The 83,955-nt window shown below is 39.8% G+C and carries 70 protein-coding genes, 10 tRNA genes, 1 rRNA gene and 1 riboswitch; of the genes, 19 read left to right on the top strand and 62 right to left on the bottom strand.

Going from position 1 to position 83,955, the window contains the following annotated elements; genetic code table 11:
* Window positions 1–359 precede the first annotated feature (359 nt).
* Window positions 360–887 (top strand): NUDIX hydrolase, encoded by a 528-nt coding sequence (locus tag ABES02_RS08285; protein ID WP_430132929.1) that lies wholly within the window; start codon window positions 360–362, stop codon window positions 885–887.
* Window positions 888–1,018: 131 nt separating this feature from the next.
* Here the strand turns inward: ABES02_RS08285 and ftsZ are convergent, their stop codons facing one another.
* The 7 genes from ftsZ to ABES02_RS08320 all read right to left on the bottom strand — a co-directional run bounded on the left by ftsZ (window position 1,019) and on the right by ABES02_RS08320 (window position 12,089).
* Entirely contained in the window at window positions 1,019–2,161 is a 1,143-nt protein-coding gene (ftsZ, locus tag ABES02_RS08290; protein ID WP_430132931.1) for a cell division protein FtsZ, read from the bottom strand.
* Between the two features lie 588 nt (window positions 2,162–2,749).
* Complete coding sequence (locus ABES02_RS08295; RefSeq protein WP_430132933.1) at window positions 2,750–3,361, bottom strand: hypothetical protein; 612 nt, start codon at window positions 3,359–3,361, stop codon at window positions 2,750–2,752.
* Window positions 3,362–3,486: 125 nt separating this feature from the next.
* Window positions 3,487–4,602 carry a mechanosensitive ion channel family protein gene (locus ABES02_RS08300; RefSeq protein ID WP_430132935.1) on the bottom strand — a complete coding sequence of 372 codons (1,116 nt, stop codon included), beginning with the start codon at window positions 4,600–4,602 and terminating at the stop codon, window positions 3,487–3,489.
* A 190-nt stretch (window positions 4,603–4,792) separates the two neighbouring features.
* Complete coding sequence (locus ABES02_RS08305; RefSeq protein WP_430132937.1) at window positions 4,793–6,493, bottom strand: glycerol-3-phosphate dehydrogenase/oxidase; 1,701 nt, start codon at window positions 6,491–6,493, stop codon at window positions 4,793–4,795.
* Window positions 6,494–6,662: 169 nt separating this feature from the next.
* Window positions 6,663–8,153, bottom strand: coding sequence for a glycerol kinase GlpK (gene glpK, locus ABES02_RS08310; RefSeq protein ID WP_430132939.1), 1,491 nt, complete (start codon window positions 8,151–8,153; stop codon window positions 6,663–6,665).
* A gap of 21 nt (window positions 8,154–8,174) precedes the next feature.
* Entirely contained in the window at window positions 8,175–8,729 is a 555-nt protein-coding gene (locus tag ABES02_RS08315) for a glycerol-3-phosphate responsive antiterminator (RefSeq protein WP_430132941.1), read from the bottom strand.
* Between the two features lie 342 nt (window positions 8,730–9,071).
* Entirely contained in the window at window positions 9,072–12,089 is a 3,018-nt protein-coding gene (locus tag ABES02_RS08320) for an efflux RND transporter permease subunit (protein WP_430132943.1), read from the bottom strand.
* 441 nt (window positions 12,090–12,530) lie between these two features.
* On the opposite strand from ABES02_RS08320, the gene ABES02_RS08325 reads away from it, so the two are divergent.
* Together ABES02_RS08325 and ABES02_RS08330 are read left to right on the top strand one after the other, a co-directional pair.
* Complete coding sequence (locus ABES02_RS08325; protein ID WP_430132945.1) at window positions 12,531–12,797, top strand: AbrB/MazE/SpoVT family DNA-binding domain-containing protein; 267 nt, start codon at window positions 12,531–12,533, stop codon at window positions 12,795–12,797.
* Window positions 12,798–12,799: 2 nt separating this feature from the next.
* On the top strand, window positions 12,800–13,210 hold the full coding sequence (locus tag ABES02_RS08330; protein WP_430132947.1) for a type II toxin-antitoxin system death-on-curing family toxin: 411 nt from the start codon (window positions 12,800–12,802) through the stop codon (window positions 13,208–13,210).
* 73 nt (window positions 13,211–13,283) lie between these two features.
* On the opposite strand, the gene ABES02_RS08335 is transcribed toward ABES02_RS08330, so the two are convergent.
* Entirely contained in the window at window positions 13,284–13,964 is a 681-nt protein-coding gene (locus tag ABES02_RS08335; RefSeq protein WP_430132949.1) for a carbonate dehydratase, read from the bottom strand.
* Between the two features lie 187 nt (window positions 13,965–14,151).
* Entirely contained in the window at window positions 14,152–15,024 is an 873-nt protein-coding gene (locus ABES02_RS08340; protein ID WP_430132951.1) for a 5'-methylthioadenosine/S-adenosylhomocysteine nucleosidase, read from the bottom strand.
* Window positions 15,025–15,170: 146 nt separating this feature from the next.
* Window positions 15,171–15,274: riboswitch (purine riboswitch) on the bottom strand.
* Window positions 15,275–16,031: 757 nt separating this feature from the next.
* Here ABES02_RS08340 and ABES02_RS08345 point away from each other — a divergent pair.
* On the top strand, window positions 16,032–16,202 hold the full coding sequence (locus tag ABES02_RS08345; RefSeq protein WP_430132953.1) for a hypothetical protein: 171 nt from the start codon (window positions 16,032–16,034) through the stop codon (window positions 16,200–16,202).
* 168 nt (window positions 16,203–16,370) lie between these two features.
* On the top strand, window positions 16,371–16,586 hold the full coding sequence (locus ABES02_RS08350; protein WP_430133051.1) for a spore germination protein: 216 nt from the start codon (window positions 16,371–16,373) through the stop codon (window positions 16,584–16,586).
* A 58-nt stretch (window positions 16,587–16,644) separates the two neighbouring features.
* Here the strand turns inward: ABES02_RS08350 and ABES02_RS08355 are convergent, their stop codons facing one another.
* Window positions 16,645–16,788 carry a hypothetical protein gene (locus ABES02_RS08355; protein ID WP_430132955.1) on the bottom strand — a complete coding sequence of 48 codons (144 nt, stop codon included), beginning with the start codon at window positions 16,786–16,788 and terminating at the stop codon, window positions 16,645–16,647.
* Window positions 16,789–17,045: 257 nt separating this feature from the next.
* Here ABES02_RS08355 and ABES02_RS08360 point away from each other — a divergent pair, with 257 nt between their 5' ends.
* Window positions 17,046–18,500 carry a flavin monoamine oxidase family protein gene (locus tag ABES02_RS08360; protein ID WP_430133053.1) on the top strand — a complete coding sequence of 485 codons (1,455 nt, stop codon included), beginning with the start codon at window positions 17,046–17,048 and terminating at the stop codon, window positions 18,498–18,500.
* 72 nt (window positions 18,501–18,572) lie between these two features.
* On the opposite strand, the gene ABES02_RS08365 is transcribed toward ABES02_RS08360, so the two are convergent.
* The 8 genes from ABES02_RS08365 to ABES02_RS08400 form a co-directional block, all read right to left on the bottom strand.
* The gene (locus tag ABES02_RS08365; RefSeq protein ID WP_430132956.1) at window positions 18,573–18,938 is read right to left on the bottom strand and encodes a FixH family protein; all 366 of its coding nucleotides are present in this window, start codon (window positions 18,936–18,938) and stop codon (window positions 18,573–18,575) included.
* Complete coding sequence (locus ABES02_RS08370; RefSeq protein WP_430132958.1) at window positions 18,935–19,471, bottom strand: hypothetical protein; 537 nt, start codon at window positions 19,469–19,471, stop codon at window positions 18,935–18,937. Before ABES02_RS08370 ends, ABES02_RS08365 begins: the two co-directional genes overlap by 4 nt.
* Entirely contained in the window at window positions 19,426–19,896 is a 471-nt protein-coding gene (locus ABES02_RS08375; protein ID WP_430132960.1) for a hypothetical protein, read from the bottom strand. Before ABES02_RS08375 ends, ABES02_RS08370 begins: the two co-directional genes overlap by 46 nt.
* Before the next feature lie 228 nt (window positions 19,897–20,124).
* Window positions 20,125–21,039: an N-acetylmuramoyl-L-alanine amidase family protein gene (locus ABES02_RS08380; RefSeq protein ID WP_430132962.1), complete on the bottom strand. Its 915-nt coding sequence runs from the start codon at window positions 21,037–21,039 to the stop codon at window positions 20,125–20,127.
* Window positions 21,040–21,499: 460 nt separating this feature from the next.
* Window positions 21,500–22,141, bottom strand: a complete 642-nt coding sequence (locus ABES02_RS08385) for a copper homeostasis protein CutC (protein ID WP_430132964.1) — start codon at window positions 22,139–22,141, stop codon at window positions 21,500–21,502.
* Between the two features lie 724 nt (window positions 22,142–22,865).
* Window positions 22,866–23,351 carry a class I SAM-dependent methyltransferase gene (locus ABES02_RS08390; protein ID WP_430133055.1) on the bottom strand — a complete coding sequence of 162 codons (486 nt, stop codon included), beginning with the start codon at window positions 23,349–23,351 and terminating at the stop codon, window positions 22,866–22,868.
* The gene (locus ABES02_RS08395; RefSeq protein ID WP_430132966.1) at window positions 23,348–23,662 is read right to left on the bottom strand and encodes a hypothetical protein; all 315 of its coding nucleotides are present in this window, start codon (window positions 23,660–23,662) and stop codon (window positions 23,348–23,350) included. The genes ABES02_RS08390 and ABES02_RS08395 overlap by 4 nt, the downstream gene beginning before the upstream one ends.
* Before the next feature lie 852 nt (window positions 23,663–24,514).
* Window positions 24,515–30,838, bottom strand: coding sequence for an Ig-like domain-containing protein (locus ABES02_RS08400; RefSeq protein ID WP_430132968.1), 6,324 nt, complete (start codon window positions 30,836–30,838; stop codon window positions 24,515–24,517).
* A gap of 280 nt (window positions 30,839–31,118) precedes the next feature.
* Between ABES02_RS08400 and ABES02_RS08405 the strand changes: the two genes are divergently transcribed.
* The 6 genes from ABES02_RS08405 (at window position 31,119) to ABES02_RS08430 (ending at window position 39,198) form a co-directional block, all read left to right on the top strand.
* Window positions 31,119–32,315: a HupE/UreJ family protein gene (locus tag ABES02_RS08405; protein ID WP_430132969.1), complete on the top strand. Its 1,197-nt coding sequence runs from the start codon at window positions 31,119–31,121 to the stop codon at window positions 32,313–32,315.
* 292 nt (window positions 32,316–32,607) lie between these two features.
* The gene (locus ABES02_RS08410; protein ID WP_430133057.1) at window positions 32,608–33,201 is read left to right on the top strand and encodes a DUF5317 domain-containing protein; all 594 of its coding nucleotides are present in this window, start codon (window positions 32,608–32,610) and stop codon (window positions 33,199–33,201) included.
* A gap of 371 nt (window positions 33,202–33,572) precedes the next feature.
* Window positions 33,573–35,228, top strand: a complete 1,656-nt coding sequence (locus tag ABES02_RS08415) for a diguanylate cyclase (protein WP_430132971.1) — start codon at window positions 33,573–33,575, stop codon at window positions 35,226–35,228.
* Between the two features lie 539 nt (window positions 35,229–35,767).
* Window positions 35,768–37,126, top strand: coding sequence for a branched-chain amino acid transport system II carrier protein (gene brnQ, locus ABES02_RS08420; protein ID WP_430132972.1), 1,359 nt, complete (start codon window positions 35,768–35,770; stop codon window positions 37,124–37,126).
* Between the two features lie 185 nt (window positions 37,127–37,311).
* Window positions 37,312–38,280 (top strand): peptidoglycan recognition protein family protein, encoded by a 969-nt coding sequence (locus ABES02_RS08425; protein WP_430132974.1) that lies wholly within the window; start codon window positions 37,312–37,314, stop codon window positions 38,278–38,280.
* A 168-nt stretch (window positions 38,281–38,448) separates the two neighbouring features.
* Window positions 38,449–39,198, top strand: a complete 750-nt coding sequence (locus ABES02_RS08430) for a glucose 1-dehydrogenase (RefSeq protein WP_430132976.1) — start codon at window positions 38,449–38,451, stop codon at window positions 39,196–39,198.
* Between the two features lie 38 nt (window positions 39,199–39,236).
* On the opposite strand, the gene manA is transcribed toward ABES02_RS08430, so the two are convergent.
* The 11 genes from manA to ABES02_RS08485 form a co-directional block, all read right to left on the bottom strand.
* Window positions 39,237–40,181, bottom strand: coding sequence for a mannose-6-phosphate isomerase, class I (gene manA, locus ABES02_RS08435; RefSeq protein ID WP_430132978.1), 945 nt, complete (start codon window positions 40,179–40,181; stop codon window positions 39,237–39,239).
* A 21-nt stretch (window positions 40,182–40,202) separates the two neighbouring features.
* Entirely contained in the window at window positions 40,203–41,075 is an 873-nt protein-coding gene (locus ABES02_RS08440; protein WP_430132980.1) for an ROK family protein, read from the bottom strand.
* A gap of 19 nt (window positions 41,076–41,094) precedes the next feature.
* Window positions 41,095–42,324 carry an MFS transporter gene (locus ABES02_RS08445; RefSeq protein ID WP_430132982.1) on the bottom strand — a complete coding sequence of 410 codons (1,230 nt, stop codon included), beginning with the start codon at window positions 42,322–42,324 and terminating at the stop codon, window positions 41,095–41,097.
* Between the two features lie 53 nt (window positions 42,325–42,377).
* The gene (locus tag ABES02_RS08450) at window positions 42,378–43,370 is read right to left on the bottom strand and encodes a zinc-dependent alcohol dehydrogenase family protein (protein WP_430132984.1); all 993 of its coding nucleotides are present in this window, start codon (window positions 43,368–43,370) and stop codon (window positions 42,378–42,380) included.
* Between the two features lie 2 nt (window positions 43,371–43,372).
* On the bottom strand, window positions 43,373–45,889 hold the full coding sequence (locus ABES02_RS08455) for a beta-mannosidase (RefSeq protein ID WP_430132986.1): 2,517 nt from the start codon (window positions 45,887–45,889) through the stop codon (window positions 43,373–43,375).
* A gap of 125 nt (window positions 45,890–46,014) precedes the next feature.
* Window positions 46,015–47,079 (bottom strand): BtaManbiosPhlase, encoded by a 1,065-nt coding sequence (locus ABES02_RS08460; RefSeq protein WP_430132988.1) that lies wholly within the window; start codon window positions 47,077–47,079, stop codon window positions 46,015–46,017.
* Between the two features lie 26 nt (window positions 47,080–47,105).
* Window positions 47,106–48,050 carry an MTP-1 family protein gene (locus tag ABES02_RS08465; protein WP_430132990.1) on the bottom strand — a complete coding sequence of 315 codons (945 nt, stop codon included), beginning with the start codon at window positions 48,048–48,050 and terminating at the stop codon, window positions 47,106–47,108.
* Entirely contained in the window at window positions 48,028–49,641 is a 1,614-nt protein-coding gene (locus tag ABES02_RS08470; RefSeq protein WP_430132992.1) for a glycoside hydrolase family 13 protein, read from the bottom strand. Before ABES02_RS08470 ends, ABES02_RS08465 begins: the two co-directional genes overlap by 23 nt.
* A gap of 21 nt (window positions 49,642–49,662) precedes the next feature.
* Window positions 49,663–50,493: a carbohydrate ABC transporter permease gene (locus tag ABES02_RS08475; RefSeq protein ID WP_430132994.1), complete on the bottom strand. Its 831-nt coding sequence runs from the start codon at window positions 50,491–50,493 to the stop codon at window positions 49,663–49,665.
* A complete protein-coding gene (locus ABES02_RS08480; RefSeq protein WP_430132996.1) occupies window positions 50,480–51,358 on the bottom strand; it encodes a carbohydrate ABC transporter permease in 879 nt (292 codons plus the stop codon). The genes ABES02_RS08475 and ABES02_RS08480 overlap by 14 nt, the downstream gene beginning before the upstream one ends.
* On the bottom strand, window positions 51,358–52,677 hold the full coding sequence (locus ABES02_RS08485) for an extracellular solute-binding protein (protein ID WP_430133059.1): 1,320 nt from the start codon (window positions 52,675–52,677) through the stop codon (window positions 51,358–51,360). Before ABES02_RS08485 ends, ABES02_RS08480 begins: the two co-directional genes overlap by 1 nt.
* Before the next feature lie 465 nt (window positions 52,678–53,142).
* Here ABES02_RS08485 and ABES02_RS08490 point away from each other — a divergent pair, with 465 nt between their 5' ends.
* The 4 genes from ABES02_RS08490 to ABES02_RS08505 are packed head-to-tail and all read left to right on the top strand — an operon-like array spanning window position 53,143 to window position 57,396.
* On the top strand, window positions 53,143–54,159 hold the full coding sequence (locus tag ABES02_RS08490; RefSeq protein WP_430132997.1) for a LacI family DNA-binding transcriptional regulator: 1,017 nt from the start codon (window positions 53,143–53,145) through the stop codon (window positions 54,157–54,159).
* A 10-nt stretch (window positions 54,160–54,169) separates the two neighbouring features.
* A complete protein-coding gene (locus tag ABES02_RS08495) occupies window positions 54,170–54,688 on the top strand; it encodes an AAA family ATPase (protein WP_430133061.1) in 519 nt (172 codons plus the stop codon).
* A gap of 24 nt (window positions 54,689–54,712) precedes the next feature.
* Entirely contained in the window at window positions 54,713–56,446 is a 1,734-nt protein-coding gene (locus ABES02_RS08500; RefSeq protein WP_430132999.1) for a phospho-sugar mutase, read from the top strand.
* Window positions 56,447–56,490: 44 nt separating this feature from the next.
* Complete coding sequence (locus ABES02_RS08505) at window positions 56,491–57,396, top strand: aminoglycoside phosphotransferase family protein (RefSeq protein ID WP_430133001.1); 906 nt, start codon at window positions 56,491–56,493, stop codon at window positions 57,394–57,396.
* A 105-nt stretch (window positions 57,397–57,501) separates the two neighbouring features.
* Here the strand turns inward: ABES02_RS08505 and ABES02_RS08510 are convergent, their stop codons facing one another.
* Entirely contained in the window at window positions 57,502–58,500 is a 999-nt protein-coding gene (locus ABES02_RS08510; protein WP_430133003.1) for a LacI family DNA-binding transcriptional regulator, read from the bottom strand.
* Between the two features lie 168 nt (window positions 58,501–58,668).
* Between ABES02_RS08510 and ABES02_RS08515 the strand changes: the two genes are divergently transcribed.
* Window positions 58,669–58,971 carry a hypothetical protein gene (locus ABES02_RS08515; protein WP_430133005.1) on the top strand — a complete coding sequence of 101 codons (303 nt, stop codon included), beginning with the start codon at window positions 58,669–58,671 and terminating at the stop codon, window positions 58,969–58,971.
* Here ABES02_RS08515 and corA read toward each other — a convergent pair.
* Window positions 58,932–59,879, bottom strand: coding sequence for a magnesium/cobalt transporter CorA (gene corA, locus ABES02_RS08520; RefSeq protein WP_430133007.1), 948 nt, complete (start codon window positions 59,877–59,879; stop codon window positions 58,932–58,934). The genes ABES02_RS08515 and corA overlap by 40 nt on opposite strands.
* Before the next feature lie 657 nt (window positions 59,880–60,536).
* Here corA and sleB point away from each other — a divergent pair.
* Window positions 60,537–61,217: a spore cortex-lytic enzyme gene (gene sleB / locus ABES02_RS08525; protein ID WP_430133009.1), complete on the top strand. Its 681-nt coding sequence runs from the start codon at window positions 60,537–60,539 to the stop codon at window positions 61,215–61,217.
* 331 nt (window positions 61,218–61,548) lie between these two features.
* On the opposite strand, the gene ABES02_RS08530 is transcribed toward sleB, so the two are convergent.
* The 9 genes from ABES02_RS08530 to ABES02_RS08570 all read right to left on the bottom strand — a co-directional run bounded on the left by ABES02_RS08530 (window position 61,549) and on the right by ABES02_RS08570 (window position 71,509).
* The gene (locus ABES02_RS08530; protein ID WP_430133011.1) at window positions 61,549–61,689 is read right to left on the bottom strand and encodes a hypothetical protein; all 141 of its coding nucleotides are present in this window, start codon (window positions 61,687–61,689) and stop codon (window positions 61,549–61,551) included.
* Between the two features lie 337 nt (window positions 61,690–62,026).
* The gene (locus tag ABES02_RS08535; protein WP_430133013.1) at window positions 62,027–63,025 is read right to left on the bottom strand and encodes a DUF3231 family protein; all 999 of its coding nucleotides are present in this window, start codon (window positions 63,023–63,025) and stop codon (window positions 62,027–62,029) included.
* A gap of 759 nt (window positions 63,026–63,784) precedes the next feature.
* Window positions 63,785–64,408 (bottom strand): hypothetical protein, encoded by a 624-nt coding sequence (locus ABES02_RS08540; RefSeq protein WP_430133015.1) that lies wholly within the window; start codon window positions 64,406–64,408, stop codon window positions 63,785–63,787.
* Between the two features lie 224 nt (window positions 64,409–64,632).
* Complete coding sequence (gene ssuD / locus ABES02_RS08545) at window positions 64,633–65,769, bottom strand: FMNH2-dependent alkanesulfonate monooxygenase (RefSeq protein WP_430133017.1); 1,137 nt, start codon at window positions 65,767–65,769, stop codon at window positions 64,633–64,635.
* Window positions 65,770–65,825: 56 nt separating this feature from the next.
* The gene (gene ssuE, locus ABES02_RS08550; RefSeq protein WP_430133019.1) at window positions 65,826–66,377 is read right to left on the bottom strand and encodes an NADPH-dependent FMN reductase; all 552 of its coding nucleotides are present in this window, start codon (window positions 66,375–66,377) and stop codon (window positions 65,826–65,828) included.
* A gap of 76 nt (window positions 66,378–66,453) precedes the next feature.
* Window positions 66,454–67,323, bottom strand: coding sequence for an ABC transporter permease (locus ABES02_RS08555; protein WP_430133021.1), 870 nt, complete (start codon window positions 67,321–67,323; stop codon window positions 66,454–66,456).
* Between the two features lie 12 nt (window positions 67,324–67,335).
* Complete coding sequence (locus ABES02_RS08560; protein WP_430133023.1) at window positions 67,336–68,361, bottom strand: aliphatic sulfonate ABC transporter substrate-binding protein; 1,026 nt, start codon at window positions 68,359–68,361, stop codon at window positions 67,336–67,338.
* Window positions 68,362–68,376: 15 nt separating this feature from the next.
* A complete protein-coding gene (locus ABES02_RS08565; RefSeq protein WP_430067206.1) occupies window positions 68,377–69,144 on the bottom strand; it encodes an ABC transporter ATP-binding protein in 768 nt (255 codons plus the stop codon).
* Window positions 69,145–70,429: 1,285 nt separating this feature from the next.
* A complete protein-coding gene (locus ABES02_RS08570; RefSeq protein WP_430133025.1) occupies window positions 70,430–71,509 on the bottom strand; it encodes a nitric oxide synthase oxygenase in 1,080 nt (359 codons plus the stop codon).
* Between the two features lie 433 nt (window positions 71,510–71,942).
* Between ABES02_RS08570 and ABES02_RS08575 the strand changes: the two genes are divergently transcribed.
* The gene (locus ABES02_RS08575; protein WP_430133027.1) at window positions 71,943–72,257 is read left to right on the top strand and encodes a hypothetical protein; all 315 of its coding nucleotides are present in this window, start codon (window positions 71,943–71,945) and stop codon (window positions 72,255–72,257) included.
* Window positions 72,258–72,385: 128 nt separating this feature from the next.
* On the opposite strand, the gene ABES02_RS08580 is transcribed toward ABES02_RS08575, so the two are convergent.
* From ABES02_RS08580 to rrf, 22 genes are all read right to left on the bottom strand, one after another.
* Window positions 72,386–72,508 carry a hypothetical protein gene (locus tag ABES02_RS08580; protein ID WP_430133029.1) on the bottom strand — a complete coding sequence of 41 codons (123 nt, stop codon included), beginning with the start codon at window positions 72,506–72,508 and terminating at the stop codon, window positions 72,386–72,388.
* Window positions 72,509–72,772: 264 nt separating this feature from the next.
* Entirely contained in the window at window positions 72,773–74,383 is a 1,611-nt protein-coding gene (locus ABES02_RS08585; protein ID WP_430133031.1) for a gamma-glutamyltransferase family protein, read from the bottom strand.
* 26 nt (window positions 74,384–74,409) lie between these two features.
* Entirely contained in the window at window positions 74,410–75,417 is a 1,008-nt protein-coding gene (locus ABES02_RS08590) for an ABC transporter ATP-binding protein (protein WP_430133033.1), read from the bottom strand.
* Complete coding sequence (locus tag ABES02_RS08595) at window positions 75,414–76,388, bottom strand: ABC transporter ATP-binding protein (protein ID WP_430133035.1); 975 nt, start codon at window positions 76,386–76,388, stop codon at window positions 75,414–75,416. Before ABES02_RS08595 ends, ABES02_RS08590 begins: the two co-directional genes overlap by 4 nt.
* A gap of 18 nt (window positions 76,389–76,406) precedes the next feature.
* Window positions 76,407–77,237 (bottom strand): ABC transporter permease, encoded by an 831-nt coding sequence (locus tag ABES02_RS08600; RefSeq protein ID WP_430133037.1) that lies wholly within the window; start codon window positions 77,235–77,237, stop codon window positions 76,407–76,409.
* Window positions 77,237–78,190, bottom strand: a complete 954-nt coding sequence (locus ABES02_RS08605) for an ABC transporter permease (protein ID WP_430133039.1) — start codon at window positions 78,188–78,190, stop codon at window positions 77,237–77,239. The genes ABES02_RS08600 and ABES02_RS08605 overlap by 1 nt, the downstream gene beginning before the upstream one ends.
* 35 nt (window positions 78,191–78,225) lie before the next feature.
* Window positions 78,226–79,788, bottom strand: a complete 1,563-nt coding sequence (locus tag ABES02_RS08610) for an ABC transporter substrate-binding protein (protein ID WP_430133041.1) — start codon at window positions 79,786–79,788, stop codon at window positions 78,226–78,228.
* Between the two features lie 109 nt (window positions 79,789–79,897).
* On the bottom strand, window positions 79,898–80,617 hold the full coding sequence (locus ABES02_RS08615) for a FadR/GntR family transcriptional regulator (RefSeq protein WP_430133043.1): 720 nt from the start codon (window positions 80,615–80,617) through the stop codon (window positions 79,898–79,900).
* Between the two features lie 416 nt (window positions 80,618–81,033).
* Entirely contained in the window at window positions 81,034–81,459 is a 426-nt protein-coding gene (locus ABES02_RS08620; RefSeq protein ID WP_430133045.1) for a hypothetical protein, read from the bottom strand.
* 151 nt (window positions 81,460–81,610) lie between these two features.
* Window positions 81,611–81,904, bottom strand: coding sequence for a hypothetical protein (locus ABES02_RS08625; RefSeq protein WP_430133047.1), 294 nt, complete (start codon window positions 81,902–81,904; stop codon window positions 81,611–81,613).
* Window positions 81,905–81,981: 77 nt separating this feature from the next.
* Window positions 81,982–82,386, bottom strand: a complete 405-nt coding sequence (locus ABES02_RS08630; RefSeq protein ID WP_430133049.1) for a hypothetical protein — start codon at window positions 82,384–82,386, stop codon at window positions 81,982–81,984.
* A gap of 267 nt (window positions 82,387–82,653) precedes the next feature.
* A tRNA-Asn gene (locus ABES02_RS08635) sits at window positions 82,654–82,728 on the bottom strand.
* A gap of 11 nt (window positions 82,729–82,739) precedes the next feature.
* Window positions 82,740–82,815 (bottom strand) — tRNA-Phe (locus ABES02_RS08640).
* A gap of 47 nt (window positions 82,816–82,862) precedes the next feature.
* Window positions 82,863–82,939, bottom strand: a tRNA-Asp gene (locus ABES02_RS08645).
* Window positions 82,940–82,942: 3 nt separating this feature from the next.
* Window positions 82,943–83,016, bottom strand: a tRNA-Met gene (locus ABES02_RS08650).
* 24 nt (window positions 83,017–83,040) lie between these two features.
* Window positions 83,041–83,133: transfer RNA gene (locus ABES02_RS08655), tRNA-Ser, on the bottom strand.
* Window positions 83,134–83,140: 7 nt separating this feature from the next.
* Window positions 83,141–83,213: transfer RNA gene (locus ABES02_RS08660), tRNA-Ala, on the bottom strand.
* Window positions 83,214–83,236: 23 nt separating this feature from the next.
* Window positions 83,237–83,309, bottom strand: a tRNA-Lys gene (locus ABES02_RS08665).
* Between the two features lie 68 nt (window positions 83,310–83,377).
* Window positions 83,378–83,453: transfer RNA gene (locus ABES02_RS08670), tRNA-Thr, on the bottom strand.
* Between the two features lie 189 nt (window positions 83,454–83,642).
* A tRNA-Val gene (locus ABES02_RS08675) sits at window positions 83,643–83,718 on the bottom strand.
* Window positions 83,719–83,757: 39 nt separating this feature from the next.
* Window positions 83,758–83,832: transfer RNA gene (locus ABES02_RS08680), tRNA-Glu, on the bottom strand.
* A 42-nt stretch (window positions 83,833–83,874) separates the two neighbouring features.
* Window positions 83,875–83,955: ribosomal RNA gene (gene rrf / locus ABES02_RS08685) — 5S ribosomal RNA — on the bottom strand; the annotation flags it as partial.

The raw sequence follows: 83,955 nt of genomic DNA on the forward strand, positions 1-83,955 counted from the left end.
AAGTTGATTAGCTCATTTTGTTACGTTGGCTTCGTTTCATATAGAAACGAATATTATTGTTTGTTGACGTTTTTGTTTGTTTAGTTTTCAAAGAGCAAGTTCATCGCTCAAAAGCGACTTTATTAATATATCATTTCAAGTTGTTACTGTCAACAACTCTTTTGATTTATTTCATCGCCTCGCTGACGACTTTTCATATATTACAGGAGATTAATAGATTGGTCAATACTTTTTCTAAAAAAAATTCATCCTATTCCTGACTCACAATTCGAACAGCCTTTTCCTTTTAACAATAAATTTTAAAAAATCATATATAAGATGTAATATAGATATAACAATGACAGTATGAGGTGACAAGAATGGCTTGGAAAATTAATAGTACCGATAAAGAAAAAATAGACCGTTTTACGGTTATAAAGGATAAAGTTACTCTCCCAAACGGGGATGAAAAGACTTTTTCTTATTTAGATTTCGCTAAAGGCGTTTGCATTCTCCCTATTACAGAGAATAATGAAATCCTCTGTTTAAAACAATATCGCCACGCTTTGAAAAGCTGGGAATGGGAGCTGCCTGCTGGAATGATCGATAAAGACAGCGATTCTCCGCTGGAAACTGCAAAAAGAGAATTAGAAGAAGAAACAGGCTTTCAAGCAGAACATTGGCTGGATCTAGGCAGCTTCTACCCGTCTCCAGGTTCCACCAGCGAAGAGATTCATTTATTCGCTGCGGCAGGTTTAGTTTCGTCTGAACAAAAGCTGGAAAACAGCGAACAAATTGATCTACATAAATTGACCATGGACGAATTAAACACCTTGATTAAAGACGGTGAATTCAAGCATGGTGCGGGTCTGGCGGCAATCTTGCGCTATAAGCTTATTATTGCTTAAGTAAGGAAGCCATATATAGTAATAAAAAAGCCTAATCTTTTCTAAAAATACTTAGAAAGTTAGGCTTTTTATTTATGACTTTACTTGCTCTTGTCCAAACCAGTCATATTATTTACGACTGGATAAAGTTATTAAACTCGTCTTTTTCGATGGCGTAAGAACGTCGGAATATCCAAAGACTCTTCTTGCTTTTCTGAGTGTCGGCCATAATCACGAACGGGTTCTTCATGGTCGTTCAGTTTGCGATGTTTAGGTTGTTCCCTCTGAGATGGATGAAGCATTTCTTCCATTGATGGCTGGGAAGGCGTTTGTAATAAGGGATCTTCATTAAATCCAGTGGCTATCACCGTTACGATAATTTCATCCTTTAAGTTTTCATTAATGACTGATCCAAAAATCATATTTAATTCCTCATGAGAAGCAGCGGCAACAATTTCGGCTGCCTCCTGTACTTCATAAAGACTTAGATTGTGGCCGCCAGTGATGTTCATGATCACCCCATGAGCTCCATTGATTGAAGTTTCGAGTAATGGACTATTTAAAGCTTTTTGTGCAGCCTCAGCCGCACGATTTTTACCAGTAGCAATACCAATTCCCATTAATGCCGTTCCTTTATGGGACATAACTGTTTTCACGTCAGCAAAATCAAGGTTGATTAAACCAGGCACAGCAATTAAATCAGAAATCCCTTGAACCCCCTGACGAAGTACAGCGTCCGCTTCACGGAATGCATCAAGCATAGGCGTGCTTTGATCGACAATCTCCAGCAGGCGATCGTTAGGAATAATAATTAAGGTGTCTACCGCTTCCCTCATCGCGTTAATTCCACTTTCCGCATTTAATGCACGTTTACGGCCTTCAAATTTAAACGGACGAGTAACAACTCCAATAGTCAAAGCACCAAGTTTTCGGGCCATGTTAGCAATGGCCGGCGCTGCCCCTGTGCCTGTCCCACCGCCCATTCCGGCCGTAACGAAAACCATGTCAGCGCCTGCTAACACTTCTTCCATCTGCTTTTTGCTTTCTTCTATTGCTAGCTTTCCTATTTCTGGATTAGCCCCTGCTCCCAATCCCCTTGTTAAGGATGAACCAATTTGCATTTTAATTTCAGCTTTAGATTGATGAATCGCCTGTGCATCTGTATTAACAGCAATAAATTCAACACCTTCAACTCCGTCCTCGATCATTCGGTTCACAGCATTGTTTCCCCCGCCGCCAACACCGATTACTTTAATCGTGGCCAATTGGTCATAATTTGTTTCAAATTCCAACATGATATTCCCCCTCGTTATCCACTGATTTGATTCCATATTGATCAAGGCTGCCTGAAGTACTGCATTATTAGAATTTTCACTTTTTTATAGCTTGGTTTTTAGTCTAGGAAACTTTAATTTTATTGTCCAGTTAAGTTTTACCTATGAATGTAAAAATAGTAGAAAAAGCATACGTTTTATATTTGAGATAGCAGTACATTTTTATCATCCTAGATTGTTGCTCATCATCTTCTTGTATCTTTTATTAAAGTACGTTAACAGTCTTTTTACAAATTGGTAAATCTCTGTTAATTCGACAAATTTTTAAAAACTGCTTGTTATAATAGCTTTGTAGAAAAAAGCAGGAGGGGAATCATGGCGGAGATTTTACTATGTCTGGGTACATATCTAATAGTAGCCCTTGCTCTTGGCTGGCTGGTTACAATTGCTTTTGATCTTTATATCAAATAAATTACGTATGTTCTTCTGCCAAAAAACGCACCCATGCTGACTAAAAAACAAAAAAGACCTCTGCCCCAATACACATTGGATCGCAAAGGTCTTTTTTGCATATCGAAATTTAACTCGGTCTGGTGAGGATAGGCACAATTAATAGTTCGACCGTATTGCAGGGATGAGTTCATAAATAAACTCATAGATAATCCCACCCGCTATGACAATTGCTGGAAGGATAAGCAGGGCGAAAATAACATAAGCGAATATTCTTCTGCGTTGGGCTCTGTTCACCCAATTAGTGATCAGATTAAACCACATTGCTAAAAGAAGACCGCCTAATAGGAAAAGAAGCGAGAATAAAGTTATACCTAGTGGAGCTTGAGGTCCAAATAATTCGCTATTCGGATTTGATAAAAAGAAGGGAATCCCAAAAATACATAAATTCAGCCCTCCATAAATCAAACCTTTTCGTACCCACCCGTCGGGCAAGTATTGGTGAATAAACGTATAGATGATACTGTTTGCCAATGAAAAACCGAAACTGAGAAATACTAAGAAAAGTGTTCCTTCAAATGTAAATCCACTGGCCATGTCAGGAAATGCAATCGCAATAATTTTCATGATGATGCGTAATAATAGACCCGAAATAATTCCAGTAATAACGGCAGAAAAAAAGCCAATCCCCAGAATCTTTGCTATTCGCGCAAATCGAGTTGATGGTGAATCGATAACCGTTGAGTTGGCATTTGTCTCGCGTTCGATCATACACTCCCCCCTTTTGTTAAGTTCTACATCATATTATTGATATAAACCAAAAAGACCAAAGGGACGGTTCTCATGGCCTAAAAAAGCCACAAGCACCGTCCCCATGATCACTGGTCACCACGATTTCAATCAAAAGAACCCATTGTTTGCATTAATTCATTAGTTTGGGGAGATACATAAATCGTTCTGCTTGGAAAAGCGACTTCGACTCCCTCTTCCTCTAAAATCCCCATGATTTCTAAATTAATTTCATGTTTGATTTTAACGTGTTCTGCCCAAACGGTAGAATTCGTGAAAAAATAAATTAGAACATCGAGACTACTCTCGTTATAATGATCGAATGCGACCATAATTGTATCTGGATGGATTTCTTCATGAGTCATCAATAACTGTTCAATCCGGCTAACGACTCTTTTAATTTCTTCCTTCGTAGTTTGATAGTTAAGTCCTAAATGGAAAGTAATCCGTCGTTTCCCCATACGACTCCAATTGGTAATCGCTTCGTTTGCAAGTGTTGCATTGGGAACCGTAACGAGAGCTTGACTGAACGTACGAATTTTAGTGCTTCTGAAATTGATATCTTCTACGATTCCCTCAACACTAGGGGTTAAGATCCACTCACCAATGGAAAATGGTTTTTCTGTTACAATCACGATGCCACCAATGAGATTCCCTACCGCTTCTTTGGCCGCTAAAGCAAAAGCAAGTCCCCCTAAGCCAAGACCCGCTACCAACCCATTGACGTCATAATCAAATTCCTGACCAATAATACTAATACTGATGGCAATCAGGATGACACGGATGGCTCTTGAGAAAAACGGAATCAATATGGAATCGATCTTATTGTTTAATTTTTGATTCACACTTATTAAAATCCCCGAAGTAGGAGAGGACAAATTAAACAAGCCCCAAGTAATTAAAACAATCACCATCGAACGCAATAATTTTAAAAATATTGTATTATGTTGGTCGATAAAAGGGAAATAATCCATCGCCAGGTACAAACCAAAAATAATGAAAAACCATCCTAATGGACGTTCAAAGCTTAAACATATTTGAGTAAAAAAATCAGTTGGTGTTTTTCTAGTCAATTTTAAAATCAACTGAAACACATACTTGGTAAATATGTTTCTAAATAGAATAAATAAAAGTAAAATCCCTATAGAAATCCCCAAATCCTTTAACATATCATAGTCGATCCCCGACGCCCCAAAAGCCAATACAAATGAATCAAAACTCATTTCTAACTTACCTTCCCTCTTTTTTTAGCAATCAAAATGGATAGAAAAAAGACACCTGCTCTTCAAACCATTCCATCGTAATATCATAACTTTTTTAACAGGATATTTGAATGCAACAAAAGTCTTATCATACAAATACAAACAACAGGGACGGTTCTCAAGGCATTTCTGCCATGAACCGTCCCTCTGGTTACGCTGATTCCTCTGTCCAAAACGAACCGTCGCCCTGGTCTTCGTCAACGGCGGTTGTGGCTTGATGGATAAACATCTCTAATTCATTTTGATAATTTTCTAATTGGTCATTGCTCCAATTTAGTTCATTCGCCATTAATTCTGCAACTTTGAACTTCCAAAGATGGACCCACTCCATGTTAAACAGCAATGCACCGGTTCTTCGAATAAAAAAGTCACTAGGTGTTACGGTCATTTCTTCATGGATGGCATACATGACTTGAGCGTAGACATCCAATGGCAAACCGGAGGTTAAGGCAGACTCATTATATTTATCTACTAACGCGAATAAGCTATCAACATTAGACCCGTATAGCTTAACTAGTTTTTGAGATTGTTCATTCGTAAGTCCTAATTTTACTCCTGCTTTTGTTTTATCTACTATAAAATTAGGCAAATTTTTCGAACCGCCAACATCTCCGCCAGAAATGGGCAAATATTTGGTTTGGCAGTTTCCAAAATCGCCAACGCCCTCTTGAATGAACTTTTGGTTTAATAAATCTACGACCATTTCAGCCATTTTTCGATAGCCCGTTAATTTCCCGCCAGCGATCGTGATTAAGCCAGACTCGGATTCCCATATTTCATCCTTACGTGAAATTTCTGATGCGGATTTCCCGGATTCATGGATAAGTGGTCTTACCCCCGACCAGCTGGATTCAATATCCTTTTCCGTTATCCCTACCCCTGGAAACATAAAGTTAATCGCCTTGATTACATACTCTTTATCCGCCTTCGTTAAGCGTGGATTGACCATATCCTCGTTGTACACGGTATCAGTCGTGCCAACATAGGTTTTGCCATCTCTTGGAATAGCAAAGACCATTCGCTTATCAGGAGTATCAAAGTAAATCGCTTGTTTAAGTGGGAAAACACTTTGGTCAAAAACAAGGTGAATTCCTTTTGTTAATTGCAAATGCTTTCCTTTTTTCGATTGATCCATCTCCCGAACCGAATCGACCCAAGGACCCGCAGCATTGACTATCTTTTTCGCGAATATTTTATAGGCTTTGTTGGTCAACCGATCCACCACTTCTGCCCCTACAACTTTACCATTTTCATACAGTAACTTTTCCACCTTTGCGTAGTTTACGGCCAGCGCCCCTTTTGAGACTGCTTGTTTGATGACTTCGATTGTCAATCTTGCGTCATCGGTACGGTATTCCACATAATAGCCGCCGCCTTTTAATCCTTCTTTTCTTAACAGCGGTTCACGCTTCTGCGTTTCAGATGCACTAAGCATACTGCGTCGTTCACCTTTTTTAACATCTGCTAAAAAGTCATATACTTTTAAGCCAATGGAAGTGGAGAACCTACCGAACGTTCCACCCTCTTGGATGGGTAACAGCATCCACTCAGGCGTCGTGACGTGCGGGCCATTTTCATAGACAATCGCACGTTCTTTCCCCACTTCCGCCACCATTTTAACTTCGAATTGTTTTAAATAGCGCAAGCCGCCGTGAACGAGTTTCGTTGAACGACTAGAGGTACCTGCTGCGAAGTCCTGCATTTCGACAAGGCCTACTTTCATCCCTCGTGTTGTGGCATCAAGGGCAATGCCGCTGCCAGTAATTCCTCCGCCTATGATTAAAATATCAAGGTTTTCATCAGACATTGTTGAAAGTTGTTCTAATCTTTTTTTACTAGAAAAAGTCGCCATTTCAATCGCTCCTATTTTAAAATTTTTTCCATATAAACAAAAACAAAAAGAGACCAAAACAAACCTATACAAGTGTATTCTTGTATACGTTGTGTGGTCTCTCCTAATCTCCAACCAATATATTAACTTAATAAAAACATACCATATTCTTACTGATAATGCAAAATGATTATTTGAATACCATGGCCGCTTTTACTGCCTTCTGCCAGCCTTCATAAAGGGCATTTCGTTGGTTTTCATCCATTTCAGCTTCAAAGGTTTGATCAATTTGCCATTGTGTTGCAATCTCCTCTTTGCTGCTCCAGTAGCCGACTGCCAGTCCAGCCAAATACGCTGCACCTAACGCTGTGGTCTCGTTCACAACGGGCCTCTCCACCGGCACATTCAAGAGATCGCTTTGGAATTGGGTTAAGAAATTATTCTTCACCGCTCCTCCATCTACCCTCAGCGCTTTTAGGGAAATGCCGGAATCCTTTTCCATCGCCGCTAACACATCTTTTGTCTGATAGGCCAATGATTCCAATGTGGCCCGAATGAAATGTTCTTTGGACGTCCCTCTCGTTAAGCCAAAGACAGCTCCCCTTACATCGCTATCCCAATAGGGTGTGCCTAATCCAACGAAGGCCGGGACAACATAAACTCCTTCTGTTGATTGGACCTTGCTCGCATAACTTTCTGTATCTGCTGCATCTTTAATCATCCGCATTCCGTCTCGCAGCCATTGAATCGCTGAGCCTGCGACAAAAATACTGCCCTCTAAAGCATAAGTGACTTTACCATCCAACCCCCAGGCGATGGTTGTCAGCAGGCCTTGATTAGACTTAATGCCGCTTTCACCCGTATTCATCAGCATAAAACAGCCGGTCCCGTACGTATTTTTTGCCATTCCTTCTTCAAAACACGCCTGGCCGAATAGGGCTGCCTGCTGATCACCAGCTGCCCCGGCAAGAGGAACTTCTTTTCCAAAAAAGTGATAGTCGACTGTATAGCCATAAATTTCTGAGGACGGCTTTACTTCTGGAAGCATCGATTCCGGAATGCCCAAAGCTTCCAGGATTTCCTTATCCCATTTCAATTCATGAATGTTGTAAAGCAATGTACGTGAAGCATTCGAATAGTCGGTCACATGTGCTTTCCCGCCAGATAATTTCCAAATGAGCCAGGTGTCAATCGTTCCGAATAAAAGTTCTCCTCTTTCTGCTTTTTCCCGAGCACCTTCGACATGATCAAGGATCCATTTTACTTTCGTTCCGGAAAAATAGGCATCGATCAGCAAGCCGGTTTTTTGACGGATTGTTTCTTCAAGTCCGGCTTGTTTCAGTTCCTCACAAATGGAGACTGTTTGTCTTGATTGCCAAACAATGGCATGGTAAACGGGCTTTCCTGTTTGTTTATCCCAAACGACCGTTGTTTCGCGCTGGTTGGCAATCCCGATTCCCTCAATTTGCTCCGCGCGAATGCCTGATTCTGATAAACAAGAAGCAATCACCGATAAGATACTTCCCCAAATTTCATTGGCATCGTGCTCGACCCAGCCTGGTTTAGGAAAATACTGCGTGAATTCCTTTTGGGATGAATACACCACTTCGCCTTTTTTATTAAAAATAATCGCTCGTGAACTCGTTGTTCCTTGATCAAGTGATAAAATATATTTTTCCATGCGAATTCCCCCAAACTATTTTTATGAATAGTGATCCCAAAGTTCCACTTTAGAAGTCGTCACAGCAATGGCCCCTGCTTCAATCGCCTCGTTGACATCATTTACCGTTCGGATCAATCCACCTGCGAACACAGGGATACCTGTAGTCTCTTTGATTTCTCGAATCATACTCGGGATGATCCCTGGCAATACCTCGATAAAGTCTGGCTGTACTTTCTTGATGACTTCACACGTTTTTTCCACTGCATTGGAGTCAAGTAAGAATAATCGTTGAATTGCATAGATACCTTTTTGTTTGGCTTTCGCGATGACAGCGGCTCGTGTAGAAATTAATCCAGCCGGTTTTACTAGTTGGCATAAAAATTCAGCTGCATGTTCGTCATTCTTTAACCCTTGGATTAAGTCAACATGAATAAACAGCTTTTTGTTCACCCGATTTGCCGCTTTGACGAAACTCGGGATTTGGGCAATCTGACTATCCAGCACAACCCCAAATTCGTACGTACTCTCCAAAAACCGGTCAAGCCCTTTGCCATTTTTTATCGATGGCAGTATCGTTTGATGTTGGAAGGTCATAAAATACCTCTTTTCTTACTATCTTAACTCTTTTTTCTCTGAAAAAGCAGATACTTCTATTAATATATGGTCCATTTGTTTCCTCTATTAATATTTTGATGGACGTTTTCCTACTCAAATAAAAGTATTGTCTATTTTTCCTGGGGTATTGTCTATTTTGTCGGGGTTATTGTCTATTTTTTTGGTAGTTTTGTCTATTTTTGATGAGACTTTGTCTATTTTTTTAATCGCTTTGTCCATTTAGACAATAAATGGAAAATCCAAACTCCTAAAAACTGGATCCCAATCACAGAAACAAACAACAAACCAAGAGAATATCCCTTGGTTTGTTGAAAAAGGCATCTAAGCAGCAACCCCCGCACTACCTTTTTTAGAAAATCTCCGCTTAATAGATTTCATAATATGATAAGTAGTTGGAACAATCACCAATGTTAATAGAGTAGAAGTCAATAACCCCGAAATAACAACAATCGCCAACGACCGTGAAATTAATCCACCTTCACTAGATAATGCTAATGGCAATAGCGCACCAATTGTCGCGAGAGCAGTCATCAGAATCGGACGCAGTCTCGTCTTACCTGCTTCAAGCAAGGCTGCTTTAACCTCCATGCCCTTCTTCTCATTCTGCTTTACTCGCTCCATCAACACAATCGCATTCGTAACCACAATTCCGATCAACATCAAGAACCCAACCAAAGCCGGCATTCCAAGCGCTTGATGAGTAACATATAAACCTAGCAATCCACCAGAAAACAAGAATGGTAAGGAAGATAGAATCGCCAGCGGCATTAACATATTCCCAAACGCCACCAACATTACGATAAATACAAGCACAACAGCAACGGCCATCGCAATCGTCATATTCGTAAACCCTTCATTCATCGCTTGCGCCTGACCTTCTGAATGATAGTTGACCCCTTTCGGCAGATCTAACGTTTTAAGTCGTTTATCGACCTCTACCTGCACACCGGAGGAATTATCGGTCGTGATCCTTCCAGTAACCTCCACATATGGCTGTTGATTTAAGCGGTACAAAGCGGAAGGACTAGGTACTTTTTCAAGTGTAGCCACTTCAGAAAGGGCTACTTGCTGTCCCATAGGATTGGTCATTTTTTGACTCATAATACCATCAATTGAGCTCGCACCTGTGCCCGCCAATGACAATTGAACACTCGTGGTTTTACCCCCAACTTGCATGTCGCCTACACGATCACCCGCAATCAGCTCTCTTACGTAGCCTGCAACCATGATCGGGCTTAGCCCTTTATCAGCCGCTTTTTGGTCGTCAATTTCCAATTGAAGCTGTTCCTTCACGCCAGAGAGGTTGGATTCCACGTTTTCCAAACCGGCAATATTCTTAATTTTATCCGTGATCATTTTGCCAGCGGTCTCTAAATCTTTGGCATTTCCACCCTCGACAATTAACGCTAATCCGCTTGTTCCGGCAATCCCCACTGGAGTAAGTGCCACTTGCATGTCATCATCCAGTTTTTCAGCCTTTGCTCTAACCCTCTTTTCAAAATTAACCGTTTGTTCCTTTGTGACATCGTCTTTTAAATCAATCGAAAAACGAATATGTTCGCCATTTACAATCGTTTGCAAATGCTTAATATCTTTTTCGCTTTTTAAAATATCTTCGACCTTAACAGCAATACCGTTCGCTTTATCTAGTGAAGTTCCATCCGGCAGATCTCCTGTTAACCGATAGGAAAGTGCTTTTTCCTGAGGTAAAAAGTTCTTCGGTATCATCGGAACCAATGCCAGAGACCCAGCAAACATCACCACTGCCACCACAATCGTAACGGCCCGCTTATTTAACACCCATGTCAACACATGCTTATAAGCTTTTTCAAAAAATGATTCCTTTACCTCTTTATGTTTAATCTTCAGTAAAAATAATTTCGCCAATAATGGTACGACCGTTAACGAAACAATCAAGGAAAACGCGAGCGCCACGATGACTGTGATGCCAAACGGTGCAAAGAATCGGCCAATAATCCCTGGCACGAAGGAAAGCGGCCCGAAAACGGCAATGGTTGTCAGAGTCGAAGATGTAATCGCTCCGCCCACTTCTTTGGCTGCCGTCAGAACCATCCGTTCATCACGCTTTGTACTGGATAACGTTCGACGGTAAACATTTTCAATAACCACAATCGAATCATCAATAACCCGCCCGACAGCAACCGCAATTCCAGCAAGGGTCATCATGTTTAAGCTGTAGTCAAAATATTTCAACGTAATCATCGACGCCAAGATCGATAATGGAATCGATAGCACGGCGACAATGGTTGCTCTGATGTTTCGCAGGAATAAGAACGTGACAATAACAGCAAACAAGGTGCCAAGCAATACTTCCCGCAGCATCCCATCGACAGATGTTTTTACCTCTTTGGATGTATCATATAATTTTGTTAATTTATACCCAGCTGGTAGATCTAATTCATCCAGCTTTTCCTTTGCCTGATTCACCACTTCGACCGTATTGGAGCCTGGCTGTGCCTTCATTTCGACCAATACAGCCGGCTTTTCATTTAATCTTGTGTAGACCGTTTCCTTTTTATTGCTGTATGAAACGGTAGCAATATCCTTCATGTTCACCTTTTGGATGCCAGTAGGCCCTTGCGCCAAAATTTGAATATCCTGTACATCCTTAACAGAACCCAGCTTGAAAGCAGCCTGAACATTTAAAGTTTTATCGTCGACATTGACTTGCCCGGCAGGAAAGGAAAAATGATGAGCTAAAAATGTTTGTTTAACCGTTTCATAAGAAATCCCGTGGCTCTTCATCTTTTCAGGATCAAGCTTTACCGCGACTTCCTTTTCGGTTTCACCTGAAATATCAATCGCCCCTGCTCCATCAATTCCTGTTAAGGCCGGTTTGATTCGATCATTGATATATTGTGTCAGGTCGGATTGACTGGCTGTTTCTGACGAAAGGGCAAACTGAAATACCGGTGCGGCAGAAGGACCGTCCTTAAGGATTTCAGGTTTTTCTGCCCCATCTGGAAGCTTCATTGATGCTACCGCCGTCGTGACATCTTTTTCCGCTTCATCCATGTCCTTGCTCATCTCAAATTCGAGAATCCCCACGACGACATTGCTGTGCGCTTCAATATATAAATTATCTAGCTTCTTGATCCCCGATAATGTTGTTTCCAATGGCTTCCCTATATCCTCCAACCCTTGTTCTGGAGTTGCACCGATATACGGAACCTGAACGACAATATATGGAATGTCAACATTCGGCATCGATTCCATCTTCATTGTTTTAACAGAATAGATTCCACCCGCAATCACCATTAACATGGCGATAAAAATAACCCCTGCATTCTTTAAAGAAAATTTAATCCACGATTGCATTTCTCTTCTCCCCCTTTGTTAATTGAACCGCACTTTTTCAGTTTAACTACTTTCTCAACCTACTAAACTCGCTATCTGGTTCTTTTTACCTTTTTTATTATAGGTTTTCCAACCTGCCATCAACCTCGGGCGGTTGCTGTAAAATCGTCTGCGACCTGAGACCTAGAACGCATCAGACGATTATTTTTTTAGAACAACAAAAAAGCAGAGATGCTATGTTCTCTGCTTGGGTGGATACTGTAGAGAAACGCCGCTGGGACGTTTCTCATGGTTTAAAATGAGGTTAATTCATGCCACAAGAACAGTTCACATGGGCTTTGTCCCCCTACTTGCGTGATGACTGCACGGTTCAATTATGTTATTATCGTTATAACAAAAATATTTGTACTAACGGTTATAATTTACCACGAAATTGTCTATGAATAGTAAGGAGGAAAGTTAATGACTCTAGCGGTGGTGAAAGACGTGGAACGAAAAGTAACAAAGATAGGAAATAGCTTAGGAGTTACGTTACCGCAGGAAGTGTTAGAACACTTGGGTATCGGACAAGGTGATGAAGTTCGTTTCGATTTATCTGATGGTTATGTCACTATCAAGAAAAAATCAAACATAAAGTTGCCTAGAGGTATTGATGAAGAATTCTTGGAGCAAATGAACGATATGATTAACGAATACGACCAAACTTTCAAAGGTTTGAAGGATAGGTAACCATGGGCGAAGTTAAATATTTGACCGAGCAACAGGTAATATTCCTAAATATGCATCAAATACGATTATACTCACCGAAAGAGCAGCTTGGTGTAAAAGATGAAACGCTGTTAAATAGTGCGGTCAACCGACCGAAGCAAAGTGCATTTGGGGAAGAGGCCTATCCAACCATTTATGAAAAGGCTGCAGCCTTATTTGAAAGTTTATTAAAAAATCATTGTTTCCATAACGCCAATAAACGAACAGCCTTTGCCAGCTTGTATATGTTTCTACGGCAAAATAAATATCGATTAATCGTCCATCCTAAAAGGGCAGAGGACTTCTGTGTTCAAATAGTAGATCCAGGAAAGCCATCCGTATCCTTTTCGGAAATTGTTGTTTGGATAAAAGATCATATAGAAATTGATTTTTAAGGACAAACTAACAGTTTGTCCTTTTACTTATTTTAAGAACGCCACAGGGACGATTCAACCGTCCCCATGGTCTTCAGTTAAAAGCAAATCCACAGGAGCAGCGATTTTTCCCAAATAACAGGTGATAAGATGCTGGGAATTCCTGATTGACTCGTTGAACTTCATGAGCAAATTCCTTATCATCCTTTGGTACTTTAGCAAGTGCGTTCGCTTTGGCTTGAGAGTCAATATGGGCTCCGGGTGGGACGAATCGATTCGGCGGAATTCGGACGCTATTTGTTACCACGGCATTATTAGAAATAAATGCGCCCTTCCCGACAATTGCATTGTAAACAATCGCACTAAATCCCACAAATACATCGTCTCCAATAGAACAAGGACCATGGATAAGCGCACGATGAGCAATCGTCACACCATTTCCAATAAAAATCGAAAACTTATTTTTTCCATCCGAAATCCACTTATTCAATAATCCATGTAAGATGACTCCGTCCTGAAGATTTGTATTAGAACCAATATAAAATGGTGTTCCTTCATCTGCACGTATACTGACATTAGGCGCTACAAAAACATTATTTCGAATCGTAGCACCACCTATGACACTGGAAAATTGACTAATAAATGCAGTTTTATCAATTTGAGGTTCTTGTGGTACGGGATTAAATGAAGTAATAGGGCTGGGACTGATATAAGGTTCAAAACAGCAAGGTGAATGGTTAAATGAAGATGGGTCTGATCCTTTTATTTGTTCCATGTAATCCTCTCCTTACAAGCAAATGTCTAGAATCATGCTATGCAAAAAAGGAACCATAGGGACGGTTCTCATGGTTCAATATGAGGTAAATTTATGCCACAAGAGCCGTCACCTTGGTCTTAGCGGGCATAAAAGGAACAAAAAAAACAAACCCACACTATTTACAGCGAGGGTTTGTTCCATAGGATTATTTACTTTGAATCGTAGAAATATATTTTTTGACTACTTCATAAACGTATTCTTGATTGGCCGCTGCTGTATTCGGGTTGTATGCGCCGCCATTGGTTTTATTATTTGATAATATTCGGATACCTAAGAATGGAACTTTATAAGCATCTGCAATTTGTGCGGCTGCTGCACCTTCCATTTCTTCTACAGATGTTCCATACTTCTCATGGAACCATTTAATCCGGTCCACTTCATTATTCCAAACGTCTGCTGAACCAATCGTACCCTCGACAACTTTGCCCTTCGTATATTTATCTTTTACAGCATTAGCAGCTGCAAGTAAATCCTTGTCGCCTTCATAGTAACGGACTTTTTCAGCATTCGGGTCTGACCCACTTCCTTCAGAAGCCATTAAGTCCATTGGGATCCATTGAGATGGGTCCATTCCCTCTTTTACATTCTTAGTTTCAGTTTTTAAGGATCCAATGTTAGTCGTTCTTTTTCCTAACACAATATCAAAAACGTTCAAGCTTGGATCATGTCCGCCTGAAGTACCTTGGTTGATGATAGCAATAGGATTATATTTTTCAATTGCCACGGCTGTTGCAGCAGCAGTATTCTCCATTCCCTTACCTGTTTTAACGACGATAACAGGATAATTGTTCAGCTTACCTTTATAAAAAACAAACGTTCCTGATTTCTCTACCTTCACTTTTTCTAACTTTTGCGCAAAATTTTCAGCTTCAATCGGCATTGGACCCTGAATCAGGATTGGCCGCCCAGCACCCTCTACCACTGTTTCTTTTTTTCCATTAAATCCGGAAAATACAGCTAGCAACAGCACAGCAATCGCAGCAAATAAAGTGGATTTTTTAAACATGATGTTATTCATTGATTAGCTCCCCTTTTTGTTTGATACACTCGAAAATTGGACCCAATAAAAAAAGTCTAGAAAAAGTAGATGGATTCCTACATTCTAGACCTACGAAAGTCAAAGTATGGATAACAAAGCTCAGGCTAAATAATCATAATGGCCGGGCTGCCAATACTTTAACTCGTAGTCTAGTTCTTTCATTGGGAACCAGGTAGAGACGCTCAGACCATATTACCGAGCATATACGAGTAATGATATTTAAGATTAGTACATTGATAATATAACAAACTCACAATAGATAAATCAACCAAAAATCGAACATTAATTAAAAAGTAATATATAATGTTCGTGTTTTGTAATTTCATTGGTTTAAAAATAGGTTTAAATACCTAATTTTATTCGAAAAACAGGAAGATAGGAAGTTCCTTCAACGAGCCTATTTTGAAGGGAATCGCATCTACTTAGAGTTCATTCTGAAATATTTTTTCTTCCTTCCGAATATAAATGTAAAAATGAGAGGGGGGAAAAAATGGACAACCAGGGTTTCTTTCATTTCGCGTTATACAAGTTAATTTCCATTTCGATAGAGATAGTATTACTATACATTCTTGTTTTACTATGTGAGTGGTTTTCGGAAAAAATGGGGTACAACATATTCGAAAGATCATGGATAATTACCATTGTCTCGCTGCCATTATTAACCTTAATACTATGGACAATCTTAATAAATAGATTTAAATGGTTTTAATGAACAATGTCTTGTTCATGACCTTACCTTTTTAGAATTAGAGCGATGCTTCAACTTTAGCCTCGAAATTCCTATCTTAATGTTCAACAAACACCTCTACAGATTCCCTCTCGGACCGAACGCCTCTATCTTTGTCAGAAAAACTAAAGGCAGCTGTTCCTCAATGCGGTTTTCACAAATCGTTCATAAACCCCGACTTTTTCGTGACTTATGTCACATAGAAGCGATAAAAAATCAATTAAGATTACATTAAGCTATTTCAAAGGGGGAAAATAAAATGTTCGTTGCTTGGGTGATTACAATCAGTTTATTTTTAATTTGCAGTTATGCAACAATTGTTATCATTAATGGACTTAAAGATAAGGAACAAGCTGAATTAGCTGAATTAGATGTCCAACTTCAAAAGATAACCTTAAACAATCCAGAACTAATGAAACAAGTCATATAATTTAATATTGCGCAATGAAAAACAGCTTCCATTTCGAAGCTGTTTTTATTTTACTTTTTAGTTGATAAATAGAATCCCATTGTTAGACTCTATAATGCACTAACGCTAGGCAAGTGGACAATCACAAGCCTTTTTTCAAAATAAAATGGAATAAGGACGGTGATTGAAATGGCATGCTCTATCAATATTGGTCAATTTAAGGTTCAGACTCTCACTAGAAATGCAAACATTAATTTTGGCGCAACCACCCAAAACAGCCATACCGCCAATAGTATCGCAATCGGCGGTAATTATAATTTTGGCGATGGCTGCTTAAACTCATTCACCAGTATAAATAATGGTAAAATGACAGTACCAAATCAGAACACGGCCCAAGATTCCTAAGTATAGAAGTATGTTTTTTGCCCGTAAAAAAAAGTTGCCCATTGATAGATAGGCAGCTTTATTTTTCTGCAATATAGAAAATCACTCTCTCTAAAACATCCAACTGATCTGTAACAATAAAAGCAGGGAGAAGCATCATCGCAAAAAATACAACAAGATTAGAACCAATCCCTACCTTAATAAAACTACTGAAAAACTTCATGAGTATCCCTTCTTAGACTTAGTAATATTACATACTATGCTAATATATTGAAAGGGATTGGATTAGTTGCTCAAAAATAGTCATAGGGACGGTTCTTGTGGCTGGAAGTATCTTCATTTGTACCAAGAGAACCCTCCCCCTTGATCATAATGGTCCCCTCATATAATTCTTCATTTAAAACCTTAAAACATAGGCATCTCCCCACGTGAATACAATGTATTAAAACTTTTTCCAAGGGGGATCAAATGCCAAATCGCATAAATCAACCATTAACACCGCAACAAATGATTGGCATGATAAAAAATGGGCTTGAAAAATCGGTCACTCCTAAGAAGATTACTATTGTCGGTGCAGGGATTGCAGGACTTGTGGCGGGCTCCCTATTGAAAGAGGCAGGACACAGCGTCACCATTCTGGAAGCAAACAACAGGGGTGGAGGCCGGATCTATACCATAAGCAGCCCGTTTAGCAATGGGCTTTATTTAAATGCAGGACCCATGCGTATTCCTGATACCCATTTGTTGACGTTAGAATATGTAAAAAAATTTGGGTTGCCGCTAAACATTTTTATTAATAAAACTGCAACGGATCTTCTTTATGTAAATGGGGTCAAAACCCGTCTCAACCTATTTGAACAAAATCCAAGTATACTAAACTTTCCTATCCTCCCAAATGAAAGGGGAAAAAGCGCAGAAGAACTGTTCAATTTAGCCATTCAGCCTATTACCGATTTTATTAATAAGGACCCAAAACGAAATTGGCCCCTGATCGAAAAAGAATTTAAAAACTTCTCACTGGGGACATTCTTAAATTCTTACCACTACCAATACGGAACGACTTTTTCAGATGGTGCCATCGATATGATCGATGTTCTTCTCGACTATGAAGCCTATATGGGGATGTCCTTTCTTGAAGTATTACGAGAATCCGCGAGTTTCAGCACCAAACGTTTCTATGAAATAACCGGCGGGATGGACTTACTGCCGAAAGCGTTTCTCCCGCAATTACATGAAAATATTAGGTACAATCAAAGATTGACAAAAATAGAGCAACAGCTGAACGGTGTCACCATCCATGCCAATGATCCACGCACCTTACAAAACTCCAGCATTACCAGCGATCTTGCCATCATAACCATCCCCTTTTCCGTATTAAGATTTGTGACCATTGAGCCTTTCTATTCTTTTTCCTATTACAAACGCAGAGCCATTCGTGAAATCAACTATATGGCGGCCACTAAGGTTGGAATTGAATTTAAAAGCAGGTTTTGGGAAAGGTATGGTCAATTCGGCGGTAAATCGATAACCGATCTGCCGATTCGCTTCACCTATTATCCAAGTCAGGGGATTGGAACTAAAGGTCCTGCTGTTTTACTGGCTAGTTATACATGGGCGGATGAAGCCATGACATGGAATGGGTTGTCGGACGAAGATCGCATTCAATATGCGTTAATGGACTTGGCCAAAATTTTTGGTGATCAAGTCTATTCAGAGTTTGTAATAGGAACTTCTTATAGTTGGGTCGATAATCCCTATTCGACTGGAGCGGTTGTGGCCTTTGATCCGGGGCAGGAAAATGAGCTGTTTCCCTATATTACTCTACCCGAAGGAAGAGTGCACTTTGCAGGCGAACATACCACACTCACCCACGGCTGGATGCAAGGAGCGATTGAATCTGGAATAAGAGTGGCAAATGAAGTGAATCTGCTTTAAAAAATGCCACAGGGACGGCTCTCTTGGTCTAAATGATGATCATTTAAACCGCAAGAACCGTCCCCATGGTCTTTATTTGGTAACGATGGAGAACCTTTTTTCCCCCACCCACTTTTCTCCTTTGTAATCGATTTTAATGGTGGCAATATAGTCGCCTTCCATTTCGATATTCGCTTTTCCAGCATACACACCATTTCCAGTTTCTTGCATCTCCATAGAAAGATCTTCATGACTCATTCCTTGCATTTTCAAGTCCGCGCTCACCTTTGCATCTTTTACAGGTCTTCCCTCACGATCAAGGATTTTAAATTGAATGGGAGTAGATTGACCAGGTGTAAATGATTTTGGAGCAGAGAGAGTGATCTGAAAGTTATTGGAACTGCAGCCGGAGACCAATATGATTACTAAACTGAGAACTATAATAATAAATTTGTTCATTTCCCCCAGCCTTTCCGCCCCCCGCGGTACCGATGATATAAAACAACCCAACAGCTTTGCACTAACAAGTATATAGGAAACGAATAATACAGCATATATCCAAATCTGTAATGAAAAACACCAAAATAGGTAGCAAGCCCTTCAAGTCCAAGGCTAATCAACGACCAAATGAGAATATATAATGGAATAGAACCAGGTTTGAGGCGATCATAAAAGTAAAAAAATAAATAGCTTAAAGGACCATACGAAATGTATGAGAGAAAATCAATAAATTGATAGGAAGAATTGTCGTTTACATCATAAAAACTAACTGGCTCCACACTTAGGGAATGATCGAAAAAGAATCCGCTAAAGACACCACAAGTAAAAAATACAATAGTCATTTTTCTAGGAAACCGTTTTGGCAGCAAAGACATTGTAATGATTCCCGTGCATAATCCAACCACAATAAACCATTCATTTGAGTTGAAATGGTTGTCGTAAACAATCATACTTTCTTCACTTCTTTCCGGTCCACATTGGTAATCACCCACGCCATAATCCTTGAAAAAACAGCATAACTGCTAAACATTAAAATGTTATACATACCATTCCAATGATCAAATGAAATAACGTCTAACCCAACTAATAACTTCCCTAGCAAATTAAAGCTCAAAATTATGGCGATGACGATAACCCATTTTAGAAATTTCCAAGAATATAAAAGAATGTTGGAAGTTAAAACAAACACCAGCGGAATCATAATTAATCGCATGACCAAATCTGCTATCGATTTCTCTACAGATTCATTCACAACAATCCATTTAAGATTTACATGTAACACCGTAAAAACGCTGAGGTCGAAAATGGTATTGACAAAATAAAGAAATAACATCTCAAGTTCAGATAATTTTTTAGGAATAAGTGATAGGATAATGATTACCAACCAAGTTATGAGGACGCAAATCGCAATTGACACTAATAAACCTCCTGAAGACCCAATCTATCTTCCACATAGTCATAGGTATTTTCTCCCTTTTCAGGAGCAAAAATTCACTAACACCACTGGGACGGTTTTTAAAGGGGGCAATCGCGAGTTTTGAACTCTAAAAAAGGCACAACTAGTGGTTTTTAGCTAGTTGTACCTTGGTTTCATAAGGGAAAAATTAAGCCCGAAAGATCCGTCCCCTTGTTCTTCAATGGTCTTCTATTCTTTATAGCTTACATAGTCCAAAATTCCATCAGCTACATTGTTAAGCAATTTTTTCAGGTAGACGGTGTCAGAAAGATTCTTATCTTCCACAGGGTTTGTCATGAAACCCATTTCCACAAGCGTACATGGAACCTTGGACCAGTTAAAGCCTGTCATATCTCCCCTGTAAGAAATCCCGTTGACTTTTAAGGCTGGATTTTTATTCGTTTCATCGATTATGAGTTGGGATGCTTTTAAACTATCCTCGAAAATAGTTTTCGTGTAAGGGCTGTTTTTCGCTGGAGTGAGAACGGACAACCCTCGGACGTTTCTATCGGTTGATCCGTCAGCATGAATCCGGATAAATAAATCGGCGTGATTTTGATTGGCAATTTCCGCTCTCTCCCGATTACTTAAATTCACCGTGTGTGTAGTCCTTGTGTAAATAACCTTAATCCCCTTGCTTTCTAGTAGCTCTCCCAAAATGAGGGATGCCTCCAACGTTAATTTGTATTCCGGTTTCCCTGTTGCGACACCTGAAGTTCCGCCCGTTACCTTAATTTTCGTTTCCGACCCACCCGGACCGACAGGCTCCTTCCCCAAGTTAGCCTGCTCTTGGTGACCAGGGTCAATCACAACCAAAAAGCTGTTTGGGACCACCTTTTTTGGTTCTAGACCAGGCGTACCAGTAGTATCAGGCATCTCTTTTGCTTCCACCTGCTCTACTTCTTTTCCTGTAGTAACTGAGATTTTTGCAGGGACTCCACTTTCTGCGCTTTTTTCAACACTCGCTTCCGATTCTTTTGGCTGTTCTGCATGTTCCCCAACAACACTTTTCTTCGCTCCTGATTGATGAAAAAATAGATACAAAGGGATTAGTGCAAGCAGGATAAATAATGCTACTCCTATTTTTGCTTTATTAGATGCCACTTAAAGTACCTCTCCTATAAAAAACAGATTTCGACGTATCACTTTGTTTTTCCCTATTAATCAAACGATTGATTAAACTCGCAAAAGTCCCAGAAAAATCAACCTTTATCCCTTAAAATGCATAAAAAAGATGTTGAAAAGTGTAAGAAATTTCGTATATAAATAGACTCCAAACGGTAAGTTCCACTAATCGACTTCCTTCGACTAATTACCCTATATGCTATACTAATTAATCGTTTGATTAAATCAGCTAATACTGCTGACCTATAAGTATTCTTCATGCCTATCATGGAAAATGATTGTAGAAAGCCGCCAAAGAGATAGTGACCGGCCGCTCTATTTTTTCTCTGTCACGGGCACTCTGAACCTCTCACCAATGCTGTCCGAATAGCCCAATGATTTTTATACAGCAACAAAGTTTACGAAAAGAGCCTAATCAAAAGAAAGGATTGCAAACAACTTAACCAAGCTCACCCACAATTTTTGTCCCATGAACTTCTCTAATATTTAACACAGTTGCGATACTATTTAGGTTCCTGTCAGTAATCCCCCCGCCCGGCAGAATAATGATTCGGCCAGCCGCAAAATCCACGAATTCCTTCAATCTGCTAAGGTTATCCTCAATTGATTTAGAACTTGGTCCTCCATGTGTTAAAATCCGATCAACACGATGTTTTGCCAGCCAATCAATCGCTTCAAACTGATGTTCATGTTGTATCTGATCAAACGCCATGTGAAAGGTTACATCTAGACCTTTGGCAGATTCTAGCAGGGTGAGCATCGCAGCCTCATCAATCCAACCAGATTCATTTAGGCAGCCGATCACCACTCCATCCGTCCCTAGCTGTTTGAATTGAACGATATCATTTTGCATAATCTCAATTTCTTCTTTCGAATAAACAAAGTTTCCACCTCTTGGCCTAACCATGGTCATTACCTTCGCATTTTTGGAGTGACAATAGGAAATGGTTTTTGCAGCCACTCCATGACTAACGGTAGTACCCCCTACAGATAGATTGTCACAAAGCTCAATGCGATGTCCCCCCTTTTCAATAGCCATAGGAACCAATGTAAAATTCTCTACACATACCTCTTTTAGCACATTCACACACCCTTCAATTAATACTAAATAAAGTCTCGAAAAATTAATCCAAAACAGATTTCTCGTTTTCCAGCTGGTTCATAGGACAATTAGTTCATAAAAAAAAATCGAGCTACGTCCTTTTCAGTATTGCCTTTTCTTTGTTTCAGATGCAAGGCATCAATCCTTAAATATAAACAATCTATAAAGTATGTAAACCATTGAACTATTAAATAAAAGAATGAGTGTATATATGCGAATGCCATGCATTTCGAAATAATAAAATTTAGGCAGAAATAGAATGATAATCCCTAATTGAGTTAAATAGTATCTTATACAAATGTTTTTTCATAACCGCTTCCCTTTTCATTTCATTTTCAGCTATGGGAACTCATCTTTTACAAATTTCTACTAATCTCGATATTAATCAATCGATTGATTAATATCCAGATAAAGTTGATAAAATAAAGATTTATCTGTATCTGACCATAAAAAAGCTGTAGAAAGATGAAAGAAATTTCTCCGATGACGCCAAGGGAACGGTTCTCCTGGATTTTCGACGGCACAATAGCAAAACCGTTGGAGGGCTTGAAAATAATAAAACCCTTCCTCGTGGGAAGGGCAAAATTTAAATATGAAAAGAATCATCGTTCCGTTTTCCTACTCAAACACGTGCCTGGTTCAACATCATTAACCTGAGCCCATTTCTGACACTATTTCTAACCCTAGTCACAGTTTTACGGTTTCATTTTAAAGTCGCAAACCACCCACCAAAATGATAAGTAGTGAAAAAATGTGTTACTTGTTGAAAACCGGCCTCATTCAATAATTCTTTAATCCTATCTTCCGGTACAATTGGTATTTTATCGAAACCTTCCTGGAATTCACGGAATTCTTCAGGAGTACCTCCTTTATTTAGAAAGTGCTTTTTCAAAGCCTCTGTTATTAATTGAAATTCAACTGCATCTTTGTCGCCATAAAGGCTTACAAGTACCAAAGGGGAGCCCGGCTTAAGTCGTTGAGAAATGCTCATCAGCAATTCCAATTTGGAACCGTCATCCGGAAGGAAGTGCAAAACTAAGATACAAGTAGCACCATCGTAAATTGGCTCCAAAGGAAGTTGATTAGTTAATCCGTGAAACAAATTGATTCTATCTGATATTCCTGCTTTATTCACTTTTGCAGCTGCAAGTTTTAGCATCGGTTCTGATGGGTCTACTCCTATGATCAGGTTCCTCCTGTAGTAGTATCAAAGCTTCCATGTTGACTAGGAAACGAATGGTCCTCTGAAAAATTGTCTGACTGTTGAGTTTCACTTGTGTCAGTTGTCTGGTCAGGGACCTCGTAGGTAATGGATGAGTCTTGGTTATTCTCGCTTTGAGATGGTTGAGATGAACTTTCTGTTGTAACCTGGGATTGAGCTTGTGTCGGTGTTTCGCTGGCTGTATCTTTATTTGTAAATCCCATGTATGACATCATTCCTGCGACAAGAGCAAGGCTGGCAAAGCTCACTCCCCAAGAGGTGAATTTCTTTTGTTTCATTTGAAGGACTCCTTTCACTTTTTAACTGTTTTCTATAAGTCCATGTCTGCATTATGAATCCCAAACCTTAATTAAGTCTTAAGAGGAGTTAAAAAACATAAAAAATGTGTATATATAAAAAAAGCCAATTCCAGAATCTTAGGAATTGGCTTAGAAACGCCACAGGGACAGTTCTCCTGGTTTTTAATTTACATTAAAAACGCCACCGGAAGCGGAGTCATGAAATCTCTGGATGGGTTCAAGTAGGAAGTAAATGGTAACGTTTATTCAAACGGAAGGATCGCTAATAACACCGTCATTCAAGGCTACAAACTCGACAAACTGGGATCAGACGGGGCTTGTATAAAGTAACTCAGTGACTTTTGTTAGGACCTCATGCTAGAACCTCAAGTGTGGATACTTTTGTATACACAAAAAGATATTATTTAAGTCGATTGGATCAAAAAATTCCAATCGGCTTTTTTATTTGTCTTAACTTCATTCATTTTTATAATTCAGCTTTCTCCTTTCTATGTTTTGACTAAGTGTCATTTTTTATTTTTCTAACACTCAATCGATTTCTATATCGTAAAGCCTTCTTTAGGATTTTGTACTTAATCAATGGGTTTCAATTCTTTCACTCTCCCTAAGAGTTTTTACATTAACATAAAGCCAGATTATTGAGGAATAAATTTTATAAAATCCTTCAATGGTAATGGATTCGAACAATTAAAAAAGGGTGTACCAAAAGTTAAACTTTTGGTACCCTTTAAAAAAATAAATCAGTAATTCTTTACTTTTCACTATTACTAAAAACTTTAATACTCAACCATCATTATTAAGGATTGCTGGAACTGGCGAATCTTTAACTGGCTATTTTATCACCTTACCTGCTACCACATCAAAGGTCAATTCCGTTTGAGCCTCATAATAGTATGAGAATAGACCAACATTATACTTGTCCTTCGCTTGTACAATTATGGTATACGTTTTAGGTTGCTTAGGTGTCCAGGTCACAGTATTGCTTACCCCATAATCTTGCAATAGAGTTAGGTTTCCTCTTTCATCAAGGACAAAGAAACGATATTCAGGTTGTCTACTTCCTTCTGACGTTACCGTGAATGTAATTGGCTTCTTAAATTCTTGTTTACCAGGAATTTCTGTTTTTACAGTGACTTTCGTAACTTTTTCGTCTTGTACCGTTACCTCTGAAGCTAAACTTACATTGCCTGCTGCATCAGTTGCTGTTACCTCAATCTTCGCACCAGCCGTTTGTTTAGCGACTACAATCGTGTATTTACCTTCTGCATCAGCTGTTGCTGTACCAATCACTTGACCGTTTACTTTAGCAGCCATATTTGCTCCAGGTTCGGCTGTACCAGTGATAACAACATCATTATCTGTCAAACCGTTGACCACTGGCGCTTCCGGTGCGGTTACATCAGTAACAGTTACTTCCGCTGCAGTACTTACATTTCCAGCTGAGTCAGTAGCTATTACGACAATCTTAGTTCCAGCTTTTTGCTGTGCAATAGTAATCGAATATTGACCATTTACATCCACAGTAGCCGAGCCGATTCCATTGTCGTTTACTTTTGCCGTTACAGTAACGCCAGGTTCGGCTGTACCGTTGATCACAGTCTCAGCATCCGTTACACCATCCACTACTGGTGCGTCTGGTGCAGTTAAGTCAATCACGGATACCTCCGTCGCCGCACTTTCATTACCTCTAGCATCACTAGCAGTTATGACAATTTTTGTACCGCCTGTTTGCTCTTCAATCCTGATAGTAAATTTACCTTCTACATCAGCTGTGGCAGTACCGATTTCTTTTCCATCAACTTTTGCGGTCACAGTTGCTCCCGCTTCTGTTGTGCCCGAAATAGCTGCATCCTTGTCATTCACCGGATTTACAACTGGTGCGTATGGAGCTGCAGTATCCAAAGTCCCAACTAACTCTTTGGTATCTCTTACACGAATACGCGTACCTTGTGCAAAAGAACCTGATAAACCGACCGCTTCAAGCGTGTCACCTTTTGAAAGAGCTGGTACTGGACCGCTTTGATTCACAATGTAACCGTCTGTAAAGACTAATACATCACCAGATCCATCATTGATAACATAAGAATTATCATCAAACTTAGATACAACCGTTCCTTTTACCTTCACAAGAAGTCCTTGGTTCGCAGCAGTTGTTGCTTCACCAGTAGCCACTTGTTTCGGCTGGATAGGATCTCCTGAGCTTAGTTTAATAACATCTTTTGCAAATGTAGTAAACTCTAATTCTTTGTTATTTTCGAAAGTCTTAATATGACCATAAACGCGTACTTTGTCGCCTAGTTTAAGAGAACTTTCTGGAACCTCTTGGAATGCCATAATACCGCCAGTTGAATCTTGCAGGTAGAATGCATCAAAGAAATTGCCTGCTCCAGTTGTAACAGTTCCTTCTACGACAACATCTGTACCATCAGCTAAAGTACGTACATCCGCAATATTCGCAACCTTCGCTTCGCGATGTGCTAACCAGTTGATTGCGTTAAAGCTGAATTCGTCGTTGCCTTTTGGTTCAAACGATTCATCCATTTGTTTATCATTGAAAATATTCATACCTGTTACGACAATACGACCTTGGTCGCCAATTTCCTCTGAAGCAATCATCGGAATAGCTGAACCGCCAGTTGTATCGGACACGGCATCATAAGTGGTTCCACCCTTGATATTGCCTTGGTAGGTTGTTTCATTACCTTTTGCCAGGATGACAACCTTACCGCTTTCTGTAAGAGGCTGATTGTCTACTCCTGATAAACTTGTACCACTGTAGTAATCGATAAACGATACGCGGTCAGTGATATAGTTTGATACTAATCCTGGATGTAATCTAACAGCATAAGGGCTAACCTTTGGATCGCTCCAGAAGTTACCGGTTTTGCTATCATCAAATACTCCGTCGTTACCCATGCGGATAGATGAGCCAATATCACTTAATAAAGTATTGTTAATCGTAGGGTCTACGCTGTTATTGCTCTTTCCAGCCATTAATAGGGAACCGCCGTTTTTCACGAACTTCGCTACGGCTGCATTTTCATCAGCTGTTAAAGCCGTTCTTGCGTGTGTTAAAACTAATACTTTCACACTGCTTAACACATCGTCAGTAAGGGCCACTTTGTTTTCAGTTACTGTATAGCCTTCTTTTTGAAGCATAAGTGTAAATGCTTTTAAATTGTCTTTATACGTACCGCCGTCAGCACTGGTATTTTCGTTGCCATGGAATGCATCAATTAACACTTTAATGCCAAGCGGTTCTTTGATTTGAACCGGTACTGTAAAGGTTGAATCACCTAAATCTAAGCCATCAAGCGAGGTAACAACGGCAATGAGCTTATGGTCGCCTTTAATTGGGCTTGCCCAAGTTGCTGTTGCTGCAGCTGATCCTTTAGATAGAATAGATGAAATATTGTTTGTTCCAATTAAGTTTTCAGGTTTCACTTCATCATAATAGAAGTCTACCTTAAGGTTTTTCACTACTTCTGTACCGTTGTTGGCAACAGTTGCCTTTAATGTAGCAGGGTTGCCACCGACAACTACGCCGCCGTCGACATCGATGCTGTTTACTTTCACATCAACTGCCTCTTCTTTTGACCAGATAGGAGAAGAGTAAATGCGTTCGCCGTCCATTTGTGTAACCTTTACCACGAACCATTGTTGTCCGCCAGTTACAGTGTAAGATGGATTCCAAGTGAATTCTTTTTCCATTGGTGTAATGGAATCTACCACTTTTCCGCCATTTGTAATTAATTCTACTTTTTGAATTCTATCATCAGACTTATAAGATGTTGGAAGGTAGTTATAGTCGCTGTCATTATGTGCTTCAGCTACTAAGTCGCTTCCTGTGATTTTGAAACTCAATTTTTTGCTGTCTACTGTTGAACCCATGTAGTAGCCATTTGCTAGTACATCTAACGTGAAGTTTGGATCTTCTTCCATGTACACACGCATATTACGCATGGAGTGAAGAAGGGATGCTTGAGAAAGATCGTCCGCTACGATAACAGTACGTGCATTAACTTGGCCCCAAGTTCCTTCATGGTTGTCTTCCCCATAAGTAGGAGCAACGTGCCAGCCTAAATCAAGCGCTGAGTAAAACTTGTTTTCAGCATTTGCATAACCATAGTGACCAGAACCATTACCAACCTCTAACATTGTAAATAGCTTATCTACATCTTTGTTATAAGGTTTAAAGTTATTAAACGCATTTGCAGACATATCTGGGTGGTTAAATTGACCGACGATATCGTCGTATGTCATAACCCATGCATAGTATTGGTTTAAATCTTGGTATTGCTTGCCATTAATGTTTCGGTCGATAAAATTATCGGTTCCGAAGATATTGGAGTGACCCCATGTTGTAGAAGTCATTTCGAATGCAGGGAATACAACATAATCATTGGTTGTGTATTGCTTAGCTAAGTCTTTTGTTAATTGCCATTGTGATCCGCCTGAACGTTCTGGAACAGAAGCACCTGATGCCGTTTTACGATCAACTGTATCTGTACCTAATTTTTCAGGGTCGATATCATGTGAGTGGTCAGAGAAAGCGAACCAATCGTAATGATGGGCCTTACCAGCTTTTAATGCATCTTCTGGTGTACCCGCACCATCGTGTGAAATATTCGTGTGGTTGTGTGTTGTACCACGGTAATGGTGACCGCCTGTAAAACGTGGAACCACTTCAAATGTCCATTCTTTTTCAGCAAGGTTGCCTTTCCCATCTTTTGCTGAAACCTTAACCGTATGAGTTCCTAGTTTAAGATCTGTTTCAGGAACATATTTCACTTGTGTTTTGCTAATCGTTGCGGCTGGGGCAGTAAGTTCCTTGCCGTCAAGCCAGAATTGAACGGTTGTATCGTCAACACCGCTTGGGTCGTTTAGTAAAGCAGAAATTTCTGGTGTTGGGCTTTCTACTTTATCGCCAGACTGTGGTGTTTCACCCGTAATCGCTGGTCCCTCTTCATCTGCAACCAATGCAACTGCGTATGGAGCTGCACTTGTTCCAGCTGATTGGACTTGTGCACCAGCTTTTGCTTCAATGTAATAATCGAATCCGCTTTGTGGCACATTTGCTGCCGCTAATGTAGCTGTATAGCGTCCGTCGCCGCCATTTACCATTGGTAATGCTGTATACTCAGTAGTATCTTTTGCTCGATAGTAAACTGTTACAGACTCTGCTCCATCAGCATTTGCTTCGAATTCAACGTTTGTTTCTTTGTATACTTGTGTTAAAGCTGTGTGTGTGATGCCTAAAATGGAAGAAATATCTTTTAGATCACGTGGATATACTTGGTATCCATTTGTTGCTGAAGCATTGGATGTAAACTGTCCTAAAACACCCGTAACAACATAGCTTTTTCCAACTACTAAGTCCGTATCAGGTTTGATTCCTGTCGCACCCATTACCCTTAAAGTAGTTGCTTTAGCATTTTCGTCAACAAATGTAACGTTATAGTTAGCGCCAGAAGCAGTAACAGCAGAAACCTTACCGGTTACTGTTACCAGACTGCCTTCGACTGGCTCAGCCGTTGCGTACGTATTTAGATCTAAAATGGTTAACGTTTTTGGTGTAGGAATTGCGTTTCCTTCACTTATTTTCTCAATAGAAGTCGGTTCAAATTCCGTTAAACCATTATAAACAAGAACCTTACCAGTAATGCGTAATTTATCACCTTTTAAAACTTTATAACCAACATCAAGTGATGAGCTGAAAATGTTGATACCAGCTGTACCATCTTGAAGATAGAAGTTTTGCTTTTGTGTCCCAAGAATTTGGTTATTAACAGTAGCAACACCTTCAACCGTAAAGAATTTATTTAGGTTTACCGGCTGGCCTTTTGTATCAGAAACACGAACGTCTGCAAGTTTCGAAATAACCGTTGTATCGGCTTTTGTCACCGAAACAGGAACACTTTCTAACTTGATTCCCGTTGCAGAGCTTGTAGTTTGCGTTACATAGACTGTATTAGGAGCATTGTTGATCGTTACGGAGAAATCTCCTGCTGTTCCTGCTTTGACTTCTTGTGTATTTAATCGTTCTGCTTTTGTAGCAGTTTCATTTGGATAAACATTGATGATAGCATTTGCTACAGCAGCGCCGGCGCCACCAATTAATGTACCTACACCATCAGCTACTACATAGCTTAATTTTGCTTGTGCAACAGATGCACTTGCTGCCGCTAAATCAATTTTAATAGCCGCACTTTCAGCCAGACCTGTCTGGGTAGCTGCTACATAGACAGATGTTAGCGTTGTTGAAACGTTAATATCAAAGGAACCATCCGCATTCGCTGTTCCAGTCGCAAGAGCTGTGCCCTTGGTTGCGGTTTCATAAATCTTAATGGTAGAATTTGCTTCGGCAGCTTCAGCTAGACCTGTTACTTTTGCTGAAGTGCCGTTTTGTGTAAATTGAATGTTCGTTCCTTTTGGCTGTAAGCTTAGAACTGGAACCATTGGGTCTTCAGTTGGGCTTGCAGTGTTTCTTGGAACAACCGTTCCTACAGCGAAATCTGCTGCGTTGTCATCTGTATCCCAAGCATTTCCTTTACCAGAAGCTGGGTCAACGTTCGCGTATGGTCTACGCTGAACACTTGTTACATTTGATGGGGCCTTTGTTGGAGCTGATCCTTCAAATGCATTTGCAGTACCATAACCAACAAAATCTATTGCACCGTCTGGTTTTGCTCCTGTAGCTCCTGTCGTTTTATCTTTAAATAGAGCAACCTTTCCAGAAGTACCACCCATTGAAATTGTAGCGGTAGCATCTGGTTTTGGAAGGTCCACTCCTGCAGCTCCCCCGCCTTCTTGAATCAGGTAATATCCATGAGCCTGGATTGTTCCAGTCAATGGAGTGGCTGTCCAACCTGTTCCTCCAGAGGAGGCATATTGAACGGACCATCCTGTTAGATCAACTGGTTGATCAGTAGGATTGTATAGCTCGATAAAATCATTTTTATATGGCGCAAATGGTGATGATGCAGTACCTGTCCCATTTCCCCCGGCACCAAATACTTGTGAAATAACAACATGATCAGCTTGCTCAGCATGAGCCCTGCCAATTAAACTGCTTGGCAAGAATGTACTGATCAATAGAAGAGCTGCCATGAACGTACTTGTCCACCGCTTAAAATCCCTATTTCTTCCCCTCATTCATCTACCATCCTTTTAAAAAAGATTTTTCATAACATAATTAAGAAGATGTCCTTAGGATGCCCCTCTTTCGAATATTCTCAATTACTCTATTATTCTACAAAATTCTTAGGCCAAAAGATATAGGGTTGAGAGATTATTATCTAAAAATTATAAAAGATTTCTTTCCATGTATACAAATTGGCTTGGAATATGATTATATAAAGGTGGGAATGGAATAAAGTACTTATTTTGGCTTTTTTTAAAGATATATTTATATAATAATTTTAGGAGGATTTCCGTGCGTTCGTTTAGCGACAAAATTCTACATTTACCCAAAGTAGTCAGACCTCTAACCTTGTTATTATTATCCTTTTTCCTACTAACGTTTCTAACCTTACCATCCAACGCATCTGCGCATGCTTATAGTGCTAGCTATACAAAAATAACAATGGATCAAAAACACACAGAAATTGTCTTTACTCTTGATACCTTATCAATCATCGAATTACTTCCAGCTATTGATAAAAATAAAAACTATGTACTTGAAAAATCCGAAATCAATAAGAATCGCCACCATTTAGAGGAATTAGTCACAGAAGGTCTTACTCTAGACAAGGACAATAAAGAGCAAACAGCAAAAGTTGAAGAATTTAAGCTCGTCAAAAAAGAAAATAAGGAATACCTTTCTATTTATATGAGTTTCCCGCCCTTTTCTCCAGGTGAGACGATCGTTTTTAATGATGGCTTTTATTTCAATGATACAGGCGCCAACTATATCAATCTCCTCTCTGCATCGTGGATGGGTGAAACAAGTGAGGCTGTTTTACAGGGAAAGGAACGGACTTGGACGATATTACTAACGGAAGTCCAGCAAGAACAAGGACAAACGACGCAGCCCGACACTAGCCAGGTACAGCCGGATACAGCTAAACCAGTTGAAAAGCCGGCAGCATCTTCGTGGTTCTCCTTTTTCAAACTCGGAATGATGCATATTCTAACCGGCTATGATCATTTGCTGTTCCTATTTGCCTTGTTACTAAGAAAGCAAACCTTTAAACAATATGCGGCCATCGTTACTTCCTTTACGATTGCACACAGTATTACCCTTAGCTTAGCTGTTTTAGGTTGGATTACTCTGCCATCCCGATTTGTAGAAGCGACTATTGCCTTTAGTATCTGTTATGTGGCGGTCGAAAATATATTCAGGAAGGAAATCCGCCACCGCTGGAGCATTACATTTCTGTTCGGGTTAATTCACGGTCTTGGTTTCGCAAGCATTCTCCGCGAAATGTCGATCCCAAAAAGCCATTTGGCCGTTGCTTTAATTAATTTCAATCTCGGCATTGAAGCCGTTCAACTTACGATTGTTTTATTGTTTCTCCCATTGTTATCGTTACTATATAAGCTTAAAAGCACACGAAAAATTGTTGTCTATGGTTCATATGCCATTGTGACCTTGGGAGCCATTTGGTTTGTACAAAGAATTTTCCTTTGATATATATTTCCATAAGAAAAACCGGGCAAACAAACCGCCCGGTCCTTTTTTGTTTTGGAAGTGCCGAGGGGACGGTTCTCATGGTTTCTGATTAGTTTAGTTTCGCCACGAACCGTCCCCATGGTCACCCGTCCACATTTTTGACATAAACGCTAATAATTTAGGGATTGCTTTCTCTAGGTATTTTTGATTAGATAGATTTGTTGTTGTTTTAAGAATATTTTTCCTTCATGGAATTTTTCAACTCTTTTTATTAATAGTATTATATTCTATTATAGGTAGGTTACAGTTGATGGTATTTGACGGCATTATTTTATCTTTTATTGTAGGATTCCTTCGAAAAGGGAATATGAAGGCGCTTGCACAATTAAAGTTAACGTGGGGGTGGATTTTTCCTCTACTATTAGTCGTGGAGCTTACCGTGTTTTCGCTTCAAAACGGCCATAAAACTCTTGGAGAGATCAGCGGTTATATCTACATATTGGTGTATATACTGGGGTTACTTTTTTTAATAATGAACCGTAAAAACCCAGGATTTACACTCATTTTCATCGGTGTTTTTCTTAACTTTATCGTCATGGCCCTAAACGGTGGGAGAATGCCAGTTTCCTTAGAGGCCGCTTCTATTTTAGAACCTGGTTATCTCGATGTTCTGAAAGAGGAACTCTATGCTAAACATACGGCTTTAATTGATTCTACTAATCTAGGATTTTTAGGAGATATCATTCCAATCACTAAACCGTACCCACGAACACAGATTATCAGCATCGGCGATATTATCATGAATATCGGCGCCTTCCTCTTTATCCAATACCTGATGGTTAAACACCCTGCAGCAAAGAGGCAGAAAGCATCACTCTCCATGAAAGGGGGTGAAGCAAAATGAAACAACAACAACAATCAGAAGGAATCAAATTGACTAGTGTTTTAGTAAATGCCATTATTATTGCATCAATGATTGTAGCTTTAACATCTGGAATGAAACTTATTTAATGGAAACAAGGAGAAGGAATAGCGCTAACTTCTCCTTTCTAATATTTTTTTAGATATGAGTGATTAAATTTGGAAAGAATAAAGCAGCCTGCTAATCTATATTTATTTATGATTTCATTACTTGGAAGCTTGGGATTTATACTTTTAAAACCCTTCAGCGATCTTAATTCAACAAATTGGGTTACTACTCTTATTTTTGTATGTGCCATTATACTGCTAAATCATTACACGATCCCCATTCCTCCCGACGGAAACTCCATATCTATGGACTCTGCCATTTACTTAGCAAGTATTTTTTTATATGGGCTAAATCAAACATTAGAAGTCTTACTGATTAATTCATTGATTTACACCATCATTAAATGGAAGACCGCCTGGTGGAAACACTTATTCAATTTTTCCATTTATAGTATCATGATCATTCTTGCCAACTATCTATTTATCTTTTCTAATGGAAATGTAGATGATGATATACATGCAAAGAACTTATTGCCTTATTTGGTTTCACTAACCACCTATTTTATCTTAAACACCATTTTAATTAGTTTTTATTTTTTCCTGCAGCAAACAGAAAGCTCCATTCAATTAATGCGTGGAATTGTAAAGGATAAAACGTTTTTAGTCTCTTATCTTAGTACATTATTACTTTCCATAGTTTTAGGAATTCTTCTGAAGGAAGATACTAAATTGGGCCTTGTCTTGTTTGTATGCATTGCCATCCTGTTATCCGTGGCATTTAATGAACATTTTCGCTTGTTTCAGGAAACCCTTGATAAGGCCAACAAAGACACGCTCACTGGCCTTAATAATCACGGTTATTTTAAGGAAATCCTACAAAAAGAAGTGGATGCGGCAAAAGCAAGTGATAAGCCCTTAAGTGTAGCCATCCTTGATATCGATGATTTTAAAAAATACAATGACCTGTACGGACATATCCAAGGAGACCAACTCCTGCAGGAATTCGGGGCCCTTTTGCAAAACGAGGCCGATTCGGCCAATTTTATCGTGGCCCGCTATGGCGGTGAAGAATTTGCCATCGCCATGCCCAATACAACTCGCAATACCGCTTATTCGTTCATGAATGAGTTGCGAAAAAAAGCCAATGACACCTACTATAACGGGGTGGAACGTCTTCCCTACGGCTGTTTGTCCTTTTCATGTGGAATTGCCGAATGCGAAAAAGAAACCTACAGCATTTCTGAACTTCTAAACAAGGCTGATCTAGCCATGTATGCGGTGAAAAACCAAGGGAAAAATCTTGTACAAATTTATAACGGGATTTCGGAGTATTCTGTCCAACACTCTCTATCCCTTGAAAAAGAGTTGGAAGAAGCAGAATCTCAATTGAGAATCTTCCTCTCAAAAGATGTTTATACCTATCGTCATAGTAAACGCGTCTATCAATATGCGGTTGATTTTTCAAGAAGGCTTCACTTAAGTGAACAGGAGCGCAAAACGCTGATTCTTGGAGCAATCGTCCATGACATCGGAAAAATTGAAATCCCGCGGGATATTTTAAATAAAAAGGGGAAGCTTGATCCTCACGAATGGGAAATCATGAAAAAGCATGTTACCTGGGGAAAAGAAATCATTTCAACGAATAAGAAATTGGAAGACTTGATACCATTAGTCGAACTCCATCATGAACGCTATGACGGGAAGGGCTATCCTTACGGGTTAGCAGGAAAATCCATCCCTAAATTAGCTAGAATCCTATGTGTCATTGATTCATTTGACGCGATGACAACCGAGCGGCCTTATCAAAAAACAAAAACCTTTCAAGAAGCCATCATCGAGTTACGCGAATGCGCTGGAAAGCAATTTGACCCTCAGTTCATCGAACCGTTTATTGCCATGATAAAGCAGCTCGATGAATCAGCGGTTGCCTCGGGTCCCACGGGGACGGTTCTCACGGTTTAAAAACTACTATCCCCGCCTAGAAATTTAGGCGGGGATTCGCCGTTTCCGGAATATTAATTGGACAGATATCGACCATTTTTCGTATGTGATATACTAAATAATCGTTTGATTAAACAGATAGAAAGCACTGCTATGAAAGAATTTTAGTCCACTTGGTACAAAATATATGTCGAGAAAATCATTAAACATTTTCTAAAAAAGGGACAATATTCCCCAGAAAATGATTCCACTTTTGCTATATCACAAAATTCTCCATTCTTTCTCTTTTTTCAACATTACACAAACGATTAATTAAAACTGCCTTCAGCTCCTTCCAGTTCTGGTTTTATTCCATTGGGTCCATAAAAAGAACCTCGAAGTGTGTCTAGTTTGAAAAGGTACTCTGGGTTGTGACTAAACTAGATTTGTCCCCATGCTTACCAACACGATATTTTTATGTATAATAGACAGAAGAGAAGTGCTATAGGTGTACTACTGCTTTCCTTGGACTAAGGATGCAAGTTCCTATATCTAAAATTCAGCTAGAAGGGGCAACATGGATGCAACAAAAAATTTCATTTTCAACTTATACCATTATTGGTACGATGCTTTTCGGTATGTTCTTTGGAGCGGGTAATTTAATCTTCCCTATCCAAATGGGCCAGCTAGCTGGCTCAAACTTTTGGCCGGCATTAATTGGCTTCCTAGTCACGGCCATAGGTCTACCCTTTATGGGGATTTTAGCATTTGGTCTATCAGGGAGTAATGGACTGCGTGACTTAGCAGGTCGGGTCCATCCACTATTTGGTGTTGTCTTCGCGATGGCCCTTTACTTAACCATTGGACCGTTCTTCGCGATTCCTCGTACAGCAACGGTACCTTTCGTGGTCGGTTTCGAACCGTATATCAATCCAGAGCACGGCAGTTTATATCTCGGGCTTTTTAGCTTTGTGTTTTTTGCAATCGTCTATTATTTCTCATTGAACCCAGCGAAAATTATCAACTATATCGGAAAATATTTAACACCGGCGTTTTTAGTGTTTTTATTCATCTTAATTGTCATTGCGATCGTCAAACCGATGGGTCACTTCGGCAAGCCAACAGGTGACTATAGCGGGTTAGCTTTTATCACTGGCTTTAAAGAAGGATACAATACGATGGATGCACTTGCCTCCCTTGCCTTTGGTATTGTCGTCATCAATGCGATAAAGGGACAAGGCATCACCGATGCGAAGGCGATAGCGAAAGCAACTTGGAAATCAGGCATTTTCGCAATGGTCCTTATGATGCTGATTTACGGACTCATTACCTATATGGGGGCATCAAGCGTATCTGCAATCGGGACATTTGAAAATGGCGGTTTGATCTTTGCGGCCGTTGCGCAGCATTATTTCGGTTCATTCGGGGTTATTTTATTGGCAATTATTATCGTACTCGCTTGTTTAAAAACGAGCATTGGACTGATTACATCATGCAGTGAATTTTTTCATAGTGTATTTCCGAAAGTAAGCTATAAAAGATTCGTGCTCATACTATGTCTTTTATCATTCATCATCGCCAACTTCGGCTTAAACAATATCATTCAATATGCAGTGCCGGTATTAATGCTATTGTATCCGTTAGCGATTGTTCTGATCTTATTAGCGCTCACCTCATCAGCTTTTGGACATAAGCAAAGTGTTTATGCAGCCTCTATGCTGCTAACCTTCTGTGTAAGTTTCTTCGATGGTTACAGCACATTAGTCAGCAGCTTACCTGGAGCGACAATCCATTTGTTCGAATCCATTAAAGCAATCTATGTAGATTATTTACCACTCAATAATATTGGTCTTGGATGGATTTTACCTGCCATAGTTGGTGCGATTATCGGTTATTTCTGGCCAACGCGTAATAAAAAGGCATTAATAAGTCATAATTGAAAATATTTTTACTGTTTGAATTAAAACGTAAAAATGCTCAGATTTTACTCTGGGCATTTTTATTTTTCAAGTTATTGCCCTTTCCTAATTGGTCCTGTTTTTTTAAAAAAAGAGCCCAAAAGCCAGGATAGCCCTCCCGATTTGGCTTTGATAAGCATAAATGGTAATAAAGGAGAGGATAAATAATGGCTTTTGAAATCTTAACTGTTGATCAATTAATTTCAAGGTTAAGCGGCAGGAAGTATAAATATTCTCAAGTCCACCACACCTGGGAACCAAGTCACAGCGATTTCAACGGAAAAAACCATATCGCCTTACAAAATGCTATGAGGAATTATCATGTCAATAGTCGAGGATGGGACGATATCGGTCAACATGTTACCCTAATGCCAGACGGATTATTTGTCACAGGCAGACCTTTTAATGAGACCCCTGCTGGAATTGTCGGATATAATACAGGGGCATTTATGACAGAAATGCTAGGGAACTTTGACATTGGAAAAGACAAGTTGGAAGGAGCACAGCTTGCCTCGATGTTGAAGTTGCAGTATTTTCTTACTACTAAGTGTGGAGCAGAAATAATGTTTCACCGCGAACATGCAGCAAAGACCTGCCCTGGGACAGGAATTGATAAAAGCGTTTTTCTCAGACAAGTTGCTAATTATGGTACAAACCATCCAATAGCACAGCCTGTTGCATTCCAGCCTGAGCGTCAATCTACATCTACACAACCCAATTTACTTAAATTAGGCGATAAAGGTTCGGATGTTAAAACTCTACAAGAGTACCTTATGAAAGCAGGCGAGAAGCTACCGCGTTACGGAGCCGACGGTGATTTTGGGGAAGAAACACTTCAAGCAGTTAAGTCCTTCCAAGCAAGTCACGGTCTTTCTGTCGATGGCATTGTAGGTCCTGAAACAAAAGCTAAACTGGAGGAAGTTATAAAAACTCCTGCCCCTTCGTATCCTGGGCATTTAATCAAAGAAGGCTCATCCGATAAGAAAAATGTCAAATTAATTCAGGCTAAATTGGGGATCACAGCAGACGGGATATTCGGCCCTAGAACAGAAGCAGCCGTGAAAGCATGGCAAAAAGCTCACGGGTTATCTGCTGATGGAATCGTTGGACCGAAAACATGGGAGAAATTGTTTTAAAAAGAAAAGAGGGACCAGGTTAATATAGTGAACCAGAGTGGATTTTATCCGAAATAAAAATGCTCAGATTTTGCTCTGAGCATTTTTATTTTTCAAAAAAGAACGGCCCCTATGGTCCAACGGATTTTTTGTGTTATCTTAAACTTAAATAAAGGAGGCGTAAATATATTGGGTTTCTCTAATAAAACGGTAGTCATAACAGGCGCAGGGAATGGAATTGGTAAAGGAATTGCCATTCAATATGCAAAAGAAGGCGCCAATGTAATCTTGGCTGATATTGATGGAAAAGCTGGAGCTAATATAGTGAGGATAATCGAGGATCGTGGTGGAGAAGCGCTATTCGTAAACACAGATGTAAGACTGGAATCAGATATTATCCGGTTAATGGAATCGGCCATTCAATCATATGGCCAGATAGATATTTTAATTAATAATGCAGGAAAGGCATTATTCAAATCTCCTTATGAAACATCGATTGAAGAATGGGATGATGTCATCCATACCAATTTGAGGAGCGTTTTCTTGGCATCACGGGAAGCAGCAAAATACATGCGACATAACAAGGATGGCGGCTCGATTGTCAATATTGCCTCTACAAGAGCCATCATGTCAGAACCGAATTCAGAATCTTATGCTGCCACGAAGGGTGGAATCCTTGCCATCACCCATGCGCTCGCCGCCTCATTAAGTGATGATAGGATAACGGTAAATGCTATTTCCCCTGGTTGGATAGAAACAGGAGATTATTCAAAATTAAGCAAACTTGATCATGAACAGCATTTATCAAAGCGTGTAGGTAAGCCAGATGATATTGCTCGTGCCTGTCTTTATTTAACAGCCAAAGAGAATGATTTTGTAACAGGGATAAACCTTGTTGTTGATGGTGGTATGACAAGGAAAATGATATATGAGGAATAACTCCACAGGGACGGTTCAACCGTCCCCGTGGACTCCTCTTACGTATGCGAAACAATGATTTCGCATTCTCCATCTATTTCAAACTCGCCAAATCCAACAGGAATAATAAAGTGGGTTCCTTTCCCTAATTCATACTTCTCACCATTATGAGAGAGTGAGCCTTGGCCCTTAATAACGCTGAAAAGTAAATATTGCTCATTAAATGCGAACGAAGCCTTCCCGTAGACATCCCATTTATAAACAGAGAAAAACTCGGATTCTACAAAAGTGGTAATTGCGGTATTTTCATGCTCCACCATTCGCGGTGTGCTCATCGCATCTTGATGCGGCACGGTGGTTACCTCAATCGCTTTGTCTAAATGAAGATCACGTAAATTTCCTTCAGCATCTCTGCGGTCATAATCATACACACGGTAAGTAGTGTCCGAGCTCTGCTGTGTTTCTAATACCAGCGTTCCTTCACATAGGGCATGGATTGTTCCGCTTGGCACAAAGAAGAAGTCTCCCGGCTTAATCTTCACACGGCGCAGCAATTCGTTCCATTTTCCCTCATTGATCTGCTGGATTAATTCTCCCTTTGTTTTAGCATTATGACCGAAAATCATATCAGCATCTTTTTTACAATCAATAATATACCAGCACTCAGTCTTTCCCAGCTCGCCGTTTTCATTTACCTTAGCATAGGCATCATCAGGATGAACCTGCACCGATAAATCCATATTGGCATCCAAAATCTTGGTCAACAGCGGAAAAACCTCTTCCTTCGGATTCCCAAAAAGTTCAGGGTGCTCACGCCATAGATTATCCAGTGTCACTCCCGCATATTGTCCGTTTTCAATGATGGAAGGACCATTCGGATGAGCGGAAATCGCCCAGCATTCTCCTGTAATGTCTGATGGGATCTCATATCCAAATTCTTTTTTCAAGGCGGTTCCGCCCCAAATTCTCTCCTTAAAAACAGGCTTTAAAAATAGTGGCTGCACAAAAATCCCTCCAGAAATAAATTAATGTATAAATTCCTCTTGAAACGCTTGATAAGCAAGCATTAAAGCTCCCGTAATTCCCGCATTATCACCTAAACCAGGACTCACAATATAATCAGTTAGCTCTGGCAAAGACACATATTCATTTAAAAATTCCTTTAGATACCTATTAAGCGAAGTAAACACTTGTTGCTGCTTCATCACTCCTCCGCCAAGGATGATTTTTTTCGGTGAAAGGATCAAAATAAATTGCATCAATGCTTGGGCAAGATAATAACCCTCTAAATCCCAAACTTCCAACCGGTCAACAAGCTGGTCACCTTTCGTCCCCCAACGGGCTTCAATCGCTGGACCGGCAGCGAGACCCTCTAAGCAGTCGTGATGATAAGGACACTTCCCTTGATACTCGTCATTTGGATGGCGCCTTACAAGGATATGCCCCATTTCTGGGTGAGACAGTCCTTGAAGGAGTTTCCCCTGCACAATCGCTCCGGCGCCAATCCCGGTACCAACCGTGATGTACAAGCAGCTGTCCAAACCTTTCGCCGCACCGAATTTAGCTTCTCCCAAAGCCGCTGCATTCACATCAGTATTGAATCCAATCGGAACAGAAAAAGCCTCTTGTAATTTATTCACAAAAGGAAAATCTCTCCAGCCCGGCTTGGGAGTAGAGGTGATAAATCCGTATGCAGGACTTTCCTTTATGACATCGATGGGGCCGAAAGAACCTACCCCAATGGCTTTAATCGAATATTGCTTAAAAAATTCAATTACCTTCGGAATCGTTTCCTCTGGAACAGTCGTTGGAATCTGAATTCGATCGATAATCGTTCCCTTTTCATCACCGACAGCACAAACAAACTTTGTCCCGCCTGCTTCTATTGCACCCAACATAAAAAAATCCCCCCAATATCTATGTCTTATTAGAACTAAGCATTGAACCTTCTTTCGATTTTCTCCAAATAGCATATAATGATGGAATCATGATGACATATACAAACGGAAAAAGACTAAACGATATCGGTAAAAGCTGTTCTATATCAAAGTATTTTCTCATAGCTAAAAACAAAAATACACCAATGATTCTTCCAACCCCTAATGGAATTTCACGAATAATGATATAGTCCAAGCGCTTCTCCCTATACTTGGGGTCCTTCTCAATTGCCTCATAAATCATGGCATTCATCGAAGTGGTATTCATATTCCAGGCTACAGGTGAAACAATGCCAAAAATAATCAACGAAATAAGAACAGGCAAGACTGATATCAAAACAGAGCTCAAAAATAAACTTACCGAACCAATCGCATAAATTGCGAGACGATATTTTGGATTAGAAAATTTAGCAAGCACATAAAATGTAGCAATGGCCACAAGCTCAACTGCTGTATTATATACTCCTAATCTCAACTCTCCACCAGCTATTTTGTATGTTATCATTGTGACTAAAAAGGTCCCATACACACCCGATACAATTCCATCGGCTAACATGATCTTATACATCTTCTTCCATTCCCGTGATGGATTCTTAATGACATCCCAAAAATAACTCTTTGTTGTAATGGGATTTCCCTTCACTTTTAAAGAGGTTAAAAAGGAAATAAAAAAGAATAGACATGTACCAATAAAAACGACATAATAACCCTTCATACCCTCGAATTGCGAGATGATAATCCCTGACAGAATCGGCGCGATGACCCCTCCGATAGTAAATAAGATTCCTTGTACATATAAAAATTGGTCCCGCTTATCATTTGTTGTTAAATCTAATACGGCCATATGTACGCCAACATAATAAAGGCTCATCGCCAACCCATTTGAAAGTCCTAACAATAGGATATGCTCACGTAATGTGTCATGAAAAATAAGCATAATTAAATACGTAATCAGATAAAAGACAAACCCTAGGCGCATGGTAATCATAGGGCTCGTTTTCCGCGCCACCCATGCACAAAGTCCAAAGCAAAAGATGATGGCGATTGACCAATACAAACTATAATAGGCTAGCAATGAATACGTTTTATCTAGTTTCCATAAAAATACACTTTGAAAAATACTTGATAAGGCTGTTCCGAAGCCAAATAAGGCATTCATCAGTAAATAAAACTTCAATTCTGTAGAAAAAGACTTAAAAATTTGAAACATTTATGGTTCTCCTTTTGCAGCAGAGCCGGCTCAGCCGCCGGCAACCTCTCCAACTAATGGTTAATGACTGCTTTTGAAACTTTAAGATTCGTGAATCCTGCCATTGCTTCAGGCAACTCTTCAATTGTAAAACGATGAGAAATGAGCGCTCCAACATCCACCACTTTTTTTGCAATCAACGAAATAGCTTCATCGTGTGTAAAGGGATTCACGAAGGAGCCCTTGATGGTAAGTTCTTTAGAAAAAATTTCAAAAGGCGAAACAGAAATCATCGTTTCAGGTGCAGCTACTCCAAACAGTAACACTTGGCCGCCTTTTGCTGCAGATTTAACAGCCAGCTCCATACTCTCCGCTCTGCCCACACATTCAATCACCACATCAGCTTCCAGATTAGAAGCGGTCATGGGCTGAATCACTTCGTCAGCACCGAGCTGATAGAGAATCTCCCGTTTATTTTCAGCAGGCTCACTTACGGTAATCGACTGTACAGTTTGCTGTTTCACCAATTGCAAAAACAATTGTCCAATAAAGCCGCCGCCAATAATGAGCACCTTACTTAAAGGGGATAATTGAACCTTTTTAAAACCATGTAATACACAGCCTAATGGCTCTACAAGCGCAGCCTCTTCAAACGTCATTTGGTCAGGAATCTTGTAACAATTGGCTTCTGGCACCAAACAAAATTCACCCATACCGCCATCTCTTGTTACCCCTACCGCCTGGAGATGATTACACAAATGAGCTCGATTACTGCGGCAATACTGACATGTTCCACAATAGATGTTCGGGTCAATTGATACACGATCCCCTTTTTGTAGTGTCGATACTTCAGCCCCAACTTCCACCACTTCTCCAGCCAGTTCATGACCGAGGACAATCGGCGGTATGACTTCAGCCGAACCTGGATGACCATGATAAATATGCTGATCGGTACCACAAATACCACAGCTTTTAACCTTGACGACTACCTCTCTCGCAATAGGTGATCGATACGTCCAATCCAATACCTCAAGTTGCTTTGTCCCTTGCAACACTGCTGCTTTCATAATCAACACTCCTTTATTTTCTCACTATTGATCGCCTTCACTCTCAATGTATCCCAAGGAACCTCTTTCCCATGAGCCTGATTCACCTTAATCGTTCGTTTCTCATTTGGCAGTAAATCAAAGAAATTATCCTCAATCACAAGCTGCTCCATATCCAGTTCAATTGTTACCATCCTGGCTAACACATTCGTTGAAATCTCCAACTCATTTTTCTCTCTGTCAATGGCAACAATTAATTTCGAATCTCCAAATCTTACGTCCTTTTGATCGCGGAAATAATAGAAGTTTTCTTCGGTTTTATTACTCTTTGAGCGGAGGACCATGACCGCCTCTTCTGGCTGAAGGCCGCTAAGTGCATCTTGCTCTAGAACAACATCCACTTGCACTAAAACATTAGCCTGCACTGACACCGTCCATTGCTTTGAAAAAACTTTTTCACCATTCATTTGATAAACAGCGAGTTCTATTTCATCTTCATAAGCTTCTAAAGAGTCATTTACAACCCATAGCTTCAGCTCTTTTCCAGGCTCATGGTCAATCGTTAAAAGAATCGGACTGAAGAACTTTCTGGCATAATGATATGAAGCCTTTGGCAATAAATAATAATCGATGACAGACCAGCTCGTACCCGGCCAGCAGTCATTTAGCTGCCAAAATAACGCCCCGCTTGTATGTGGTTTGTTACGTCGATAATGTTCGATGCCAAATTTCAATCCTTCTGCCTGCGTTAACATCGAAAAAGAAATGTACTCATCTAAATCATTGGGAACTCCTGTATAGCCTTCCATCAGCAAAATTCCTTTTGGATGGTGGATATCTTTATTGCGATAGGCCATTTCTTCGCTTCCCCAGTAAAATTGATCCTTCGGGATATTTCGTTCTAATGTATAGCGATTAGAAGAAGCATGCATGCCAAATTCACTCGCAAAGAGTGTCGTATCATTTTTAAAATTTTTAAATGACAGACCTTCGACACTGTAATTCACCGTTTGCGGTTCACCAAACGTTCTAGGCTCAATATTCCCGTGCCAAACCTGCCAATTATGCGTGTCTCCCTCTTCCCTTGAGTTATGATCATTTCCACCAAATGGCGAGCTTGGCCAATACAAACGAGTTGGGTCGAGTTCTTCGAGTAATTCAGGCATTAATTCATGATAGATTTTTTCTCCGTAAAAAGGATGAGTGATTTCACCTGATGAAAACAACGCTTCATACAGCCAATCATTCTCATTGTTTCCACACCAAAGTGCCAAGCAAGGATGATTACGCAGCCGTTTAACGACATGAATGATTTCCTCTTTGACGTTGGCCATAAAGTTCTTATTGTAATCAGGATAGAGCGCACAGGAAAACATGAAATCCTGCCAGACTAAAATGCCAAGCCGATTACACTCGTCATAAAAAACTTCTTTTTCATAGATTCCGCCGCCCCAAACACGAAGCATATTCATATTCGCATCCTTGGACATCTTGATTAAGTGCCTGTAACGGGAATCTGGAACAGCTCCGATGAAGCTATCGATCGGAATCCAATTTGCACCTTTAGCAAATATCTTTTCTCCATTTAATACAAAGGTAAAACAATGATTTCCGTTTTCATCCTTACGCAGTACTTCAATCGTTCTAATCCCAAAGTCTTCTTGGTGATCATCCACTTTCACACCATCCGCAAGCAATTCAACCTGTAATTGATAAAGATGAGGTGTTCCAATGTCATGTGTCCACCATAGCTTTGGATTTTCCACTTCCAATACAACTGTTGCTTGTTTGCGGTCTACTTTTCCTTTAGTAGAGTAACTTTCTCCCCCATAGGAAAGGTTAACATCGACCACATAATCTTTATCTTTTCTAAATGAAGATATTTCCACTTCGACCTCGACAATCGCTTTGTTTGGAGAAATTGATTTCGTTTTCGCAAAAACATGATCAATTTTCGCGAAAGTTCTCTTCTCTAAATGAACTTCCTTCCAAATCCCTGCAGCAACTAAGCGTGGCCCCCAGTCCCAGCCATAATGGCTTTGGGCTTTCCTCGTCCAGATTCGTTTCTTGCTAAATCCTGACCAATAATATTGAACCTTGTCTTTCACATGAACATGGACTGGATCAAATTTTACCGCCAGAACATTTTTCCCTTGCTTCAGCTCCCGTGCTACTTCAAAGCTGTGACTAATATACATATTCTCCGTTGAACCTAGCTCCACACCATTTAAATAAACCGTTGCAAATGTGTCCAGACCTTCAAAAATCAACTCATAACGGTGGTCTTTACTAACTTCATCATTAAACTCAAAAGTATTGCGATACCACCAAACCTTTTCCTCTACCCACTGACATTTCAAATCATTGTGTCCGTAAAAAGGATCTTCAATCAACTTACGATCAATCAGCGTTGAATGCACATCACCAGGTACTGATGCTGTCATCCAAAAGTAATCAATATATTCAGGTGCAGCGACCTCAAGATCACGTGCATCCCCTACATCAAAATGTTTTATTTTCCAGTTATCATTTATTTTCATAGTTCGTCACCTGCCATTGAAAAATACTTACAATATATCAGTTTTACTAGCGAAGCCTATCTAAACTTAAAACATAGTAAAAAGGCCAAAATCAGTCTCGCGATTTTGGCACTTATTTTTTCAAATTATAGATAAGTCAATGAATCCAAGATTTCTTTTAAGCTTAATTCTGCACATGCCATTGATGTATCGGCTACACCGTAAAACATTTTAACTACATCACCTTCAACAACAGCACCGCATGAAAAGACTACATTTCCAAAGAACCCCTCAACTTCATAGTCTGCTTCAGGCTCTAAAATCGGTTGATTTGAACGGGCAATGACCTTCGTTGGGTTTTCTAAGTCAAGTAATACTGCCCCCATACAATAGCGGTGATCCTCAGTTGCACCATGATAAAGCTCCAGCCAGCCTTTTTCTGTTTTAAATGGAACGGCTCCTCCGCCCATACGTGCGCTATCCCACATCCCCGGACGTAACCCTAGTAAATGCTTGTGGTTACCCCAGTGCAAAAGATTTGTGGATTCAGCAATCCACATTTCTGGCATCCCTACACTTTTTGGTACAGGACGGTGGATCGCATAGTATTTTCCATTAATTTTTTCCGGAAAAATTAAGACGTCTTTATTTTCCGGTGCAAAAATCATTCCATGATGTTCAATCGACACAAAGTCTTTCGTGGAAACCATCGATTCTCCCACACCAACAGGTGAAACAGCACTAAAATAGATATAATAAGTATCTTCAATTTTAGTAATCCTTGGATCCTCTATCCCAAATGTTTCTAACTCATTAGATGGGTAAACTAACGGATTTTCATCAATCGTGAAATGATGACCACCATCTTTGCTTCTTGCAATTCGCAAGTATGCTATAGATGTTAAATAGTCCCATGAATGTATCTCCCCGCTTTTTCGAATCACACGTGGATCAGAGAAGTCATACGTAGGATCATCTAAACGGAATTCTAAAATCTCAAGTTCGTTTTTTTCGGGATTATAAATTGGCGATTTAACGATATTCGGGTCTTCACTAATTGGTCGTTCTGCTACACGAAGAAGCATGATAATTTCATCATCATAGGTTGTAACACCTGCATTAAAAGCACCAATAACTTCAAAATCAGATCGATGCGGCTTCACATCTGCTGGAGTGACTAGAGGGTTCTCTTCATATCTATATACATTCATTTTTATTTACTCCTTTGTTTTAGGATTTACCGTTCGTATTGTAAAAACGGATCGACGATGGTAATTTTTTGAGCTTCTGCATCACTAATTCCTGCATAAATATCAGCTGTGCCATCAGGTTTTCGAACTAATCCACCACTAAAGACGACATCAATTAAGTCTGGTCGCTTCGATGGACCAGGAAGGAACTGGCTTCTTGTTGCAATTAGCTCCATATCAGAAATGGCTTCTGTTTCCGGATCAAGGGCAAACACCATTGGGTAATAGTGGCGGTTTCCTTCACCATCAAAGGAGGCAACATGTCCCAATACTCCAACAAGACCATTTCCTAAAAGATGCGGTTCGTTCGCTCCGCCCCATTCTTCGTCAATGAACTGCCCTTGAAGTAACGGCGCTTCGTTGACCACATCAATGGTCAGTTCAGATAATGAAGAGATGCGAGTCCAGCCAATTTTTCCTCTTCCACCCTTTTCTCCTTGAGGTCTTGTTAATACCCCAATACTGCCATCCTTTAGTTCAACAAGCCTGAGGTCTTTCATCCCGTCCGGACCTTTCGCAAATTCCTGCAAACTGGAAATCGATTGACCTTTATAAAAAACAGTTCTCCAACCGTGCTGTCCTTCATTCGTTGGGTGAGGGAAAATTTGAACGCCCCCCACTACTAACTCTCCCGCGATACGCGTAAAGAATGGATCTTGCAATTCAAGAACAGGGGCACCATCCCTAGGCACCCATTCGCCATTTCGTTCAACGAAAAAGTACACATTTGAGTGTTCGCTGTCACGTGATTCCACTCTTCCTGCAATCACAAGCTCCCCTGCATCCTCAAACGGTGCGCTAATATTATAAACATCATTTTCTCCAATGCCTGAGAAGACAATTTTTTCAGGATGGGTTGGTTGTACTTTTGAAGTATATTCCTCTAAAAGCTGTTCACATGTTTGAGCATTACCTTTCCTTAACAAGGCCATTTCCTATATCCCCCTTTAGGATCACTGCTTCATTTGCTAAAATTGTTACTACACTTTCACGATCCAACCCCGTTCGTTTTGTCGAAAGTAACAACTTCATTGTGGCTGCTACTTCCACTTCAAGCGTTTTGGGTTGATCAGTGAAATTCAAAACTACTAATACTTTTTCAACTGAATCCGTTCTGACGAAATAGATCATTCCATCTTCATTTCGTAAAAATTCATAATCTCCGAACTGTAGAGATGAATGTTCCTTTCGCAGCTTCAGCAATTTTTTATAAAAAGAAAGCATCGATTCCGGGTCATTTATCTGGTCTTCAACAGTAACTTTGTATCCATCCTCAGGAATCGTAATCCATGGCTGCCCCTCTGAAAAACCGACATTGGCATGCGCATTCCATTGCATCGGGGTACGTGACTTATCACGCGATTTTTCATTCGCAATCATCAGCGCTTCAACACGTGACTTCCCCGCTTCTAAGGCGAGCTGATAGCCCATGATTCCTTGCACGTCTTTCATTTTCCCGATATCATCCGTTATCCAATCCCGCATCCCAATTTCATCACCAAAATAAATGAAAGGAACACCCTTGGCCGTCAGCATTAACGCTGCCACAAGTTTGGCCCGATCCTCATCGCCGCCAAATCTTGAAATATGCCGCGACATATCATGGCTGGAAAAGAACAGGGTTGGAATTTGCGTAGGATCATAAACCTGCTCCGTTGCCGCTAATTGCTGAAACAGCTTATCCGCATCAAACTCGCCAATGCTTCCAATATTAAAATTAAACACAACATCTAACATACCAAGCCCGGAATATTGCTTGAGAATATCCAAATCTTCAGATCCAACTTCACCAACAAGGAATTTATCAGGATACTGATGAACAAACTCCGCAATTTCCGAAATAACGGTTAAAACACCTTCTTGATCTTTATCGTATAAATGGACTTGTTCCCCATCATATGGATTGTCCACAAACTGATCATTAACTTTTAAGAAATTTATGACATCAAGCCTGAAACCGTCTACTCCTTTTTCAAGCCAAAATTTCATGACCTCAAACATCGCACTTTTCACTTTAGGATTAGCCCAATTTAAATCAACCTGTTCTTTCGCAAAAGCATGGTAATAATACTGATCCGTCTCTTCGTCATATTCCCATGCCGTGCCTCCAAAGAAGGATTCCCAATTGTTCGGCTCGTCCCTCCAGATATACCAATCACGCTTCGGATGATCCTTTGAGGACTTTGACTCCTGGAACCATTGATGATCAGAAGAAGTGTGATTGAGCACTAAATCTGCAATGACCTTGATACCACGTTGATGTGCTTCTTGAATAAACGTTTCAAAATCCGCCATCGTTCCATAATCTGGATCAATCCCATAATAGTCGGAAATGTCATAGCCGTTATCAACCTTTGGTGATGGATAAAACGGCGTAAGCCACAATCCATCAATCCCTAGTTCTTTTAAATAATCGAGTTTGGAGGTAATCCCCGCAAAGTCACCAATTCCGTCACCATTTCCATCTTTAAAGCTCGGCATATAAATTTCATAAAATGTCGATTGCTTCCACCATTTTACCATTGTTTAAGAACTCCAATTCTATTACTTAAGTGTAAATTGCATACCTTCTTGGAATTTTTTCGCAAAAAGTAAGAAGATAATAATGATTGGAAAAGTTAATAACACAGCTGCCGCGTACATCGGACCTGGATACCCGCCATATGGACCGAACATTTGTGATAAAAGTACGTTCAAAGTCAGCATGTTGTCACTCTTTGCCACTAGCATATCCCATAACAATTCTGTCCATCTTTCCATAAACAAGAATAAGAAGATAACAGTCGTAATCGATTTCGACATGGGCAGGATGATTTTGAACATTATTTGCAAATCGCTCGCGCCGTCCAATTTTGCCGCTTCAATAAAGGTATCTGGTATCGCCTTAAAGAAGTTCGTATACATAAATACAGCCCATAAGCTAAGGGCTTTTGGCAGAATCATTCCCCAATAAGAGTCATACATGCCGAGTCTTTGAATCACAAGGAATGTAGGAATCAATAATATAATCGCTGGGAAAAACATTTGAAATAAAATCACGTTATTAACTGTGTCTCTTCCTTTAAAGGGCATTTTCGCTAATGCATAAGCAACCATTACCCCAGTTACCATCATTAAGAAGGTGGATGCACTTGAAACGATAAAACTGTTAAAAAACGCATTAAGCCATGGTCTTGGAATAACTGCTTCTCCTCCGGCTAACAACCAGTGATAGGATTTCAAACTGTACTCGGTTGGGATAAGCTTCTGATCTACTTGATCCCAAACAGCAAAAGAATTAAGCACCATATAAATGTACGGAAAGATCATTATCAGTAAGAGAACAACGGCAATTAGGTAACGAAACAATAATCCGTTTTTCTTAGCTCCACCCATTTCGTTTCCCCCACATTTCTAAGAGTTTTCGAATGATAAATATTGAAATAAACGTTACGACAGAGGCTATAATCGCAATCGCTGAAGCATAACCAGCTTGAAGATTCGAGAACGCTCTTGTAAAAATCTCCATTTGCCACGTATTGGTTGCAAAATTAGGTCCGCCGCCTGTTAATTGGTACACCTCTGTGAAAATTCCAAACGTCACACCGATTGATAAAATAAGGACCGTGAATAAAGCAGGATATAAAAGCGGAAACGTAATTTTCCAAAAACGCTGCCAAGACGTTACCCCATCAATCATCGCCGCTTCATATACTTCCTTATCAATGCTCTCAAAACCAGACGTTAAAATCAGGGCGTAGTACCCGGTGAATTTCCAAGCGATAATCATCGCCACCACAAACAGTGCGGCAAAAGGTGTGCCAAGCCAGTTAATATCCAAACCAAATGAGCCTCTTAAGAATTCATTGACTGGACTGTTATAAGATAAAATCCCTTTAACAATAAAGGAAGATACAACCCCAGATGCTAAATAAGGCAGGAAAAAACCAATTAGAAACAGTCCTTTAAATTTGGTGAGTCCTTGAACGATTAACGCAACGATAATCGATGAGGCAATCACTAATGGGACAAATACAGCCATAAATTTAAAGGAAACAAAAAAGGCACTTTGGACACCCTGACTCTTAAAAGCCTCCATATAATTATCAAATCCAACAAACGTAAACGTTGGGGCAATTAAATTCCAATCGGTAAACGATAAAAACAGTGACCATACCAGTGGGATTAAAAAGAAAACAACTGCGTATAAAAGATAAGGACTGGCAAACAGCCAGCCCAACCTTCCTTGCTTTGTGCTCATTATTTCAGAGCCCCCTTAAAAGCTTGTTGCATGTCCTTCCATCCAGTTTTCGGATCTTTCTCACCTTTAACCACTGGATTGAATGCCTGTTGACCAATTAAGGTCTGTATATCATTGTATTTTGAGTTATCCATCGGCGGGATACCATTTGGAACGGCTGCTGCGTATGGTTGTAATGCTGGATTTTTGTCAAAGAACGCTTTAAACGCATCATTTGTCGTTAAATCATCACGAGCTGGTGGTAAACTTGTCTTCTCTAGCCATTTCACATCATTTTCAGGTTTTGAATACACCCACTTCATGAATTCCATCGCTGCTTTTTGTTGTTCTTTCGTTGCAGAAGCATAAATAACTAGACCTTTTGTATCAGCAAATGTTTTAACATTTTTAGTATCTGTACCATCTGGAACAGGTGGTGGTGTTAATGTATAAGTTTCGTTGAATTTCATATTCGGAAATTTGTCAGCCCAGTATGGGATGGTCCAAGGACCAACATCGACGAAAATTCCCAAACCACTTTCAAACGGATCTTTAGCCTGTCTTGTTAATAACGCATTGGATTTACGAAGATCATCCATTAAACCAAGAACCTGTTCGCCGGCTTTTTGATCGCCAGTGAATTTCGTTCCTTCCACAAACTTGTTACCGTTTGACGCTGCATCATATAGCATGAAGAAGTCGAACCATCTTTTCCAAGCTGTAGGATCAGCAAGGTCTGCTTTTGCCCATAGATATTTATCAGGATATTTAGCTTTTAATTTCTTTGCCACATCCAGCATTTCGCTATATGTTTTTGGCGGCTCGTTGTATCCAAGTTCTTTTAAGATGTCTAATCTCCAGCCGAATAACATTGCATTGGAGTAAATTGGCAATACGTATTGGTGACCGTCAGCAAATTCCCAGCCCTTCATTGTTTCATTCATATTACGGCTTTTCTTTACATCATCCCAGCCGTCTAACGTATCTAAAGGCACAAGCGCTTTACTCTCAGATAACTGAGCGGCAAAACCACGGTTAATATTTTCAGACATGGTCGGTGCACTTTTACCTGCAATCGCAGATTGGATACTCGCTTCTGATGTTGGGCTTTCTTTCATCGGACTAACATTAACTTTGATTTTCGGATTTTCCTTAGTAAACTCTGCTGCGACTTCTTTCCAATACACTTGCTGCGTAGGGTTTGGAGCAGCCCAGAATTCAATCGTTGTTACCCCATCTTTTTTGCCAGTATCTTTTGTTTCTTGGTTTCCAGTGGAACATGCAGCTAGCCCTGATACAGTAAGTGAAGCTGCAAATAAGATTGATGCTACTTTTTTCATTTTCATCTTATATTCCTCCAATGTTTAATATCTGATCCAAATTCCATAAAAATAGTAATACCCCAACATAATAAAATAATTACACTGACTTTCAATAATGCAGGCATTTATGTGACAGCGCTATCATTGGTTTTTTAAAAAAAGTATACTTTTTTTAATCTAAGTCAAAAAATATGGTATCTAGCCGAAATCCCTCATTTCTCAACAAGTAAAGTCAGAATTACAAAATTACAAAATAATCGTTTAATAATGTTGTTAATCACTTTACAAAACCAATTATTGCACCTTACTTTTGTAATGTCAAACATTATTTTTAAAAAAACTAATAATTTAGTGTATTTACTAATTAAAACTTCATTGTGCAACCCTCTTGTAATTTTCATTTTGTAACGTTACAATATAATTACAAAGAATGACACATTACTCTTACAATAATACGATATAGATCAAGGGAGAAATAAATATATGAAAAAAAAAGTGACAATGCAGGATATTGCGGATCAGTTAAGTATCTCAAAAAACTCTGTATCCCAAGCTTTGTCTGGAAAGCCAGGAGTTAGCGAAGAGACAAGGAGGCTTGTACAGAATACAGCCGATGAAATGGGTTATTCCTCTTCAAATAATAGAAATCAAAAACAAGGTGATAAAAAGGTACTCAAAAATATCGCGTTAATCGCCTCTGATTATGCCTTTTCACTTAAAAGTTTTTTTGGTGAAATTTACTTAAGCGTTGAAAAAGAAGTTCGGGCCCGCGGCATGAATTTATTTATCGAACCGATTGATGGGGATGCTAAAGAGAATTTAACTCTTCCTTCCTTGTTATCGAATCTCGAAATTGATGGGATTTTAATTCTATCTCATATTAGTACCGATTATATTTCTCACATAATCAATACCGGTATCCCTACTGTTTTAATTGATCATCATTCACCCTATTTAATGGCTGATTCCATCTTAACGAATAACCGATTTGGTGCTTTTATCGCTGTAGAACACTTAATTCAGCTAGGACATCGTGATATAGCATTCGTAGGAGATATTGACATTTCTCCAAGCTATCAAGAGAGATTTGAGGGATACTTACTTGCTTTAAAAAAATACGGAATAACACCTAATGAAGACTTTATGTTTACAAACGCAAAGGAAAACCAGGGTGACATCCATTTATTCCTTGATAATCTTCAAGATAAGCCTTCAGCATGGTTTTGCGTGAACGATGGACTCGGTTTCCTTGTCACCTCCGTTTTGCAGCACAGAGGTTTTAAAGTGCCTGAAAAAGTATCAGTATGCTGCTTTGATAATGGACAATTATCACAAATTTCAACTCCTAAGATAACCACAATGGATATTGATTTAAATTATTATGGAAAAAAAGCAGTGGAGCAGCTTTGCTGGAGAATGGAAAACAATGAGGAGCCGATTCACGAGATTCTGTTACCAACCAAATTAATTGTTCGGGAGTCCACTGCAGAGAAAAAATAAAATGATTGGAGTGAGTGACTTGAGAACCATCTATATTATTTCTGGACCTTGTGGAGTTGGAAAATCCACATTAGCAAAAGAACTTTCACGAACCGTAAAGAAAAGCGCCCTTATTAAAGGCGATGATTTCCTCTCCATGTACGAGGAAGGTTCGGCACCGCCCTGGGAAGAAAATTTATCCATCATGTGGAAAAACATGCTTTCTATAACGCAGACATTAATTCTACATGATTATAATGTGATTATCGATATTGTGGTGGAAAATGAGTTAGAGTGGTTCTGCAAACATTTTGCTTACCTGAATCTAAAGATTAAATATGTTGTCTTGCGGGCTGATGAGAATATTTTAATAGAACGTTTGAATCAGCGTGGAGATCCATTTTTAATTGACCGCTCCTTATTTTTGCTTAATCAGCTTGAAAATGCGCCAGCAAATGCAAAATATCTTTACGACACTACTAATAAAAAACCAGCTGAAATTTTAGATGATATCATGAATTCTTCTGATTTTTATCTAGATAAAATTTAGCGGTGAAGAAAGGGAGTTTTGAAAATGACTTGGTTAAAAGAAGCAGAAAAATGGTTTTCCTTTAACGGTTTAGAAGAAGATTTAAAAGAGAAGCTTATGGAGCTTAAAGACAATACAAGTTTAGTAGAAGAGCATTTTTATAAACATCTCGAATTCGGTACTGGTGGAATCCGCGGAGAACTTGGCCCTGGGATTAATCGACTAAACACCTATACCATTCGCAGGGCGGCAGAGGGTCTCGGACGTTTCATTTCGGAACAAGGGGAGTCGGCTAAACAACGCGGAGTAGTCATCGCCTACGATTCTCGCCATAAATCCCCGGAGTTTGCGTTGGAGGTCGCCAAAACCGTTGGAAAGTACGGGATTAAGGCATTCCTATTTGCAGAGCTGCGTCCGACGCCGGTACTGTCCTTTGCCCTTCGATATTTAAATGCTTTCTCTGGAGTTGTGATTACGGCCAGTCATAATCCTCCTGAATATAATGGCTTTAAAGTGTACGGTGAAGACGGAGGCCAGATTCCCCCTGAAGCAGCCGAGGCAATTATACATTATGTGAATGCTGTAGATAATGAATTAAATGTTGAAGTAGGAGAAGAACAAGAGTTACTTGCAAGCGGATTGTTAACTTACTTAGGTGAAGAGGTTGATCACGCTTATGTAGAGCAATTAAAAACACTCCAATTAAACCCTGAATTGGTTCGTAAGGCGGCCAAAGACTTTAAAATCGTTTATTCTCCATTACATGGTACTGGGAATAAACCAGTTCGTGCCGGATTGGAGGCATTTGGCTTTGAAAATGTAACAGTTGTTAAGGAACAGGAGATGCCAGATGCTAATTTCTCAACTGTTAAATCGCCAAATCCTGAAGAACATGCTGCATTTGAACTTGCCATTCAATACGGTGAACAACTGGGAGCAGATATCCTGATGGCCACTGACCCTGATGCCGACCGTTTAGGTGTAGCGGTAAAAAATAAGGATGGAGAATATGTTGTTTTGACCGGAAACCAAACAGGAGCCTTAATGGTTGAGTACCTGTTATCACAAAAACAAGCGAAAGGGATTCTGCCTGACAATGGTGTTGTGATCAAAACCATCGTTACCTCTGAAATCGGACGTGCAATTGCTGAGCATTATGGTGTACAAGCCATGGATACCCTGACTGGATTCAAATTCATCGGTGAAAAGATAAATGAATTCGAACAAACAGGACAGCACACCTTCTTATTAGGTTACGAGGAAAGCTATGGCTATTTGATTGGAGATTTTGTTCGTGACAAAGATGCAGTACAGTCGGCAGTCTTTATCGCAGAAGTTGCAGCCTTTTTTAAAGCCAAAGGCATGACTCTGTATGAAGGGCTATTAGGGATTTATGAAAAGTACGGCTTTTATCAAGAATCTCTTCAATCGATTACCTTAAAGGGTAAAGATGGAGCGGAACAAATTGCAAGATTAATGGATACGTTTAGAAGCGAACTATTAAGTGAAATTGCTGGCATGGAAGTAGCAGCAATTGAAGATTATTCTACTTCTACTAAGTTTATAAATGGAACCGAAAGCCAGATAGACCTGCCACGTTCCAATGTCTTGAAATATCATTTAACGGATGGTTCATGGTTCTGCCTTCGTCCATCCGGCACAGAGCCAAAAGCTAAATTTTACTTTGCGGTAAAAGGTGCATCGATGGCAGATAGCAAAGAAAAGCTATCCTCAATCCAAGAAGCCGTCATGAATAAAGTCAATCAGATTCTAGCTTAGATTAATGTAACTTTTTATTAGGCTTTTTCAAAAGGAGGTCCCTCATGACCAATTCAAATAGTGCACCAGAAATCAACTTATCCCTCGTGAAACGGTTGATTTCCGGACAATTTCCGCAATGGACAGACCTTTCCCTTGAGCCGTTCAACTCCTCCGGGACGGAAAATGCCATCTATCGACTGGGTGAGGATATGTTCGTGCGATTACCCCGTGGCGATTGGGCCATCAAGCAGGTGGAGAAGGAGCAACGGTGGCTGCCGATCCTTGCCCCGCACCTGCCGCTTACCATCCCTACACCGCTCGCGTTGGGATTGCCCGCAGAAGGTTACCCTTGGCACTGGTCTTTGTATCGATGGATCAAGGGTGAGAACGCGATTATGGGGCACATTGACAACCCATACCAAGCAGCGACCGAGCTGGCTCAATTCGTAACCGCCCTGCAGAGAATCAATCCCGCCGGCGGTCCGCCACCAGGGGATCACAACTTTGGACGCGGCCTGCCACTTGCGATGCGAGACGCCGGCGTACATGAAGCAATTGCAAATCTGCACAACACGATTGATACCGATGTGGCAACCCTAGCGTGGGAAGCAGCTCTCCAGACACCAGTGTGGGACGGACCCCCTGTCTGGATCCACGGAGATCTCCTTGCTGGGAACCTGCTTGTCGAACAAGGGCGACTCAGTGCCGTCATCGACTTCGGGGGCCTTGGCGTGGGAGATCCCGCAAATGACTGGATGTTCGCGTGGAATCTGCTTTCCGTCGAAAGCAGGGAAAGGTTGCGTGCAGCGCATTCCGTTGACGACGCAACTTGGTCACGCGGGCGTGGATGGGCCTTGTCAGTTGGACTGATTGCCCTTCCCTACTACCAAAGCAGCAACCCTGTTTTCGCTGGTGTCGCCCGTCGCCTAATTGATGAAGTTCTCGCCGATTTCAAGGAAGGCGTATGAATTCAAAACAAGACACCCTTGTCTACTTTCTTAGACAAGGGTGTCCTTTTTAATTGGCTTTTTCTGAAAAAATTGTTGCCTTGTGGACTGTCGTTCAGTGGTTCACTAAATAGGTTGTTTATTAACCGTCGTTTCTCTTTCTACCAATTCGGGATTAAGTACAATCTTTTCAAATGGCATTTCTAATTTTTCCATCCGTTGATAGAGCTGTACAACCGAGCGAATTGCAAAATACTCTTTGTTTATGGCAACCGTCGTAAGCTGAGGCATAGAAAATGCGGCATAAATAGAATCGTCAAACCCATAGACAGAACATTGGTCAGGTACTCGAACCCCCAGTTTGTACAAACTCCGAGTCATCAAAAAACCAAAGTGATCATTTGCACAAAACCAGGCATCTGGCAGCGAGGTCAATGACTGGATATAGAAATCTATTAAGGGCCCCTGCTCATTTATTTGGTGGTTCACCCACCGATTTTCAACAGAGAGCCCCTCTTCCTCTATCGCAACACAAAAGCCCTCATACCTTTCACTATAGCTCGGTGACTTTGATATTTCTCCGATAAATCCAACAGATCGTGCTCCATTTTTAATTAAATGTTTAACAGCTAAATAAGCTCCCCTTCTATTATCCGTCAAAACAGAATCGACATTCAAATTTGGATCATGATGGTCGACCAAAACAACTGGTAAACCCGATTGAATGATAGCTTCAATGAATTCCTTTTGAAGATGAGAGAGAATCAGGAGTCCATCAACCTTTTTTTCAGTTACAAAGCCGGGCAATTTTGGGCTTTCTTCACTTTCCTTATCCACTGCATGAAGCAATAAATGACCTTCTCTGCTTTTGATTTCCTTTTCAATATGTAAATTAATCACACCAAAAAAGGTGTTCTCAGAAAATATTTCCTCTCTAGCAATCAAACCGATCATATGAGCAGACTTCGTAAAGGTTTTGGTTTTCAACTTTTCCATTGGATAGCCAATTTCCAGCGCTGTATCCAATACCTTCTCACGTAATTCTTCACTTACCCCTGCCCGGCCGGTTAATGCCAGAGACACAGAGTTCTTTGAGATTCCTAGCCGATCAGCAATCCGTTGCATCGTGATTGGGATCGGCTTTGCCTTTCCAGGCCCTTTCGATTATGAAAGGGAATCAGTTATATTAAAGGATTAGATTAGTTCGAATCCTTATACGGAGAATGCATTCGGGACCATTTACTGCAAAGGCTCCACACTACTAAGTTCGGAATCGAAGCAAAGGAGATTCTGATGTCATTCGAGAATGATGGCCGCCTTTTTGGGCTGGGAACAAGTACAAACTTCCCAGCTGAACGATTAATTTGTCTAACAATAGGCACTGGACTTGGCTCGGTATTTATTGACCAAGGAAGGATTATTAACAATGGTCCTAATATCCCTTCTGAGGGTTACATAAGCCGTAGCCCATTTGATTTTACCTCGGTCACGTATCGCCATAACCATCACCTCGGTATTATTATACACGAACAAATGTTCTACAAACTAAAAAAGGATTACTTTTTAAATAACCATCCCTTTTTGTTAAACCAATAAATCATGATAATGACGATGACAGCCATTACACTTAGAGTGATAAAGTAGCCGTATTTCCAATGTAACTCTGGCATATTATCAAAATTCATTCCGTACACGCCTACAATAAATGTAAGGGGCATAAAAATGGTGGTTATAACGGTAAGTGTCATCATTATGGAATTCATCCGATTGGATTGAATGGACATATAATTCTCTCTCATATCAGAAGTAACATCTTGATTCGCAGCAACCATATCCGTTAACTTCAGCAAGTGATCATAGATGTCGAAGAAATAATGTTGAAATTGCCCTGTGTCCTGAATCCGCTTCGAGTTGGTAATCCGGTATAACAAATCTCTCATTGGAATGATTGTTTTGCGCAAACGAATCAAATCTCTGCGAATCTCATAAACCTCTTCTATGATTTTATTGCTGTTTGCTTCTTTCTCTTCATATTCATTTAATTTGTCTTCAATTAGATGCATAATCGGAAAATAACAATCCACTAATTCATCAATTATCGTATGAAGAGTATATAGCGGCCCAACCTTTTCCATTTCTTTACATGCCATTATTTTTTGCTTAGCTGCGTCTATTGCCTGATCCTTTTCCTTGTGGAAGGACACGACATAGTTTTCACCTACAAAAACATCGACCTCATCGCACTCAATCGATTGTCTTAATGAATGTAAAACAAAGAAAAGTACTCCATCATAATAATTCATATTAGGGCGTTGGATAAAATGCAAACAATCCTCAATCGCCAACGGATGAAAGTGGAAAAACTCACTTAACAACTTCGTTTCCTCTTCAGTTGGTTCCTCAAAATCGACCCAGTAGAATTGGAATCGATCTGTCCTTAAATCCTCCAGTTTTACATCTTTTATTAACTGGTTATCTTGGGTAATAGCATACGTAAAAATCATTCATAACCCTCACTTTATTGATTTCGCCATTATCTATATGTAATCCATCCTTTTCATCTTTTTTTCAGCATATCAAAAAACAACAAGCCTCGCCCACAATTTGTATCATTACCCGATATATCCTACCAGATTATTTTTTAATCAATCGTTTGATTAATTGCTGCGTTACCCCTTGATTTATAGGGAAATAATGAATCTAGTTAATAAATATTTTGTAGAAAAAACGATATGAATTTATCAGATAAAACGACAATATTCCCCAGGGAATGATTCGATTCCCTTTGCTCTTTTCCTACACTAATTAACCATTTGATTAACAAGTTCCTCACCCTTTCTCCTATAGGCTTTTTCCATGTAAGAAGGTAAATGGATTGTCGATTTCTTTGCTGAGTATGTATCGGCCCCCCCAATACGCACCATTTGTTTTGTTTCATCTCAACGAAAGCAATTATGACATATAAAAATGCTTGATTGTGATTTCTGAAAGGAGTGTAAGAATAATATTCAGAGCTTGTCATTTTTAATTAAACCTTATTCCAAGAACGAATTTGTTACATAAAAAAAAAGAAATGTAAAAAAATATCAGTATAGTGTTTACAATCCAAAGGAGGTTTGGCTATGCAATGAAAGAATGGTTCCATTAAGGCGCTGCTGATTATGTTTGTCTTTTCTTTCGTGTTTATAGCCAATAGTGATCAAGATGTAAAAGTAATGGCGTTCTCCAACCAAGTGCTGCAGCAAGGTGCAGCAGGGGAAGACGTTACTGAACTGCAATCCCGCCTTGCTTATATCGGTTTTTATAAGAGTAAAGTAGACGGTGTGTTTGGATGGGATACATATTGGGCCGTTCGCAATTTTCAAGACAAATTTGGTCTCCCCGTCGATGGAATCGTCGGTGAATCCACTAAGGCAATGCTAGTTAAAGCGACAAAGTATGAAAAGCCTTCAGGTAACAATAACTCTGCCAATGTTCCAAACGGGTTTTCTCAAAATGATATCAAACTTATGTCAAATGCTGTGCATGGAGAATCACGCGGGGAACCGTATGAGGGTCAAGTCGCTGTTGCAGCAGTTATCTTAAATCGGGTTTCAAATGCATCTTTCCCAAATACCATTGCAGGCGTCATCTACCAACCTGGGGCATTTACGGCCGTTGCAGACGGGCAGATTAATTTGACTCCCAATGAATCAGCAAAGAAAGCTGTTCTTGATGCCATAAACGGATGGGATCCAAGTGGCGCAGCCATTTATTATTTTAACCCTGATACTGCGACTAGTAGTTGGATATGGAGCCGGCCACAGATTAAAAGAATTGGGAAGCATATTTTTTGCAAATAAAAATGGAATCGTTTTATTTACTAATTTTTTGATCTGCTGTTTAATAGGTATAAATTCAACAGTAACTTTAGTAGAGAAAAAAGCAGCGTAATACCATAACATCATGGACTGCTCTCATGGTCTTCCAACAAAATAAAAAACAAAAAATGACCCAAGAAAAAAATCCTAATGGGTTTACTTTTCGGGTGCAGAACTTTAAAAAACAGGTCAAATCTCTAATTCATACTCGTATTATTTCACATTTTAATTCACGAGAACAATCACACTAGGACTTGTCCTTCATAACTTGGATGAAGAACATTTTTCTTGTTGCTCAACCGAGTTTTGTCCTTCATAACCTGGATGAAGGACGTTTTTCTTGTTTCCCAACCAATTTTTGTCCTTCATAACCTGAATGAAAGACATTTTCTTGTTGTCCAACCGAGATTTGTCCTTCATAACCTGGATGAAGGACATTTTTCTTGTTGCCCATCCGAGTTTTGTCCTTCATAACTTGTATGAAGGACATTTTTCTTGTTGCCCATCCGAGTTTTGTCCTTCATAACTTGTATGAAGGACATTTTTCTTGTTGCCCAACTGAGTTTTGTCCTTCATAACACGGATGAAGGACATTTTCTATTGTTTTTTAACTAAAGCACACGTTCGTTTAACAAGGTCCATTCAATTTATTTAACAAAGATTTCCTTCTCAAGCTTTCCTGCAAGGTAGTGCAATAAAAAAAGGCTGCCTTAAAAAGCAGCCAGTTCTTTAAGGAAAGCACCCGTTATTTTAATAGAAACACCGTCTTGTCTTTGTAAGTAAATCTATATTCACTTATTAATGATTTTCCTGTCATCAGCATTAGGGGGCTGCTCCATCCAGTTTCGTTTAATAATTAATTTACCGAAGCTACTATATATGAGCATATCATCTATGATAGCCTTTTCACATTGCATGACAATATCTGCTCTCATACTATAAATCGCAGCAGAACCGTAATAGGATATTGCTGCAGCAAATAAAAATCCTGAATGAAACAGCATAAGTTTTTCAGAAAATGGAGCAACATTTGAATTTGTTATTTCTGCGTCATATGTACGAGGTAAATGAAGGTCTTCTTTAAGTAATAACGTTGTAAATGTCCCAATGTGTTTATTTGCTGCATTAAGACATTTTTCTAAAAACTTAATAATCGCTTTGTCTTTACATACTTGTTTAAAGGCGATAAGGCATCCTTTTGTGATTAAGCTTTTTTCTAAATTAAAATAGATATTACCACATTCAATAGCATTCATGCTTCTTTTGCTGCCTAATAAATCCGTTACATAATCAAGGGTATTGATAAAATGAATCTTATCTGGTGTTGAATAATAAGGCGGTCTATCAAGAAGTTTCTTTGCTATAAGTACCTCAATGGATTGGTTATATAAATCCATTGTATCTATATTACATTGGTAATAAAAATTTCTAAGGTCTTGGCGAATCGAAAGGGTAAATGCCAGACTGTAAGATTGGCTCCCATGCATAGCCATAGTGTGAATATAATATAAGCAAAAATGATCCGTAAATAATGGTGGGGCATCCAAATTAACATCTTTTTCATTAAACCCTTTAGGAACAGGAAAATTTTCTTGACGAAACAACTTCTTCAGTTTGTTTATATGCTTTTCACAAAGTCCATATGCAGTTTGAAAAACATTATGTATCAGATGGTCTTGAATGGTATTTACCATGTACTTGATTACACAAAGTCCCATTGTCTCACGTATATAATGGGTCCATAAATTCGCAATCTCTGATGAGGTTAATCTTTCTTTGCTTTGATTCATTTTTTTCACCCTATAATGTTTGTGTATGATTATTTTCATCTTTTTTCCAAGATATTATGTGTTATAATTTCTTATTTCTAAAAGGGATAATTAAATTCCCTTGTTTAATGTCCTTAGTTAATTAAGAAAAATGCTTTACCTCTAAAATTGAATTAAAGCACCCGTTTGTTAAATAACATTTTTTCACAATCTTACAGGTGTTGAACAATCGAAACCCAACACGATTCCATAATGCCTGCAAGAAAGACCTCCAGTATAATAAAAGTACATATAAAAGGCACAAATAATTGTGCCTTCCAAAGGAGTGAAATGTCTTTACCAAACTTCCTAATATAATATATTCTAATGATTTTATTTGGATTTGGATTAGCACCTATTAAATTCCTCAATCCGAAATTATTCATCCCTCTTGCATTAACCTGCCCATTAGCCATCCATGCAGCACAAAATCAGTGCTGCACCACAGAGAATGAAAATGGTAAGGAAGTGTCAATACTGATACTGACCTTAATCCAGTCAACCCTAATCCATAGGCTTATTAATTAACGCTCTCCTCTTTTTTTTAACGATTGATTAGGGTCTTCTTTAATATTGTCATTTTTCAATTCTTGAAGAAACTTATTTTCATGGTAGTTCTATAAGAAAAAAACGCCGCAGCAATCAATACTAAACTCAAGCACCCGTTTGTTTAAGTACAAAGTTTCACAAACTTTTTAGTCTCATTCTCAAAAAGCCGTAACCATACAATATTAATTATTATCAGCCTATTGAAAAGCCTAGATAAAAGGTTTCTTTTTCAAACTGAAATTGTTCTGAATTCATCGCATCAAATGTACTTAATGTTAAAGGTAAATGAAATAACTCAGCAAAATTGTTACACGTTTTAAATATATCTTCTTGGCAATATGCTTGCTCTACTTGTACAGGGTGGACATTAAAAATTTCACATATCTTCTCAGGATCAAATCTGGTCTTATTTAATCCATAGTCATTCAAACTCAGTCCGTCTACAAGTGATGTTTCGAACTTATATTTTTTAAATATGTTAATATCTAAAAACTCATCATCGAAATAATCTACACTTAATACATATTTATCAAACCAAATAAACCAATTCTTTACATGCTCTTTAATAACCTGCGTTTTAAAGTATTCGGAATAAACAGATACGCTACCATTAACCTCCGTTAGGTAGAAAGTTGCCTCTAGAGGTTTGGATGTTTGTATTACATTTAAAACGCTTGCCAATTTATTCGGAACGGATGTTTTTAAATTTGAATTACTGCTGTTTGTTTGATGGTCTTCTCTACACCGTCCAAGACGAATAAGAACCTCTTCTATATTTGAATTTAAGATATGTATTGATGCAAATTTTCTCCCCATCTCTCTCTCCCTTTTAAACATTTTCTTGGTACTTTCATAATTCAACCAAGAGAGAGTTTTTCTCCTGTTCCACTAGCCTGCTTCATTAGTGCAATAAGAAAAAAGGATCACCTCAGAAATCCCTTTCTTAAAATCAAGCATACTTTACTTGCAGGAATACATATTGTTATTTATAGCAAAAGGAAGAGGTTTATGTCCTCCTCCCTTTTCACTAATATAAATTTTTAAACTTTTTCAGGAACAAATTGATTAGCAATGATTTCTCCAATAGGCTGATTGTTTAGTTGAGTGGTGTTAATAGTGTCTCTTTTTTTCAACGGTAAATACGGAAATACTAACTCTGCAAATTGATATGATTCTTCCAAATGTGGATATCCGGATAAAATAAAAGTATCGATACCTAACGCAAAATATTCTTTCATCCTCTCCGCCACTTGTGTTGGATTTCCCACAAGTGCTGTTCCAGCACCACCACGAACGAGACCAACCCCTGCCCAAAGGTTCGGGCTTATTTCCAGCGTCTCTCTTCCACCCTTATGCAGCTTCATCATTCTCTTCTGCCCAACAGAATCTTGACGGGCTAAAGTACGTTGTGCTGCCTCAATCGTCTCCTGATCTACATATTTAATTAAACTATCAGCCGCTTCCCATGCTTCTTCTTCCGTTTCTCTTACGATTACGTGTAATCGGATGCCAAATCGTACTGTTCTTCCTTCTTGTTCAGCTAAACGGCGAACTTCTTTTATTTTTTGTTCCACTTGTGCAGGAGGTTCTCCCCATGTTAAGTAAACGTCTGTATGTTTTGCCGCAACGGCTTGGCCAGCTGGTGATGAACCGCCAAAATAGATAGGAGGATGCGGATGCTGAACAGGTGGAAAAAGCAGTTTCCCGCCTTCAATTTTCACGTGCTTCCCATCAAATTGAACCTCTTTTCCTTCTAAAAGGTTACGCCAAACAGTTAAAAATTCATCTGTTACTTCGTAACGTTCATCATGAGAAAGGAATACTCCGTCACCAGCTAATTCTACTGGATCACCACCCGTGACGACATTAATTAGAAGACGTCCATTCGAAATGCGATCCACTGTGGAAGTCATTCTGGCTGCAACAGAAGGAGTCATTATTCCCGGCCGGACAGCAATCAAAAATTTCAATCGTTCTGTTACAGCAGCCAATGATGACGCTAATGTCCATGGATCCTCACACGATCTTCCTGTTGGAATTAATACCCCTGTATATCCAAGTCGATCAGCCGCTTGAGCGATCTGACGAAAGTAAGAAAAATCAGCCAAGCGTCCTCCCTTTGTTGTTCCTAAATACCGGCTATCACCATGAGTTGGAATGAACCATAATACTTCCATTTTTACACTCCCTTTATGTTATTAGTTTTTTTAACTAAATATCGTTCATTTTTTGTTTATCGAATTTCTTGTAATTCTTTTCGTTGCAATCGTCCCAGTAATTGGCCGACAGCAGATTTCAGCCTTTGCTCAATTTCAGAATCTACAAAAGTAATCTCTTGTCCAGAATAGGTAAATTGTGAATCTACCATATATACAGACTCTACACTTTCTCTTGCACCAAGAACTGATAAGAGAGGCTTAAATGAGTATTCAAGTGATAAAAGATGCGCATAAGTACCTCCGGTTGCAACTGGAAATACGATTTTACCTTCAAGACCTTTTTCAGGGAGCAAATCTAAAAAGGTTTTTAAAACTCCTGGATAACTCGCCTTATACACTGGACTTACAATGATCACTGCTTCTGCTTGTTCCACTAGCAATTTTGCTTGTTGAATGGCTGGACTATTAAAATTTGCATATATTAAATCTTCTGGAGGCAGATTACGGACAGTAATCGTACTTACTTGATTTCCTTCCTTTATAAGAATACTTTCCAAAAATGCAGAGATCGCAGACGAACGAGATAAAGTAGCAGGGCTGCCAGAAATAATCACGATATTTGACATAAACATCTCTCCTTTTCTTAGGACAAAATAATAGTAATTAAAAGATTAAACCTTAAAGTTTTAGTTATTCCATTGGTTAAGCAGCATTTTCTCCCTGATAACTATCACGCCATTTTAAGAATCTTGACTCTAATACACGAACAAGCGAATCACCTATTTTACCTCCAAGAGCGAAGATAATAATTCCGACAAAAACAACCTCGGTGCGGGTAAATTGTCTTGCATCCATAATCAAATAGCCGATTCCTTCGCTTGCCCCCATCAATTCGGAAACAACTAATCCCAGCCAAGCAGCGCCTAAGGATAGGCGAACCCCAAGTAAAATATTGGGGAGAGCAGCCGGAAAAATTAGTTTGGTTACTTGATTCCATCTACTAAATTCCAAAATCCGTGCTACATCAAATAATTTTTTATCTACTCCGCGAATGCCCAATAAAGTATTTACATATAGGGGGAAAAATGCTCCTAGTGCAATTAACAACTCCTTTGATAATTCTCCTAAACCGAACCATAGAATAAATAATGGTGATAATGCTAAATGGGGTACGGTTCGTAACATTTGCAAAGAAGGATCAACAAATTGCTCTGCTTTATTAGAGAGACCGGTCAACGTCCCAAACAGAAGACCCAAACTTGCACCTAATATAAATCCGATTAAAGCACGAAAAACGCTAATTTTTATATGCCCAAATAATTCACCTGTTCTAGCTAATTCCTGAAAGGAATGAAATATATCTAAAGGTGTAGGTAATATCGTATTAGACACATGTAAAAGTGATCCTGCCAACTGCCATACAACTACTATAATGATGGGTAACACCAAGCCGCGTGCCATTATTAATGCAGAGCCTTGGAATTTAGTGCCCTTCGCCTGTTTCGTAACTGCAGGATTCCTAAATTTACTCTCCAAATTTTCAGATGGAAATGCTAGTTTTGCTTTGCTCATCTCAAAACCACCTCACTTAGTTTTTTCTTCCTTCAGCTCCTTTAATGCTTTCTTAATGTACGAATTATCGACTACCTTTGATGTATCGATTTTATTTGTAATTGCTTTAAGGGAATACTGGAAATCTGCTGTTTCCTGCTGTGCTTTAATGATCTCTTCAGATATTGGAAGATTAAGAGATTCATTATTTTCGAGTACATAGCTTATGACATCCTTATCAATTTTTTTAGCATTTGCATACAAATCGATTGCATCATCACGGTTCTCTTTTTCAAATAAACGCGCTTTTTCGTATACTTTTAGAAAGCGTACAACAAGATCAGGATGCTCTTTAGCAAATTCTGTACGTGCAATTACGAATCCCGGTGAATAAACATTCAATGATTTTCCATTCGCTAGTATTCTTGCGTTTTTCTTTAAAGTCTGTAGTGAAACAAAAGGCTCCCAGATGGACCAAGCATCAACTGCTCCTGATTCAAACGCCGGCTGTGCTTCATCTGGTTGCAATTGGATAATTTCTACATCACCAGGCTTCAAACCAGCCTTTTCCAAAGCACGGTACAGTACATTGAACCCACTGCTTCCTTTTGCCACTGCAATTTTTTTCCCTTTTAAATCCTTTAGTGTTTTTAACGGACTGTCTTTACGAACAATAATCGCGTTTCCTTTAAGCCCATCGCTAGAACTTGCAATTTCCTTAAACTGAATATTTGCTGCCTGCCCTGCAATTACAGGTGAATTGCCAACTGCCCCAAAGTCCAATCGATTAGCTGCCATTGCTTCGAAATGCGGAGGACCGCTTTGGAATACCGTCCAGTTTACTTTTACACCAACCTTTTTAAATTCTTCTTCGAACCAACCTTTTTGCTTTGCAATCAATAACGGTCCCAAGCTTTGTTGGATTCCTATGTTAACTGTCAAGTTTCCATTCTTTCCTGTAGCTGTATTCGCTGTTGTCGTTTTTGATGAGCATCCCGATAAAATCCCTATCATAATTGCTGTAAATATTAATAAAGAAACCTTAAACTTTTTAAACATCTTTTCCATCCTCCTCTAAATACCTGAGCCTTCAATCAACTGAAGTTCTTCTACTTTCTCAAATTCACTTAGTACCTTTTGTCTAAATTCCTGAAATGAGTGACTCGCTCTTTTGCGATGATGCGGTAAATCGATGGGAATAATATTGCTGATTTGACCTGGTCTTGCACTCATGATCACGACTCGATCAGCAAGATAAATAGATTCATCAATGTCATGCGTAACTAGGATCATAGTTGTTTTTTTCTGTTGCCAAATATCTAACAGCACATCCTGTAAATGTGTTCGAGTAAAGGCATCAAGTGCACCGAACGGTTCATCCAGCAGCAGCACTTCTGGATCCCTCAATAATGCTCTAGCAATCGCCACCCGTTGTGACATCCCTCCTGAAAGCTCCTTTGGATATGCTTTTTCAAACCCTTTCAATCTTACAATTTCAATGAGTTCATCAACTCTTTTGCGGACATTAGGGTCTTTGAGGGATAAATCAGCTGCAATGTTCCTCTCCACCGTCAGCCAAGGGAAGAGGCGGTGTTCCTGGAAAACAAATCCTTGTTTGATGCTTGGCCCTGCAATTTCTTGGTTATTGATTTTAATAGATCCTTCATATTCGTTATCAAGACCCGCAATAAGCTTCAATAGTGTACTCTTACCACATCCGCTCGGTCCGATAACGGTTACGAATTCGCCTTGTTTTATTTGGAAATTAACATTTTGTAATACTTGGTTTTTTTTATGCTGTTTAATGAATGATTTATTCAATGACTCCACTGAAACACCCACGATCCTTCTCCTCCTTTTAAATGTAGAATAAACATTCCTTAACTTTTCTATCTGAATAGCATTTGTACGGTGTCACACATTTTAAATGCCACCCCCTTATATAACTTTTCCTATATGATAACTTGGTTTAATTGGCGAAAAAACACTAAAATTAAAAATATTGGGAATATTTTATAATAAAAAAACTCCAACTCCTAGCTAAATACTAAGAGTTGAAGCCTTCAGTTGTCTGATAGACTCTGTAGATTTTAATAATGGCAAAAGCCAATAAATACAAATAATTCATAATTAATAAATTTTTTATATTGTTAATATAAAAAAACTTTTCCAATCTGTCAACTAGGAATTTATATTTTTTAATTCTATAATGCTAGCTACTGCGCTAGAAAAATTGAATTTAAAAAGTAATTTACCCATTCATAGGAATGGGATTTTTTTGCGTATTAACCTGCCTGCTGCCTTAACAAAAAAAAAAGCCACCGTTGTCGGCAGCTGAGGTCTTTAATGTATTCACCGTTAATTCAATAACTATTTATTTAACTTTTAATGAATTCCTTTCTAACCTACATATCCACCTATAATACCCTAATAAGATTAACAGAAGTATTGGGTCAACAATCGCGGAATGCCATAAACTCCACCATTTGTAATGAAAATAACCCCAAGGTTCTGGAAGTAATGTGATTAATTCATAAATTAAAATACCTATTACAAAAATACACATATAAAAAATTCGATTTATCATTTTGGCTTTAAAAGGAAACCAATTTAAAAACATCATATTCACTGGTGGAAGTAAAATTGTATGTGCAGGCAACGCTTTCCAATCAACACCTGGGCTAATATACCAGTAAGCATGATATTTCATATCAATAAACAAATCGAAGATATTTTGGAAAGCTATAGTAAATGTCCAAATGCAAACTATTTGAATAGAATTTAGTCGTTTGTTTGTCTTAAAGGCAAACAAATTAAATGCAATTATTGCAATAAGGAGTCCTATCATAAGATGTTCCTTTTTATCATTAAATATTTCCAATATAGAGATAATTATTCAACTAATCAGCCATTTAGCTTAATAAGTCCTAATAAAAAAAGCGTTAATCCTTCTTGGATTAACGCTACCCGTTACTTTAAGTACAGTATTTCACAATCTAACTCGTTAATCGAACAAGGAAGAGTAGATGCATTATTTAGGCATCCTACACTGTTAGTTAATAAGCACCATTGAAAAACCAGAATATTAAATTATAAAACGAAGATTTTTGTGGACTACACTAAAAAATTAATATGGGTTAGGTTGATAAAAATAATTGGGTTTTTTAATGTCATTATTATATGGTTTGTGGAAAATATGGGTTGCAGCTGGTGACAGTGGTGGAATAAGCCACGTCCAGTCGCCTGTAATAGACCTTTCACTTGCCCTTTCTTTTTCTTCGAATTTTTGGAATTGTTGTGCAGCCGTATGATGGTCTACAATACTAACCCCATCCTCCTTAAAGGAATGTAAAACTGCAGTATTCAATTCTAAGAGTGCCCTATCCTTCCATAAAGATATATTACTTTTTATGTCCAACCCCATTAATTTTCCTATTTGAGGAAGCATATTATACCGCGATTCATCCGCAAAGTTCCTTGCCCCTATCTCAGTCCCCATATACCAGCCATTAAAAGGAGCTGCGGTATACGTAATGCCGCCAATTTCTAAAATCATATCCGAGATCATCGGTACTGCATACCATTTCAAATTTAAATCATTAAACCATTTGTAATTGGGATGACGAATTGGCACTTCGAGAAGAAGCTTTTCTGGAATCTGGGCTACTTTTGGATGATGATCATTTATTTGAACGACTAAGGGTAAAACATCGAAATTTCCAAACTTCGGTTCCCATCCTAAATCTATACAGGTCTCGGTAAAGGAAATGGAGTGTGGATCCCCTAAAACACCTTGTTCCGTTTTGTAACCTGCATAGCGAATTAATTGGTGATTCCATATACGTACTTTTTGGTTCGAAGCTTTTTGTGAAAAAATGGTGATTGTAGGGCGTATTCGACCCTTATTCGTTGCATATTCAATGTGTTCAAATAAGGCTTCGATAATTTCTTCTTCTGTCTTTAGGTTCCTCTTATCGATCACATTTAATTGATCCCAAAATAATCTTCCTATACAACGGTTACTATTACGCCAAGCCATTTTTGCCCCATATTCAAGCTCTAGGTTGGTGTGTTCATAAAAACCTTTATTCCGTATCTGTTCATTCAATTCATTCAATCTATGTTCCACTTCCTGCTCTGTTTTATTTAATTCTCTATAACAGGTCCGGATAAATTCCTCAGCTTCCTTTAGTAAATCAGTAATCAAAACAAATCCTCCTTGGGTATATGGCAGATAATATCCTATTATGTAAAAAAAGATCCAAGCCTAAACAAATAATATTGTTTCAAAATCAACTTTACCATTTAACCCAAAGAGATTTCCATCCCATTTCAACAATCCTACTCCGTTAGATAATCGTATCTAACTGAGGGAGCACAATAAGAAAACGGGACCGCCGCAGCCTATTGTGCATGGACAGGATGCTTGTCCTGTTTCACAATTGATTCATATTAAATTTTTATTATATGATTACAATCAATGTTCCCTTCCAAAACTGTCAGAACCGTCCCCTGGAAAAATACTGAAAATATGCATTTTTTAGCCCGAAATCAAAATGTAAATATTCTGTCACTCTAATACAGTTGAAGTCAGGAATTTGAAAGTTTAAACTTTAACTAATATTTGAGGAGTGATTAAGGTGAAAACAGTATCCGTCAGTGAGCTAACATTCAAGAATCATTTATCGATGGTTGAGCAAATTGCGCTCAAGGATTTACTATTGAAATGGGTTGGTGGAATAGATGAATTTCTACGACTTGAGTACACAGAAAGTGTCTTTGCAAAGCTGGAGGCAACACAGGCGACTGCCTTACCCATTAATGAGGATGAACTTTTCAGATATGTAACGATAACTGAAGATAATCAAATTGTAATAGGGGTTTTAGATTCTAATCAGGAGTTAGAGCATAGAATCATATCTCTGGATGAGGTGTTAAGAGGTAAGCACTTTTAAGTTGCTTACCTCTTAACTTTTCTGTGCCCAATTTGTATTTTTCCCATGATTATTTTATCCCAACCGGCCTTGTCCCATAATCCTTTCACAGGATTAAATCTAAGTTATGAAAGCATTAGCAATTGATCTTAACTTTGACTTCCTTCAAATTGGACATCCCAATCATCTGATTCATCCTCTGTATCACAATCGTCAACTTCTGTGTAAAGGATGGAATCAACTGCTATTCTTTTTATTTTCATAGTCTTCATTCACCAATCCCCCCTTTATATTTTGATTTTACCAAGTAATTGATTTAGAAGTGAAATATCCTTGAGAGATTAATAGCTTTGTTATTTCTCTCTTTAAAATATTCTCTTTCAAACAAGCGGTGACAGGCACCAACAAAAAAAAGCACTCGCTGCCATAGCACATCGAATGCTTCGAATAATATCTACAAAATGAATGGCACCGTATACGAGTGAAGCAAAAACTACTAACCCGTTGTGCACCTTTACTTTTTCCTTTTCTTTGGATTACCAACTAGCAATGGTCCCATCCGTCCTTGATTCTGTGCCCCCCATCAGTACACCTGTTTCCGGATTTCGCCAAATAATTTGACCGCGGCCAAACGAACCTGAGTCCACCGCAATTTCAATATCATGTCCTTTTCGTCCTAATTCCTCTGCAATATGGAATGGGAATGATTTTTCTACCTCGACTGTTTTTCCATTCTTCCATTGCCATCTTGGGGCATCTAAAGCTGCTTGCGGATTTAAGTGAAAATCGATCGTATTCATAATGACTTGAACATGCCCTTGCGGCTGCATGTATCCACCCATGACACCGAATGGTCCAACAGCTTGATCATCCTTCGTTAAAAATCCTGGAATAATCGTATGGTACGTTTTCTTACCACCTTTCAGACTGTTGTAATGAGTAGGGTCAAGGCTGAAATCATGCCCTCGGTTTTGCATCGCAATTCCTGTCCCTGGTACGACAATCCCAGAACCAAAGCCCATGTAATTACTTTGGATAAACGATACCATATTGCCCTCACCGTCGGCTGTTGCCAGGTACACGGTTCCTCCACGCGGCGGTGTACCTGGAGGTGGCGTGCCAGCTTCACTTCCAATCAGTGCTTGACGCTCCCGGCCATACGAATTACTTAATAACTCTTCCGCGGTTACCCCCATATGCTTAGGGTCTGTAATGTATTGCTTGCCGCAACTAAAAGCAAGCTTCATAGCTTCAATTTGTTTGTGGTACGTATCTGTTGCTTCTTTTGCGGTAAAATCAAATCCTTTGAGGATATTCAGCGCCATTAGAGCGACAATCCCTTGCCCGTTTGGCGGGATTTCCCAAACATCATAGCCACGATAGTTTACCTTAATCGGATCCACCCACTCAGGTTGAAATGCAGCCAAATCATCTTTGGTTAAATAGCCGCCGTGAACTTCAGAAGCTGCGGCGATTTTTTCAGCAATAGCCCCTTTGTAAAAACTTTCTCCGCTTGTTCTTGCGATTTGTTCTAGTGTGTCAGCATGGTCAAGAGACGACCACATTTCTCCGACTTCAGGTGCTCGTCCCTTTGGTGCAAAGATCTCAAACCAAACTTCGAACTCGGCCCCTGTACAATTTTGTTTGTATTGTTGGTATGCCCTTTTCCAAAAGCGTCCGAGCGTAGGAGAAACAGGAAAGCCGTTTGCCGCATAATCAATCGCTGGCTTCATCACATCTAGCAGCGGCAGGCGGCCAAAACGCTTTGATAATTCTACCCAAGCTGCCGGAGCACCTGGGACCGTAACCGGCACCCAGCCATACTTTGGCATCTTTCCGTGTCCATCTGCTTTTACCTTCTCGATAGAGATATTCATTGGTGCTGGACCGCTTGAATTGAGTCCGTGTAATTGTCCTTTTGTCCAAACAAGCGCAAAAGCGTCCCCGCCGATTCCGTTCGAGGTAGGCTCTACTACGGTCAAACAAGCAGCTGTCGCAATGGCAGCATCAATCGCATTTCCACCTTTTTTCAAAATATCTAACCCTGCCTGTGCAGCCAAAGGCTGCGACGTTGCTACCATTCCATTCTTGGCATACACGACATTTCGTTGTGATGGATAAGGATAATGCAAAGAATCAAAATTCATGTGTTGTTACCTCCCCTTGGTACAATTCATCCGATCTTTTCTTCTTTCGTTTCTATTATATTCCTTTCCGTAAAGAGATGGCAGGAAACCTGATGTCCGCTATCAATGCCTTGAAGAATGGGAATGTTCGTTTTACAGCTTTCCTGAGCAACCGGACAACGAGGGTGGAAGGTGCATCCTGACGGCGGATTAGCCGGACTTGGCAAATCTCCCTTAAGAATGACCCGCTCTCGTTTCGCCTTCGGATTGGCAATCGGCACGGCCGATAATAAAGCTCTCGTATAGGGATGGCTTGGGTTGGTGAAGAGCTGCTTTTTATCGGCAATCTCCACTACACGCCCCAAATACATCACGGCAATCCGATCACATAGGTGCCTGACCACAGATAAATCGTGAGAAATGAAGATGAGCGTCAGATTAAACTCCTTCTTCAAATCCTTTAAAAGATTCAAGACTTGCGATTGGATGGAGACATCAAGGGCAGAAACCGGTTCATCCGCAATAATCACCTTCGGTTTAAGGATAAGCGCACGGGCAATCCCAATTCGCTGGCGCTGGCCGCCTGAAAAATCATGCGGATGACGATCTAAATGCTCTTTCCGAAGCCCTACCACTTCGATAATTTCCTCTACTCGTTTCATCCGTTCTGCGCGGGATGAACCAATCCCATGCACGGCAAGCGGCTCAAGCAAAATCTGCCTAATCGTTTTGCGCGGATTAAGAGAAGCATAGGGATCCTGAAAGACCATTTGAATATCCTTGCGCATCTGGCGCATTTCTTCCTTGGACAGTTTCGCCAAATCCTTGCCATTGAACAACACTTCCCCAGCAGAAGGATCCAATAAACGTAGAATCGTCCGTCCGGTTGTTGATTTTCCACAGCCTGATTCTCCGACAATGCCTAAAGTCTCACCCGGCATCACTTGAAAATCAACCCCATCAACAGCCCGTACATGACCGGTTACTTTATTGAAAAAACCCGTCTTGATCGGAAAGTGTTTTTTTAACCCCTTGATCTCTAAAATGGGCTTCATGACGCATCCTCCTCCGTAACAAGCCAACAGCGGCACTTATGCTGGCTTTCGATTTCCTTCAGCTTTGGTGCCTGTTGATGACAAATCTCCTTCGCAAAGCTGCAACGTGGAGCAAACCGGCATCCTTTCGGCATCTCATACGGAGGCGGAACCGATCCGGGAATGGTATTCAGATATTCCTTCTCATCCTCATAGGATGGAATCGAATCCATCAGCCCAATCGTATAGGGATGCTTCGGATTTTCAAACAAAGTCTCCACGTCCGTCTCCTCCACGACTTGACCGGCATACATGACAATCACGCGGTCGCACATTTCGGCTACAACCCCTAAATCGTGGGTAATGAGCATGATGGAAGTTCCTGTTTTCTCTTTTAAATCCCGCATTAAGTCTAAGATTTGCGCTTGAATCGTTACATCAAGTGCCGTGGTTGGTTCATCAGCAATAATCAATTTAGGATCGCACGCCATCGCCATGGCAATCATCACACGCTGGCGCATTCCGCCTGACAGCTGATGGGGATGTTCACCATAGATCTCTTCCGCTCTCGGCATCCCAACTGCCTTTAGCATCTTAATCGCTCGTTCTTTGGCCTCATGTTTGGAAATGTTCATATGAAGAATCACGGCTTCTTCAATTTGCTTCCCTACTGTATGTAACGGATTGAGAGAAGTCATTGGTTCCTGGAAAATCATCGCGATTTCATTTCCACGAACTTGCTGCATCTGCTTTTCGGGAAGGGATATCAACTCACGACCTTGGAAGGTGATGCTTCCTTCATTGCTTGCATTGGACGGCAGAAGCCGCATAACCGAAAGGCTGGTCACACTTTTACCGCACCCGGATTCCCCAACCACGCCTAGCGTTTCACCTGGCTTTATGGAAAAATCTACACCATCGACAACCGCAACGGTGCCCATGTCTGTTTTAAATTTTGTTTTCAGATTCTTAACCTCCAAGATGGCACTCATGTTCACCTCTCCTTTCGATTATTTACGAATTCTTGGATCAAAGGTTTGCTGTAATCCGTCACCTAGCAGATTAAATCCGAGAACAACCAAAAAGATGGCCATTCCAGGAAAAATAGTCGCATACGGAGACTCGGTCATGATGGTTTGGGCCTGGTTCAGCATGCTGCCCCATGATGGAGTTGGCGGCTGCACGCCTAATCCTAAATAGGATAAGGAGGCTTCTGCAAGAATTCCTGATGCCATAGCCAGAGTGGCTTGAATGATAATTGGATTAAGGGCATTCGGCAGGATATGACTGAAAATAATGCGAAGATCTTTGACGCCTGTCGCTTTGGCCGCATGAATATATTCCATATTGCGAAGCTGCAGTACCTGTCCTCTTGTAATCCGGATAAAAGCGGGGGCAAACCCAATCCCAATGGCGATCATCGCATTTCCAAATCCATTTCCCAACACAGCGGCAATCGCCAGTGCCAAGATAAGGAATGGGAAGGCCTGCATGGCATCAACGGAACGCATGACCACCCATTCATCCCAGAATCCGCCAAAGTATCCGGCAAGAAGCCCAATCGGAACACCAATGAGGATAGCAATGCCTACAGATAATAACGCTGCTTTAATCGAAATTTGGGCTCCATAAACGACTCGGGAGAAGATATCCCGTCCTAAATCATCCGTTCCAAAAAAATGCTCCCCGCCAGGCGGCAAAAGAATAGCATTATAGTCTTGGGCGTTCGGATCAAAAGGGGCCAATTGATGAGCAAAAATTGCCATTAGAATCAAAGAAAGAATAATAACCCCACCGAAAACGCCTAATCCTGACCGCAAAAACTTTTTGAATGTCTTCATTATGAAACCCCCTTGCCCGCTTTGATTCGAGGATCGATCACGGCATAAAGCAAATCAACGACTAGATTTACACCAACAACCAATACGGCAGATACTAAGATAGCTCCTTGTACGGTTACATAATCACGTTTAAAAACAGATTCTACGATGAGTCGGCCAAATCCCGGAATGGAGAAAATCGACTCGGTAATCACCAATCCGCCAAGAAGTCCGGCAATCATCAATCCGGAGGTAGTAACAACCGGAATCATCGCATTGCGGAGAACATGTCCTAAAATGGTCTTCACTTCATTTAGCCCTTTCGCTTTAGCGGTACGGACAAAATCCATATTGACTACCTCGAGCAATGAAGAGCGAAGCATTCTCATTAGTACCGCCGATTCCCGAAGACCTGTGGCCAAACAAGGTAAAATCATGGCCATCAAATTCTGTACCGGATTTTGTGCAATCGAAACATAACCAGAGGCCGGAAGCCAGCCTAAATGAACAGAAAAATAAATAATTGCCATCATCGCCAGCCAAAAGCTGGGGATACTCATCCCGCCCAAGGCAACAAATGTACTGGTATAGTCAAGGGCAGTTCCTCTTCTAACGGCAGCAAGGATACCAGCAGGAAAAGCAATCAGTAATGCGACCACAAAGGTACCAATCGTTAATTCAACCGTAGCAGGCAATCGTTGGGAAATCAGTTCGGTGACAGGAACCCGATCCATGATCGATATTCCCAGATTTCCTGTCAACACATGCCCGACCCAGGTAAAGTACTGAACAACAATAGGCTTATCCAATCCTAATTCTGCCCGAAGTGATTGATAGGCTTCTGGTGTCGCCTCTTGACCAAGAATGACCCGGGCTGGATCACCCGGGATCAAATGGATCAGAGAAAAGGTCAGAACCGACACTAGGAAGAGAATCGGAATGGTCAACAGCAAACGCCTTACGAGAAATTTCATGTCCTTCTCCTCCTCATCGTGTTTTCAAAAGGATCTTATTTCTTGTCTAATTTTTGTGTATGGATGATGCCGTCTGGTATATATTCAAAGCCTGTAACTTTCTTAGAGACACCAAAACGGTTGAAGTCATGGTAAATATGCACGTATTCAGATTCATCATGGACAATTTCCATCGCTTGATCATAAATCGCCTTACGCTTGACTGGATCCAATTCAACTCGAGCTTGCTTAGCCAAGTTGTCCAATTCTGGGTTTGAAATAGACGCATAGTTGTTTGGCTGACCGGTTACGACGAAATCGAAGAAGCTTTGATCTGGATCGGGACGTCCTGACCATCCGAGTTGAAGCGCTTGGAATTTATGATTAGCCCCATTTTCCAACATCGTACCAAACTCGACTTTCTCTAGTTCTACCTGAATTCCGTAAGGCTTTAACATGTTCTGAATAACAGCCCCGAACTGTTCATTGACAGGAGAGGTACCGATTTGTAATTTAAAGCTGAATCCATCTGGCTTTCCACCCTTGGCCAGCAAGTCCTTAATTTCTTGTTTATTTGGCTTTTCCACTTTATCCGAATCTCCAAATGCCAAGTTACCTGGTCCGAACGGAGAGTTTGCAGGTGTTCCAAAGCCGTCAAGGACTACTTTGATGAAAGCGTCACGGTCAACTGCCTTATTTACTGCTTGGCGAAGGAACTTATTCGTGAATGGCTCTTGTTTGGTGTTCAGGTAGAACCCTTGGTAAGCCATTCCGGCTTTAGCAACCACTTTTGCAGTCGGATTATTATCTAATCCTTTAATTTCCTTTGTCGGAACTTCATCTATGAAATCAAGTTGACCAGATTTTAAGTTTTGCACTGCTGCTGTACCGTTCGTAAATACTTTGTAATTCAATTCATCAATGTTTACTTTACCATTCCAATAGTTTTCATTCTTTTTCAACGTAACATGGTCGCCATTAACATGTTCCACGAAAACATAGGCACCTGTTCCTACAGGGTGGTTCAAGTAATCATCGCCATACTTCTTCACCGCTTCAGGAGATACCATCATTCCTGAACGATCGGTAAGGATCGAAATAAACGGAGAGAATGGTTCAGATAGTTCAACCTTCACTGTTTGCGGATCGATGACATCAACTTTTTGGACAAAATTCATTTCATTCTTACGACGGGAATTGTCTGCTTTATCACGCTCGATGTTGAACTTTACAGCCTCGGCATTAAATTCAGTACCGTCATGAAACTTAATTCCAGTCTTTAATTTAAAGGTATACACCTTTCCATCCTGAGAAACCTCATAGGAATCGACTAGGACAGGGACAATTTTTCCATCCTTGTCGAGGTCAAAAAGTTTATCATAGATGCTGTTTTGAACTTGGCGATCAACGAGAGCATTGGATTGGCTAGGATCTAAGCTTGGCGGATCCGCTTTTAGACTGATGTTAATCACTTTTTTGCCGGCTGGCGTGGAAGCCGCAGGCTTTTCAGCAGATTTTCCAGTCGATGCAGACTGATTCCCCCCACTGCATCCGGTCATGGCGATCATCGATCCTATAATAGCTGTTGCAAATGTAAATCGAGCCTTTTTACTTAACATAATTTCAACCCCAATTATGATTATTTTTTATTTTTAAGCCACTATCTAAATCTGAAAAATATTTATTTTCTGAAATTTCTTTTCAAAAAAAATGGTTACCTATGAGTTCTTATTGTTGTTCTGTTTTCTCCCGCTGCTGCTCTTCTCTCTCCCATTTTTCATGCAGCTTTTCATAACGAATGGCTACGTCATACAAATGTTCCCTCATCATTTGTCTCGCTTGCTCGACATTATGCTCTTTGATTGCCCGATAAATTTTCTCGTGGAATTGGATAGTAGTTAGCTTATCCGAAATCAAAAGCATTTCTCTTTTAGCTGAGGTAAGAAAATCTGTAATTGATTCATAGACTTTCATTAAAACCTGATTTCTTGTCGCATGGACAATGGCTTGGTGAAATTTTTGGTCCGCTTCGAGAATAGGTAAATTCATTTGGATCGCTCTCTTCATCATTTCCAGGGATTGCTCCATTTGAACAAAGTCCTCATCTTTTGCCACTTCCGCTGCTTTTCCGCAAATTTCAACTTCAAGCATCAAACGAAACTCCATGAGTTCTCGAGAACTTTTCGGATCGAGCAGAGCGGACACAACATGCTTGTGGACGATGTCGCTAAAATCCGTTTTTTTGACAAATACGCCAATCCCCATGCGCTTCTCCACGACCTGCATATCCACCAGGCTATTTAAGGCTTCTCTCACGGAGGATCTGCCTACCTTCAATGTTTCCATCAGCTCACGTTCCGAATGTAGTTTATCACCTACCTTGAACGTCCCTTTCTTAATTTCCTCTAATACATATTCAGTTACAAGACTACTAACTTTTTTCGACATGCTCAGCACCCCATTCAATTTACTTGTCTTATGTACTTACCTGTCTTATGCGTCTTACATGTCTCACCTGTCTGATGGGTTGGATTAATTTTATTTAATATTCAAACTATTATCAATGGTTAAATATAACTAAAATATTATTGTGTTATATAGGTCAAAAGTTCCAGTTAGTGCCAGAGGGACGGTTCTCCTGGATTTTAATGAGGTTATTGTCTGCCACAGGAACCGTCCCCCTGAGATATAATCCATGGAAGTCGATCTACTTGTTTAGGAAGGATTCAATGCCCGAATTAATTTTGTTAATGCTTTTAAGTGGTACGATTTTCACATGAATGTCTTCCTTATTTAATACAGGGAATTTCCCGCTGTTTTGAAACTTCTTCCAGTCACCGTGCATAAATCGATGCATATAATCCTCAAATTGATAGATATCCCCACCGATTACTTGGCTTTTCAAGTAAGTGGAATACACTTCGTTTCGTAAGCATAAAACTGCTAAATCCTTGCATATAGCTCAATTGCGACCAATAGATAATATCCTTCGCCGTAACAAAAGCGTCTATTAACATATAGATAGCCAATGGAAAAAGAAGAGTGTAATAACTGAACAAGCTCCCATGATCTCTTAATAGATAAATAATCGACCGCTCGTTTAGGATGGAAACAATCTTATAAATCAAATAAATCCATATCGGAAGCACAATGATGGTTAATAGGATACTGACCCATGCACCTCTTTTAACCACAGCTAACAGGGCGGGAATAATTTCAACATGAGCAAAAAGACCAACAGAAAGTAAAATAACGAACACAATGGAAACAAAACTTAACTTAATCTGCATTTTTTCCCATATTCCTTTTTTTCCATATTATTCATCCATAAATCCTTAAATATTCCGTCGTATACCATTTATTTTAATCATAAAACTCCACAGGGACGGTTCTCATGGCTTAAAAAAGCCGTGAGAACCGTCCCTGTGGTCGCCTGGTCTATTAAAACCAACTTCTTCTTCTAGTCTGCTCGGGGGCATCGAATGATTTAGATTGATTTTCAGAAGAGGTAGTAGTCGAATTCTGATTTCTCTTACCCCTTTCAATTAACCTATCCAGTTTTTGAATGGCCCTTTCAAGTTCTAATTCTGTTAATTCACCTTTAGCATATAAACTGCACAACATTCCATATGCAATTGCTTTTGTATCAATATCTACATTGACAGTTAAATCTACATCGGAGTTACCGCTATTTCTAACCAAACTTTTTAAGCGATTCTCGTTTGATTTATCCATTTTCCACCCTCCTTAAAATCATAAAGGGGATACCAGATAATAGTATCCAGCATCCCTAGAACCGACTATCCATGATATTAGTATTTATGTTTATCTTTATTTTTTTCTTTGTCTTTGTCTTTATCTTTTTCTTTGTCTTTTTCTTTGTCTTTTTCTTTATCTTTTTGTTTTTGCTTTTGGTCCTGCTTTTGGTCCTGCTTTTGCTCCTGTTCCTGCTCTGAATCCGCATTTGATTTTGAACGTACTTTTGCACGAGATTCACTATCAACCTTAATGTCAATATAAACACTTGAATTGCCGCTATTAGAAATATTTGCTTTCGCAGAGTTCATATTTTTGTCTTTTAAAGAAACGTCTGTATCATTTTCTGCTTCGTTGTTGTTTTTGTTTTTATTCATATTTTCAACATCAACATCATTTCGTACTTCATTACTTTTTTTACTGCTTTTTTTACTAGAATCCTTTTCTTTTTTATTTCCCATCGATGATATCACTCCTTTCTCTATCAGATACTATTAATTTATTCAATTTACTTGTAAGTGTTCGAACAAGCATATACATAAATGCGGATTTTTTGTTAAAGTTTTAATGCTCATGGCCTATGATGAAGAAAGAGTCTACTACTAGAAGCATCTCTTTTGTTGTGACCGAGGATGTCAGGAAATAAATTCATAGATATGCAAAAAAGCCGATTTCCCTTTTCAGGAAATCGACTTTTGTATCATTATTAGCTATATCAAAAAATAAAATGGCTCCGCAGGTAGGACTCGAACCTACGACCGATCGGTTAACAGCCGATAGCTCTACCACTGAGCTACTGCGGAATAATCAGTAATGGTGGCTCAGGACGGAATCGAACCGCCGACACAAGGATTTTCAGTCCTTTGCTCTACCGACTGAGCTACTGAGCCACACTTAATCTATATATCAACAGTAGAGTTACCTACTGGGATAAAAGTGGCGGTCTGGACGGGACTCGAACCCGCGACCTCCTGCGTGACAGGCAGGCATTCTAACCAACTGAACTACCAGACCAAATTGCGGGGACAGGATTTGAACCTGCGACCTTCGGGTTATGAGCCCGACGAGCTACCGGACTGCTCCACCCCGCGACGATTTAAGTAATAGTATTATAATGGAGGAGGAAGAGGGATTCGAACCCCCGCGCGGTTTGACCCGCCTGTCGGTTTTCAAGACCGATCCCTTCAGCCAGACTTGGGTATTCCTCCATATAAGTGGAGCCTAGCGGGATCGAACCGCTGACCTCCTGCGTGCAAAGCAGGCGCTCTCCCAGCTGAGCTAAGGCCCCATGTTGATAGGATAAAACTTTGATGAGCCATGAAGGACTCGAACCTTCGACCCTCTGATTAAAAGTCAGATGCTCTACCGACTGAGCTAATGGCTCATACTTAGATGATTTCCTACAACTAAATTGTTGTAAGTCAGATGCTCAAAAAAAGCAAAAAGTATTAATGGTGCCGGCTAGAGGACTTGAACCCCCAACCTACTGATTACAAGTCAGTTGCTCTACCAATTGAGCTAAACCGGCGTAATGTTGAGTTAATATATATTTTGAACTCGCTGGATAGTTTTCGTCATCCTGACCTCAGAAAGCATATGCAAGCAGCAGCTCGGTCAGTATGCTGAAGACTATTCAAGGAGCCTATTCGTTCGTGCTCTACCAATTGAGCTAAACCGGCACATAATGAAAATTATTTTCGCTTTCGCGAAAAAATTCTGGTGGAGGATGACGGGATCGAACCGCCGACCCTCTGCTTGTAAGGCAGATGCTCTCCCAGCTGAGCTAATCCTCCAAATTAATGAACATTATTTTCGCTATCACGAAAAAACTTTGGTGACCCCTACGGGATTCGAACCCGTGTTACCGCCGTGAAAGGGCGGTGTCTTAACCGCTTGACCAAGGGGCCAAAATGTAAAATGTGCAAAATAATAGCCCCAATAGGGGCTTAGCCTGGCAACGTCCTACTCTCACAGGGGCGCCTGCCCCAACTACCATCGGCGCTTAGAAGCTTAACTTCCGTGTTCGGTAT

The sequence above is a fragment of the Neobacillus pocheonensis genome, assembly GCF_050477905.1.
Taxonomy (GTDB): domain Bacteria; phylum Bacillota; class Bacilli; order Bacillales; family Cytobacillaceae; genus Neobacillus; species Neobacillus pocheonensis_A.

What these genes read in the sequence shown, in the direction of transcription:
- ABES02_RS08625 (WP_430133047.1), bottom strand. Translation starts at nt 81,904, where the DNA reads ATGGATAAATCAAACGAGAATCGCTTAAAAAGTTTGGTTAGAAATAGC.
- ABES02_RS08580 (WP_430133029.1), bottom strand. Translation starts at nt 72,508, where the DNA reads ATGAAGACTATGAAAATAAAAAGAATAGCAGTTGATTCCATCCTTTAC.
- ABES02_RS08355 (WP_430132955.1), bottom strand. Translation starts at nt 16,788, where the DNA reads ATGAAGTTTTTCAGTAGTTTTATTAAGGTAGGGATTGGTTCTAATCTT.
- ABES02_RS08415 (WP_430132971.1), top strand. Translation starts at nt 33,573, where the DNA reads ATGGACTCTGCCATTTACTTAGCAAGTATTTTTTTATATGGGCTAAAT.
- ABES02_RS08455 (WP_430132986.1), bottom strand. Translation starts at nt 45,889, where the DNA reads ATGAAAATAAATGATAACTGGAAAATAAAACATTTTGATGTAGGGGAT.
- ABES02_RS08485 (WP_430133059.1), bottom strand. Translation starts at nt 52,677, where the DNA reads ATGAAAAAAGTAGCATCAATCTTATTTGCAGCTTCACTTACTGTATCA.
- ssuD (WP_430133017.1), bottom strand. Translation starts at nt 65,769, where the DNA reads ATGGAAGTATTATGGTTCATTCCAACTCATGGTGATAGCCGGTATTTA.
- ABES02_RS08480 (WP_430132996.1), bottom strand. Translation starts at nt 51,358, where the DNA reads ATGAGCACAAAGCAAGGAAGGTTGGGCTGGCTGTTTGCCAGTCCTTAT.
- ABES02_RS08515 (WP_430133005.1), top strand. Translation starts at nt 58,669, where the DNA reads ATGTCATTCGAGAATGATGGCCGCCTTTTTGGGCTGGGAACAAGTACA.
- ABES02_RS08590 (WP_430133033.1), bottom strand. Translation starts at nt 75,417, where the DNA reads ATGAAGCCCATTTTAGAGATCAAGGGGTTAAAAAAACACTTTCCGATC.
- ABES02_RS08450 (WP_430132984.1), bottom strand. Translation starts at nt 43,370, where the DNA reads ATGAAAGCAGCAGTGTTGCAAGGGACAAAGCAACTTGAGGTATTGGAT.
- corA (WP_430133007.1), bottom strand. Translation starts at nt 59,879, where the DNA reads ATGATTTTTACGTATGCTATTACCCAAGATAACCAGTTAATAAAAGAT.
- ABES02_RS08630 (WP_430133049.1), bottom strand. Translation starts at nt 82,386, where the DNA reads ATGGGAAATAAAAAAGAAAAGGATTCTAGTAAAAAAAGCAGTAAAAAA.
- ABES02_RS08605 (WP_430133039.1), bottom strand. Translation starts at nt 78,190, where the DNA reads ATGAAATTTCTCGTAAGGCGTTTGCTGTTGACCATTCCGATTCTCTTC.
- ABES02_RS08400 (WP_430132968.1), bottom strand. Translation starts at nt 30,838, where the DNA reads ATGAGGGGAAGAAATAGGGATTTTAAGCGGTGGACAAGTACGTTCATG.
- ABES02_RS08445 (WP_430132982.1), bottom strand. Translation starts at nt 42,324, where the DNA reads ATGTTTCAAATTTTTAAGTCTTTTTCTACAGAATTGAAGTTTTATTTA.
- ABES02_RS08595 (WP_430133035.1), bottom strand. Translation starts at nt 76,388, where the DNA reads ATGAGTGCCATCTTGGAGGTTAAGAATCTGAAAACAAAATTTAAAACA.
- ABES02_RS08285 (WP_430132929.1), top strand. Translation starts at nt 360, where the DNA reads ATGGCTTGGAAAATTAATAGTACCGATAAAGAAAAAATAGACCGTTTT.
- ABES02_RS08610 (WP_430133041.1), bottom strand. Translation starts at nt 79,788, where the DNA reads ATGTTAAGTAAAAAGGCTCGATTTACATTTGCAACAGCTATTATAGGA.
- ABES02_RS08335 (WP_430132949.1), bottom strand. Translation starts at nt 13,964, where the DNA reads ATGGAACAAATAAAAGGATCAGACCCATCTTCATTTAACCATTCACCT.
- ABES02_RS08475 (WP_430132994.1), bottom strand. Translation starts at nt 50,493, where the DNA reads ATGGGTGGAGCTAAGAAAAACGGATTATTGTTTCGTTACCTAATTGCC.
- ABES02_RS08410 (WP_430133057.1), top strand. Translation starts at nt 32,608, where the DNA reads ATGGTATTTGACGGCATTATTTTATCTTTTATTGTAGGATTCCTTCGA.
- ABES02_RS08425 (WP_430132974.1), top strand. Translation starts at nt 37,312, where the DNA reads ATGGCTTTTGAAATCTTAACTGTTGATCAATTAATTTCAAGGTTAAGC.
- ABES02_RS08470 (WP_430132992.1), bottom strand. Translation starts at nt 49,641, where the DNA reads ATGGTAAAATGGTGGAAGCAATCGACATTTTATGAAATTTATATGCCG.
- ABES02_RS08585 (WP_430133031.1), bottom strand. Translation starts at nt 74,383, where the DNA reads ATGAATTTTGATTCTTTGCATTATCCTTATCCATCACAACGAAATGTC.
- ABES02_RS08460 (WP_430132988.1), bottom strand. Translation starts at nt 47,079, where the DNA reads ATGAATGTATATAGATATGAAGAGAACCCTCTAGTCACTCCAGCAGAT.
- ABES02_RS08560 (WP_430133023.1), bottom strand. Translation starts at nt 68,361, where the DNA reads ATGTTTAAAAAGTTTAAGGTTTCTTTATTAATATTTACAGCAATTATG.
- ABES02_RS08555 (WP_430133021.1), bottom strand. Translation starts at nt 67,323, where the DNA reads ATGAGCAAAGCAAAACTAGCATTTCCATCTGAAAATTTGGAGAGTAAA.
- ABES02_RS08330 (WP_430132947.1), top strand. Translation starts at nt 12,800, where the DNA reads ATGGGCGAAGTTAAATATTTGACCGAGCAACAGGTAATATTCCTAAAT.
- ABES02_RS08620 (WP_430133045.1), bottom strand. Translation starts at nt 81,459, where the DNA reads ATGCAGATTAAGTTAAGTTTTGTTTCCATTGTGTTCGTTATTTTACTT.
- ABES02_RS08615 (WP_430133043.1), bottom strand. Translation starts at nt 80,617, where the DNA reads ATGTCGAAAAAAGTTAGTAGTCTTGTAACTGAATATGTATTAGAGGAA.
- ABES02_RS08315 (WP_430132941.1), bottom strand. Translation starts at nt 8,729, where the DNA reads ATGACCTTCCAACATCAAACGATACTGCCATCGATAAAAAATGGCAAA.
- ABES02_RS08535 (WP_430133013.1), bottom strand. Translation starts at nt 63,025, where the DNA reads ATGAATCAAAGCAAAGAAAGATTAACCTCATCAGAGATTGCGAATTTA.
- ABES02_RS08500 (WP_430132999.1), top strand. Translation starts at nt 54,713, where the DNA reads ATGACTTGGTTAAAAGAAGCAGAAAAATGGTTTTCCTTTAACGGTTTA.
- sleB (WP_430133009.1), top strand. Translation starts at nt 60,537, where the DNA reads ATGTTTGTCTTTTCTTTCGTGTTTATAGCCAATAGTGATCAAGATGTA.
- ABES02_RS08540 (WP_430133015.1), bottom strand. Translation starts at nt 64,408, where the DNA reads ATGGGGAGAAAATTTGCATCAATACATATCTTAAATTCAAATATAGAA.
- ABES02_RS08320 (WP_430132943.1), bottom strand. Translation starts at nt 12,089, where the DNA reads ATGCAATCGTGGATTAAATTTTCTTTAAAGAATGCAGGGGTTATTTTT.
- glpK (WP_430132939.1), bottom strand. Translation starts at nt 8,153, where the DNA reads ATGGAAAAATATATTTTATCACTTGATCAAGGAACAACGAGTTCACGA.
- ABES02_RS08490 (WP_430132997.1), top strand. Translation starts at nt 53,143, where the DNA reads ATGAAAAAAAAAGTGACAATGCAGGATATTGCGGATCAGTTAAGTATC.
- ABES02_RS08510 (WP_430133003.1), bottom strand. Translation starts at nt 58,500, where the DNA reads ATGCAACGGATTGCTGATCGGCTAGGAATCTCAAAGAACTCTGTGTCT.
- ABES02_RS08345 (WP_430132953.1), top strand. Translation starts at nt 16,032, where the DNA reads ATGTTCGTTGCTTGGGTGATTACAATCAGTTTATTTTTAATTTGCAGT.
- ftsZ (WP_430132931.1), bottom strand. Translation starts at nt 2,161, where the DNA reads ATGTTGGAATTTGAAACAAATTATGACCAATTGGCCACGATTAAAGTA.
- ABES02_RS08600 (WP_430133037.1), bottom strand. Translation starts at nt 77,237, where the DNA reads ATGAAGACATTCAAAAAGTTTTTGCGGTCAGGATTAGGCGTTTTCGGT.
- ABES02_RS08305 (WP_430132937.1), bottom strand. Translation starts at nt 6,493, where the DNA reads ATGGCGACTTTTTCTAGTAAAAAAAGATTAGAACAACTTTCAACAATG.
- ABES02_RS08365 (WP_430132956.1), bottom strand. Translation starts at nt 18,938, where the DNA reads ATGAACAAATTTATTATTATAGTTCTCAGTTTAGTAATCATATTGGTC.
- ABES02_RS08465 (WP_430132990.1), bottom strand. Translation starts at nt 48,050, where the DNA reads ATGGCCTTGTTAAGGAAAGGTAATGCTCAAACATGTGAACAGCTTTTA.
- ABES02_RS08325 (WP_430132945.1), top strand. Translation starts at nt 12,531, where the DNA reads ATGACTCTAGCGGTGGTGAAAGACGTGGAACGAAAAGTAACAAAGATA.
- ABES02_RS08350 (WP_430133051.1), top strand. Translation starts at nt 16,371, where the DNA reads ATGGCATGCTCTATCAATATTGGTCAATTTAAGGTTCAGACTCTCACT.
- ABES02_RS08505 (WP_430133001.1), top strand. Translation starts at nt 56,491, where the DNA reads ATGACCAATTCAAATAGTGCACCAGAAATCAACTTATCCCTCGTGAAA.
- ABES02_RS08440 (WP_430132980.1), bottom strand. Translation starts at nt 41,075, where the DNA reads ATGTTGGGTGCAATAGAAGCAGGCGGGACAAAGTTTGTTTGTGCTGTC.
- ABES02_RS08300 (WP_430132935.1), bottom strand. Translation starts at nt 4,602, where the DNA reads ATGAGTTTTGATTCATTTGTATTGGCTTTTGGGGCGTCGGGGATCGAC.
- ABES02_RS08395 (WP_430132966.1), bottom strand. Translation starts at nt 23,662, where the DNA reads ATGAAACAAAAGAAATTCACCTCTTGGGGAGTGAGCTTTGCCAGCCTT.
- brnQ (WP_430132972.1), top strand. Translation starts at nt 35,768, where the DNA reads ATGCAACAAAAAATTTCATTTTCAACTTATACCATTATTGGTACGATG.
- ABES02_RS08340 (WP_430132951.1), bottom strand. Translation starts at nt 15,024, where the DNA reads ATGAATAACATCATGTTTAAAAAATCCACTTTATTTGCTGCGATTGCT.
- ssuE (WP_430133019.1), bottom strand. Translation starts at nt 66,377, where the DNA reads ATGTCAAATATCGTGATTATTTCTGGCAGCCCTGCTACTTTATCTCGT.
- ABES02_RS08530 (WP_430133011.1), bottom strand. Translation starts at nt 61,689, where the DNA reads ATGGGCAACAAGAAAAATGTCCTTCATCCAGGTTATGAAGGACAAATC.
- ABES02_RS08295 (WP_430132933.1), bottom strand. Translation starts at nt 3,361, where the DNA reads ATGATCGAACGCGAGACAAATGCCAACTCAACGGTTATCGATTCACCA.